The sequence below is a fragment of the Pseudomonas sp. LBUM1674 genome, from assembly GCF_059695635.1.
Map to the genome: position 1 here is coordinate 6,765,214 of NZ_CP166779.1, position 113,506 is coordinate 6,878,719.

Genomic DNA, 113,506 nt, shown 5'->3' on the forward strand with positions numbered 1-113,506 from the left:
CCTCACTTTCAGACCTTGTGGGGACCGCTTTGGCGCAAAACCACCCATATCGAGCGCGAGCGCGAACGCCTGTGGCTCGAGGATGGTGACTTCCTCGACCTGGACTGGCACGGCCCGCACAGTGCCGATGCGCCGCTGGTGCTGGTGTTGCACGGACTGACCGGTTCGTCGAACTCGCCTTACGTGGCCGGATTGCAAAAGGCGCTGGATATCCAGGGCTGGGCCAGCGTCGCGCTGAACTGGCGCGGCTGCTCGGGCGAACCCAATCTGTTGCCGCGCAGCTACCATTCCGGCGCCAGCGAAGACCTGGCCGAAACCATCAAGCACTTGCGGGCCAAACGGCCGCTCGCACCACTGTATGCGGTCGGTTATTCCTTGGGCGGCAACGTCTTGCTCAAGCATCTGGGCGAGACTGGCAGTGACAGCGGGGTGCTTGGTGCCGTGGCGGTGTCGGTGCCGTTTCGCCTGGATCATTGCGCCGACCGTATCGGCCAGGGATTCTCGAAGCTCTATCAGGCGCATTTCATGCGCGAGATGGTGGCCTACATCAAGAATAAACAGCGGCAGTTCCGGCATGACGGGCGCGAGGATGGGCTGGCGGCATTGGCGGCCCTTGGCTCGCTGGACAACATGCGTACCTTCTGGGATTTCGATGGCCGGGTGACCGCGCCGTTGAACGGATTCGCCGATGCCGAAGATTACTATCGTCGCGCTTCGAGCCGTTATTTCCTTGGAGAGATTCGCACACCAACCCTGATCATTCAGGCGGCTGACGACCCTTTTGTCTTCCCTCATAGCCTGCCGCAAGCAGAAGAGCTATCCGAGTGCATTCAATTCGAGCTACAAGCCAAGGGTGGGCATGTCGGCTTCGTCGAGGGGACGTTCCGGCAACCGGCTTACTATCTCGAACGCCGCATTCCTCAGTGGCTGACCGCTATGGGTCGTGAATAAGCCGATGCATACCAATCAAGGCGAGTCGATTCATTTCTGGCAAACGGCACCGCTGGCCGGGGTCGAATTATTGTCTGCGCGCTACATCGAGCACCGTTTCGCGCCCCACGTGCATGACGGCTATGTGATCGGCATGATCATGGCTGGCGCCCAGCGCTACCGCTATCGCGGCGCCGAGCATCTGGCGGGTAGCGGCACGCTGGTCTTGATCAATCCGGATGAACTGCACACCGGCCATAAAGGCACGGAAGACGGCTGGTTGTATCGGGCGTTTTATCCCGACAGCGGTCAGATTCTCTCGCTGCTGGCCGAACTCGAACTGCCGACCGCCACCTTGCCGGCGTTCGGCGCCACGCTGTATCGCGACCCGGATCTGGTGAAAGGCTTTTGCCAGCTGCACCGTTTGCTGGAAAGTCCGTCCACGGCCTTGCAACAACAGACTGCCTGGCGGGAAATGATGCTGTCGTTGCTGCAACGTCATGCGGCCGTTCCGGTTGCGGGCAAACCCGGCAAGGAACACCGGGCGGTGACCCTGGCCAAGGAGCTGCTGCAAGCGCAATTGGCGGCTCCACCGTCCCTGGAAGAACTCGCTGCAGCGGTAAACCTCTCGCCGTTCCACTTCGCCAGGGTGTTCCGCCGCGCCACCGGCATGCCGCCGCACACCTGGCTGATGCAGCAGCGAATCGCTCGAGCGCGGGCGTTGCTACAGGACGGTTGCTTGCCTTTGGAAGTGGCCACGCAGTTGGGCTTTGCCGACCAGAGCCACCTGAGTCGGCAGTTCAAGCAGGTGTACGGGGTCGGGCCGGGGGCGTATCGCAGTGCCCGGCAATTGCCGGGACTTTGATAGCGATGAAGATCCAACTGTGGGAGCGGGCTTGCCCGCTCCCACAGTTAATTTGCGGTTATTCGCCGGTAGCGATTCCCCGCGCCGGATCGTTGATCCACTCGCTCCACGACCCCGCATACAACGCCCCCAACGGATAACCCGCCAGGCACAAGGCGAACAGGTTGTGACAAGCCGTCACCCCGGAGCCGCAATACGCCACCAGATCAGTCGGCGAACGACTACCGAGTTTCGCGGCAAACCGCTGCTTGAGCTGATCGGCCGGCAGGAAACGCCCGTCGCTGCCCAGGTTGTCGGTGAACGCTGCACATTGCGCGCCCGGGATGTGCCCGGCGATCGGGTCGATCGGTTCCACTTCGCCCTTGAAGCGCGGCAAGGCTCTAGCGTCGAGCAAGGTCAGCGCAGGCTGGCCAAGACGTTGCGCAAGTGCTTCGGCATCCAGGATAAGCGCGTTGTCCGGCCCCCCCGTGAAGGTCCCGCGTTCGATATCGGGCGCATCCAGACTCAGCGGCAAACCTGCCGCGTGCCAGGCCTTGAGCCCGCCATCCAGAATAAACACGCCGTCGCGCTTGCCCAGCCAGGCCAGCAACCACCAGGCCCGCGCCGCGTAGGCCCCCGGGCCGTCGTCGTACAAAACCACTTCGCTGTCGGCGTTGATACCCCAAGCCTGCAGGCGTTCGACCAGGTCCTCAGGCTCTGGCAACGGATGGCGACCCGTCACACCCTTGACCACCGTCCCGCTCAAATCACGCTCAAGATCGGCAAAGCTCGACCCGGCAATATGCCCTTCGGCATAGCTGCGCTGGCCGTAGTCCGGGTCTTCGAGGGAATAACGACAATCCAGAATCACCAGCCCTGGCTGATCCTTTTTCAGGTCCAACGCTTGCGGGCTGATCAGTTGCGCAATGGGCATAACGGGCTCCTGTGATGGCGGTAGTCGATCCTGTTGCTCTTTCTATCCCACTTCTTCCAGTGCCTGGGCCAATGGCACATAAAACTCCTCGAACAGTGCGTTGACCGCGTCGCGGGACTGATCCGTGACGAAGCCGGCTTCCAGCACCAGCACCTGATAAACGCCACGTTTAATAGCTTGTTCGCTCAAGTGATTGGAATTTTCCCGCGTGGTACACAGAAAACGCACCCAGGACGTGAGAATGATCCAGGCATTGAGGGTCAGGGATTCGATCTGCACCCGGTCCATCTTCAAGATACCGGCCTCGACGAACCCTTTGTAGATGGCCGTTCCCTGAATCACGCAGCGCTGGGAAAAGCGTCGGTAACGGGCGGCCAGTTCCGGATCGCTGTCGAGCAAGTGCTCGAGGTCTCGATGCAGAAACCGATAGCGCCACATGGCTGCCAGCAATTCCTTGAGGTAGTAACGCTTATCCTCGACCGTCGCGGCGCGGCCCTGGGGCGGGCGCAGGAAACTGTCCACCAGGCTTTCGTACTCACTGAACAGCACGGCGATGATCGCCTGCTTGTTAGGGAAGTGGTAGTACAGGTTGCCGGGAGAGATGTCCATGTGGGCAGCAATGTGGTTGGTGCTGATACTGCGCTCGCCCAGTTGATTGAACAGTTCCAGGCTGTTCTGCACGATGCGCTCGCTGGTTTTGATCCTTGGGGCCATGGCTTGAGCTTTAATTCAGAGTGCGGTGACGGGCATCTTACGACCTATCCGGGCGTGTATAAAACAAAGCTGCGCCAGGATGTCATTTGACTTTTTAGAGCATAGACTCTAAAAAGCTCCCTATAACAAATAATCCGGAGCCTACAATGACTGCTGACATTGCCTACCTGCCGAACCTACAGCAGCCTCTGGAAGAGCTCCATGCCTTGTTCGACACGCAACGCGCGGCGTATGCCGGCAACCCCATGCCGCCAGCGGCGCAACGCCAGCAATGGCTCAAGGCGTTGCGGGATCTGCTGAACAAGGAACGCCAGGCCTTGATCGAGGCGATCAGCCAGGACTTCAGCCATCGCAGCGCCGATGAAACCCTGCTTGCCGAACTGATGCCCAGCCTGCACGGCATCCATTACGCCAGCCAGCACCTCAAAAGCTGGATGAAAGTGTCACGGCGCAAGGTCGGCGTTGCCTTTCAACCTGCCTCGGCCAAAGTCGTTTATCAACCGCTGGGCGTGGTTGGCGTGATCGTGCCGTGGAATTACCCGTTGTACCTGGCTATCGGCCCGCTGGTGGGCGCGTTGTCGGCGGGCAATCGGGTGATGCTCAAACTCAGCGAATCGACGCCTGCCACCGGTCTGCTGCTCAAGGAACTGCTGGGGCGAATCTTTCCCCAGGACCTGGTTTGCGTGGTGCTGGGTGAAGCCGATATCGGCGTGGCCTTCTCCCGGCTGCGCTTCGATCACCTGCTGTTCACCGGCGCTACCAGTATCGGCAAACAGGTGATGCGCGCGGCTGCGGAAAACCTGACACCGGTGACCCTTGAGCTGGGCGGCAAGTCTCCGGCCATCGTCTCCCGCGATGTGCCCCTCAAGGATGCCGCCGAACGCATCGCTTTCGGCAAGACGCTCAACGCCGGACAAACATGCGTGGCCCCGGACTACGTGCTGGTGCCGGAAGATCGCGTCGGTTCCTTCGTCGAAGCCTATCGCCAGGCAGTTCGCGGATTTTATCCGACCCTGGCGGACAACCCGGACTACACCGCGATCATCAATGACCGACAACTGCAGCGGCTCAATGGCTACCTGAGTGACGCCACCAGCAAAGGTGCGCTGCTGATTCCGTTGTTCGACCAGGGCCAGGGCCGGCGCATGAGCCACAGCCTGCTGCTCAACGTCACTGACGAGATGATGGTGATGCAAGACGAGATCTTCGGCCCGCTGCTGCCGATCGTGCCCTACAAGGATCTGGACGAAGCGTTTGCCTACATCAATCAACGACCTCGTCCGCTGGCCCTGTATTACTTCGGCTACGACAAGCGCGAGCAAAACCGCGTGCTCAGCGAGACCCATTCCGGCGGGGTCTGCCTGAATGACACCCTGCTGCATGTCGCTCAGGACGATATGCCGTTCGGTGGTATTGGCGCCTCCGGCATGGGGCATTACCACGGCCACGAAGGCTTCCTGACCTTCAGCAAGGCCAAGGGTGTGCTGATCAAACAACGCTTCAACGCGGCGAAACTGATCTACCCGCCCTACGGCAAACCCCTTCAAAAACTGATTCAGAAGTTGTTTATCCGCTAACGATCACCTCCACCGGGTACTGACCACGATGAGCCCCAGCCTGTCCGATACCCCCGCGCTGTCCCGGCGCGGCCTGCTTCAATTCAGCCTGGGTGCCAGTGCCTTTCTGGCCACGGTCGGCTTGGGAGCGAGCCTCAGCGGCTGCTCGTCGAGTACTCCCGCCGGCGGTTTCGCGATTCTGCGCAGCGGCGATTTGCTGCTTTTGCGGGCGTTGATTCCGGTGATGCTCGACGGTGCCATAGCGGTCGAGAAAATGCCGGCGGCCGTCGACCAGACCCTGCACTGCCTCGATAACGGCCTCAACCATCTGTCGCCGGAAATGCTCAAGCTGACCCGACAATTGTTCGATGTGCTGGGGATCACCGTGACTCGCGGGCCGCTCACCGGGATCTGGGGGAGTTGGGAAAATGCCGGCAGCGAAGACATCCGCGAATTTCTTGATCGCTGGGAAAACAGCTCCCTGAGTTTGCTGCGCATGGGGCACAGCTCGTTGCTGCAACTGGTGATGATGGCGTGGTACAGCCGCGCGGAATCGTGGGCGCATTGCGGGTATCCCGGGCCGCCCAAGATTTGAAATCGTGTCGACCCCTTCGCCCGCAAGCCGGTCTCGCTCCCACAGGGTTCAAGTCGCTCACAGAAAGAGGGCCCAACTCAAATCCTGTGGGAGCGAGCCTGCTCGCGAAGGCGTCAGCCGCTTCACCACCGCATTCAAAATAATAAGAGAACCTGAAGATGCCCGTACCCGATCCGTTCCGCGAAGGCCTGGCCCGCGGCTGGAAAACCTACAACGGTTCACAACTGACCCAGGACCTGACCCTCGAAGCGGACGTGGCCATCATCGGCAGCGGCGCCGGTGGTGGGACCACAGCGGAAATCCTCAGCGCCGCCGGCTACAAGGTGCTGCTGATCGAAGAAGGCCCGCTCAAGACCAGCAGCGACTTCAAGATGCTCGAAGACCAGGCGTATACCAGCCTCTACCAGGAAGGCATCGGCCGCATGAGCAAGGACGGCGCGATCACCATTCTTCAGGGGCGCGCGGTGGGTGGCACGACGCTGATCAACTGGACTTCCAGCTTTCGCACCCCCGATCCGACCTTGGAACACTGGGCCAGGGAGCATAACGTCAAAGGCCACACATCGGCGGAGATGGCGCCGTGGTTCGAGAAAATGGAACAACGTCTGGGCGTAGCTCCCTGGATGGTTCCGCCGAACGCCAATAACGACGTGATCCGCAAAGGCTGCGAAAAGCTCGGCTACGCCTGGCATGTCATCCCGCGTAACGTGCGGGGCTGCTGGAACCTCGGCTACTGCGGCATGGGCTGCCCGACCAATGCCAAGCAATCGATGCTGGTGACGACCATTCCCGCCACTCTGGAAAAGGGTGGCGAACTGCTCTACCTCGCCCGTGCCGAAAAACTCTCGATCATGGACGGCAAGGTCACTGGCCTGCAATGCGTGGCGATGGATGAGCGTTGCGTCGCCCCCACGGGCAGGACTATCACGGTCAAGGCCCGGCATTACGTGCTCGCCGGCGGTGGCATCAACAGCCCGGCGCTGCTGTTGCGCTCCGACGCGCCCGATCCGCACAAGCGCCTGGGCAAACGAACGTTCCTGCACCTGGTCAACATGTCCGCCGGCCTGTTCGATGAGGTGATCAATCCGTTCTACGGGGCGCCGCAGTCGATCTACTCCGACCATTTCCAGTGGCAGGACGGCACCACCGGCAGGATGTCCTACAAACTGGAAGTGCCACCGCTTCACCCTGCGCTGGCCACGACCCTGCTCGGCGGCTTCGGCAAGGAAAACGCCCGGCACATGGAGCACCTGCCCCACACTCATGCGATGCTGGCGTTACTGCGCGACGGCTTTCACCCGGACAGCCCCGGCGGCAGCGTCGAGTTGCGCGGTGACGGTACGCCAGTGCTCGACTATCAGGTTTCACCCTACGCCTGGGACGGTTTGCGCCGCGCTTTCCACAGCATGGCCGAGATCCAGTTCGCTGGCGGCGCCAATGCGGTGATGCCAATGCACACCGACGCTCGCTACGTGAAGACCTTGGCCGAAGCTCGCACGCTGATCGACGGTTTGAGCCTCGAGCTGTATCGCACACGGCTGGGCAGTGCCCATGTGATGGGCGGTTGTGCCATGGGTGAAGATCCTGAAAACGCCGTGACCGATAGCCTTGGCCGACATCATCAGCTAGGCAATCTGTCGATCCATGACGGCTCGCTATTCCCCACCAGCATTGGGGCAAACCCGCAATTGTCGGTCTATGGTCTGACGGCGCAACTGGCCAATTCCTTGGCCGAACGTTTGAAAAACCCATGAAAACGGAGAATATTGCGATCGTCTATAGTGCTTTCTTACTCAACAGGCGACTTGGCCCACCGGGAAGGCTGCGATACCATCCGACTCCCCAACGGACTCTCGCCAGGACGACGCGATGAACCGAGTGTTGTACCCAGGTACCTTCGACCCTATTACCAAGGGCCATGGCGATCTGGTCGAACGCGCCGCGCGCCTGTTCGATCATGTGATCATCGCCGTCGCCGCCAGCCCGAAGAAAAACCCGTTGTTTCCCCTGGAACAGCGTGTGGCACTGGCACGCGAGGTCACTAAACATTTGCCCAACGTAGAAGTCGTCGGCTTCTCATCGCTGCTGGCACACTTCGCCAAAGAGAAGAACGCCAACGTGTTCCTGCGTGGTTTGCGAGCGGTGTCGGACTTCGAATACGAATTCCAGCTGGCCAACATGAACCGCCAGCTGGCACCGGATGTGGAAAGTCTGTTTCTTACCCCGTCCGAGCGTTATTCGTACATTTCCTCGACGCTGGTGCGTGAAATCGCAGCCTTGGGCGGTGATATCGCCAAGTTCGTCCACCCGGCGGTGGCGGACGCGCTGACCGAACGCTTCAAGAAGTAATACCGAACTGTAGGAGCCGGCTTGCTGCGGGCGGCGTTCCGACGAAGGCGGTGTATCCGGTACACCGCGTTGCATTGATCGCCAGGCCGGCTCCTACAGTACGTCGCGCCTGCGTGCACTGCGGGCGCCAATGCGGCACAATTGTACGCATTGATTTATTGCGCCCGGGTCTTCCGCCCTGGCTGGAGTTAGCATGTCCCTGATCATCACCGACGATTGCATCAACTGCGACGTCTGCGAACCCGAGTGCCCGAACGCCGCCATCTCCCAGGGCGAAGAGATCTACGTGATCGACCCGAACCTGTGCACACAGTGCGTCGGCCACTATGACGAACCTCAGTGCCAGCAGGTTTGCCCGGTGGATTGCATTCCGCTGGACGAAGCGCATCCGGAGACTGAAGAGCAGTTGATGGAGAAGTACCGGAAGATTACCGGCAAGGCTTGAATATTGTGGTGTCTGTCCTGACGCCATCGCGGGCAAGCCCGCTCCCACATGGACCGCGCAACCCCTGTGGGAGCGAGCTTGCTCGCGATTAGGCCATCAGCCACACCGAATATTCAACTGCCTCACTCCCGCTGCTCAAACCCCTCCCCGATACACCCCAGGCACCGCACAAACGCCGCTTTCGCCGGGTCGACCACCAACGCCTGACCGGCATCGCCAACGCCGCCACCCAGCGCGGTGAACGGCAACGACACCACAAACACCCCGGCGCCGATCACCGTCGCCGCGACCAGCAAGGGTCGGGCGATCAGCAAATCGCCGATCATGGCGTACGCGGGGGGATTCTGGATGGTGTAACGCGGGTCGCCGCTACCCGTGTTCGCCGCCAGCACGGGCGTACCGACACTCAGCAGCAGAACGACGGCAAGGGTTCGAAACAGGTTCATGGCACGGTCCTTCGGCTAGGCAGTGAGTACTGACTATAGCCCCAGGGACCTGTCAGCTTTGACAACGCGGGCAAAACACGCTGGCGCGCTGCCCGAGCTTTACTTCCCGCAATTGCGTTGCGCAGATCTTACAATGCTCATTACCGCGACCGTAAACAAACAATTCCTGCTGGAAGTAACCGGGTTGACCGTCACCGCCGATAAAGTCGCGCAATGTGGTGCCGCCGCGCTCGATGGCGTGTGCAAGGATGCGTTTGATCTCTATCGCCAGCTTCAGATAACGCGCCCGGGAAATGCTCCTCGCCTCCCGGCGCGGATCGATGCCGGCGGCGAACAGTGCTTCGGTTGCGTAGATATTGCCGACACCGACCACGACCGCGTTGTCCATGATGAACGGTTTGACCGCCATGGAGCGTGCACGCGACAGCTGGAACAAGCGGTCGCCGTCGAACAGGTCGGTCAACGGTTCCGGCCCCAGGCGAATCAGCAATTCGTGGTTGAGCGGATCGAGACTCCAGAGCATCGCGCCAAACCGGCGCGGGTCGGTATAGCGCAGGGCCAGCCCCGATTCCAGCTCGATGTCCACGTGCTCATGCTTGGCCGCCGGCATGCCGGCTTCTACCAGACGCAAATTGCCCGACATCCCCAAATGACTGATGAGCGTGCCGACTTCGGCATTGATCAGCAGGTACTTGGCGCGCCGTTCCACCAACACGATGCGCTGGCCGGACAGCCGCACATCGAGGTCTTCAGGGATCGGCCAGCGCAGACGGCGCTCCCGCACGATGACCCGGCTGACGCGCTGGCCTTCAAGGTGCGGCGCAATCCCGCGGCGGGTGGTTTCGACTTCCGGCAGTTCAGGCATGGGGCTCTCGAATCAGGCTGTCGCTCAGCGGTGAGCGCCGAGGTCGCGAATCGTTTGTTTGAGGGTCTCGAAGTCGTAGTCCGAGAGGCCGACGTAATCGAGAACCAAGGGCCCGATGCTGTTCCACTCGTGGTCCTCGGTCTGGTTGCCCAACACCCGATAGGACGCACAGATGTGCTCGGCCATTTTCAGGATCCCCAGCAGGCTTTTCAGCTGGCTGTTGCGCGATGACTCATCGGTGAAGATCGCCAAGGCATTGTGGTGATTGGCGATGGCAGCGGTCACGTGCTCCGGCAGGCGCCAGGACTTGGCCGTGTAATAACCGACCACTGCGTGGTTAGTGTTGAACATCCGGTTCTCGGTGTCCACCACCCGGCATTCGGCACCGGCGCTGGCGTAGGCCTCCTCCAGAACCCTCATGTAGTTCGGGAAACGCTGGAGCATCAAGGGTACGCCACAATCGTGGAACAGGCCCAGGGCGTACGCTTCATCGCCGGCCTGGGCTCCGATGCGCTTGGCCAGGGTCAGGCAGGTCATCGCCACGTCCTGGGCGGTGTCCCAGAAACGGTTCAAGGTGACGATGGTGTCGTCGTTCATTTCGCCTTTGATCGACTGCGCGTTGATCAGGTTGATGATCGAACGGCTGCCCAGCAGATTCACCGCCCGCTTGATCGAGGCGATCTTGTTGCTCAAGCCGTAATACGGTGAATTGACGATTTTCAGCAATGATCCAGAGAGGCCCGGGTCTTGGGAGATCAACCTGGCGATCACGTCCAGATCCGGGTCGGGCATGTATTGCTCCATCTGCAAATCCACCATGATTTGCGGTTGGGCCGGCACGCTGATGCCTTGCAGGGACTGTCTGATCTGTTCGGTGGTCAGCTCTTGGAACATAAATACGCGCTCTGGGTCAGGCGGCGATTCTAACCTTTATGAAGTTGGATCCGACATACTGGCGGGCAAATCGCAGTTGATATTGTTGCGTTTAATCGAGGGTTGATCAGCGCTTTGTCTGCGTAAAATTCGAAACCGCTTTCGCGAGCAGGCTCGCTCCCACAGTGATCTGCGTCGCACACAAATGATGTGTTCACTGCCGATCCATTGTGGGAGCGAGCCGGCTCCGGGCGGCGTTCCGACGAAGACGTCATCCGCGTTTCATCGCCCACCCAGCCCGTCACCCGCCGCAACACGCTATACTCCCGCTCTTTTTTCCGGAGCGACGTCATGTCCCTGCCTAGCCTGCGCCTCAAAGCCAACGCCGACCGTCGCCTGCGAAACGGCCACTTGTGGGTCTACAGCAACGAAATCGATGTCGCCGCCACGCCCTTGCACGGTTTCAAGCCCGGTGATCAGGCGATCCTCGAAGCTGCCGGTGGCAAGCCGCTGGGCATCGTCGCCATGAGCCCGAACAACCTGATCTGCGCCCGCCTGCTGTCGCGCGACATCAAGTTGCCGCTGGACAAATCGCTGCTGGTGCATCGCCTGAACGTGGCCCTGTCCCTGCGCGAGCGCCTGTTCGACAAGCCGTTCTATCGCCTGGTCTACGGCGATTCCGACCTGCTGCCAGGCCTGGTGGTCGACCGTTTCGGCGACATCCTGGTGGTGCAGATCGCTTCGGCGACCATGGAAGCCCATAAAGAAGACGTGATCGCGGCGCTGACTCAAGTCATCAAGCCAAGCGGCATTCTGTTCAAGAACGATTCCGCCGCACGCGATGCCGAAGGCCTCAACCGCTACGTCGAAACTGTGTTCGGCCTGGTGCCGGAGTGGGTCGCGCTGGAAGAGAACGGGGTGAAATTCGAAGCGCCCGTCATCCAGGGCCAGAAAACAGGCTGGTTCTATGATCACCGCATGAACCGCGCACGCCTGGCACCCTATGCCAAAGGCAAACGCGTACTGGACCTGTACAGCTACATCGGCGGCTGGGGCGTGCAAGCCGCCGCGTTCGGCGCCAGTGAAGTGTTCTGCGTCGATGCTTCTGCCTTCGCCCTCGACGGCGTCGAGCGCAACGCGGCACTGAACGGCTTCGCCGAGAAAATGACCTGCATCGAAGGCGACGTGTTCGAAGCCCTGAAAGAACTGAAAGCCAGCGAAGAACGCTTCGACGTCATCGTCGCCGACCCTCCTGCATTCATCAAACGCAAGAAAGACATGAAGAACGGTGAAGGCGCCTACCGTCGCCTGAACGAGCAAGCCATGCGCCTGCTCAGCAAGGACGGGATCCTGGTCAGCGCTTCCTGCTCGATGCACCTGCCGGAAGACGATCTGCAGAACATCCTGCTGACCAGCGCCCGTCACCTGGATCGCAACATCCAGATGCTCGAACGCGGCGGCCAGGGGCCGGATCACCCGGTTCACCCGGCGATTGCTGAAACCCGTTACATCAAGAGCATCACCTGCCGGTTGTTGCCAAACAGCTAACAACACGGACCTCCTGTAGGAGCCGGCTTGCCGGCGAAGGCTTCCTCATGGCCGCTGCCAAGCCTCAAGGCCGCACCGCAGCTCCTACAGCAGTTTCAGAAGGGTCCTACACCCACTCGCATTGACTTCCCCTTTCATCAAATCAATCCTCGGTCCCCCCTCACGGATCGAGAGTGCTGTTGATGACTCACGCCCTGCATGCCGCCGAAAAGTCGTCCATCATCCTGTTGCTGATGACGATGACGTTGCTCGCCGTATTCCCCCTCGATGTCGTCCTCCCTTCCTTCCCGGCCCTCTCCGACCATTTCCAGACCCCGACCTCGGATATCGCTTTATCAGTCAGCATCTTTGCCATCGGCCTGGCGTTTTCGCTGCTGTTGATCGGGCCGTTGTCCGACATGTACGGTCGCAAGAAGCTGCTGCTGGGGGGCATAGCATTGGCCGCAGTAGGTGCAACGGGTTGTTTATTGGCCAGTGACTACGCCTGGTTTCTGGGTTTTCGGGTGGTTCAGGCAGTGGGCTGTGGAGCGTTCGCCTTGTCTCAGGCGCTGCTCCAGGATCTGTTCGCCGGCCGGGAGCTGGAACGCTTGCGGATCTGGATGGCAACCGCCGGTGGCATCTTCATTTCCTGTTCACCCTTGATGGGCACCTGGCTGCAGTTGCATCTGGGCTGGCGGGGCAGCTTTTATGTATTCATCGCCCTGGCGATTTTTGTCTGGCTGAGATCCTGGTTCCTGTTCAAGGAAACTCGCAGCAGCAGCCCGTTGCCCAAGCGATTTTTTGGTACCTATTGGTTGCTCTGTTCCGACATTCGTTTTACCGGTTACTGGCTGATTTCCGCGCTGGCCTTCGCCTGCCATTTCTCGTTTATCGTCATTTCGCCGATCGTCTTCATGGAACGCCTGAACCTGTCGACTTACCAGTTCGCCTGGGCGCTGGCGCTGTATGGCGCGGCCTATGTGGTCGGCGGGATTGTTGCCAGCCTCTTGCACCGCCGGCTGGAAGGCGACACCCAGATCATCATTGGCCTGGGCGTGATCGCGCTGTCGGGGCTGGTGATGCTGTTGTTGGTCTGGCTGTTCGGCCTGTCCGTCGCCACGGTTCTGATCCCCATGTTGATCTGCACCGCCGGCACCACCATCTGCCGGCCCATCGCCAACTCAAGGGCGATGAGCCTCTACCCACAACACGCCGGCACCGCTACCTCCGCCGGCAGCCTGTTTGTTTTCATGTGTGGCGGCCTGATCAGCATCGTGATCAATCTCGCGTCCGAGGGACTGACCACAGCCCTGGCCTTGTGCTTCTTGACCTTGAGTACCGCGGGTCTTGGCTTGAATGCGTTGATTACACGTCGGCATCAGGCGCTGGCCAGCGGGTGATGCATGCCAGTCGTCATCCTTCACGCTGCGTGAACGACGGATCAACGGCTTCCGGCATTCCCTCCTGACGCCAGCCGTGTAGAATCGCCACATTCATCGCCAGTCATCCCCCGGCGGGTTTATGAGCTCAAGCTGAAGCGCGCGGCGATCCCGCAAAGTTATCGGCAACTTCCGGACACACGGCCATTTCTGAGTGTTCCAGACGTCAATAGAAGCTCACTTCCCTTTTGATACCTGATTAACCGCCCGGAGTGCTTCATGCCTGATTACCGCTCGAAAACATCCACCCACGGCCGCAACATGGCCGGTGCCCGCGCATTGTGGCGCGCCACGGGGATGAAAGATGACGACTTCAAAAAGCCGATCATCGCCATTGCCAACTCCTTCACCCAGTTCGTACCGGGCCACGTCCACCTCAAGGACCTCGGCCAACTGGTCGCCCGCGAAATCGAACGCGCTGGCGGTGTAGCCAAGGAATTCAACACCATCGCCGTGGATGACGGCATCGCCATGGGCCACGACGGCATGCTGTATTCGCTGCCGAGCCGCGAGATCATCGCCGACTCCGTCGAGTACATGGTCAACGCCCATTGCGCCGATGCGATCGTCTGCATCTCCAACTGCGACAAGATCACCCCAGGCATGCTGATGGCCGCCCTGCGCCTGAACATCCCGGTGATCTTCGTCTCCGGCGGCCCGATGGAAGCCGGCAAGACCAAACTGGCCAGCCACGGTCTCGACCTGGTCGACGCCATGGTGATCGCCGCCGACTCCAGCGCTTCTGACGAGAAGGTTGCAGAGTACGAGCGCAGCGCCTGCCCGACGTGCGGCTCGTGCTCCGGCATGTTCACCGCCAACTCGATGAACTGCCTGGTTGAAGCACTGGGCCTTGCATTGCCGGGCAACGGTTCGACCCTGGCCACCCACAGCGACCGCGAGCAGCTGTTCCTGCAGGCCGGCCGCACCATCGTCGAGCTGTGCAAGCGTTACTACGGCGACAACGATGAGTCGGTGTTGCCACGCAACATCGCCAACTTCAAGGCGTTCGAAAACGCCATGACCCTGGACATCGCCATGGGCGGTTCCACCAACACCATCCTGCACTTGCTGGCCGCGGCCCAGGAAGCCGAGATCGAGTTCGACCTGCGTGACATCGACCGTCTCTCCCGTCACGTGCCGCAACTGTGCAAGGTCGCGCCGAACATCCAGAAGTACCACATGGAAGACGTGCACCGTGCCGGCGGGATCTTCAGCATCCTCGGTTCCCTGGCCCGCGGCGGCCTGCTGCACACCGACCTGCCGACCGTACACAGCAAGAGCCTGGCCGAAGGCATCGCCAAGTGGGACATCACCCAGACCGACGATGAAGCGGTGCATCACTTCTTCAAGGCCGGCCCGGCGGGCATCCCGACGCAAACCGCGTTCAGCCAGTCGACCCGTTGGGACACCCTGGACGACGACCGTGAAAACGGCTGCATCCGCAGTGTCGAACACGCTTATTCCAAGGAAGGCGGCCTGGCCGTTCTCTACGGCAACATCGCGCTCGACGGCTGCGTGGTGAAAACCGCCGGCGTCGACGAGTCGATCCACGTCTTCGAAGGCAACGCGAAGATCTTCGAAAGCCAGGACAGCGCCGTACGCGGCATCCTCGCTGACGAAGTGAAGGCCGGCGACATCGTGATCATCCGTTACGAAGGCCCGAAAGGCGGCCCGGGCATGCAGGAAATGCTGTACCCGACGTCCTACCTGAAATCCAAAGGTCTGGGCAAGGCTTGCGCATTGCTCACCGATGGTCGTTTCTCCGGCGGTACTTCGGGCCTGTCCATCGGCCATGCTTCGCCGGAAGCGGCTGCGGGCGGTGCAATCGGTCTGGTGCAGGACGGCGACAAGGTGCTGATCGACATTCCGAACCGTTCGATCAACCTGTTGATCAGCGATGAAGAAATGGCTGGGCGTCGTGCCGAGCAGGATCAGAAGGGCTGGAAACCGGTGGAGAAGCGTCCACGTAAGGTGACTACAGCGTTGAAGGCCTATGCCTTGCTGGCGACCAGCGCCGACAAGGGTGCTGTGCGTAACAAGGCGATGCTTGATGGGTTGTAATTCTTAACCGTCGAACATAAAGATGCCCCGCCAAGTGCGGGGCATTTTTTTGCCCGCGTTACTCCTGCGGGTCTAGGTTATCCAGCGCCTGATTCACCGCCAGTTCGCCCAACATGATGACCTGGGCGATTCCCAGCATCGTGCTGCGTTGAGAGCCTTCCAGCAGGCCGGCGAAATCGCTGGCCATGACATTGGCCGAGGCGAGGGATTCGCAGGCGTGGGCCAACAGGGTTTCGGTGTCGAGGCCCGGTGCGATGACGAATGTTCGGCTGGGTTTGCGGGGGGTGGCGTTGATGTGGGCGGACAAATTGTCGATGTCCGGTGGATCGGGGGTAATTTTCAGCATTGATGAATCTCCTGGAAGTAAGGAGGCATCACCTTCGCTACCAAACGAAAGGTGGCGGCCATACGCAGGTTGGTAGACCGGTCCAGGGAGCCGGCGCGCTCGAAAGCACCCTACGCATGACCACCATAAAAGCAGAGACGAAAAACCTGCCAAAGGTGTAGTCATGCGCCTGGAAAATCCGGGCTACCAAACCCGATCGCTGAAGGGCAGCGACGCGGAGAAGATAGAACCCGCCAAACAGGCGCACAAGTCGGCGGATTCTGAAGTAGTCGTAGTCCCTTACGCAAGAATGCGTAGGTTGCGACTGTAAGGAAATGTCGTTCAAGCGGAGTCCTTCATTGCACCGACGGGCGTCATCGCGAGCAAGCTCGCTCCCACAGGGGATCTTCGGTGTTCACACAGTCTGTGTTTCACCCGAGACCCTTGTGGGAGCGAGCCTGCTCGCGATGGAGGCGCCGCGGTCTTACTGGATCTCTTGCGGTGTGACGATCACCCAGTTCTTGTCCGCCGTCACCGCCAACCCTTCCTTGGCCTGGGCCGCAGCGTGCTTGGCCATCATGCCGTTAATCTGAGTCATGTACTTGTCTTTGCGGTTGACCCACAAATGGATGCCGCCCTTGGCCACGTCAACGCTGTGGAACAGCATGTAACCGTCGCTGGTCGGGGTGTCGCCGGCAACGAGAACCGGTTTTTTCCACTCATCGATGTACGTCAGGATCGCCGCTTGCTTACCCGCCATCCAGGTCGCCGGGGTCCACAGGTACGGGGTCAGTTCGAGGCCAAGGTTGGCTTTTTCGTCATACTTGCCGGCGGTGATCTGCTTGCGGGCCGTGGTCAGCTCGCCGGACTTGGGGTCCTTGAGCAGCATGGTCACGCCGATCACGTTCTGCGGTTTTACGTTATAGCCATACTGCGGATCCGACGCGACCATGCGCACCAATTCTTCGGAGGCGGCGGTCATCACGTAGACCTCGATGCCGTTCTCCATCAGCTTGTTGTAGAGCTCTTTCTGACCGGTGAAAATCTTCGGTGGGTTGACGTCGATGGTCTTGACTACGTCGCCCTCGTAATAGGTGCTCGGCACCGGCTTGCCGGACGCCATCAGCTCGTCGACATAGCCCTTGAGCTCTTTGAGCGTGAAGCCGGAGAAGACCTGGGCGACCCATGGGTAGCAGACCATGTCGTCGAGTTCGCAGAGGCGATAGTAGTAGCTGAACAGACTTTCCTTGTGCTCGGCGGTGTCCTTGAACGGAATCAGTTTCAGGGAGGGATCGAGTTTGTCGCGGGTGATCAGGCCCTTGTTTTCCATGAACGGCAGCAACGACTCTTCGAGGTCGTAGCGGTAACTGGTGTTGTCCATGTCGAACACCGCATAGTTACCCTTGTTGGCGTTGGCGGCGATCATCGCGTCCAGCGCCTTGGCCTGATCAGCCGGCCAATGCTTCAAATCCGTGGCGAATACCTGGCCGACAAGGCCCAAACCCAATCCCAGTGCGACAGCCAGAAATTTCGGTGCGAGCTTCATCGGCATGCTTCCCTTATTGAAAGACCCTGATTCCAAGATATCCACGCTAACAAATTAGTGTGACAGCCCCCGCCTGCCTGCGACCGCTCACGTCCCTATTGCGTCAACTGCATCCCTGAGAGCGACATCCGCTTATTCCAAAAACGACAGTAATCAGACTTTTTTGATATTAATTCATTAGATATCAAGCTGTTAGGCTTGCCGGTTCGCAGCTGCCCCGGAAGGTGGCTGGCACAAGTCTTTATCGGAGTTCTCATGAATCTGCCGCTGATCCTCAATCTGCTGGTGTTCCTCGCGTTACTGTTTGGCCTGGCACAAACCCGCCACACCACCTGGAGCCTGGCGAAAAAAGTCCTGCTCGCGCTGACGCTGGGTGTGGGTTTCGGTGTCGCTTTGCACACGATTTACGGTGCCGGCAACCCGGTGCTGAAGGCCTCGATCAGCTGGTTCGACCTGGTGGGCAACGGTTATGTACAGTTGCTGCAAATGATCGTCATCCCGCTGGTGTTCGCCTCGATCCTCAGTGCCGTGGCCCGTCTGCACAACGCTTCGTCGTTGGGCAAGATCAGTTTCCTGACCATCGGCACGCTGTTGTTCACTACCGCCATCGCGGCGCTGATCGGTATTGGTTTGACCAACCTCTTCGGCCTGACCGCCGAAGGTCTGGTCGCCGGCACTCAGGAAATGGCCCGCCTGCAAACCATTCAGACTGACTATGCCGGCAAGGTCGCGGACTTGAATGTGCCGCAGCTATTGCTGTCGTTCATCCCGCAAAATCCGTTCGCCGATCTGGCTCGAGCCAAGCCGACGTCGATCATCAGCGTGGTGATCTTCGCTGCATTTCTCGGGGTCGCCGCGTTGCAACTGCTCAAGGATGACGTCGAGAAAGGTCAGAAAGTGATCAATGCCATCGACACCCTGCAAGCCTGGGTGATGCGTCTGGTGCGCCTGGTGATGAAATTGACTCCGTACGGTGTATTGGCGCTGATGACCAAGGTAGTCGCCGGTTCCAACCTGCAGGACATCATCAAACTCGGCAGTTTCGTGGTGGTTTCCTACATCGGCCTGGGTCTGATGTTTGTAGTCCATGGCCTGCTGGTATCGGCCGCCGGAATCAACCCGCTGCGTTTCTTCCGCAAGATCTGGCCGGTGCTGACGTTTGCCTTCACCAGCCGTTCGAGTGCCGCGACCATTCCGCTGAGCATCGAAGCGCAGACCAGCCGCCTGGGAATTCCACAGTCCATCGCCAGTTTCGCTGCCTCGTTCGGCGCGACCATTGGCCAGAATGGCTGTGCCGGCCTGTACCCGGCGATGTTGGCGGTGATGGTGGCGCCGACCGTGGGCATCAACCCGCTGGATCCGCTGTGGATCGCGACGCTGGTGGCGATTGTGACGCTGAGCTCGGCCGGGGTGGCCGGGGTCGGTGGTGGTGCGACGTTTGCCGCGCTGATCGTGTTGCCGGCGATGGGCTTGCCGGTGTCACTGGTGGCGTTGCTGATTTCGGTCGAGCCGCTGATTGATATGGGGCGCACGGCGTTGAACGTGAGTGGGTCGATTGCGGCGGGGGCGATTACCAGCCAGGTGATGCAGCAGACGGATAAAGAGTTGCTGGATGCGGATGAGCATTCGGAGTTGGCTCACGCCTGAATTTTTTATTGCCTGAGCGGGCCTCTTCGCGAGCAGGCTCGCTCCCACAAGGGTTCGGAGGTGTTCACACAACGTGTGTTTCACCGCAAAACCACTGTGGGAGCGAGCCTGCTCGCGAAGCTTTTAGGCTTTTTCCCAAACCTCAAAGTTGAACGCGGGCTTGTCGCCTTCGGCCGGATTCGGGGTGTTGGACACCAGCGTCCATTTCTTCAAATCAAACTCCGGAAACCACGCATCCCCGTCCGGACTCAACGCCACACGCGTCAGATACAGCCGATCCGCCTGCGCCATTCCTTGCGCATACAACTGTGCCCCACCAATCAACATCAATTCATCGACGCCCTGCTCGTTCGCCCATGCTTGCGCGCGAGCAATGGCGGCCTCCAGCGACGGATAAACCTCGGCGCCTTCCAGCACCAGGTCCGCCTGACGGCTGACCACGATGTTCAACCGGCCCGGCAGCGGACGACCGAGGGAATCCCAGGTCTTGCGCCCCATGATGATCGGCTTGCCGAGGGTGGTGGCCTTGAAGTATTTGAAGTCCCCCGGCAAGTGCCAGGGCATGCTGTTGTCGACGCCGATCACGCGGTTTTCACCGAGGGCTGCAATCAGGCTGAGGGGGAGTGATTTAGTCATGCCGGCGAGGATACCAGAGCCTCCCGTACCCCGATAAGCGTCACAGCGGTTATGCTCACGACTCAATTGAGCGACGGGATGCCGCGTGACTGAACTGAATAACCTCTGGCTGACGGAAACCATTCGCCTGCGCGAAGAACACGCCGGCCCCCTGGATGATCTGGAAGCCAATCGACTGGCCCGTACCGCGGGCGGTGACCTGTCGACCCGGATTCAACGCCGGGCCCTGTGGCTGGCCGAGCGTGACGGACTGACCAATGCCCTCCAACACTGGCTGCAAGGTGCACGACTGGCGCTGATCGTCATGGCGGTGCTGGCCGTGGTCAGCGGCGCCGGCCTGGCATTTGCCGCGCTGGGGGACGGGCAGACTCCGGTGAATGTGTTCTGGGCCCTGGGCAGTCTGCTCGGGCTGAACCTGATGCTGTTGCTGAGCTGGGCGCTGGGCCTGGTGTTTGCCGGTGAACACGGCGCAACGCTGGGACGCGTGTGGCTATGGCTCAGCGAAAAACTCGCTCGCGATGCCAAGGCTGCGCAACTGGCGCCGGCCCTGCTGCTGTTATTACAACGACAGAAACTCAACCGCTGGGCGCTTGGTGTGCTGGTCAACGGTTTGTGGTTACTGGCGATGCTCAGTGCCTTGGTGATTTTGCTGATGCTGATGGCGACCCGGCGTTACGGCTTCGTCTGGGAAACCACTATCCTCGGCGGCGAGACCTTCGTCGCCATGACCCAGGCCCTCGGTGCACTGCCGGCCCTGCTCGGTTTCAGCGTGCCCACCGTGGAGATGATCCGCGCCAGTGGCGATGCCGCGCTGAATATCGAAAGCGCCCGCCAGGCCTGGGCGGCTTGGCTGGTGGGGGTGCTGCTGGTCTACGGGGTATTGCCGCGCTTGCTGCTGGCGCTGCTCTGCCGCTGGCGCTGGAAAACCGGCCAGGCAACCTTGCATCTGGATTTGAACCTGCCCGGCTACGCCCAACTGCGCGAACGGCTGATGCCCACCAGCGAACGCCTGGGTATCAGCGATGCCGCCCCGGAACACCTGCATCAGATTGAAAACGGTGTCAGTGACTTGCCAAGCGATGGCGCGCTGCTGGTGGCCATCGAGCTGGACGATCAACGCCAGTGGCCGCCACAACTGCCGAAAACCGTGAGCAATGCCGGCATCCTCGACAGCCGCGAATCCCGACACAAACTCCTCGAACAGCTGAGTCGATTTCCTCCTGCCCGATTGGCTATCGCTTGCGATCCACGCCGCTCGCCGGATCGCGGCAGCCTGGCCCTGATCGCCGAACTGGCTCGCGGCGCCAGCGCCACCCGCGTCTGGCTGCTGCCGGCGCCGCCCGGCGAAGCGCTGGATGCCGAGCGCCTCGGTGACTGGCACATGGCGTTGCAACAGCTGGAACTGCCGTTTGCCGACAGCGCGCCGCTGAACTGGCTGGAGACCGGTCATGACTAAGCCTTGGAAACCACCATTGAAGCTCGCCGTGGTCGGCCACACCAACGTCGGCAAAACGTCGCTGCTACGTACCCTGACCCGGGATGTCGGTTTCGGCGAGGTCTCCCATCGACCCAGTACCACCCGCCACGTTGAAGGTGCGCGGTTGTCGGTAGACGGCGAGCCCTTGCTCGACCTGTTCGATACACCTGGCCTGGAAGACGCCATCGCCCTGCTCGACTACCTCGAACGCCTGGAGCGCCCCGGCGAACGCCTCGACGGCCCGGCACGTCTGGCACGATTCCTTGAAGGCAGCGAAGCCCGGCAGCGTTTCGAACAGGAAGCCAAGGTGCTGCGGCAACTGCTGACCTGCGACGCCGGCCTCTATGTGATCGACGCCCGCGAGCCGGTGCTGTCCAAGTACCGCGATGAACTGGCCGTGCTGGCCAGTTGCGGCAAACCGTTGCTGCCGGTGCTCAATTTCGTCAGCAGCGCCAACCATCGCGAGCCGGACTGGCGCGAGGCGTTGGCGCGCCTGGGCTTGCACGCACTGGTGCGATTCGACAGCGTCGCGCCGCCGGAGGATGGCGAACGTCGACTCTATGAAAGCCTCGCACTGCTGCTGGAAAATTCCCGCGAGCAACTGGAGCGCTTGATCGCCGATCAGCAAGCGCAACGCCGGGCTCGTGAGCAGAGCGCTGCGCAGTTGATCGCCGATCTATTGATCGATTGCGCCGCCTGCCGACGTAGCGTGGTCAGCAGCGCCGAGCAGGAACAGCGAGCCATCAACGAGCTGCGCAAAGCCGTTCGCCAACGGGAACAGCGTTGCGTCGAAGCCCTGCTCAAGCTCTACGCCTTTCGCCCACAGGACGCGTCGGCCACTGATTTGCCGCTGCTCGATGGCCGTTGGGGTGATGATCTGTTCAACCCGGAAACCCTCAAGCAACTGGGCGTGCGGGTCGGTGGCGGTATCGCGGCCGGCGCGGCGGCCGGGGCCGGGGTCGACTTGTTGGTAGGCGGGTTGACCCTCGGTGCGGCAGCGCTGGCCGGTGCGATTGCCGGCGGCGCCTTGCAAACCGCCCGCAGTTACGGCAGCCGGTTGATGGGCAAGATCAAAGGCCAGCGGGAGCTGACCGTCGATGACAGCGTGCTGCGGCTGTTAGCGTTGCGACAGCGACAACTGCTACAGGCACTGAATGCGCGCGGGCATGCCGCGATGGACAGCATTCAGGTCGCCACGCCACAGGACAAGACCTGGCGCGAAGGCAAATTGCCAGAAGCCTTGAACAAGGCCCGGGCGCATCCGCAGTGGTCGTCGCTTAATCCGCAGCCGAAGTTGAATCAGGCGGAAAGGCAGGAGCAGGTTGAGGTGTTGGCGCGGCAGTTGTAAAAGCCGGAACAAATGTGGCGCTTGGACGGGCCCCATCGCGGGCAAGCCCGCTCCCACAAAGATCACCTCAATCCTGTGGGAGCGGGCTTGCCCGCGATGGCCGCGCCTCGGCCCCGCATTTCTACGCAGCCAACAGCCGCAATGCCTTCTCCTTCAATACATCCAGATCCAGAACCGGCACCCACATCTCCTTGGCCTGTTCATCCCACTGCCGCATCCGCAGACTGACCTCGCACAACGGATCTCGCTCGAAGGCCGCAGCCTCTTCAGCCGTCATCACCCCACCTTGATATTCCAGGGTCCGGCGACTGGCTTCACTCAAGCGCTCGTAATACCCCGGTTCTTTGAGCGTCAGATAGCGCTTGGCCTGAACGTGGTATTCCACCAACCGCGCCATGCGTTCGCTGAAGCCTGCGCGTCGCAGGTAATCCGCACCGAGGCGCTCATGGCTGACTACACCGAAACCGCCCATGTTCTCGGCACTCTCGGCGGCGCAGATATGGCCAATGTCATGAAAGAACGCCGCCAGCACCACTTCGTCATCGAAGCCTTCGGCCATGGCCCGTTCGGCCGCCTGGGACATGTGCTCGATCTGCGACACCGGTTCGCCGATGTAATCGCTGTCACCAAAGCGCTCGTACAAACCGAACACTTCGGCGATCACTTGTTCATTGCGGTCCATCAGCGTTCTCCCAACACAGTCGCGACGTTACGCTCGGCCATCGCCGGCCCGACACTCATGCCAACACCGGCGTGCATCAACGCCACACTCACTCCTGGACTCGGTCGCAGGAACGAGAAGGGTCCCGGCCCCCTTGAACCATAGACACCCTGCCAGCGTTCGACCACTTGCACTTTGCAGCCCAGCGTCTGCTCGGCCAGTTCAATCATCCAGTTGTCCACCTGTTCAGCATTGAACGGCGACGGGTCACTACCGTAATGATGGGAATCGCCGATGATCAATTCGCCATGAGGTGTTGGGCTGATCAGCAAGTGAATGCCGTTTTCATGCAGATGCGGCGTGTCCTGCAGAATCTGCGCCTGCACCGCAGCGGCCTCCGGCAGGTCGGCAAATGCGCCGTAATGCACGCAGCTCAGCCCGGTGAGCAACGCGTGTCGCAGATTCAGGTTGATCTGCGGGCGGGCGCGGAGCATTTGCAGGCGGCAGATTTGCGGGTTGAGTTCGGCGATCTGCTCGGCCAGCAACGTCTGATAGTCGTGACCGGAGCAGACGATGGTGTGCCCGGCGCAGAAGGTGCCGGCGGTGCTGTGCAAGCGGCCCGGTTCGATATCACGCACCAGGGTGGAGAAGTGAAACTCGACGCCGAGTTCGCGACGCAGGTAGTCGATCAGCGCCGGAATCGCTTCGCGGGAATACAGTTGCTGATCATCCATTCCGTGCAACGCGGCGCGGTGATGGCGGAATTGACCGCTGTACAGGTCGCGTAATGCAGCGCCGCGCAACAGGTTGACGCGGTAACCGTGCTCCACGGCGCGGCCAGCGCAAAAGGCCTCCAGCAGGTGCTCTTCGGCTTCGGTACGGGCGAACAGGTAGGAGCCGTTGCGTTTGAGTTGCAGGCCGGCCAGTTGTGCCCATTGGCCCCAGATATCGCGGCTGGCCCGGGCCAGTTCGAGCATCGGGCCGGGTGGTTGGCCGGTCACCAATGCCTGACCGAAGTTGCGTATCGAAGCGCCCAGCGGCGTCTCGCTGCGTTCGAAAACCGTGACTTTGAGGCCGCGTCTGGCGGCGGCGTAGGCGTGGGACAAGCCGAGGATGCCGGCGCCTACGATCAGCATGTCGTTGTGTTGTGTCATGGGGTTTTGTCCTGAACTCAGGACCGCTATCGCGAGCAAGCTCGCTCCCACAGGGTCCGTGGCGTTCACAAAACCTGTGTTCATCACAAAACCTGTGGGAGCGAGCTTGCTCGCGATGGGGCCCTATCAGCCGATGAAGATCTTACTTGGCAGCCACTTTTTCTGACTTGCCGTCATACCGCTTGCGCCACTCAGTCAGGATTTCATCGCGATTCTTCGACGCCCAGGCAAAGTCGTTCTTGATCAAACGCTGCTCATAATCCGCCGGCAATTCAGTCTGCGGCTTGGCGATACCCGGCTGAGCGAGGACCGCGAAGTTTTCTTTATAGAGCTCCATCGCCGCGGGGCTCGCAGAGAAGTCCGCCAGTTTTTTCGCCGCCTCTTCATGCGGAGTACCCTTGATCACGGCGGTGGCTTCGATCTCCCAGCCCAGGCCCTCTTTCGGCAGGATAATGTCCAGCGGCGCGCCCTGGCGCTTGAGCTGAACGGCCGGATATTCGAACGAAATACCGATCGGGAACTCACCCGAAGCCGCCAGCTTGCAAGGTTTGGAGCCGGAGTGAACGTACTGGCCGATGTTCTGGTGCAGGTCGTCCATGTACTGCCAGCCCTGCTGCTCGCCGAAGGTTTGCAGCCAGGCACTGACGTCGAGAAAACCGGTGCCGGACGAGGCCGGGTTGGGCATGACGATCTTGCCTTTGTACTCTGGCTTGGTCAGGTCCTGCCAGCTGACCGGTTTAGTCAGCCCCTGCTTCTCGGCTTCGACCGTGTTGAAGCAAATGGTCGCCGCCCACACGTCCATGCCGACCCAGGCCGGAGGGTTGGCGGCGTCGCGGTAGTTAACGCCGATCTTGCCCAGGTCCTGCGGCGCATAGCTTTGCAGCATGCCTTGCTGATCGAGAATCGCCAGGCTCGACGCCGCCAGGCCCCACACGGCGTCAGCCTGCGGGCGGGCTTTTTCGGCCAGCAGCTTGGCGGTGATGATACCGGTGGAGTCACGCACCCACTTGATCTCGACGTCCGGGTTAGCCTTTTCGAAGGCTTGCTTGTAGGTCTTCAGCTGTTCGGCTTCGAGGGCGGTGTACACCGTCAACTCGGTTGTCGCCGCGAAGGCGTTCAGGCTGAAAGCGGTGAGGACAGCAGCGGCCAGGGCCAAAGGCTTGAACATGATCGATTTCCTTTTGAGTTGAAGGTGTGGGCAAACATCAATGACCGGGCGCGGTCTGCCGCCAGGCCTGGGAGCGGCGCAGCAAACCGCGCGACGCCCAGGCCAGCAGCAGGGACACGCCCGCCGAAGTGAACAGAATCAGGGTCGACATGGCTGCCGCGCCGCCGACGTTGCCGGCGTCGTCCATGTTCAGCACAGCCACCGCCGCGAGGATGGTGTCCGGGCTGTAGAGGAAGATCGCCGCCGACACGGTGGTCATGGCCGAGACAAACAGGTAGCGCACGATGTCCAGCAGCGCCGGCAGGCAGATCGGCACTGTGACGCGCAGGTAATGCCGATACAGGGGTGCCTTGAGCGACAGCGCGGCGGCTTCGAACTCGGCGTCGAGCTGACGCAGCGCGGTGGTGGCGGTCATTTGCGCGGTGGTCAGATAGTGAGCAATGGTGCAGACCACCAGCAGGGACATGGTGCCGTAGAGCACATGCAGCGGGTTGCCGGTGAGATTGAAGAAGAAGACGTAACCCAGGCCCAGCACCAGGCCCGGCACCGCCATCGGAACAAAACTGAGCATGCGCAGGCTCAGATTCAGCCCGCGCTGGCCCTTGGTTTTTTCCATCAGGTAAGCGCCGGTGAAGATCAGCACGCTGCCGATCAACGCCGTGCACAACGCCATTTTCACGCTGTTGCCATAGGCCAGCCAGCCACCGCCAGCCGTGTCGTTGAACTGGTAGTGGTTGAGCGACAGCGACAGGTTGTACGGCCAGAATTTGACCAGCGACGAGAACACCGCCATGCCGAACACCAGCAGCAATACTGCGCAGATCAGGACCACGATGACCAGGTAGCAGCCATCACGCAGCTTTGATGGCGCTGGTTGAAAAACTTGCGCCCTGCCACTCATGGAGTCGCCATGACGCCGACGCAGCCAGGCGTCGACACCGAAACTGAACAGCGCCGGCAGCAGCAGGACCATGCCGATCAACGCGCCGCGACCGAATTGTTGCTGGCCGACCACGGCTTTGTAGGCTTCCAGTGCCAGCACCTGATAGTCGCCACCCACCACCACGGGCACGCCGAAGTCGGTGATGGTCAACGTGAAGACAAGGCAGAACGCCGCGAACACGGCCTGACGGGTTGCCGGCCAGGTGATGCTACGAAAGGCTTTCGCCGGACTGGCGCCCATGCTCGAAGCCGCATCGAACAGTCGCGCATCTGCCAGCGAAAGCGCCGACAGCAGAATCATCAAGGCGTGTGGGAAGGTGTAGATAACCTCACCGAGAACAATGCCCCAGAAGCCGTAGATATTGTCCGAGAGCAAACCGCGCAGCATGCCCTGGTTGCCGAACAGATAAACCAGCGCAATGCCCGGCAACATCGACGGCGCCATCAGTGGCAACAGTGACATGCCGCGCCAGATGCCTTTGCCAGGTATCAATGTGCGTTGCAGGGCGTAGGCAAACAGGTAAGCCAGCGGTACGACAATCGCCGCAACGCTGAGCGAAACCTTCAGGCTATTGCCAAGCAACCAGTGGAAATTCGCACTGGTCACCAATTCACGGGCAGCCACCAGACCGCCGCCCTGCCCGGCTTCCGAGCTGAAGCCGCGCCAGAAGATCGCCAGCAACGGCATCAGTACCGCAACGCCGAGCAACACCAGCAAAAGGACTTTGCCGCCGACCACGAACACCCGGTCGCCAATCTCGGCACGGGAGGTTTGCCGAACCTGCTTGTGCGGTATCGGCAGCGCGATGTTCGCGCTCATCAGGCAAACACCTGCAGGCTGCGTGGCGGCAAGGCGACCATGATCTGCTGGGCGCCGAGGCGCGGCATGGCTTCCGGCGCGAGTTCCGCCAGCAATGCGTGACCTGGCAGTTGATCGAGTTCGAAGCTCATGCGGCAGCGGTTGCCGAGGAAGGTGATTTCGCGAACCTTGGCCGGGAACAGGTTTTCTTCATGCACGGGCGGGTTGACGTTGATCGCTTCCGGACGGCAAAACAGACGACCCGAGGCGGCTTTTGCGCTGCCTTCGGCCAAACGCATGTTCATCCCGCCGACCTGCGCATGGCTGTCGCTGCTGCGGCTGAACGGCAGCCAGTTGCCCTGGCCGACAAACTCCGCCACAAACGGCGTCGCCGGGCGATCGTAGATTTCCTGAGGCGTGGCGTACTGCTCGACCTTGCCGTTGTTCATTACGGCGATGCGGTCGGCCATCAGCATGGCCTCATCCTGATTGTGGGTGACCATCAGGGTGGTGATGCCGAGGTTGCGCTGCAGTTGGCGCAGTTCGGTGCACAGATGCTCGCGGACTCGGGCGTCGAGGGCCGACATCGGTTCGTCCAGCAGCAGCAACGAAGGCGCGGGCGCCAGGGCCCGGGCCAGTGCAACACGTTGCTGCTGGCCGCCGGACAACTGGCCAGGGTACTTTTTCTCACTGCCGATCAGGCCGACCAGTTCCAGCATCTGGCCGACACGCTTGCGCACTTCATCGCGACCGCTGCCAGCCAGGCCGTAGGCGATATTCGCTTCGACGGTGAGATTAGGGAACAATGCGTAGGACTGAAACAGAATGCCGTAGTCCCGAGCCTGAGGCGCCAGGCGGGAAACGTCGCGATCGCCGAGGTACAGCTCGCCGCTGTCCTGCTGCTCAAGGCCGGCGATGCAGCGCAGCAAAGTGGTTTTGCCGCAGCCCGACGGACCGAGCAGGCACACCAGCTCACCCGCTGCCACGTCCAGGGACACGTTATCCAGCGCGGTGAAGGCGCCGAAGCGTTTCTGCACGCCGCGCACTTTCATCGGGGCGCCGGGGTTGGTCAGGGCAGTTGCGATCGAGTGGTTCATGGACAGGCCTCATCAAGCAGATGAAGGCCATCCTAGGGATGTAATGCGTACGTCATGTGGCAGTGAGGCAAAAATGGCTGATAGTGGTATTCGGGGATTTTGGTTCACCGCCGATCGTTCCCACGCTCTGCGTGGGAATGCCTCAACGGACGCTCCGCGTTCGGCTCTTGGGACGCAGAGCGTCCCGGGCTGCATTCCCACGCGGAGCGTGGGAACGATCAAGCCTAAGCGGGCGCCATTTCCTGCGCCAACCCGAGAAACGCCGCAGGCAGCCGCGCGCCTTTCCTCTCCTTGAGGCAATACAGATACTCCGGAATCTGCGGCGCATTCTCGATGGTGAGCACCCGCAATTGCGGATCATGCGGCACCTCCTGGCGGGCAATGATGCTGATGCCGATGTTGCGCAACACCGCCTCTCGAATCGACTCACGGCTGCCGATCTCCAGCAACGGCCCGAAACTCACTCCGGCGCTGGCCAGCAACTCTTCTGTCAGTCGTCGAGTCGTGGAGCCCGACTCCCTCATCAATAACGTATGCCCGGCCAGCGCGCAGAGCGGAACATGGTCATGCACCGCCAGCGGATGATGGCGATGCACCGCCAGTACCAGCGGGTCGCTACCGAGCACCCGGCGAATCAGCCGCGCATCATTGAGCAACTGCGATGACGCCGCGACATCCACCCGATAATCTTCAAGCGCCTCGAGCACCTGTTGGGAATTGCCGATTTCCACCGACACTTCCACCTGCGGCAAACGCTCGCGGAAAGTTTTCACCAGATCGAGGATGTAATACGGTGCCGTGGCGGCGATGCGCAGTGTGCCTTGGACCTGGCCGCTGTTGCGCAGGAAGAACTCGATATCGGCCTCCTGCTGCAACAGCGCCTTGACCATCGGCAGCAGCCGCGCACCTTCATCGCTGACGCTGAGGCGGCGGCCGCCGCGGTAGAACAGTTCTACCGAGTACTGACTTTCCAGATGGCGGATCTGGGTGGTCACCGTAGGTTGGCTAAGGCCAAGCTTTTTCGCCGCCAGGGTTATACTGCCCAGACGGGCAACCATGTAAAACGCCTTCAGCTCGGCACTCAGCACTGCCTTCCCTCAATGTTTATTTGCGCAACAGGCGCAAACCGTTGAACACCACCAACAGGCTCACGCCCATGTCGGCGAACACCGCCATCCACATGGTAGCGACCCCGGCGAAGGTTATCCCAAGAAAGATCGCCTTGGTGACCAATGCCAGGGCAATGTTCTGCTTCAGGATGCGCGAAGTCTGACGGGACAAACGGATGAAGGCCGGGATCTTGCGCAGATCGTCGTCCATCAAGGCGACATCGGCAGTCTCGATGGCGGTATCGGTGCCCGCTGCGGCCATGGCGAAACCAATCTCGGCCCGAGCGAGCGCCGGAGCGTCATTGATGCCGTCGCCGACCATGCCGACTCTATGGCCCTGTGCATAAAGCGCTTCGATGGCTTGCAGCTTGTCGGTCGGCAGCAGATCGCCTTGCGCCTGATCGATACCGACTTGCGCCGCAATGGCCTGGGCGGTGTGAACGTTGTCGCCGGTGAGCATCAGGGTTTTGACGCCCAGGTCATGCAGCTGCTGGATGGCTTCGCGGCTGGACGCTTTCACCGTGTCCGCCACGGCGAACAGTGCCAGCGGGCCAGATTTGTCGAGCAACAGCACCACGGACTTGCCCTGTTTTTCCAGCGCGAACAGCTGATCTTCCAGCGCAGGCGAGCACAGGCCCAGATCTTCCACCAGGCGGTGGTTGCCCAAGTGGTAGGTCTGGCCGTTGATTTCGCCGCGCACACCCCGACCGCCGAGTGCCTCGAAGTTATCCACAATCAATGGCGCAGATTGTTTACCCACAGCCGCATTGGCAATGGCCAACGACACCGGGTGATCCGAGCGACCGGCCAATGCCGCCGCAATGGCCGGAGCCGATTCGTCCGCGGTCGGATCGAGGGACAGATAATCGGTCTGCACCGGTTTGCCGTGAGTAAGGGTACCGGTCTTGTCCAATGCCAGGTAATCAAGCTTGTAACCGCCCTCCAGATACACGCCGCCCTTGACCAGAATCCCTTTGCGCGCCGCCGCCGCGAGGCCGCTGACGATGGTCACCGGGGTGGAAATCACCAGTGCACAGGGGCAGGCGACCACCAGCAACACCAGCGCGCGGTAGATCCAGTCGAACCACTGCGCATCCATGAACAGCGGAGGGATTACTGCCACCGCGAGGGCCAGGACGAACACTGCCGGTGTGTAGACTTTCGAGAATCTGTCGACGAAACGTTGGGTTGGCGCCCGCGCGCCCTGGGCCTGCTCGACGGCGTGGATGATTCGTGCCAGGGTCGAGTTGTTGGCCGCAGCGGTCACGGTGTATTCCAGGGACCCCGCCTGGTTGATGGTACCGGCGAAGACTTTATCGCCCACGGCCTTCTCGATCGGTAGGCTTTCGCCGGTGATCGGCGCCTGATCGATGGTGGAAGTGCCTGCAACGACTTCACCGTCCAATCCAATCCGCTCACCCGGACGCACGCGTACCCGTGCCCCCAGCTCAACGGTTTTGACGTCCTGCGTAAGCCAGCTGCCGTCGGCCAACTGCACCGTGACCTGTTCCGGGGTCATCTGCATCAGACCGCTGATGGCGTTGCGCGCCCGGTCCAGCGACCTGGCTTCGATCAACTCGGCCACGGTAAACAGGAACATCACCATCGCCGCTTCCGGCCACTGGCCGATCAGGACCGCGCCCGTCACCGCAATGCTCATGAGCGCATTGATGTTCAGGTTGCGGTTCTTCAGGGCGATCCAGCCCTTTTTATAGGTTCCGAGGCCGCCACTGAGGATCGAGACCAGTGCGATGATCGCCACGACCCAACCGGGTGCGGCGCTGGTGAAGTGGATCACCTCGGCAGCCACCGCGCCGACACCGGACAGCGCCAGCGGCCACCAGGGTTTTTTCCCGGCAGCCGGCGCCGGCGCTTCAACGCCCTCCTCCAGCGGCTCGGCCTGCATGCCAAGGGACTTGATCGCGTCGATGATCGGCGCTGTGCTCGGCAGGTTGTGGGTCACCCCCAACACGCGGTTGATCAGATTGAATTCAAGCTGTTGCACACCCGCCAGCTTGCCCAGTCTGTTCTGGATGAGTGTCTGTTCGGTCGGGCAATCCATTGCATCGATACGAAAACTGCTGACTCGCGCATCCGCACTCGGCGCTTCACTCAACTTGATCAGCGAAGGTGCCGCAGCGCTGGAGGAACAGCAGGAATCTGCGTGCCCACCATGGTCATGTTTCTGCACAGGCTGCAGTGTGTGGCTGTGATCGTGCTCAGCCTCGGGTTTGTGGGTATGAAGGGAATCGCTCATAGGGTTACGTCCTTGAAGGTGCCTGTTGCCAAGTAAAGACCCTGTAGCCACTATAGGGTCAAGCACCCTTTTTGGAGATTGTCGCGATGAAGATAGGAGAACTGGCGAAACTCACCGACTGCGCCGTGGAAACCATCCGCTACTATGAGCGCGAAAACCTGCTGCCGGAACCGGCCCGCAGCGACGGCAACTACCGCGTCTACACCCAGGCCCATGCCGAGCGCCTGACCTTCATCCGCAACTGCCGCACCCTCGACATGACGCTCGAGGAGATCCGTAGCCTGCTCGCGCTGCGCGACACCCCGCAGGATCAGTGCGAAAGCGTGAATGCGCTGATCGATGAACACATCCATCACGTCAAGGCGCGGATCGATGGGTTGCTGGCGTTGCAGACACAATTGATCGACCTGCGCCAACGCTGCGGCGAGGGGCCGGATATTGATCAGTGCGGGATCTTGCAGCGGTTGGAGGTGAGTGGCGGGGTTGTGGCGACGGAGACGGAGCATTCCCATGTGGGCCGTAGTCACGGCCACTAAGAACACCACAAAACCACTGTGGGAGCGAGCTTGCTCGCGATGAGGCCATCACATTCAACATCTATGTTGACTGTAAGGCCGCCATCGCGAGCAAGCTCGCTCCCACAAGTTTTGCGGTGGTTCTTTAGACCGCCATCGGCGCGGTCATCGGCGCATGGTGCTCGTAGCCTTCCAGCGAGAAATCGCCCGGCTCGATCAGCTCCAGCCATTCCGGTTGATAGACACCCGTCTTGGCAAACTCCGGCACACGATCGCTGATCACCAGTTTCGGCATCGGGAATGGCTCGCGCTTGAGCTGTTCACTCAGCATGTCCAGGTGGTTTTCGTAGACGTGGGCGTCGCCGATGAAATAGGTGAACCAGCGCGGCGTGTAACCGGTCAGGCGACCGATCAGGCTCAGCAGCGCGGCGCCTTCGGTAAGGTTGAACGGTGTGCCCAGGCCCAGGTCGTTCGAGCGAATGTAGAGGGTCAAGGAGATCTCTCTGGTCTCGACATTCGGATGGAACTGATACAGCAAATGGCATGGCGGCAGGGCCATCTCATCGAGCTGGGCGACGTTCCAGCCGTGGAACAGGATGCGGCGGCTGCCGGGGTCGTTGATGATGGTATCGACGCATTGGCGGATCTGGTCGATCGCCTTGTACAGCACCACGTACGCCTGGCCATCTTCTTCGCCTTCGGCGATCTGGCGATAGCCTTGGCTCAGGGTCTGCTCGATAGCAGCCTGGTTGCTGACCGGGATCTGCTTGTACGCCGGCCATTTGCGCCATTGCACGCCGTAGATCTCGCCGAGGTCGTCTTCGCCCTGACGGAACGGGTTGGCCAGCCACTGGGCGTTTTCGTTGGCGTTCTGGTCCCAGACCTTGCAGCCCAGGGCACGAAATTCGGCGGCGTTGTTCACCCCACGCAGAAAACCGCACATCTCGCCAATGGCGGATTTGAAGGCCATCTTGCGGGTAGTGATCGCAGGGAAACCTTCCTGCAGGTCATAACGCAGCATCGCACCCGGAAAGCTGATGGTATTCACGCCGGTACGGTTGGCTTGTTTGGTGCCGTTCTTGATGACGTGGGCGACCAGATCGAGATATTGCTTCATGAGTTACCTGTGTCCTTGAACCCGAGGTCGTCACCCCGGGGTTCGAATTTATACAGCTGCCGCGGGAGCCGCCGGCGCGCGATGATAGGCCAGCCAGATCAGGAACAGGCCGCCGACGATCATCGGTATGCAAAGTACCTGGCCCATGGTCAGCCAGTTCCAGGCCAGATAGCCCAGCTGAGCGTCCGGAACCCGAACGAATTCGACGATGAAACGGAAGATGCCATAGAACAGCGCGAACATTCCGGACACCGCCATGGTCGGCCGCGGCTTGCGCGAGAACAACCAGAGGATGGCAAACAGCGCCACGCCTTCGAGCGCGAACTGATACAGCTGCGACGGGTGACGCGCCAGTTGCGCCGGGTCGGTCGGGAAGACCATCGCCCACGGCACGTCGGTCGCCTTGCCCCACAACTCGGCGTTGATGAAGTTGCCGATACGCCCGGCACCCAGTCCGATCGGCACCATCGGCGCGACAAAGTCCATCAGCTGGAAGAACGACTTGCCGTTCTTTTTACCGAACCACAACGCCGCCAGCATCACGCCGATGAAGCCGCCGTGGAACGACATGCCGCCCTTCCACACCTCGAAGATCAGCGTCGGGTTGGCCAGGTACGCGTTCAGATCGTAGAACAGCACATAGCCCAGGCGGCCGCCGACAATGACGCCCATCGACATCCAGAACACCATGTCGGAGAGTTTCTCTTTGCTCCAGGTCGGGTCGAAGCGGTTCAGCCGGCGGGACGCCAGCCACCACGCGCCGCCGATGCCGATCAGGTACATCAGGCCGTACCAGTGGATTTTCAGCGGACCGATGGCCAGGGCCACCGGGTCGATCTGCGGGTAAGGCAGCATTGCGACTCCTCGTTAGAGTATGAAACCTTCAAAATTCCCGGGGACGCTGTCACGCCAGGATTAAGCCAGCATTGCGACGCGCGTCAGAGCAGGAAGCTCAGACCTACGCAGAACAGCAAAGCGGCGAACAGTCTTTTCAGCAAGCGCGGCGACAGGCTATGGGCCAGTCGTGCACCGAGGCGGGCGAACACCATGCTGGTCAGGGCGATCCCCAGCAGCGCCGGCAAATAAATAAAACCGAGACTATGGGCCGGCAGCAAGGGATCGTGCCACCCCAGAATCATGAAACTTAATGCACTGGCCAACGCGATCGGCAGCCCGCAGGCGGAAGATGTCGCCACCGCTTGCTGCATCGGCACGCTGCGCCAGGTCAGGAACGGCACGGTCAACGAACCGCCGCCAATCCCGAAAATCGCTGAAGCCCAGCCAATCACGCTGCCGGCCACGGTCAGACCGACTTTGCCCGGCACTGTGCGGCTGGCTTTCGGCTTGACATCCAGCGCGAGCTGAACCGCGATGATCAGCGCAAATACGCCGATGATTTTCTGCAGGTTCGGTCCGGAGATCGCTTCGGCGGTCAGCGCGCCGAAACCGGCGCCGATGAGTATGCCGACGGTCATCCAGGCAAAAATCGGCCAGCGCACGGCGCCGCGGCGATGATGCTCGCGGATGGCATTGATCGAGGTAAAGATAATCGTCGCCAGTGAAGTGCCGACCGCCAGGTGGGTCAAAATTGACGCATCGAAGCCCTGCAAGGTGAAACTGAACACCAGAACCGGGACGATGATGATTCCGCCACCCACCCCGAACAGCCCGGCCAGCACGCCTGCACAGGCGCCCAGCGCCAGATACAGTAGAAATTCCATGGCCGTCCCCGCCCGCGTCCCGAAAATAGGAGCGGCATGGTAACGGATGCATGGCCTCAAGCTCCACTGGATGGCGATGGATACCCGCACGATGACTGCGTAGAGTGGGCAAGAAACACTCAAGGACCCCCTTATGTGCCTGATTGTCTTCGCCTGGCATCCCGGCCACGCCCGGCCGCTGATCGTCGCCGCCAACCGTGACGAATTCTACGCCCGCCCCAGCCTGCCGCTGGCGCAATGGCCGGAAACGCCGCAGGTTTATGCCGGTCGCGATCTGGAGGCCGGCGGCACCTGGCTGGGCGTCGGTGCCGATGGACGCTTCGCTGCGCTGACCAATATTCGCAATCCTCATCAACCGCCCGCGCGAAAATCGCGAGGTGAACTGGTGGCGCGGTTTCTGGCCGGGAACATGCCGATTAATCAGTACTTAAGCGACGTTGTTGCACGTTCGATCGAATATGCCGGATTTAACCTGCTGATCGGCAATGCCAACGAGCTGTGGCACTTCAATGCCCGGGAAGCTGAGGCGGTGATGCTGCCACCGGGTGTTTATGGATTATCGAACGCCGGCCTGGATACACCGTGGCCGAAATTGCTCAAGGCCCGGACGGCGCTGGAAGCGGTGCTGGACGATCCGCAGCCTGAGGCGCTACTGGCGTTGTTGAATGACCCACAGACCGCGCCCTTCGCCGAGTTGCCGGATACCGGGGTTGGGCTGGCGACGGAAACGTTGCTGTCGAGTGTGTTTATTGCCAGCCCGACTTATGGGACTCGGGCGAGTACGGCGTTGATCGTGCATGCGGATGGGACGCGGCATATGGTCGAGCGGAGTTTCGGGCCGTATGGCGGGCATTTGGGGGAAGTGGAGATCAAGGTTTAGTTGTGTGTTGTGAGGACTGGCCCCATCGCGAGCAAGCTCGCTCCCACAAGGTTCTGCTGTATGGCATAGATGGCATATACACCAGAGATCCCTGTGGGAGCGAGCTTGCTCGCGATGGGGCCATCAGCCTTTTAAAGGGTCTTGGCCGACGCCGGATTGATCATCCGCGCCAACCCAAGGTTCTTCAGCGCCAGCTGCAGGGAGCTGTGAATCACTTGCGGGTTGTCGATGGTCATCAACTCCGCCAGCAATTCCTTGGCCTTGCTCAGGTTGATCTGGCGCAGCATCCACTTCACTTTCGGCAGGTTGGTGGCGTTCATCGACAGGCTGTCGAAACCCATCGCCATCAACAGTACCGCCGCTGCCGGGTCACCGGCCATTTCCCCGCAGATACTCACCGGTTTGCCTTCGGCATGGGCGTCGCGCACCACATTCTGCAGCGCTTGCAGCACCGCCGGGTGCAGGTAGTCGTAGAGGTCGGCCACCCGCGGGTTGTTGCGGTCCACGGCCAGCAGGTACTGGGTCAGGTCATTGGAGCCGACCGACAGGAAGTCCACTTGCCGCGCCAGTTCCTTGGTCTGATAAACCGCCGCCGGGATTTCGATCATCACGCCGATCGGCGGCATCGGCACATCGCAGCCTTCGTCGCGAACTTCGCCCCAGGCCCGGTGGATCAGGTGCAGGGCTTCTTCCAGTTCGTGGATGCCGGAGATCATCGGCAGCAGAATCCGCAGGTTGTTGAGGCCTTCGCTGGCCTTGAGCATCGCGCGGGTCTGGACCAGGAAGATTTCCGGGTGATCGAGGGTGACGCGAATGCCGCGCCAGCCGAGGAACGGGTTGTCTTCCTTGATCGGGAAGTACGACAGCGATTTGTCGCCACCGATGTCCAGGCTGCGCATGGTCACCGGCTGTGGGTGAAACGCGGCGAGCTGCTCGCGATAGATCGCCAGTTGCTCTTTTTCGCTCGGGAAACGCTGGTTGATCATGAACGGCACTTCGGTGCGGTACAGACCGACACCTTCAGCGCCACGCTTCTGCGCCCGAGCCACGTCCGCCAGCAGGCCGGTGTTGACCCACAGCGGCATGCGGTGGCCGTCGAGGGTGATGCACGGCAAATCCCGCAGCGCATCCAGCCCGAGGGCCAGCTGCTTCTCTTCCTCGACCACTTCGGCGAACTGCTTGCGCAGCACTTCGCTGGGGTTGGTGTAGACCTCGCCGTGATAGCCGTCGACAATCATCTGGATGCCGTCGACCTTGGAATACGGCAGGTCGACCAGGCCCATCACCGTCGGAATGCCCATGGCGCGCGCCAGGATCGCCACGTGGGAGTTGCCGGAACCGAGTACCGAGACCAGGCCGACCAGCTTGCCTTCCGGCACCTCGCCAAGCATCGCCGGCGTCAGTTCTTCGCTGATCAGAATGCTGTTGTCGGGGTAGACCAGGGTCTGCTGACGCTCTTCCTGCAAATATGCCAGCAAGCGCCGACCGAGGTCCTTGACGTCCGACGCGCGTTCACGCAGGTAGGCGTCGTCCATCAATTCGAAGCGGTTGACGTGCTCGGTGACCACCTGGCGCAACGCGCCCTGGGCCCATTGGCCGGTCTTGATCACGGTGGTAATTTCGCTGCCGAGCGAGGCATCGTCGAGCATCATCAGATAGACATCGAACAACGCGCGCTCTTCCGGGCGCAACTGGTTCGCGAGCTTGGCCGACAAGGCGCGCATGTCGGCGCGCACGCCTTCGATGGCGGTCTTGAACAGCCCGAGTTCGGCGGCGATGTCAGTGATGGTCTTGTCGGGCACCACGTCCAGATCGGCCGGCGGCAACATGACCACCGCGGTACCGACCGCCGCACCCGGCGAACCCGGCACGCCAACGAACTTTGCTTCCTGGATGCCCTTGCCCTGACGCCCCAGGCCACGGATCGAACCGGTTGCCTCGGCGTGGGCGATAACGCCGGCGAGCTGCGCGCTCATGGTGACGAGGAAGGCTTCTTCACCCTCATCGAACTGGCGACGTTCCTTTTGCTGGATGACCAACACGCCGACGACGCGGCGGTGGTGAATGATCGGCGCCCCGAGGAACGAGGCAAAGCGCTCTTCGCCAGTCTCGGCAAAGTAGCGATAGCGCGGGTGATCCGCGGCGTTTTCCAGGTTCAGGGGTTCTTCACGCGTGCCGACCAGACCGACCAGACCCTCGTTGGGTGCCATGCTGACTTTGCCGATCGAGCGCTTGTTCAAGCCCTCGGTGGCCATCAGCACGAAACGATTGGTCTCGGGGTCGAGCAGATAGACCGAGCAGACCTGGCTGCCCATGGCCTCTTTGACGCGCAACACAATAATCCCCAACGCCGCCTTGAGATCCTTGGCGGAGTTAACTTCCTGGACGATCTTGCGCAGCGTATTGAGCATGGCTCGGGGTCGAACTCCGTCGTCAGTCGCGCGATAAAAGGCGCGGGGCAAGCTCTTTGAGAGCGCGTCGATACACCTCGCGCTTGAATGTCACCACCTGGCCCAACGGATACCAATAACTGACCCAGCGCCAGCCATCGAATTCCGGTTTACCGGTCAAATCCATCCGCACCCGCTGCTCGTTGGAGATCAGGCGCAGGAGAAACCATTTCTGTTTCTGGCCGATGCACAGCGGTTGGCTGTGGGTCCTGACCAGACGTTGCGGCAAACGATAGCGCAACCAGCCCCGCGTGCAGGCGAGAATTTCAACATCTTCGCGTTCCAGTCCCACTTCTTCGTTCAACTCGCGGTATAAGGCGTCTTCCGGCGTCTCCTGGGGGTTGATCCCACCCTGCGGAAACTGCCAGGCATCTTGATTGATACGGCGAGCCCATAGCACCTGCCCGGCATCATTCGTGAGAATGATCCCGACATTGGGGCGGAAACCATCGGGGTCGATCACGGCAACAACCTCGCAAACGCATGTCGCCGCATTGTTCCACAAAGGTTGTGAAGGCAGCAACGAGCCGGCCTACCTTATGTGCACTCTTGTGAAAAGTCCGTATTCTTGACGCCTTTCTACAGACTTTTCAGCGAGTAACTGCAATGCGCCTGGCTTTATTCGACTTGGACAACACGCTTCTGGGGGGTGACAGTGACCACGCCTGGGGCGATTACCTGTGCGAGCGCGGCTTCCTCGATGCCGTCGCCTACAAGGCACGCAACGACGAGTTCTATCAGGATTACCTGGCCGGCAAGCTGGATAACGATGCGTACCTGAACTTCTGCCTCGAAGTCCTCGGTCGCACGGAGATGGCCACGCTTGACGAATGGCACCTGGATTACATGCGCGATTGCATCGAACCGATCGTGCTGCCCAAGGCCATCGAACTGTTGGCAAAGCACCGCGAGGCCGGCGACAAACTAGTGATCATCACCGCCACCAACCGCTTCGTCACCGGGCCGATTGCCCTGCGACTCGGTGTCGAAACCTTGATCGCCACGGAATGTGAAATGGTTGATGGCCGCTACACCGGGCGCAGCACCGACATTCCGTGCTTTCGCGAAGGGAAGGTCACAAGACTGGCTCGCTGGCTGGAAGAGAGCGGGTATTCGCTGGACGACAGTTATTTCTATAGCGACTCGATGAACGATTTGCCGTTGCTGGAGCAGGTGGCGAATCCGATTGCTGTCGATCCTGATCCGAATTTGCGGGCCGAAGCCGAGAAGCGTGGTTGGCCGGTGATTACGTTGCGCGATTGAAATCGCCATCGCGGGCAAGCCCGCTCCCACAAGGTTTTACTGCGTGGCATAGATAGCATTCACACCAGCGATCCCTGTGGGAGCGGGCTTGCCCGCGATTGGGGCAACTCGGTCCCGAACCCTATACAGGCTTGGCGCCCATCAACCCGGCAATGGCGATAAAACAGACAAAGCTCAACAGTGCGAGGGCAAAGGTGAACTTGCCGTTGCCCCCTGGCGCAGTGCGCAGCTTGTTAAGCCGCACCAACAGCCAGAACCATGCCAGCGCCGCAACGGTGTAGAGCACGCTGGAGGCCAGCAACCAGGTCTGCCCCAGCGGCCAACCCACCAGATGTACCATCCACCACCCGGTGAACGGCATACTCAGCAATGCCAGCCCCATCAACGCCCAGATAAACACCCCCGGCCGCTGCAACGTGCGAGTGTGGGCCGTCGTATCACCGTTGCGCCGCGCACGCCAGATCCAGGCCGCCAGCCCCAGCGCGCTGATCAACAGCAGCACCGTTGCCACGACGTGCGCCACTTTCAGGGCGGTTAACGTTTCCATGAATCGATTCCTTATAGGCTGCCCATCAGCGTAGCCCCTCAGCCGAGGAACAGCTGATAAGCCGGATTGTCGCTTTCATCCCAGTACGGGTAGCCGATTTCTTCCAGTGCCGCCGGCACCAGATGACGTTCGTCATGCGGTACTTGCAGCCCGGCGACCACACGGCCATCGGCCGCTCCGTGATTGCGGTAGTGGAACATCGAGATGTTCCAGCGCCCGCCGAGCTTGTTGAGGAAGTTGAACAGCGCACCGGGCCGCTCCGGGAATTCAAACCGCAGCACCACCTCATCGACGACATGGGCCGCACGCCCGCCGACCATGTGGCGGATATGCAACTTGGCCAGTTCGTTGTCGGTCAGGTCGATTACCGGGAAACCCTGTTCGGTCAGGCTGGCAAGCAGTGCACTGCGCGGATCGTTTTCCGGGTGCGTCTGCACGCCAACGAAGATATGGGCTTCGCTGCCGGTGTTGTAGCGGTAATTGAATTCGGTGATCTGGCGTTTGCCGATGGCTTCGCAGAACGCCTTGAAGCTGCCCGGCTTCTCGGGGATGGTCACGGCGATGATAGCCTCGCGGCCCTCGCCCAGTTCGGCACGTTCGGCAACGTGACGCAGGCGGTCGAAGTTGACGTTGGCGCCGGAGTCGATGGCGACGAAGGTATGCCCGGTGATGCCATGTTGCTCGACGTACTTCTTGATCCCGGCGACGCCCAAGGCGCCGGCAGGTTCAGTGATCGAGCGGGTATCGTCGTAGATATCCTTGATCGCCGCACAGATCTCGTCGGTACTGACGGTGATCACTGCATCGACATGGTCCTTGCAGATATCGAAGGTGTGCTGGCCGATCTGCGCCACCGCGACGCCGTCAGCGAAGAGGCCCACGGTCGGCAGCACCACGCGCTCGCCGGCCGCCATGGCGGCTTGCAGGCAGTTGGAATCGTCGGGTTCGACGCCGATGACCTTGATTTCAGGACGCAGGTATTTCACATACGCGGCGATCCCGGCAATCAGTCCGCCACCGCCCACCGGAACGAAAATCGCATCCAGGCGCCCCGGGTGCTGACGCAAAATCTCCATCGCCACCGTGCCCTGCCCGGCAATGGTATGGGGATCGTCGTATGGGTGAATGTAGACGTAGCCTTTTTCATCGACCAGTTTCAGCGAGTAAGCCAGGGCTTCCGGGAACGAATCGCCGTGCAGCACGACCTTGCCGCCACGCGAGCGCACACCTTCCACTTTGATTTCCGGCGTGGTCTTGGGCATGACGATGGTGGCTTTCACACCTAGCACCTTGGCCGCCAGGGCCAGGCCTTGCGCGTGATTGCCCGCCGAAGCGGTCACGACGCCGCGCGCGCGTTCTTCATCGGAAAGCTGGGTAAGCTTGTTATAAGCGCCGCGAATCTTGAACGAGAACACCGGCTGCAAGTCTTCGCGCTTGAGCCAGATATCGTTGCCCAGCCGCTCGGAGAGCTGGCGGGCAGTCTGCAGGGGGGTTTCTACGGCAACGTCATAAACGCGCGAGGTGAGGATCTTTTTGACGTACTGTTCGAGCATCGGAAAGCATCACTGAGCGGGTTGGGCAGGGTCAAGGAGTCTAACCCGGCTTTCGGGCGGGCGACCACACGAATCGCGAGGTTTTAAGCTCACCGAAACAGAGCACGCCCTGTTGCAGGAGCGAGCTTGCTCGCGAAAAACCTGAGAGCTCGCCGCGGGGTGTCAGGTTTACGGAGTTATCGTTCACGTCCATCGTCGGAACGCCGCCCGGAGCAAGCTTGCTCCTACAGGTATCGGACATGACGTTAAGCCGCCAATCGGGCAATGACCTTCCCCTCCCCGAAGCCTATAATGCCGGCCTTTCGTCCCCCTTCGGCACCTCGGAGCCCGCATGACCCAGGATCAACTCAAACAGGCAGTGGCTCAGGCCGCCGTCGACTTCATCCTTCCGAAACTCGATGACAAAAGCATCGTCGGGGTCGGCACCGGCTCCACCGCCAACTGTTTCATTGACGCCCTGGCCCGGCACAAGGGCGCATTTGACGGTGCGGTCGCCAGCTCCGAAGCCACCGCCGCGCGCCTCAAGGGCCATGGCATTCCAGTGTATGAATTGAACACGGTCAGCGACCTGGAGTTCTACGTCGACGGCGCCGATGAAAGCGATGAGCACCTGAACCTGATCAAGGGCGGCGGTGCAGCCCTGACCCGCGAGAAGATCGTCGCGGCCGTGGCCAAGACCTTCATCTGCATCGCCGACGCCAGCAAGCTGGTGCCGGTCCTCGGCGCGTTCCCGCTGCCGGTGGAAGTGATCCCGATGGCCCGCAGCCACGTGGCCCGCGCGCTGGTGAAGCTCGGCGGCGACCCGGTTTATCGTGAAGGCGTGTTGACCGATAACGGCAACCTCATCCTCGACGTGTTCAACATGCAGATCACCAACCCGGTGGAGCTGGAGACGCAGATCAACGCCATTGTGGGTGTGGTCACCAATGGGTTGTTCGCGGCGCGTCCGGCCGACTTGCTGTTGCTGGGCACCAGCGAAGGTGTAAAAACCCTGCGCGCCAGGTAATTCGAACACAATACAAAACATGTGGGAGCGGGCTTGCCCGCGATGAGGCCATCACATTCGACATTGATGTTGACTGATACGCCGCCATCGCGGGCAAGCCCGCTCCCACAGGGTTTGATGGCGTTTGTCAGTTTTGCGCAGGTTTCTTGAAGACGTAGAACAGGTTCGGCTCGCTCACCAGGTACATCGTGCCATCGTCATCCATGGCAATTCCTTCCGCTTGCGGCACAGTTTTTCGCAACCCCTGGCGCCCCTTGCTCAATGACATGGTGCTCAGCGGTCGCCCATCCACATCCAGCTCCAGAATCAGCCGCGACTCGTCGGACAATGCCAGCAAGTGCCCGCTACGCTCGTCGTATTGCAGACTCGACAGATCCCGCACGAACATACCGGCATCGCGCTTGGGATTATTGACCACGTGTACCGCATAGGACTTCTCCGGGTTGTAATGCGGGAAGCCCTGCACTTCGTAGATCAGCATCGGGTCGCGCTCCTTGGCCACGAACAGACGCTTGCCAACCGAGTCATAAGCCAACCCCTCAAAGCCCTTGTTGCCGCTCATGTGCACGCCGAGGGTGATCTGTTCGGCATCTTGCGCGTCGAGGAACGTCGTGTCCTGTTCCAGGTGAATCTTGATCAGTCGCTGCGAACGCTCGTCAGTGATCACGTAAGTGTCGGCACTAATGAACTCCACCGCCTCCGGATCGCCGAAGCCGACCAGCGCTATGCGTCGAATAATCCGGCCGTCCAGAGACAATTCAATCAGTTCGGAGTTTTTGTTGGTGACCGTGAACAAGCTCTTGCGCACCGGATCGAAAGTCAGCGCGGAAACATCGTCGTCCAGGCCTTCGATGACGCGTGCCTCGAGCGTGACCTGATAACGATCCAGGCCAATGGATTGCGCGCTCTCTGGTTGCCAAAACGTGTGCATGTTGAACCAGGCTCGCTCGAACAGACGCAGGTACTGGCCGAACGCAACCAGCACGATCAGTGCAATCGCCAGGAACATAAGAATCAGGGGTTGGGGACGGGCAAGTCGGCGCATTCAAGTGGGCTCGGGTTCAAGACAGGCTGATGAAATACCACGGCAGTCTGAATTGAAGCTTAATGGCCAGTGGCCTTCGACCACAACTTCTGGATTCGATTGGCGTAGGAGCTGCCGCAGGCTGCGATCTTTTGATCTTGATTTTACAAAGGCAACGTCAAAAGGTCGCAGCCTGCGGCAGCTCCTACCGGGGTGATCGTTATTTCTGCTTTTCGAAGCGGTAGAACAGGTTCGGTTCGCTCACCATATACAGGGTGCCAGCCTCGTCCATGGTGACGCCTTCAGCGCGCGGAATGGTCTTCTTCAAGCCATTGAAACCGCCCAGCAGGGTCATGAAACTGACCTGCTCGCCCTTCTCGTCCAGCTCCAGCAACAGGTGAGAATCGGCGGACAACACCAGGGTGTGGCCGGTGCGCGGGTCGATGGCCAGGGCGGACAGGTTGCGGATATCCAATTCATCACTGGCGATTTTCTGCTTGTCGCCCGTGAGGACCTGGCTGCCATCGCTTTTCCAGCTGAACAGCGCCGGCGGACGCTCTTCCCCCAGCAGCAATTGCTGGTTGCGCGAATCCCAGGCGATTGCCTCGAAGGCCTTGTTCTGGTTTTTCGAAGGGCCGAGGTCGTATTTCGGGAAGTTGGCGATGTTCAGCTCGCGGGTGTCGGCATCGACCTTGACGATGGAGAGCAGGTGCTCGCGTTCATCGACAATGGCCAGCAGACCGTTGCCCATCGCGGTCACCCCTTCCGGATTGCTCCAGCCCACCAAGGGCATCTTGCGCAGGACATCGCCCTGTAATGTCAGCTCGACCAGGAACGGTTTATTGCCCATCACCGAGAACAGGGTTTTGGTCTGGGGATCGTAGGTCAGGTCGGATGCCTCGTCCTTCTCCATGCCCGGCAGCAACTTGGCGTCGATCACCGCGCGGTAATCCGGCAACCAGATGCTCTCCTGGCGTTTAGCCGGGCTTTCGAAACGTTCCAGCACCCAGAGCACGCCCCGGTCATCCCAATGCATCGCGAATGCGAGGCCATATGCCGCGGCGGCCGCGAGCAATAGCCAGGAATACCAACGCATGAAAAAGCGCGGACGGCGGGCAGGTTTGAGCGTGGGCAGCGATTGGGTCGGCATCGAGGCAGTGTTCCAGAAATTCAGGCCAGGGTAATAGCACGGTTGGGCTCGGCTCAGACGCCGCATGCCCCGGGATTATCCAGACAAGATGTGAAAATAACGGAAAATGGCGGGATTGCCCTGCGTGGGCACGACCCTGTAGGAGCTGGCTTGCCAGCTCCTACAGGGGGGGTTGTGTCAGATCAGCGGACGCTGCTGGTGAAGCTGCTGGCGCCCGACAATTCCAGGACCAGTTCGTCACCGACATTCAGCGGACCAACGCCCACCGGCGTGCCTGTGAGGATCACGTCACCGGCCTGCAACGAGAAGCAGCCAGCCATGTACTGGATCATTGGCACGATCGGATTGAGCATGTCTTTGCTGTTGCCATCCTGGCGCACTTCGCCATTGATGGTCAGGCGAATGCCAATGTCGGTGAGGTCGGCAAAGGTGCTGCCGGACACGAACGGTGCAATCACCGCCGCCCCGTCGAACGACTTGGCGATTTCCCAGGGCAGGCCCTTGGCTTTCAGTTCGGCCTGCTTGTCGCGCAGGGTCAAGTCCAGGGCCGGGGCGAAACCGGAGATGGCGTCGAGCACTTCTTCACGGCTCGGTCTGGTCGACAAAGGCTTGCCGATCAATACTGCAATTTCCGCTTCGTAATGCACCGAGCCACGCTCGGTCGGAATGCTGAAACCGCCTTCCAGCGACACGACGCAACTGCCCGGCTTGATGAACAGCAGCGGTTCCGTAGGCACCGGATTATCCAGTTCCTTGGCGTGTTCGGCGTAGTTACGGCCGATGCACACCACCTTCCCCAATGGGAAGTGAATGCGCGTACCGTCGACATACTGGTGCTGATAGCTCATTACCGACTCCTGATTCGTGCTCTTAAAGTTCGAAGAATCAAACAGCGAAAATCTTGCCCGGGTTCATGATCCCGTTCGGGTCGAACACCGCTTTGACGGCTTTCATGTACTCGATCTCGACCGGGGAACGGCTGTAGGTCAAGTAATCACGCTTGGTCATGCCCACGCCGTGTTCGGCGGAAATCGAGCCGTTGTACTTCTCGACGGTTTCGAACACCCACTTGTTGACGGTCGCGCACTTGGCGAAAAACTCGTCCTTGCTCAGGTTTTCCGGCTTGAGGATGTTCAGGTGCAAGTTGCCGTCGCCGATATGGCCGAACCAGACGATTTCGAAGTCTGGATAGTGTTCGCCGACGATCGCGTCGATTTCCTTCAGGAACGCCGGGACTTTCGACACGGTTACCGAAATGTCGTTTTTGTACGGCGTCCAGTGGGAGATGGTTTCGGAGATGTATTCGCGCAACTTCCACAGGTTCTGCAACTGGGTCTCGCTCTGGCTCATCACGCCGTCCAGCACCCAGCCCTGCTCGACGCAGTGCTCGAAGGTTTCCAGGGCCAGGTCGGCTACCTCTTCGGTGGTCGCTTCGAATTCCAGCAGTGCGTAGAACGGGCAATCGGACTCGAACGGCGCCGGCACGTCACCACGGCCCATGACTTTTGCCAGGGCTTTGTCGGAGAAGAATTCGAACGCGGTCAGGTCGAGCTTGCTCTGGAAGGCGTGCAGCACCGGCATGATCGAGTCGAAATCGGCGGTGCCGAGGACCATGGCGGTGAGGTTTTTCGGTGCGCGGTCCAGGCGCATGGTCGCTTCGACCACAAAACCGAGGGTGCCTTCAGCGCCGATGAACAGCTGACGCAGGTCATAACCCGTAGCGTTCTTGATCAGGTCTTTGTTCAGTTCCAGCACATCGCCTTTACCGGTGACAACTTTCATGCCCGCGACCCAATTTCGGGTCATGCCGTAGCGAATTACTTTGATCCCGCCGGCATTGGTGCCGATGTTGCCGCCAATCTGACTGGACCCTGCCGAGGCGAAGTCCACCGGGTAGTACAGGCCTTTTTCTTCAGCCACGTTCTGCAAATGCTCGGTGACCACGCCGGGCTGGCAGACCGCAGTGCGGTCGGTCAGGTTCACATCGAGAATCTGGTTCATATAGTCGAAAGACACGACCACTTCGCCATTGGCTGCCACGGCAGCGGCAGACAACCCGGTGCGCCCGCCGGATGGCACCAGCGCCACCTTGTGCTCATTGGCCCAGCGCACAACGGCCTGAACCTGCTCGGTTGTCTTGGGAAACACGATGGCTGTCGGGGCCGGGGCGAAATGCTTGGTCCAGTCCTTGCCGTAAGCATTCAGGGAGTCGGCATCGGTCAGCACCTTGCCAGGCTCAACCAGGGTCTTCAGCTCTTCAATCAGGACAGGATTGGTCATCGACAGAACTCTCGAACAATTCATGGTCATCCTGAGAACGCTTCACGTCGCAGGAATGGGTGTTTAGCGGGGCGCTTATGCTAGCATACCGACCCCGCAGGAGAGTGCCCAATGGCTGTTCTGCGGCGACGGCTTTCTTGCCGCTCGGGTCAGCGTCTGCTGGCTACTTCCCTGCCAATTTTCTCCGGGATACAGGTTTACGCAGATGAGCAAGACTTCTCTCGATAAGAGCAAGATCAAGTTCCTTCTTCTCGAAGGCGTCCACCAATCGGCTGTCGACGTCCTCAAGGCGGCGGGCTACACCAGCATCGAGTACCTGACAGGTTCTCTGCCGGAAGCCCAGCTCAAGGAAAAGATCGCTGATGCTCACTTCATCGGCATTCGCTCGCGCACTCAACTGACCGAAGAGATCTTCGATCAGGCGAAGAAACTGGTGGCTGTCGGTTGTTTCTGCATCGGCACCAACCAGGTTGACCTGAACGCGGCTCGCGAACGCGGGATCGCGGTGTTCAACGCGCCGTACTCCAACACTCGCTCCGTTGCCGAGCTGGTGCTGGCCGAAGCGATCCTGTTGCTGCGCGGTATCCCTGAGAAGAACGCTTCCTGCCACCGTGGCGGCTGGATCAAGAGCGCAGCCAACTCCTTCGAAATCCGCGGCAAGAAGCTGGGCATCGTCGGATACGGCTCGATCGGTACTCAATTGTCGGTCCTGGCTGAAGGCCTGGGGATGCAGGTGTATTTCTACGACACCGTGACCAAGCTGCCGCTGGGCAACGCCACTCAGGTGGCGAGCCTGACCGAACTGCTGGGCATGTCCGACATCGTCACCCTGCACGTTCCGGAAACCGCTGCGACCCAGTGGATGATCGGCGAGAAGGAAATCCGCGCCATCAAGAAGGGCGGGATCCTGATCAACGCTGCTCGCGGTACTGTGGTCGAGCTGGACGCCCTGGCGGACGCGATCAAGGACAAGCACCTGATCGGCGCGGCCATCGACGTCTTCCCGGTGGAGCCACGTTCCAACGAAGAAGAGTTCGAAAGCCCGCTGCGTGGCCTGGACAACGTAATCCTGACCCCGCACATCGGTGGTTCCACTGCTGAAGCGCAAGCCAACATCGGTCTGGAAGTGGCAGAAAAACTGGTCAAGTACAGCGACAACGGTACCTCGGTATCGTCGGTGAACTTCCCGGAAGTGGCCCTGCCGGCTCACCCTGGCAAGCACCGCCTGCTACACATCCACGAAAACATTCCGGGTGTGATGAGCGAGATCAACAAGGTCTTCGCCGAAAACGGCATCAACATTTCCGGTCAGTTCCTGCAGACCAACGAGAAAGTCGGCTACGTCGTGATCGACGTCGATGCCGACTACTCGGAAATGGCGCAAGAGAAGCTGCAGCACATCAACGGCACCATTCGTTGCCGTGTATTGTTCTAAAGGAGCAGCTACAAGCGGCAAGTGCGTTTGCCTTAACTTGGCGCTTATAGCTTGAAGCTTGCAGCTGTAAAAAAGGGAGCCCCTCGGGGCTCCCTTTTTTTATTTGACGTTGACGGTGATCTTCTTCGAAACGATCGGCGGGTCGAATGGCATGTGTCCCGCATCCCCCAGTTCGAGCTGCAAGGTATGCTTGCCCGGTGCCAGTTTTACTTCAGCCTGGGTCTGCGCCTTGCCGAAGTGCATATGGTTGGCATCCGTTGGAATCGGAGCACCCGCGGCTGGCAATTTGTCGACATCGATCAGCAAGTGGTGATGGCCGGTGTTTTTGGTGACATCACCCGCTGGCGCCAGCGCGATGTCCTTGACGGCGAACTTGACGATGAAAGTCTGCCCAACCGTGGCACCATCTTCGGGAGAAACGATGGACACTTCTGCCCCTTTGGGCGCCGGTGTGGCAGCGGTTGCCAGCATCGAAGCCCCCATCAGCAGGCTCGCCAATACTGCTCGTGACATAAAGGTTTTCATTCTCTTCTCCAGTTTTTCCATAAAATCGGCGCGGCCATGACAACTTCACGGCCATTCGTTGTCGAAGGCTCTCGACAACCATAGCAAAGCGAGCCTGAACCAGAGCATCGCGATAATGAATTCAAAGGAGTGACCATGCGTTTTTTGCCTGGCCTGATCTGCCTGCTACCCCTTCTGAGCCCCTTGGCTCATGCCGAACTGATTGACGATGTGAACGATCGTGGTGAATTGCGCATTGCCCTTGAGGCTAATACACCGCCCTTCAATTTCAAGGACGACGGCAAACTGACGGGCTTCGAAGTCGAATTGGGTCAGTTGTTGGCCCATGAACTGGATGTGCGGTCCGACTTCGTCATTACCGATTCCGGCGACATGCTGGCCGGTGTCGAAAGCGGCAAGTACGACATCGCCATCAACCACATAGCAATGACCCCGGATCTCAAGGATCGTTTCGACTTCAGTGCACCTTACATCCACACAGATGCGCAATTGATCGCGCAGAAAGACGAGCAACCGCGTTCAATTCTGTTGGTGCAGTCGCTGACGGAAGAAAAGCCGAAAACCGCCCCGGCTGTGGACCTGGCGATTCCATTTCAGAAGGGCAACCCGGCGTTTCACGCCAGCCTGGAGAATGCACTACAGCGGATAAAGGCGGATGGGCGATTGGAGGCGTTGTCGCAGAAGTGGTTCGGGGCGGATACGAGCGTGGCGCCCAAGCCCTGAAGCCACTGACGGCCCCCCTGTAGGAGCTGGCTTGCCAGCGAAGAGGCCGTCACATCCAGCGATGATGTTGGCAGACAGGCCGCCTTCGCTGGCAAGCCAGCTCCTACAGGGGGGATTGTGTAGGGCATCAGATCTTCAGCGCGGCGGCTGCTTCTGCCAACTCCAACTCACTGAAGACCTGAACACCATGGCGCTTGAGCAACGCCGCGGTCACTCCTTCACCACTGACCTTCACCCCACTGAACGTCCCGTCATAAGTCAGCAAATTCCCGCAAGACGGGCTGTTGGCCTTGAGCACGGCAATGCGGATGCCGTGCTTTTGCACCAGTTCCAACGCTTGATAAGCCCCCGAGAGAAACTCCGCACTGACATCCGCACCTTCGGTGGTGATCACCGATGAATTTCCATCGAGCACCTCGCCGCCCTGCCCGCCCGGAATCTCCGCGGCGGCCCGTGGCGTTGGCAACCCACCGGCCACCTCCGGACACAACGGCACTACCCGACCCTCTTCGATCCACTGCTGGAGCTGATCGAACGGCCCGCTGGCCCCGCCGTCGTAACGTACGCGGTGACCCAGCAGACAGCGGCTTACCAGAATTTTCTGCATGATCAGAACGGCTCGTTGCCGCGACGCCGGAACCAACCGGTCAACGACAGGCGCTCTCGCATCGCGGGCAGGACTTCGTGTGGCACCTCACCCGACAGGAACACCACCAGGCATCCGCCGACAGGCACCACATCGTATTCGACCCCCTCATCCAGGTACATGCGCAACTGACCACCGTGCTCGGGCAGCCAGGCATCATTGAGATAAACCACCGCCGAGACCATGCGCCGGTCATCGTCGCGGAAGCGGTCGAGATGCTTGAGGTAGAAAGCACCGGGCGGATACAGGGCGAAATGACTTTCGAAATCTTCCAGGCCCAGGTACAAACCGCGATTCATCGCCTCGCGCAGGCTGTCCATCAGCACCAGATAACTGTCGCACGCCAGCGCCTGCCCTGGCTCGATCCACTGGATATGGTCGCCGCGAATCCCCTCGCGAACCTCCGATGTCGGCCCGCGGCCCACGGCGGCCGGGGCCAGTTCACCCTCGGCAGCACGTTTACGGCACTCGGCCGCCAGTTCCCGGGTCAGACCCAGAGGCAGGAAAATATTCTGCTGCGACCAGCCGTGCTCAGCCAGGTCGTCGACGATACGTAACAGCAGCGGGTGATCAGAGGGTATTTGCATGGCGCGCATAGTATTCCTGTGCCTGAAAATCCGACAGAGCCGCGCAGCGGGTTGATACGAATTCTCGACAAGTCCCCATGCCCCACGGAGAATAGTCGCCTGCCGACAGGAGCCCCTATGCGTCGTTTGCTTTTCTCACTGCTGATGTTCTGCGTTATGCCCGCCTGGGCAGACGGCCACGACCAGTTGTACAAGGTCGCCGGCTGGCCAGAACAACGCGCGCATTTCAACGACGCTCTTTCGGCTGCTCAACAGCGCTACCAGAACAGCCTGCCGCCGGCGGTGTTCCAGGCGCTGGTCAACAACAGCAATCAACGCTTTGCCCCCAAGGCCGTGGACCAGCGCGCCGAAGCACAACTGCGCAAGACCCTCGCCGATCCGAAACCGGCGTTGACGTTTTTCCAGTCACCCCTGGGCAAAAAAATCGTTGCCGCCGAACTGCTGGCGACCCGTCGGGACCAACTGGCAAAAAACGCCAAGGGTTTACCGAAGATTCAGGCCAGTGACAGCCGCCTGCTGATCATCGGTCACCTGGCCCAGGCCCTACCCGCTCGCGAGGCCGGCGCCGAAGTCAGCCTGGCGATCGCCGGTGTCGCGGCCGACAGCCTGAGCTCAATGATCCCCGGCCTGCTCGGCGGTGGTCAGGCGCAAGGCATGTTGAACGGTCAGCGCCAGCGCCTGATGGACCAGATCGGCAGCGATTTGAACAACACGCTGTTGTATGTCTATCGTGATCTGTCGGATAACGAGTTGGAGGAGTTCGCCACCTTTGCCGAGTCGGCTGAAGGCCAGGCTTATTATCAGGCGGCGTTGGCGGCGATTCGGGCGGGGTTGGCGGTGGGGCAGGATACTTCCACGCTTCGCCAATAATCTCTGGCGCCTGCAAGGGCCCCATCGCGAGCAAGCTCGCTCCCACATTAGACCGTGCTTGTCTGAACAACGCGTTCAACTGTGGGAGCGAGCTTGCTCGCGAAGGGGCCCGAACTGCCGCTACAGATTCCGACCCTTGACCCGCTTGCTCAAAAACCCGAAATACTCCCCCCGCAACGCCAGCGTCTCATTCGCCAGATGATGCCGCGCCTCCGGCAGCATCAACACCTGCGGCCGATCGAACTTGGCCTTCAACACGGCAAGGTTATGCTGCCAATCCACCGTCATATCCGCCTGCCCCTGCACAATCAGCGGCCGCCGCGTGCTGCCCGGCGCGGCTTCGATGCGCTTGATCCATCGCGCCAGCGCACCGACCCAGGCGGTTGGCAAACGCAGTGGCTGCAACGGATCAGCCTGCAAAAACGGCAAGAAATCCGGGTCGTTGGAGTTCTCGCTGAAGCGCCGGGCGATGGCTTTTACGAAAGGCTTGAGCAGGTAATAGCTCAGTCGCGACCAGCCCCAGGCCCGGGGCCGCACTAATGGCGACAGCAGGATCACCTGCCCTTGTGCCGGACTGCTCGCCCCCGCGTTGAGCACATGATCGATCACGATCGCACCGCCAGTGCTTTGCCCGCACAGGTGCCACGGCTGCGGCAGATCGAGGGAGCGCGCCTCGGCGAACAACCCTTGCAGCGTGTCCTGATACTCGGCGAAATCCTTGATGCTGGCGCGTTCACCGCTGGACAGGCCATGCCCTGGCAAGTCGCACGCAATCACGGCAAACCCCTGGTCCAGCGCCCACGCGATCACATGCCGGTAGAGCCCGGTGTGATCATAAAAGCCGTGGAACAAAAACAGCGTCGCCCTGGCCTGCTGCGGCCACCAGAACTGGCTGACCACGTCATAACCATCCACCGCGAAACGACCCAGGCCGCTGCGCAGGTGTCGCCCCGGAAAGTCGAGCCCGTAGAAACGCTGGTAGGCCAACGCTTCCACCGACAGCGGCCGCGCCTTAGCCAATGGCTGCAGACTGGCACGCAGATGATCGGGGTCGAAAGTGAGAGACATGGACGATTCCAGAGCATGAAACGGACTTTATAGGCCTGCGATATTCATCTGTCGCGGCAAGCATGGCAAGCTGGCCGACCTTCGAGGATTGAAACCCATGCGTTCACCCTACCGCACCCCACTGCTTGCCAGCCTGCTCGCCCTCGTCTGTGCCGGTGTGCTTTGGGCCGCTTATGACTGGTTTCAAGGACGCTACCTGCGCGCGTTCAGTTCGCACACCGCCGTGTTTTCCGGCGACCCGTTGCGCCTGCCCGACAACCTCGCCGGCCGAGGCGCCATCCGCCTGGTGCACTTCTGGGACCCGGCCTGCCCGTGCAACGTCGGCAATCAACAACACCTGAGCGAACTGGTTGAGCAGTATGGACCGCAGGGCGTGGAGTTTTACGCGGTACAAAAGCCCGGCAGCCACGGCCAGTTGCCGAGCACCTTGAGCAGCCTGAAAACCATCACCGTCCTGCCCGGCTCCGAACAGATCCCCGCCAGCCCGGCCGTGGCGATCTGGGATCGCAGCGGCAAGCTGGCGTATTTCGGCCCGTACAGCGAAGGCCTGACCTGCAATTCCAGTAACAGTTTTATCGAGCCGATTTTGCAAGCGTTGAACGAAGGCCGAACGGTGAACGCCACGCACACACTGGCGGTGGGGTGTTACTGCCCGTGGCCTGTCGATACAACGAAATAGGGAAAAACTCCGCAATACGAATCCCTCCTAAGGGCGATGGGCCAATTCGCCGAGCCGTGTTAAACAGTGGCGCCAGGGAACAGCTGCCACTAATAACAAGGAGTCACCATGAAACGTAGCCTGACCGTTCTCGCCCTGCTGATTGTCGCGCTCGCCGCGGGCGCCGGCTGGTACGTTTACAGCAAGCAGCCGACACGCCAGGGCACGGTCGAGCTGCAACACTTGCAAGGTTCGGTCACCGTGCGCTACGACGAGCGCGGCATCCCGCACATCCGCGCGGAAAACGAACCGGACTTGTACCGCGCCCTCGGGTACGTGCACGCGCAGGATCGGCTGTTTCAAATGGAGGTCCTGCGCCGCCTCGCTCGCGGGGAACTGGCCGAGGTGCTCGGCCCGAAGCTGCTCGATACCGACAAGCTGATGCGCAGCCTGCGCATACGCGAACGTGCCGAAACCTACCTGGCCGACATGGACAAACAATCGCCGGCCTTCATTGCCATGCAAGCCTATCTGGACGGGATCAACCAGTATCAGGACAGCCATCCGAAGCCAGTGGAATTCGATGCACTGGGCATCGCCAAGCGCCCGTTCACCGCCCAGGACACCATCAGCATCGCCGGGTACATGGCCTACAGTTTTGCCGCGGCGTTTCGCACCGAGCCCCTGCTGACTTACGTGCGCGATCAGTTGGGGGCCAACTACCTCAACGTGTTCGATCTCGACTGGCAGCCCAAAGGCGTGCTGGCGAAGACGCCCGGCGGCGCCGTTCCGTCCCTCGCCAGCGCCGACTGGAAAGATCTCAACGCCCTCGCCCGCCTTAGCGAACAGGCACTGGCCGACAACGGCCTGCCGCAATTCGAGGGCAGCAACGCCTGGGTGGTCTCCGGCAGTCGTACCCAGAGTGGTAAGCCGCTGTTGGCCGGTGACCCGCATATCCGCTTTTCCGCGCCGTCGGTGTGGTACGAAGCGCAGCTATCGGCGCCGGGTTTCGAGCTCTATGGTCACTATCAGGCGCTGATGCCGTTCGCCTCCCTCGGGATGAACCGCGACTTCGGCTGGAGCATCACCATGTTCCAGAATGATGACCTGGATCTGATCGCCGAGAAGGTCAATCCGCAGAATCCGAATCAGGTGTGGTATCGCGGCAAGTGGATCGACATGGTGAGCAGCGAACAGCAGATCGCGGTAAAAGGCCAGGCGCCCGTGACGCTGGTGCTGCGTCAGTCGCCCCACGGTCCGATCGTCAACGATGCACTGGGCAACAGCGTCGGCAAAACGCCGATCGCCATGTGGTGGGGCTTTCTCGAAAGCCAGAATCCGATCCTCGAGGGCTTCTACCAGCTCAACCGCGCCGACACGCTGGCCAAGGCACGCAGTGCCGCCGCCAAGGTACAGGCGCCGGGCCTGAACATCGTCTGGGCCAATGCCAAGGGCGATATCGGCTGGTGGGCGGCCGCGCAATTGCCCAAACGACCGGCGGGTGCACGGCCGTGGTTCATCCTCGACGGCAGTACCGCCGAAGCGGATAAGGAAGGCTTCCACCCATTCAGCGCCAACCCGCAGGAAGAGAACCCGGCGCGAGGCTATATCGTCTCGGCCAACTTCCAGCCGCCATCGCCCACCGGGATGGAGATTCCCGGTTACTACAACCTGGCCGATCGCGGTCAGCAGCTCAATCGCCAGCTCAGCGACAAAACCATCAAGTGGGACCTGGCCGCCAGCCAGAAGCTGCAATTGGGCACCACCACCGCCTACGGCCCGCGTTTGCTGGCGCCCTTGTTGCCGGTACTGCGCGAAGTGGTGAGCGATCCGGCCGAACTCAAACGGGTGGAGCAACTGGCCCAGTGGCAAGGCGATTACCCGCTCGATTCCACCAGCGCCACGCTGTTCAACCAGTTTCTGTTCAACCTGGCTGATGCGGCGATGCACGATGAACTGGGCAATGATTTCTTCGAAACGCTGCTCTCGACCCGGGTGATCGACGCTGCCCTGCCGCGCCTGGCTGCGACCGCCGACTCGCCGTGGTGGGACAACCGCAATACCCTCGGCAAGGAAACCCGCGCCGATACAGTCAGGGTTGCCTGGCAAGCGAGCCTCGCGCACCTCAAGACCACCTTGGGTGCGGATTTCGCGCAATGGCAGTGGGGCAAGGCGCACACCCTGACCCATGGCCATCCACTGGGGCAGCAGAAGCCGCTGGATCGGGTCTTCAACGTCGGCCCGTTCGCCGCTCCTGGCGCCCACGAAGTGCCGAACAACCTCTCCTCCAAAATCGGCCCGGCACCGTGGCCGGTGACCTACGGGCCGTCGACCCGTCGCCTGATCGACTTCGCCGACCCCGCCCACAGCCTGACCGTCAACCCGGTTGGTCAGAGTGGTGTGCCGTTTGACAGGCACTTTGATGACCAGGCCGAGGCGTATATCGAAGGGGTGTATTTCCAGGCGTATCTCAACGATGAAGAAGTCAGCGCCAATACGCGCAGTACGTTGAAGCTGTTGCCGGCGCGTTTGGGGCAATAGATTTTTATTGCCTGGGCTGCCGTCTTCGCTGGCAAGCCAGCTCCTACAAGGGATCGGCGGCGCGTTCGGGGCAATAGATTTTTGTTGCCTGGGCTGACGTCTTCGCTGGCAAGCCAGCTCCTACAGGGGATCGACGGCGCATACGATTTTTGTGTCCACCGGAGATCAAAATGTGGGAGCGAGCCTGCTCGCGAAGAGGCCCTGACAGGCAACAACAATGTCAGCTCACACCATCGCCGCAAAATTCAGCCTGAATTGCTGCGGCGTCACTCCAAGCCGGCGGTTGAACACACTGCGCATATGCTGGGCATCGCGAAACCCGCACTGATAGGCCACGGTCTTGAGCGGCGAACGGGTGCTCTCAAGCAGCACCCGCGCCGCATCCACCCGCGCCCGTTCGACGAATTCCGCCGGGGTGATCTTCGCCTCCCTGGTAAACACCCGGGAAAAGTTGCGGGCGCTCATATTGGCGGCGTTGGCCAGGTCGGCTATTGCCAGGTCGCCGGTGAGGTTGGCCAACACGTAATGCTGGACCATTGCCACGGCCGAAGTCGGTTCCGCGTGGGGCGTGAGGAATGGGCTGAACTGCGATTGCCCACCCGAGCGCTGGGTGAATACCACCAGCCGCTTGGCCACGCTCAGGGCCACTTCCGGCCCATGGTCCCGACCCAGAAGGTACAACGACAAATCGATCCCCGCCGTGACTCCGGCCGAGGTGTACAGCTCGCCATCCTGCACGTACAGGCGATCGGCCTCGACCCGGGTCGAAGGGCATAACGCCGCGAGTGCCGCCGCATCGCCCCAATGGGTGGTCACCGTTCTTCCATCAAGCAAGCCGGCCCGGGCGAGGATGAAGGCGCCGTTGCAGATCGAGCCAAAACGTTGCGCCGACGCACTGGCATCGCGCAGCCAGGCATCGAATGCCGCGCCGAAATTCATGAACGGCAACTGTGGCCCACCGGCCACCAACAACAAGTCATAGGCTTGCAGCGCCTCGCTGAAATGCCGATGGGCGTTGAGCGACAAACCGTTGGAGCACGCCATCACCCCGCGCTCGACGCCGATCACTTCCAGGCGATAGTGATCTTCCGGTGCCAGGAAACGATTGGCTTCGCAGAACACATCCATGGGGCCGGTGACGTCCAGGGACTGGACGCCGGAAAACACCACGATGGCGACGGTTTTTTGCATGGTTCAAAACGCCCTCAATGGGTTGACGCCGCAATGACGGCAAACACAAAACCTGTGGGACCGCACTTAGCTTCCAACCCTAGCCAATCCGCGCGCAACAAGCGAGATTGGCGCGATATGCCTGTTCATTGGCAAGGATCGCAGCCATGGATCGATTGTCCGGCTCGGGGTGCCGGAACAGACTGGATTCCTCAGCGCCGCCACGGCGTTCTCCACGAGGAAAGCAGCATGAGCAGCACCATCGCCGGCATCAAAATCCCCGACAGCGCTTTGGCCAGGGCCACCACTGAATACATTCGCGACGTCGAGTCAGACCTGCTGTATCACCACTCACGCCGGGTGTTCCTGTTCGGTGCCCTGAGCGGTGAGCGCAAGCAACTGGCCTACAACCCCGAGTTGTTGTACGTCGGCGCGATGTTCCATGACCTGGGGCTGGTGGAAGGTCATCGCACGGAGGACGAGCGCTTTGAAGTCGACAGTGCCAATGCCGCCAAGGCGTTTCTGCAGCCTTACGGTTTGTCGGATGACGATATCGAGCAGGTGTGGTTGTCGATTGCCCTGCACACCACACCGGGCGTGCCGCAACACCTGCGTCCCAACGTGGCGCTGGTCACGGCCGGGGTTGAAATGGATGTGCTGGGTATCGACTATGCCGCGTTCCCGACTGTGCAGCGTGAAGCGGTGGTGCATGCGCATCCACGGGGTGAAGGGTTCAAGGCGTGCATTCTGTGTGCATTCGCCAATGGCTTCAAACACAAGCCGGACACCACGTTCGGCACGGTGAATGCGGATGTGCTGGTGGACAGTGAGCCGGGGTTCAAGCCGATGAACTTCGTCGAGGTCATCCGCAAATCGCCGTGGGTGTCCTGACCTGATCGCCTGATCCTGATCGTTCCCACGCTCCGCGTGGGAATGCAGCCCGGGACGCTCCGCGTCCCATCAAGAGTCGAACGCAAAGCGTCCGTTGAGGCATTCCCACGCAGAGCGTGGGAACGATCACGTGTCGCTCAAACCGCTTCCGGCGCCTGCTGTGCGCGACGCGCGTCCGGTTGTCTCCAGGAATCGGCGGCGCCTTCCTCGATCGCCTGCTGGATCGCACGCTTGCGACTTTCTTCGGCACGGCGGCTGAAGAACCAGACCAGGAACGTCATCAGCGATACCGCCAGCAGAATCAGGCTGGCCACGGCGTTGATCTCGGGTTTGACCCCCAGGCGCACCGCCGAGAACACTTCCATTGGCAGGGTGGTCGAACCGGGGCCCGAGACGAAACTGGCCAACACCAGGTCATCCAGCGACAGGGCGAAGGACATCATGCCGCCCGCCCCCAGGGATGGCGCGATCATCGGGATGGTGATCAGGAAGAACACCTTCCACGGCCGCGCGCCGAGATCCATCGCCGCCTCTTCGATGGACAGGTCCAGCTCACGCAAGCGCGCCGACACCACCACCGCCACATACGCCGCACAGAACGTGGTGTGGGCGATCCAGATGGTGACGATGCCACGCTCCTGTGGCCAACCGATCATCTGCGCCATCGCCACGAACAGCAGCAACAGCGACAGACCGGTGATCACTTCGGGCATCACCAGCGGTGCGGTGACCAGGCCACCGAACAGCGTGCGACCCTTGAAGTGGGTGATACGTGTCAGGACGAACGCGGCCAATGTACCCAGCGCCACCGCCGCCACCGCCGTGTAGCAGGCGATTTCCAGCGAGCGCACCACCGAGCCCATCAGTTGGGTGTTGTCCATCAAGCCGACATACCACTTGATCGACCAGCCGCCCCAGACCGTCACCAGTTTCGAGGCGTTGAACGAGTAGATCACCAGGATCAGCATCGGCGCGTAGATGAACAGCAAACCCGCTATCAGCATGAAACTTGAGAAACGGAAGCGCTTCATTCCTTGCCCTCCATTTCTTTGGCCTGGCTACGGTTGAACAGAATGATGGGCACAATCAGGATCGCCAGCATGACCACCGCCAGGGCAGACGCTACCGGCCAGTCACGGTTGTTGAAGAACTCTTGCCAGAGCACTTTACCGATCATCAGGGTTTCCGGACCACCGAGCAGTTCCGGGATCACGAACTCGCCCACGACCGGAATGAACACCAGCATGCAGCCCGCGACGATACCGTTCTTGGACAGCGGAATGGTGATCTTCCAGAAGCTGTTGAAGGTACTCGAACCCAGATCGGACGCGGCCTCCAGTAGGCTGTTGTCGTGTTTCACCAGGTTGGCGTAGAGCGGCAGGATCATGAAGGGCAGGTACGAATAAACAACGCCGATGTACACCGCGAGGTTGGTATTGAGGATCTGCAGCGGTTCATCGATCCAGCCCATGGTCATCAGGAAGCCATTAAGCAGACCGTTGTTGCTGAGGATGCCCATCCACGCATAAACGCGGATCAGAATCGCGGTCCAGGTCGGCATCATGATCAGCAGCACCAGTACCGTTTGCATCTCTTTGCGGGCACTGGCAATGGCGTAGGCCATCGGGTAACCGATCAGCAAACAGAGGATGGTACTGATCAGCGCCATCTTCAACGAACCGAGGTAAGCGGCGATGTACAACTCGTCGCCGGCCAGCATCGCGTAGTTGCTCAGGTTAAGCAGCAACTGCACCTTTTGGTCGAGGTAGCTGTAGATCTCGGTGTACGGCGGAATGGCCACGTCGGCTTCGGCAAAGCTGATCTTCAACACGATGAAGAACGGCAACATGAAGAACAGGAACAGCCAGATGAATGGAACCCCGATGACCAACTGGCGGCCACCGGGAATTATTCGATTGAGGCGGCGTTTGAATTTGCGCATGTTCATGAGCGAAGTACCACGCCGCTGTCGTCTTCCCAATACACGTAAACCTGGTCACCCCAGGTTGGGCGCTGGCCACGGCGCTCGGCGTTGGCGACGAAAGACTGGACGATCTTGCCGCTCGGCAACTCGACGTGGAACACCGAGTGACCGCCAAGGTAGGCGATGTCGTGTACCTTGCCGCTGGACCAGTTGTATTCGCAGGCCGGCATGGTCGGTGTCACCAGCAGTTTTTCCGGACGGATCGCGTAAGTGACCGACTTGTCCTGCACCGAGGTGCTGATGCCGTGACCGACGTAGATGTTGCGGTCCAGATCCTTGCAGGTGATCAGCGCATGGCCTTCGGCGTCGTCCACCACTTCACCGTCAAAGATGTTGACGTTGCCGATGAATTCGCAGACCAGACGGCTGGTCGGGGTTTCGTAAATGTCGATCGGACTGCCGATCTGGGCGATCCAGCCCAGGTGCATGATCGCGATGCGCTCGGCCATGGTCATGGCCTCTTCCTGGTCGTGGGTCACCATGACGCAGGTCACACCGACCCGCTCGATGATCTCGACCAGCTCAAGCTGCATTTGCGAACGTAGCTTCTTGTCCAGGGCACCCATCGGTTCGTCGAGCAGCAGCAGCTTCGGTCGCTTGGCCAGGGAACGCGCCAGGGCCACACGTTGACGCTGGCCACCGGACAACTGATGGGGCTTGCGCTTGGCGTACTGGCTCATCTGCACCAGCTTGAGCATATCGGCCACGCGCGCGTCGACTTCCGCGGCGGGAAGCTTGTCCTGCTTGAGACCGAAGGCGATGTTCTGCGCCACGGTCATGTGCGGGAACAAGGCGTAGGACTGGAACATCATGTTGATCGGCCGCTCGTAAGGCGGCATGTCGGTGATGTCTACGCCATCGAGGAAAATGCGCCCCTCCGTGGGCCGTTCGAAACCTGCGAGCATGCGCAGCAAGGTCGATTTGCCCGATCCCGAACCGCCGAGCAGGGCGAAAATTTCGCCTTTTTTGATTTCCAGGGACACATCGTCCACGGCAATCGTCTCGTCGAACTTCTTCGTGACCCGGTCGATTTTGACCAGCACCTGTTTAGGTGACTGGTCGCCCTCGAGGGCTTTCTTATAGGCGCCGGAGGCAACTGCCATTTACGAAACTCCCAACAAAATTTGCAGTTCGCCCCAGATGAGCGAACCTTGGATAGCCTGAGCCTTGCAGCTATTTACCCGACTTGACCTTGGTCCAGCTGCGGGTCATCAAACGTTGAATCTTCGGCGGTAACTCGATAGACACGTAAGTCTTGTCGAGGACTGCTTGCGGTGGATAAACCGACTCGTCGGTGCGAATGGACTGCTCCATCAATGTGTCCGACCCGGGGTTCGGGTTGGCGTAGCCGACATAATCACTGACCTGGGCGATCACCTCCGGTTTCAGCAAATAGTTGATGAACGCGTGGGCTTCCTTGGCATTGGCCGCATCCTTGGGGATTGCCAGCATGTCGAACCAGAGCGCACCGCCCTCTTTCGGAATCGAGTAGGCGATGTTCATGCCCTTGCCCGCTTCCGCCGCCCGGGCCTTGGCCTGGAACATGTCGCCGGAGAAACCGATGGCAACGCAGATGTCGCCGTTGGCCAGGTCGGCGATGTATTTGGAGGAATGGAAGTAAGTCACGTAAGGGCGCACCGCCAGCAACTTGGCTTCGGCCTTTTTGTAGTCTTCGGGGTTGGTGCTGTTGGGGTTGAGCCCCATGTAGTTGAGGACGGTGGGCATCATTTCATCGGCGGAGTCGAGGAACGCCACGCCGCAGCTGTGCAGCTTCTTGATGTTCTCCGGCTCGAACACAACATCCCAGGAGTCAATCTTGTCCAAGCCCAGCACCGCCTTGACCTTGTCAACGTTGTAGCCGATGCCGTTGGTGCCCCACAGATACGGCACGGCGTACTGGTTGCCCGGATCGTTCTCCTCCAGGCGCTTGAGCAGCACCGGGTCGAGGTTGGAATAATTAGTCAGCTGCTTCTTGTCGAGCTTCTGGAACGCGCCGGCCTTGATCTGCTTGCCAAGGAAGTGGTTGGACGGTACGACGACGTCATACCCGGTACGCCCGGCCAGCAACTTGCCTTCCAGGGTTTCGTTGGAGTCGAACACGTCATACACCGGCTTGATCCCGGTGTCTTTCTGGAAGTCGGCCAGGGTGGTCTCGCCGATGTAGTCCGACCAGTTATAAATATGCACGGTGCCGGCCGCCTGGACACCGACGGCAATCGTCAGTCCGGCACCGACCAGCAGGGCATTGCGCAGCAAAGAAAAAATAGGCAAGTGCAGGTCCTCTAAAATTAGTTGGGCCCAAGTTGCCCCGCGTTACATGACAGCCATGGCTGCCCGGCAACAAAACCGGCGCGCAACTTACCCTCGAAAAACCGTTCCAGCAAAACTTTCTGTCATTTAATTATTCCTGTTGCCGTCACCGCGCAGGCGACGACAACGGGGGGTTGCCTCAAATCGGCTTATTTACCCGATTTGATCTTGGTCCAGCTGCGAGTCAGGATCCGCTGGGTCGCGGCCGGCAAGTCGGCAATCGCGTACAGCTTGGCCAGCACGTCGGCCGGCGGATAGATACCTGGATCGGCAGTAATGTCTTTATCGACCAATGCGGTGGCCGCCGCGTTACCGTTCGGGAAGCGTACGGCGTTGGTGATTTCAGCCATGATTTCCGGCTTCTGCAGGAAGGTCATGAACTTGTAGGCGCCTTCGACGTTTTCGGCATCTTTAGGGATGGCGACCATGTCGTAGAAGCTGCCCGCACCTTCTTTCGGAATGTTGTAGCTGACCTTCACCTTGTCGCCGGCTTCAGCCGCGCGGGACTTGGCCTGGTAGATGTCACCCGAGTAGCCGATCGCTACGCAGATGTTGCCGTTGGCCAGGTCGGAGATGTACTTGGACGAGTGGAAGTAGCCGATCGAAGGGCGGACTTTCAGGAACAGCGCTTCGGCTTCAGCCAGTTGTTTTTTGTCCTGGCTGTCGGTTGGATAGCCCAGGTAGTGCAACGCCACCGGAATCATCTCGGTTGGCGAGTCAAGGACGCTGATCCCGCACGACTTCAATTTCGCGGCGTTTTCAGGTTTGAAGATCAGGTCCCAGGAATTGGTGGGTGCATCGGCGCCCAGTGCAGCCTTGACCTTCTCGGCGTTGAAACCGATACCGATCGAACCCCACATGTAAGGGAAGGCGTGTTCGTTGCCCGGGTCGCTCACCGAGACTGCTTTAAGCAGGTCCGTGTTCAGGTTCTTCCAGTTGGGCAGCTTGGACTTGTCCAGCTTCTGGTAAACGCCGGCCTTGATCTGCTTGGCCAGGAAGTTGTTCGACGGTACGACGATGTCGTAGCCGGACTTGCCTGCCAGCAACTTGGCTTCGAGGGTTTCGTTACTGTCGAATACATCGTAGACAACCTTGATCCCCGACTCGGCTTCGAACTTCTTGACGGTATCCGGTGCGATGTAATCGGACCAGTTGTATACGTGAAGAACCTTGTCGTCCGCCTGAACTGCGCCCGCCATCACGCCCATCAGGGACATGGCGAGGAGGGTCTTGCCAGCGATCTTCATACCTAATGCCTTCATGGGTAATGCTCCAATTTTTCTTTTTAGCCACGTGTCCGGCGGCCTTTCCCGGGCATCCGGACAAGCGGTAGTCTGGCAAGATCCAAGGCAGGCTTTCAAGGAAAGACCCATCCTTTGTTTGCACTGAGCGAAGTGCACACTTCACACCCCGCCCAGAGCCTAGCACTTAGCCCTGCAACGCACTCAGGGTCAGGTCCAGACACTTGCGTGCCTTTGTGACCAACTCATCGATTTCAGCCGGTGTAATCACCAGGGGCGGAGCGATGATCATGGTGTCGCCCACGGCGCGCATGATCAGGCCGTTTTCGAAGCAGAACGTGCGGCAGATCATGCCGACGCCCTTGCCTTCGTAACGTTTGCGCGTGGCCTTGTTCTGAACCAGTTCGATGGCCCCCAACAGACCGATACCGCGCACTTCCCCCACCAACGGGTGATCGTTCAGTTCCCGCAAACGTTTCTGCAAATAGGGTGCCGTTTCTGCACGAACGCGCTCGACAATTTTTTCTTCGCGCAGGATGCGGATGTTTTCCAGCGCCACTGCAGCGGCCACCGGGTGCCCGGAATAGGTGAAGCCGTGGTTGAAATCGCCCCCTTCGTTGAGCACCGCCACCACTTCGTCACGCACGATCAGGCCACCCATGGGGATGTAGCCGGACGTCAGGCCTTTGGCGATAGTCATCATGTCGGGCTTGAGGCCGTAAAAATCGGTACCGAACCACTCACCGGTGCGTCCGAAACCGCAGATCACTTCGTCAGCCACGAACAGGATGTCGTACTTGGCGAGGATTTCCTTGATGCGCGGCCAGTAGGTGTCTGGCGGAATGATCACGCCACCGGCACCCTGGATCGGCTCGGCAATAAAGGCCCCGACGTTGTCGACGCCCACTTCCAGAATCTTCTCTTCCAGCTGATTGGCTGCCCAGATACCGAACTCATCCGGCGTCATGTCACCGCCTTCACCAAACCAGTACGGCTGGGCGATGTGGACGATGCCCGGAATCGGCAAATCGCCCTGTTCGTGCATGTACGTCATGCCCCCCAGGCTCGCGCCGGCCACGGTGGAGCCGTGATAGCCGTTCTTGCGGCTGATGATGACTTTCTTCTTCGGCTGGCCCTTGATCGCCCAGTAGTGACGAACCATACGCAACATGGTGTCGTTGCCTTCGGAACCGGAACCGGTGAAGAACACATGATTCATGCCTTCAGGCGCGATGTCGGCGATGGCCTTGGCCAGCTCAAGCACCGGTGGGTGAGCGGTCTGGAAGAACAGGTTGTAATAAGGCAGTTCGCGCATTTGTTTGCTGGCAGCATCGGCCAGTTCATCGCGACCGTAGCCGATCGCTACGCACCACAGGCCGGCCATGCCGTCGAGGATCTTGTTGCCTTCGCTGTCCCAGAGGTAAACGCCCTTGGCGCTGGTGATGATCCGCGGGCCTTTCTCTTTCAGCTGCTTGAAATCGCTGAACGGGGCCAGGTGGTGATCGTTGCTCAGGGTTTGCCATTCACGGGTTTGCGGGTTGTTGCTGGTCATGCGAATTCTCCTAAGAGTTGCAGTGAAGGGCGCAGCAATTTCCCGCCGCGCCCCGGCGCATCAGACGGCAAAGAGCAGGAATTCCCGCTCCCACGAACTGATCACGCGCTTGAAGTTTTCATGCTCGGCCCGCTTGACCGCGACGTAGCCAGTGATGAATTTCTTGCCCAGGTATTTCTCGACGGTCGCGCTGTTTTCCATGCGCTCCAGCGCGTCCTCGATAGTCAGCGGCAGGCGCAGGTTGCGGCGTTCATAGCCTCGCCCCACGACCGGCGCGCTCGGGTTCAGGCCTTCGACCATGCCGATGTAACCGCACAGCAGGCTTGCGGCGATGGCCAGGTACGGGTTGGCGTCGGCACCCGGCAGGCGGTTTTCCACCCGGCGGTTTTGCGGCCCGGCATCCGGAACCCGCAGGCCCACGGTGCGGTTCTCTTCGCCCCATTCCACGTTCACCGGCGCCGAGGTGTCCGGCAGGAAGCGGCGGAACGAGTTGACGTTCGGGGCGAACAGCGGCAACAGCTCGGGGATCAGTTTCTGCAAGCCGCCGATGTGGTTCAGGAACAGCTGGCTCATGGTCCCGTCTTCATTGGAGAAGACGTTCTTGCCGGTCTCGATGTCGATGATGCTCTGGTGCAAGTGCATTGCGCTGCCCGGCTCGCCGGTCATCGGCTTGGCCATGAAGGTGGCCGCCACGTCGTGCTTGAGTGCGGCCTCGCGCATGGTGCGCTTGAACACCAGGATCTGGTCGGCCAGGGACAGGGCATCGCCGTGACGGAAGTTGATTTCCATCTGTGCGGTGCCGTCCTCGTGGATCAACGTGTCGAGGTCCAGCTCCTGCAATTCACACCAGTCGTAGACGTCTTCGAACAGCGGATCGAACTCGTTCGCAGCCTCGATGGAGAAAGACTGGCGACCGGTTTCCGGGCGGCCGGAACGGCCAATCGGCGGTTGCAACGGATAGTCCGGGTCCTCACTGCGCTTGGTCAGGTAGAACTCCATTTCCGGCGCCACGATCGGCTGCCAACCGTGGTCGGCATAGAGTTTCAGGACCTTCTTGAGCACGTTGCGCGGCGACAGCTCGATCGGGTTGCCTTGCTTGTCGTAGGTGTCGTGGATCACCTGGGCGGTCGGCTCGATGGCCCAGGGCACCAGGAACACCGCATTCGCGTCCGGCCGACAGATCATGTCGATGTCGGCCGGGTCGAGCAGTTCGTAATAGATGTCGTCTTCGACATAGTCGCCGGTCACGGTCTGCAACAGAACGCTCTCGGGCAGGCGCATGCCTTTTTCGGCAATGAACTTGTTGGTCGGCGAAATCTTGCCCCGGGTGATCCCGGTCAAGTCGGCGATCATGCATTCGACTTCTGTGATCTTGTGGTCTTTCAACCAATCGGTGAGCTGGTCGAGGTTGTGACTCATAAATGCCTCTTAGGCTGAGTTTCCTGACTCTTATAAGTCAGGCGTTGTTTGACGCATCGGCGTCGCTTGGTACAGATTGCCACTGCAATGGCCGCGCACAAAGGCCCGCCTCGACAACGTCGCGGGTCAACGAGAGCGTAGTTGCGCGTGCAGAATCATGAGCAGTAACCGACACATTGGTCGGGCCGCTATCGTGAAAGGGTTCTATATTAGAAAGAGAGCCGGTAAAGAGAATGTCGTCCAGGCCGTCCAGAATATCGGACGGGGACGGCAAATCCAGCAGGGATGGAACAATCACCGGCACGCCCTTGGCCGCTGAGGACGCGGCGTGGACGTACGTGTCGCCACTGATGTGATAAGCATGCAGACCGATCTGCCCGGAGCAGAGGGTGACGCCGATTAACGGCAGGCGAGACATGAAGCACCCCGGTATTATTGCTGTTATGGGTTTGAATCGAGCTTAGCCTTGTTCATTTTTTTACACAACACCCCCGTAAAAAATACAACACGGCCCGCTCAAGCCCGCGGACGGCAAAGCGCTCAAAGGCATAAAAACGCTCCAAATTGCCTCAAAAAAGCGCTACGAGCGCTTTTTCAGGGCAAAAAAGGCCTTACTTGACTTCGGCATGCCGTTCGGGTTGACTGGAAACCGAAGAGATCAATGATTGATATTTTTAACAACAAAGGTGTTGCATCATGTCGGTACCCCCGCGTGCCGTTCAGCTTAACGAAGCGAACGCGTTCCTTAAGGAACATCCTGAGGTTCTGTACGTTGACCTTCTGATTGCGGATATGAATGGTGTGGTGCGCGGCAAGCGCATTGAACGCACCAGTCTCCACAAGGTTTACGAGAAAGGCATCAACCTGCCGGCCTCTCTATTTGCTCTGGATATCAATGGCTCGACGGTGGAAAGCACCGGCCTGGGCCTGGACATCGGCGATGCTGACCGAATCTGCTATCCAATCCCGGACACCCTGTGCAACGAGCCCTGGCAGAAGCGCCCTACCGCGCAACTGTTAATGACCATGCACGAACTCGAAGGTGAACCTTTCTTCGCGGATCCCCGTGAAGTTCTGCGTCAAGTTGTTGCCAAGTTCGACGAGATGGGTCTGACCATCTGCGCCGCGTTTGAACTGGAGTTCTACCTGATCGACCAGGAAAACGTGAACGGCCGTCCACAGCCGCCGCGCTCGCCGATCTCCGGCAAACGTCCGCATTCGACTCAGGTGTACCTGATCGACGACCTCGACGAATACGTCGACTGCCTCCAGGACATTCTGGAAGGTGCGAAAGAGCAAGGCATCCCTGCCGACGCGATCGTCAAGGAAAGTGCCCCGGCGCAGTTTGAAGTGAACCTGCACCACGTGGCCGACCCGATCAAGGCCTGCGACTACGCGGTCCTGCTCAAGCGTCTGATCAAAAACATCGCCTACGACCATGAAATGGACACCACCTTCATGGCCAAGCCTTATCCGGGCCAGGCGGGCAACGGTCTGCACGTCCATATCTCGATTCTTGATAAAGACGGCAAAAACATTTTTGCCAGCGAGGATCCCGAGCAGAACGCCGCACTGCGTCACGCGATCGGCGGTGTGCTCGAGACCCTACCGGCGCAGATGGCTTTCCTCTGCCCGAACGTCAACTCCTACCGTCGTTTCGGCGCACAGTTCTACGTGCCGAACTCGCCGTGCTGGGGCCTGGACAACCGTACCGTGGCGATCCGCGTTCCGACCGGATCCTCCGATGCCGTGCGCATCGAACACCGTGTGGCCGGCGCCGATGCCAACCCGTACCTGCTGATGGCTTCGGTCCTGGCAGGCGTGCACCACGGCCTGGTCAACAAGATCGAGCCGGGGGCACCGGTCGAAGGCAACAGCTACGAGCAGAACGAGCAAAGCCTGCCGAACAACCTGCGCGATGCATTGCGCGAGCTGGACGACAGCGAAGTCATGGCCAAGTACATCGATCCGAAATACATCGATATCTTTGTCGCGTGTAAGGAGAGCGAGCTGGAAGAGTTTGAACATTCCATCTCCGATCTTGAGTACAACTGGTACCTGCATACCGTTTAAGCGGTTGCGGTAAAAACAACGCTGCCGGCTGCTAAAGCCTGCGGCGTTTTTTTATGGCCGCCTGCGGCGGATCGCGAGCAAGCTCGCTCCCACAATGGGTCTGTGTTGAACATAATTTTTGCTTACACAGGAGATCCCCTGTGGGAGCGAGCTTGCTCGCGATGGCGTCCTGGCAGACAACATCAAACCCTGCTCGTACAATGCCCGCTGCCCCCGCAGGAGACTTCAATGACCCGACTCGCCACCCCACGCAAACCCCGCGCCCGCAGCCAGGCCCGGATCGATTCGATACTCGATGCCGCCCGCACGCTGCTGGCTGCCGAGGGCGTGGCCAGTCTGTCGATTTATAGCGTCGCCGAACGCGCGGAAATTCCGCCCTCCTCCGTCTACCACTTCTTCGCCAGCGTCCCGGCCCTGCTCGAAGCCCTGACCGCTGACGTCCACGCCGCCTTCCGCGCTTGCCTGCAAGCGCCCATCGACCATGACGCCCTCAGCGGCTGGCGCGACCTGTCGCGGCTGGTGGAACAACGCATGCTCGAGATCTACAGCGAAGACGCCGCGGCCCGCCAACTGATCCTTGCCCAGCACGGCCTGACCGAAGTCACCCAGGCCGACCGCCAGCACGACATTGAACTGGGCGACCTGATGCACAAGCTGTTTGATCACCATTTTGAACTGCCGAAGTTGCCGAGTGATGTCGATGTGTTTGCGCTGGCCATGGAGTTGGGGGATCGGGTTTATGCGCGTTCGGTGCAGCAGCATGGGCAGATCACCCCGCGTATGGCGGAGGAAGGGATGCGGGTGTTTGATGCGTATCTGGGGCTGTATTTGCCGCCGTATTTGCCCAAACGCGCAGCGCTCTGATCGTTCCCACGCTCCGCGTGGGAATGCAGCCCGTGACGCTCCGCGTCACTGGACGCAGAGCGTCCCTAGAGGCATTCCCACGCAGAGCGTGGGAACGATCAGGGTTCACACCCTCCGGGGTAGTGTGCACTGCACGCACTTACAACTTGGCGATCGACACCTCGGTGGATTTCACAAACGCGATCACTTCGCTGCCAACCACCAGCTCCAGCTCTTTCACCGAGCGTGTGGTGATTACCGACGTCACAATACCGGAGGCGGTTTGCACGTCGATTTCCGAAAGGACATCACCGAGTACGATTTCCTTGATCGAGCCCTTGAACTGGTTGCGAACGTTGATGGCTTTGATAGTCATATGATTTCTCCTGAGGTCGAAATGAGCTGCAAGTGGCTAGCTACAAGCTGCAAGTAAAAGCGCTCTGCCTCTTCTTGCAGCTTGAAGCTTGCAACTTGCCGCTGCTCTTATTGCGCCCAGCGCAATTGCGTGGGCAATGGTGAAACAGGTTCCGGCTCCGGCGGCTGTCCGGGCAGCGCCAGTACGCGGTTGAGGACTTCGGTTTCCAGTGCCGCCAGCCGATGGGAGCCGCGGACCCGAGGTCGAGGCAGTTCCACGTGCAAGTCGAGGCCGACTTCACCGTCTTCGATCAGGATCACCCGATCGGCAATCGCCACCGCTTCACTGACGTCGTGGGTCACTAGCAACACGGTAAAGCCGTGCTTCTGCCAGAGGCGTTCGATCAGCTGCTGCATTTCAATGCGAGTCAGGGCATCCAGGGCGCCCAAGGGCTCATCCAGCAACAGCAAGCGCGGTTGGTGGATCAGCGCGCGGGCCAGGGCCACACGTTGCTTTTGTCCCCCGGACAAGGCCGCCGGCCACTCGTTGGCGCGATCCGCCAGGCCCACCGCTTCCAATGCTTCCAGTGCTTGCGGCCGCCAGTTGCCCTTGAGTCCGAGACCGACGTTGTCGATCACCTTTTTCCATGGCAGCAAACGCGCTTCCTGGAACATCAATCGGGTGTCTTCCCGTGCCTCGCTCAGCGCTGCGGAACCGGCCAGCAGTTCGCCGCCCGTGGGCTTGTCGAGACCGGCAAGCAGGCGCAGCAGGGTACTTTTGCCACAGCCGCTGCGGCCGACGACCGCGACGAATTGACCGGCCGGAATGTGCAGGTCGATCTCGCGCAACACTTGCCGCGAACCAAAGGTTTTTTGCAGCTTGCGCACCGCCAGCGGAATACCGCGCAGCAGGCGTGGAGGTTGTTGAGCAGTCATGCGGCACCTCCCTTTGAGACCTGGTAGGCCGGGTGCCAGCGCAACCACACACGTTCAAGTCCACGGGCCGCGAGGTCGGCGAGTTTGCCGAGCACCGCATACAGCAGAATCGCCAGCACCACCACGTCAGTCTGCAGGAACTCCCGGGCATTCATCGCCAGGTAGCCGATGCCGGAGCTGGCGGAAATGGTTTCCGCGACAATCAGGGTCAGCCACATGAAGCCCAGGGCGAAGCGCACACCGACCAGAATCGAAGGCAATGCACCTGGCAGGATTACCTGACGGAACAGGCTGAAACCGGACAAGCCATAACTGCGGGACATTTCCACCAGCGCCGGATCGACGTTGCGGATGCCGTGGTAAGTGTTGAGGTAGATCGGGAACAGCGTGCCCAGTGCAACCAGGAAAATCTTCGCCGACTCGTCGATGCCGAACCACAGGATCACCAGCGGAATCAATGCCAGGTGCGGTACGTTACGGATCATTTGCACCGAGCTGTCGAGCAGGCGCTCACCCCATTTCGACAGGCCGGTGATGAAACCCAGGGTCAGGCCGATGCCGCCGCCAATGGCGAAACCCAGCGCCGCACGCCAGCCGCTGATGGCCAGGTGAGTCCAGATTTCACCGCTGCGGACCAGGCTCACGCCAGCTTCGATGACGGCAATGGGCGCGGGCAGGATCCGCGTCGACAACCAGCCCGCCGACACCGACAACTGCCATACCGCCAGCAGCAACACCGGCAACGCCCAGGGCGCGAGGCTATGGATAAGTTTCTTCATGGCGCGCCTCAACTCTGGGACGCGGCTTTGGGGAGAATGTCGTTGGCAACCATCTCACCGAAGGGGCTGACGTAACTGGCGCTTTTCGGCAGCTCCGGACGTTCGATGTCCAGATGCGGGAACAACAATTCGGCAACCCGGTACGACTCCTCCAAATGTGGATAACCGGAGAAGATGAACGTGTCGATGCCCAGGTCCGCGTACTCCTTCACACGGGCAGCCACGGTCGGGCCGTCACCCACCAGCGCCGTACCGGCACCACCGCGCACCAGGCCAACGCCAGCCCACAGGTTGGGGCTGACTTCCAGGTTGTCGCGACTGCCGCCATGCAGTGCCGCCATGCGTTGCTGGCCGACCGAATCGAAGCGTGCCAGAGAAGCCTGGGCACGGGTGATGGTTTCGTCGTCCAGGTGCGAGATCAATCGATCGGCCGCTTGCCACGCCTCGGCATTGGTTTCACGCACGATCACATGAAGGCGAATGCCGAAGCGCACGGTGCGCCCGAGTTTCGCGGCCTTGGCGCGGACTTGTGCGATCTTCTCGGCAACGGCTGCAGGCGGTTCGCCCCAGGTCAGGACCATTTCGACCTGCTCTGCTGCGAGATCTTGCGCCGCTTCCGAAGAACCGCCGAAGTACAGCGGCGGACGCGGTTGCTGGATCGGCGGATAGAGCAGCTTGGCGCCCTTGACGCTGATGTGCTGACCGTCGTAATCGACGGTTTCGCCTTCCAGCACCCGGCGCCAGATGCGGGTGAATTCCACCGAAGCCTGATAGCGCTCTTCATGGCTGAGAAACAGACCGTCGCCGGCCAATTCTTCCGGATCACCGCCGGTGACCAGGTTGAACAGTGCACGACCGCCGGACAGGCGATCCAGGGTCGCGGCCTGACGCGCCGCCACCGTCGGGGAAATGATCCCGGGGCGCAGGGCAACAAGGAATTTCAGACGCTGGGTCACCGGAATCAACGACGCCGCCACCAGCCACGAGTCTTCGCAGGAGCGCCCGGTGGGGATCAGCACCCCGCCGAAGCCCAGACGATCCGCCGCTTGCGCGACTTGCTGCAGGTAACCGTGGTCGACGGCGCGAGCGCCTTCGGCGGTGCCAAGGTAATGGCCGTCGCCGTGGGTAGGCAGGAACCAGAAAATATTGAGGCTCATGGAGTGGTCTCCTTAGGAAATCGAATTATTGCGTTTTGGCAACGGCCGCCGGCGGCGTCCAGATCACGTCTTTAATGCTCAGCGGCTTGGGAATCAGCTTGAGCTGATGGAAGCTGTCGGCGATTTTCTGTTGGGCGGCGACCACTTCAGGGGTCAGGAACAGCGCGCCGTAACCCTGGCGTTTCACCGAGGTCAGGGTGATGTCCGCCGGCAGGCCGAGCAGTGGCGAGACCTGTTGGGTCACCTCGATGGGGTTGGCCTTGGACCATTCGCCGACCGCGCGCACTTCTTCCACCAGGGTCTTGATCACTTCTGGGTTTTTCTGCGCGTAGGGTTTGGTCGCCAGGTAGAACTGATGGTTGTCGACGATGCCCTGGCCATCACGCAAGGTGCGGGCTTGCAGCTGCTGTTCGGCGGCCGCCTGGTACGGATCCCAGATCACCCAGGCATCGACACTGCCACGCTCGAACGCGGCGCGGGCATCGGCCGGTGGCAGGAACACGGTCTGGATGTCGGTGTATTTGAGGCCGGCGTCTTCCAGTGCACGGACCAGCAGGTAGTGCACGTTGGAGCCTTTGTTCAGGACGACTTTCTTGCCCTTGAGCTCCTGCACCGATTTGATCGGGGAGTCCTTCGGCACCAGGATCGCTTCGCTGTGCGGCGCCGGTGGTTCATAGGCGACGTAGAGCAGATCGGCACCGGCCGCCTGGGCAAATACCGGTGGCGTTTCGCCGGTGACGCCGAAGTCGATGGAGCCGACGTTCAGGCCTTCGAGCAACTGCGGGCCACCGGGGAATTCCGTCCATTGCACGTCCACGCCTTGGGCGGCGAGGCGTTTTTCCAAAGTGCCTTTGGCTTTGAGCAGCACCAAAGTGCCGTACTTCTGATAACCGATCCGAAGAACGCCTTCCTGGGTAGAAAGCGCCTGGGCTTGAGTAATGACGCCGAAGGCGGCCGCAGCAAACAGAGCGACCAGACCACGACGCAAAATGACAGTGCGCATAGCGCTCTCCTTTTTGCAGTAGGGTTTTGGCTGCACCTGCTTGCCCGTTAGCGGGCCAGTAAGGTGAGTACTTCAAATTCAGGTGTGGCTTAAATGCTCCAGCGAGCACTCAACAAACGTTCATTCAACAGGTTCGGGTCGATCGGCTTTGGCCGTCGGGCCATGGCGCTGAAAAACAGCTCCAGCGACTCGCTCAATCGTTGTTCCAGCTCGGGCGCCAATTGCGCCAGGGCGCTGCCTTCGCCATAAGCGATCTGGCTGTCGACGGCGAAAATGCCATGGAGCATTTCCTGGGCCTTCAATGCCGACAGCACCGGCTTGAGCGCGTAATCCACCGCCAGCATGTGGGCAATGCTGCCACCGGTGGCCATGGGCAAAACCACTTTATGGGCCAGCGCGCGCTCGGGCAGCAGGTCCAGCACAGTTTTCAATGCACCGGAGAACGACGCCTTGTAGACCGGGGTAGCGATCAACAGCCCATCCGCATTTTCAATCTGTTGCAGCAGGTCGATCACCTTCGGGCTGTCGAACCGTGCGTGCAGCAAGTCTTCGGCCGGGAAGTCCCGTACCTGATAACTCACCACCTCTACACCTTGCTCCTGCAACCAACGTTGAGAGCGTTCCAGCAGCACCCCGGAACGGGAGCGTTGGCTGGGACTGCCACCGAGTGAGACAACCAGCATTCAGACGATTCCTTGGACGGTGTTGGCGATTCGCGGTTTGCGGTCTCGCTTTGATGGAGAGACCTTAACAGGTGATTTATATATCCATAAATCATATTTATTCATTTGGTTATTCGTTAAAGATCTATATGAAATATTTTTCCCGAGGCAAAAAAAAAGGCCGTCGAAACGGCCTGAAATCCCCTGCATTGTGATTGCGGTTAACACTCTATCCTTTGGCGCCTGACCCGCCGCTTTCGCCGGCAAGCCGGTCTCGCTCCCACATTAGACCGAGTCGCTTGGTCACTACGCGGTCAACTGTGGGAGCGAGACCGGCTTGCCGGCGAAGGCGGTGTCAGCCACGCCGCGAATTCCGATGATTCACTTGTTCGGCTGTGGAGTCAGGCGCAGGTACGGCTTCACCGCGCGATAACCCTGGGGAAAGCGTTTCCTGATTTCATCTTCATCCTTGAGCGACGGCACGATCACTACTTCGTCACCGTCCTGCCAGTTGGCCGGGGTCGCTACCTTGTAGTTATCCGTGAGTTGCAGTGAATCGATCACCCGCAGGATTTCATTGAAGTTACGACCGGTGCTCGCCGGATAGGTGATGGTCAACCGGACCTTTTTGTTCGGGTCGATCACGAACAACGAACGTACGGTCAAGGTGTCATTGGCGTTGGGGTGGATCAGGTCATAGAGGTCCGACACCTTGCGATCGGCATCGGCCAGGATCGGGAAATTGACGATCGTGTTCTGGGTTTCGTTGATGTCTTCGATCCATCGGTGGTGCGAATCCACCGGGTCGACGGACAACGCGATGGCTTTGACCCCACGCTGGGCGAACTCGTCTTTCAACCTGGCCGTGAAGCCGAGCTCGGTCGTGCACACTGGCGTGAAGTCCGCCGGGTGGGAAAACAGCACGCCCCAGCTATCGCCCAGCCACTCGTGGAAACGTAGAGGGCCAACGCTGGAATCCTGTTCGAAATCGGGGGCGGTATCGCCCAGTCTGAGGCTCATGGTGCTGCTCCTGGTGAGTGCTGGATGAGCCCAACTGTGCCTGTATTTTTTATCTATTAAAAAGAATAAATATCGATTTGTTTAGACCATAAGTGAATATTAAAAATCTGTTCACTGGACTTGATCCAGCCTCAGGACGACCATCCGCGCCAAGGTTCGAGAAGGCCTTGAGTCGCTGCAAAAAAGAAGGATTTCGAGGAAGGTTCACGGGGGTGAACCTGACTTGAAAACGCAAAAGCCCCGCCCGGCATAATGCCGGGCGGGGCTTTTTTCTTACATCGGTTACGCGAGCGCTATTACAACAGCGGGATCGAGTAGCTGACGATCAGGCGGTTTTCGTCCTGGTCGCGTTGACCCGGGATGTTGGTGCGCCATGTAGCGTTTTTCCACATCAGACCAACGTTTTTCAACGGGCCTTCCGGTACAACGTAACCAACAGTCAGATCGCGTTCCCATTCGGAGCTGTCAGTGCTCGCTGGGGACCGGGTATCGATGTCGTCGCCATGCAAGTAAACCACACCGGCGGTCAAGCCAGGCACGCCAACCTTGGCGAAGTCATACGAGTAGCGTGCCTGCCAGGTACGTTCGCCGGCACGGGCGAACTTGGCGATCTGGCTGTCGGTAGTCAGGTAAGCCGACGAGCCGTCACCCTGGTTCAACCAAGGGAAGTCGCTGCTGCCGTTGCTGACCTGATAGCCGCCGCCGAAGGTGTGGCCGGCAACGGTATACAGGAACAGGCCGCTATACAGGTTGTTGTCGACCTTACCTTTACCGTTGGCGGTGCTGTTGTAGTTACCGTTGCTGTAATAGGCAGGTGTGTTGCCATTCAGACCGTCATCGGAGCTGTTGAAATAACGCAGGTCAGACTTCAACACGCCCGGACCGATCGACCAGTTGTGCACCAGACCCAGGAAGTGTTGCTTGTAGAAGTCTTCCAGATTGCCGTAGTAGTACTGGGCAGTCAGGTCTTTGGTGATCTTGTAGTCGCCACCGGCATAGATGAACTTGTTGCTGTTGGCGGTACGCGCGGAAGCGCCCCCGATAGACAGTTGTTCATTGCTGCTGGAGTTACGGCCTTTGACGTGCTCGATTTGACCGCCGACCAGTGTCAGGTCTTTGATTTCGTTCGAGGTGATCTGACCACCCTGGAAGGTTTGCGGCAACAGACGACCGTCGTTGGTCACGATCACCGGCAGTTTTGGCTGCAGGGTCCCCAGCTTCAGCTCGGTCTGGGAGATCTTGGCCTTGGCAGTCAGACCCAGGCTGGAAAAGTTATCCACCGCTTCGCCGTTGGATTCGCTTGGGAAAACGGTGCCACCGTAGGCGGCACCGTTGGCTGCACCGTTAGTGCCGCCGCCCGAATCCAGACGCACGCCCAACAGGCCGATGGCGTCGACGCCGAGGCCTACGGTGCCTTGGGTATAACCGGAGATGAACCGCAGATCGAAGCCCTGGCCCCATTCTTCGTTTCTGCTTGGATTGGCAGCACCGCTACGGTTATCCGTGTTGATGTAGAAGTTGCGCAGCCCCAATGTTGCCTTGCTGTCTTCGATGAAACCGGCGGCGCCTGCCTGCTGCGCCAAAACCCCTACGGCCACAGCCAGGGCCAAGGTGGACTTGTTCATGTTTCGCTCCTCTCGTTTCTAATTTTTTATGTTCCTGGTCCTGGGTCGAATGCCCGGATCCTGGAGGCGCCATCAGCGCCACACTGCGGTTTGCCCACCGCGATTTGCGGCCGGCATGATAAAGCCAAAAAAAATTATTTCATTCTTTTTCATTCCATTAAGGAATATAGGTTCGCAGTCTTCGTCCGGGCCGAGATACGGGGTATCGGCCAGCAAGCCAAATCAAATCGGGTCACTGCGGCGGTCTGAGGCGGGTGTCTGCTGCACCGATGAGTGTCTGATGGATGTACTTTAAGGGGCGGAAACAAAAACTAAAAAGAATAAAAAATTAGTATGAATGATGATTTTGGAATAACAAAAAAATCCGAAAAAAAAAGCCTCACCCCAGCAGGGCAAGGCTTTTCGGAAAATCAGTTACATGAAGCTATAGGTGTAGTTGAAGATCAGACGGGTCTGGTCCTGGTCGGCGATACCGGTATCGCTGCCACGGTAGGTGCCATGACGCAGCGTCGTGCCGAAACCTTTAAGAGGACCCTGCTGGATGACATAGTCCACTCGCAAGTCACGTTCCCACTCGGACTGATCGCCACTAGTGCCGTTGGCGGCTTTGATGTTATCGCCGTGCAGGTAGGCAACCGAGGTTTTCAGGCCAGGAACACCCAGAGAAGCGAAGTCGAGGGTGTATTGACCGAAGGTGGTGTTTTCACCGGCACGGACGAAGCCGTTGATCATCGCATCGGTAAACAGATAGAAGCTCGAGCCGCCGGCCCCTTCGTTGCGACCGTTGCCATCGACCACGTTGCCCTGGTTCAGATAAACAAAGCCGCCGTCATCGCTGACACGCTGATGGCCGACCAGGAAAGCGTTGGGGCCCAGGGTATAGGTGAACATGGCGCTCCAAGTCTTGTTATCGACCTCGCCCGGGGTCTTGGCGAAACCGCCGTTGTTATTGAACCGGTAGCCCACATCGCCGTTCTTGCCGTCGGAGCTGCTGTCGAAATAGCGCAGGTCTGACTTGAAGGACTGGTTGGCGCTGATCGGGAGGACGTGGACCAGGCCGAGGAAGTTCTGCTTGTAGTAGTCTTCCAGGTTCGCATGGTAGTACTGCAGGGTAAGGTCCTTGGTGACCTTCCAGTCCGCACCGGCATAACGGAATTTGTTGCTTTCCTCGGTACCGCCCGCCACTGCCAGACCGGTAGTGTTGGACGAAGCACGGCCCGCCGCGTGCTCGAGCTGGCCGACGTTGAAGGTCACGTTGTCGATTTCCTTCGAGGTGATGGTGCCACCTTCAAAGGTCTGGGGCAGCAGACGGCTGTCGTTCGCTACCAGAATCGGCATGTTGGGTTGCAGGGCGCCACCATAGTGGGCCTCGGTCTTCGAGAAGCGCGCCTTGACGTTACCTGCCACGCGACTGTACGTGTCCGATGCCGAACCGTCGGTGTCGCTCGGGAAGAATGAGTTGTTGTCCGGGTGATGACCACGGCCACCGTCGAGGTGGATACCGAGGAGCGCCTGGGCGTCAAAACCAAAACCGACAGTACCCTGGGTGAAGCCGGACAGATAATCGAACTTCAGGCCTTCAGCGGTTTCGCGCTGATCGGCGCCGCCATCGCGGTTATCGTTGTTGTAGTACATGGTGCGGGAACTGACGGAAGCCTTGCTGTCTTCGATGAAACCTGCGGCGCCTGCCTGCTGCGCCAAAACCCCTACGGCCACGGCCAGAGCCAAGGTGGACTTGTTCATTGTGTCGCTCCTCTCGTTTCTAATTCTTGTAATCCTGGTCCTGGGTCATGCCCGGGATCCTAAGATGCGCGATTAGCGCCAGACCGTGACTCACAAGTCAATCGTAACTATGTGTGTCTACGACCATAGTCTAATCCCCGGTTATTGGTCGTTGCGGGTTCATGAATTCGTCATCGATCCGAAAAGAATCGGTTGATTCTTTTTTCATACCTTTCAGGAATAAAGCGCAGCCTTGAAATAGAGCGGCTGCCCTATTAGCTAATGCAAAAAGGGTATTTATCATAAATTTTTTAGATCGATTAGCTTTGACGCAATTCGGAAACATTTCCCTTCCGACAGGCGGAGCGATACAACCAAACGCGCACTATCCGGCCCATTTGTTACAGTTTGTGTATCGCTCGTAATGACGAAATTCGTGGGGAGTAACGCTAGACCCGCGTAGGAGCTGCCGCAGGCTGCGATCTTTTGATCTTCTGGCGATAGAAAGATCGCTGAAAGTCAAAAGATCGCAGCCTGCGGCAGCTCCTACGGGGGCTGTGTCAGAGGGTTTTTTCGAAGATCTTCGAATTACGCTGATAGTTGTACAGCGAGGCCCGAGCCGACGGCAGGCGTTCGACACTGCTTGGCACAAACCCACGCTCGCGAAACCAGTGAGCGGTCCGGGTAGTCAGGACGAACAAGGTATTGAGCCCCTGCGCCCGCGCGCGGGTTTCGATCCGTTCCAGCAACTCATCCCCGCGTCCGCCGTGGCGGTACTCCGGATTCACCGCCAGACAGGCCAACTCCCCGGCATCCGAATCGGCAATCTGATACAGCGCCGCACAGGCGATGATCATGCCTTCGCGTTCGACCACGCTGAACTGCTCGATCTCACGCTCCAGCACCTCGCGGGAGCGGCGCACCAGAATCCCCTGCTCTTCCAGCGGGCTGATCAAATCCAGTAAACCACCGACGTCCTCGATGGCCGCTTCGCGCACAACTTCGAATTGCTCCTGGGCCACCAGCGTACCGCCACCGTCACGGGTGAACAGTTCGGTCAGCAGTGCGCCGTCTTCGACATAACTGACGATATGACTGCGGGCTACACCACCACGACAGGCTTCAGCGGCCGCATCCAGCAGTTCGCCCTGATAGTTGCTGCCCAAACGCTGCAAATGCGCCGGCACCTGTTGTGGACGCAACTCGCGAACCAGGCGCCCGTTTTCGTCGATAAGGCCGAGGTCGGCGCCGAACAACAGCAGTTTGTCCGCCCCGAGGTCGATGGCCGCGCGGGTGGCGACGTCTTCGCAGGCGAGGTTGAAAATCTCACCGGTCGGCGAGTAGCCCAACGGCGACAGCAGCACGATGGAGCGCTCGTCCAACAGGCGATTGATGCCCTTGCGATCGACCCGACGCACCTCACCGGTGTGGTGATAGTCGACGCCTTCCAGCACGCCGATCGGCCGCGCCGTCACCAGGTTGCCGCTGGCCACCCGCAGACGCGAACCCTGCATCGGCGACGAGGCCATGTCCATCGACAACCGCGCTTCGATGGCGATGCGCAACTGGCCGACCGCATCGATCACGCATTCAAGGGTCGCGGCATCGGTGATGCGCATGCCGTGGTGGTAATGCGGGGTCAGCCCGCGGGTGGCAAGGCGAGTTTCGATTTGCGGACGGGAACCATGCACCAGCACCAGTCGCACGCCCAGGCTGTGCAACAGCACCAGGTCGTGGACGATATTGCCGAAGTTCGGGTGCTCCACGCCGTCGCCGGGGAGCATGACGACAAAGGTGCAATCGCGGTGGGCGTTGATGTAAGGCGAAGCGTGACGAAGCCAATTGACGTATTCGGGCATGAACCTGGGCCTGTAATAAATAGCAGCCAAAAAATGGACGAAACAGAAAACGCACAGCGGGCTGATGGTTATCGTCGGAACAGGCTTGGCGACACGCGCGCTCTCCTCATGAATACGGGTTTAAACATCGGCAATTTAACCGCCCCCCCCCTACAGGGTTTTGCGTTCAGCCGACCGGCTGTGGTTTTTGAGCCGGTGTCAGGCAGTAATGTTCAATCAGTTGACGTAATAGATGCACCGTAGGCTGCAAACGTGACATTTCGAGGTATTCCCCCGGTTGGTGGGCGCAGGCGATATCGCCAGGGCCGAGCACCAGTGTTTCGCAGCCAAGACGTTGAAGATAAGGTGCTTCCGTGCCGAACGCCACTGCTTCGGCGCGATGACCGGTGAGCTTTTCCGCGACCCGGACCAATTCCGCATCCTCGGCCTGCTCGAAGGGCGGCACTTCGGGAAACAGCGGCGCGTAATCGATCTTCACCTGATGCCGCTCGGCAATGGGCCTGAGCTTCTGCAGAATCTCCGCACGCAGGACCTTGGGGTCCATGCCCGGCAACGGCCGCAGATCGAACTCCAGCGAACACTGGCCGCAAATGCGGTTGGGATTGTCGCCGCCATGAATGCAGCCGAAGTTCATGGTCGGCTGCGGCACACTGAACTGCGGGTTACGGTATTCACGCTGCCACAACAGACGCAGCCCGCGCAGTTCGCCGATGGCATCGTGCATGGCTTCGAGGGCGCTGTGGCCCAGGCGTGGATCCGAGGAGTGACCGCTCTGGCCGAGGATATCGATGCGCTCCATCATGATGCCTTTGTGCATCCGGATCGGCTTCAGCCCGGTCGGCTCGCCGATCACTGCGGCACGACCCAGCGGTCGCCCGGCTTCGGCCAGGGCTCGCGCGCCGGACATCGAGCTTTCTTCATCACAGGTGGCGAGAATCAGCAGCGGCTGTTTGAACGGTTGCCCGAGCAGCGGAATGACCGCTTCGATGACCAGGGCGAAAAAGCCCTTCATGTCGCAACTGCCCAGCCCGACCCAGCGGCCGTCGACTTCGGTCAGCTTCAGCGGATCGGTCTGCCACAGCGCAGCGTCGTAGGGCACGGTGTCACTGTGGCCGGCGAGGACGAGGCCACCGGGGCCGGAACCGACACTGGCCAGCAGATTGAATTTGCCAGGGCTGACCTGCTGGATATCACAGGCAAAACCCAGATCGCCCAGCCACGTCGCCAGCAAGTCGATGACCGGACGGTTGCTTTGATCGAGGCTGGCCTGGGTACAGCTGACGGACGGTGCAGCGATCAGCGCAGCGAACTGATCTTTCATGGACGGCAAAGGCATCGCTGACTCCAACTCCCGGATTGAAGTCCATCATAGAACCATCCGGCGACAGGAATAAACCGTCGCGGCGCGGAGGATGAACGAGTCCTGTACACTGCACGACCTTGGCAGCCACACATTCCCCCGGCTGCGCTCCCGATCCTGGATTTTCCGGCCATGCAGAAAGAAACCGAAATCAAACTCCGCGTCAGCCGCGAAACCCTCGCCGCCCTGCGCGAGCACCCGCTCCTGAAAAAACGCAACAAAAGTGGCTGGGAACGCCGTGAACTGATGAACCAGTACTTCGACACGCCTGAGCGCGACCTGGCCCGCGCCAAGGTTGCCCTGCGCCTGCGCCGCGATGGCGAAGAAGTGATTCAGACCCTCAAGACCCGTGGCCAGAGTATTGCTGGTCTGTCCGAGCGTAATGAATACGACTGGAACCTGCCCAAAGCCAAGCTCGACGTGAAGAAACTCGACGGCGAATGCTGGCCTGAAGCGCTGGCCACGCTTGACAAGAAAACCCTGAAGCCGATCTTCACCACCGATTTCGTTCGCGAACGCGCTGAAATCGCCTGGGGCCGCGGCAAGACCAAAGTGGTCATCGAAGCCGCGCTGGACCTGGGCCACGTCATCGTCGGCAAGCAGAAAGAAGAAATCTGCGAACTGGAGCTGGAGCTGCGCGAAGGCGAGCCGTCCGCGTTGCTGGAACTGGCCGCCGAACTGGCCGCGACCCTGCCCCTGATGCCATGTGACATCAGCAAGGCCGAGCGCGGTTATCGCCTGTATGACGCCCACAGCTATTCGCTGAGCCTGCCGGCACCGCAGATCACCGCCGAAACCCCACTGGACGACGCGTTTGCCGCGCTGAGCTGGCACCTGCTCGGCAGCAGCCAGCGCCTGGCCGAGCAGTATCGCTTCAATGGTCACTGGCGCCTGTTGCAGGACTGGGTCGAGAACCTGGCGGAACTGCGCGCACTGCTCAGCAGCCTGGGTCAAGCCGCTCCGCGTCAGTCGACGCACGATCTGCGGGTCGCGCTGGACGCCTTGCTGGAAGACTGGCGTCCGCTGGTACACGCCGGTCTGGACGACGAAGACGTGCGCAAAGCAGCCCCGGAGCAATTTCTCGAAGAACTGGAAGATCCGCGTTGGGGCCTGTTCTCCCTGAACACCTCGCGCTGGTTGCTGGCCCGCACCTGGGCGACCGATCGCAACGTGCGCGGCAATCGCCAGGGCGCTGCGCAGCTGGGTAGCTGGTTGCCGCGTCTGTTGGGCGAAGAAGCCACATCGTTGCAATTGCAGCGTTATCAGCAGCAGCCAGAAGATCTGGCCGAACAACTGCCACGCATCGAGCGCATCCAGGCCTGGCTGCACCATGCCCGTCAAGTGCTGGACATTCCGGAAATGGATCGGCTGTACGGTGAGCTGAAGCTACTGGCGCAACTGGCCAACGAACCGATCACGGATGAATCGCTGGATGCGCGTAAGCAGCAGGCGATCGCGGTGTATCAGAATCGTGCCTGGAAGATGCTTCTGCGCATGTAATCCCCTGTTGATCATTCCCACGCTCCCGCGTGGGAATGCAGCCGGTGACGCTCTGCGTCACCTGGACGCGGAGCGTCCCTTGAGGCATTACCACGCAGAGCGTGGGAACGATCAAACCCTAGACCGGCAAACTCGTCGTGGACTTGATCTCCGACAACGCCACAATCGAATTGACCTCCTGAATCCCCGGCACCATCGACAACTTCTCGAAGAAGAAGCGCTCATACGCCTCGATATCCGCCGTGACGATCCGCAGCATGAAATCCACCGACCCCATCAGCACATAACACTCCAGCACTTCGGGAAAACCACGAATCGCCTCGGTGAATCCGGTGAAGTTCGAACGCCCGTGGGCGTTGAGTTTGATTTCGGCAAAGATCTGCGTATTGAGACCGATCTTCTTGCGATCGAGCAAGGTGACCTGAGCGCGAATGATCCCCTCCTCCTTCATCCGCTGAATCCGCCGCCAGCACGGCGACTGCGAAAGGCCCACCTGTTCGGCGATCTGCGCACTGGAAAGTGAAGCGTCCTCTTGCAGCAACGCGAGAATCTTGCGGTCGTAGCTGTCCAGCTCGCTGTGCATAGATAAACCCAGAATTTAAGTTTTTATGAATTAAATTATTCGATAAATTGGCAATAAGTCCAATCATAGATAAGAAATGCCCGGCTACGAATGTAAAAATTCCTCCATTGATTTTGGAGTTCGCCATGCCGCATCTCGAAGCTGTCAACACCCCACCCACCCGTGCCGATGTCTGGAACGTCAGCACCGCTCACTGCCGCGTGCACTATCAATTGCTGGCCGAAGCCGAGCCGGATCTGCTGTGCAGGGCGCTCAACCTGTTCGCATTGCAGTGCCTGACGCCGCAGCAGATCAACATGCAGCGCAGGGACGATCTACTGTCGATCGACATCGTCATCGACGGCCTGAGTTGGCACCGTGCCCAAGTGATCGCGGAAAAACTGCGTAACCTGATCAGCGTCTGCTCGGTGGATCTGCAAGCGGCTGATTCTGCGTGGGTCGAAGCAACTCAGGCGGCGGGCTGAAAAAACCTGACACTGCTTCGTCGGGTAGTGGCCCAACGGTTGGCGGGTCCGCGACTATCCTTTGCGAACTGTTGTTCACGAGGAGCCCGCATGTCCGTTCAACTTGCCATTCAGGACCGCTGGCTGGATCTCAATGAGTTACTGCGTGAGTTGGTTGCCCAGGGCTTTATCAGCCAGGACTCGGCCGAGCACGCGCTCAATGCCCGACGCCGTCATGCCGCCAATGGCCAGATGCACCCATTGGAGTTCATCGCCAGCCAGCATCTGGAAGACCTCAGCCGTCCCGGCAAACACCTGGATCTGGAAAGCCTGACCCTGTGGCTGTCGCAGCAGGCCGGCCAGCCGTATTTGCGTATCGATCCGCTGAAAATCAACGTCGCGGCCATTACTCCGCTGATGTCCTATGCCTTCGCCCAGCGCCACAAGATTCTCGCCGTCTCCATCGACCTTGACGCGGTGACCGTGGCCAGCGCCCAGCCTTACGTCAACGGCTGGGAAGCGGACCTGACCCACGTGTTGAAACTGCCCATCAAGCGTGTGGTGGCCAACCCGGTGGATATCCAGCGCTTCAGCGTGGAGTTCTTCCGCCTGGCCAAATCGGTCAGCGGCGCGACCAATGCCGACCAGCAAACGAACACCCTGGGCAATTTCGAACAGTTGCTCAACCTTGGCGCCAGCGACCAGGAGCCGGACGCCAACGATGCGCACATCGTCAACATCGTCGACTGGCTGTTCCAGTACGCGTTCCAGCAGCGGGCCAGCGATATCCACATCGAACCCCGGCGCGAGCAAGGCACCGTGCGTTTTCGCATCGACGGCGTGCTGCACAACGTCTATCAGTTCCCGCCGCAGGTGACCATGGCCATCGTCAGCCGCCTGAAGAGCCTGGGGCGAATGAACGTCGCGGAAAAACGCAAACCCCAGGACGGTCGGGTCAAAACCAAGACCCCGGGAGGCGGCGAAGTCGAGCTGCGGCTGTCGACATTGCCGACCGCGTTTGGCGAAAAAATGGTCATGCGGATCTTCGACCCGGAAGTGTTGCTCAAGGATTTCGATCAGCTTGGGTTTTCAGTCGAAGACCTGCGCCGCTGGCGGGACATGACGAGCCAGCCCAACGGCATCATTCTGGTGACCGGGCCGACCGGTTCGGGCAAAACCACCACGCTCTACACCACGCTCAAGAAACTGGCGACGCCGGAGGTCAACCTCTGCACCATCGAAGATCCGATCGAGATGGTCGAACCGGCGTTCAACCAGATGCAGGTCCAGCACAACATTGACCTGACGTTCGCCGCCGGTGTGCGCGCGCTGATGCGCCAGGATCCGGACATCATCATGATCGGCGAGATCCGCGATCTGGAAACCGCGGAAATGGCGATCCAGGCGGCCCTTACCGGTCACCTGGTGCTCTCGACGTTGCACACCAACGATGCGCCCAGCGCCATCAGCCGCCTGCTGGAACTCGGCGTGCCCCATTACCTGATCAAGGCCACCGTGCTCGGCGTCATGGCCCAGCGGCTGGTCCGGACCTTGTGCCCGCACTGCAAGGCGCCGCTGACATTAAGTGAAGAAGACTGGCAAACCCTGACCAGACCCTGGCAAGCGCCATTACCCGGCAACGCCCAACGCGCCATCGGCTGTCTGGAATGCCGCGACACCGGTTATCGCGGACGTGCCGGGGTTTACGAAATCATGCAGCTGACTGACGGGGTCAAAGCGCTGATCAACCCCGACACCGATCTGATGGCGGTGCGGCGCCAGGCATTCAAGGAAGGTATGCGCAGTTTGCGGCTGTCGGGGGCGCAGAAAGTCGCGGCGGGATTGACCACGATCGAGGAAGTGTTGCGAGTGACACCGCAGAGCGAGCAGAAATGACGCCTTTTATGTCTCCTGATGATGCAAGGACGGACTAACGGTTTTTATCCCCGACCGGCGCCGCTACACTCCTGCGATCGGAAATTCATTGATCGACAGGGAATTGTTATGCAGATCGGAAGCGTGCTTTTACTTTTTGTCGGCCTGGTGGTCGCCATTCTGTTCATGGGGTTCAAGGTGGTGCCCCAGGGTTACCAGTGGACGGTCGAGCGTTTCGGCCGCTACACCAACACCCTCAAGCCCGGCCTGAACATCATCATTCCAGTGATGGACCGCATCGGTCGCAAGATCAACGTGATGGAAAGCGTGCTGGATATTCCACCCCAGGAAGTCATCACCGCCGATAACGCTACGGTGCAGATCGACGCGGTGTGCTTCTTCCAGGTGGTCAACACCGCCCAGGCCGCCTACGAGGTCAATAACCTCGAACACGCGATCCGCAACCTGCTGCAAACCAACATCCGTACCGTGCTCGGCTCCATGGAACTCGACGCGATGCTCAGCCAGCGTGACGGGATCAACGAAAAACTGCTGCGCACCGTCGACGAAGCCACAGCGCCGTGGGGCATCAAGATCACCCGGATCGAGATCAAGGACATCAGCCCTCCTGCGGACCTGATGGCAGCGATGTCGGGACAAATGAAAGCCGAGCGGATCAAGCGTGCGCAGATTCTTGAAGCCGAAGGCCTGCGTGCCGCAGCCATCCTGACCGCCGAAGGCAAGAAACAGGCGCAGATCCTGGAGGCCGAGGGTGGTCGTCAGGCCGCGTTCCTCGAAGCCGAAGCCCGTGAACGTCAGGCCGAAGCCGAAGCCCAGGCGACCAAAGTGGTGTCCGAAGCCATCGCTGGCGGCAACGTGCAGGCGGTCAACTACTTCGTCGCGCAGAAATACATCGATGCGCTGGGCAAACTGGCGTCGACCAACAACAGCAAAGTGATCCTGATGCCGCTCGAGGCCAGTTCGATGATCGGCGCGGTCGGCGGCATCGGTGAAATCGTCAAGGCCACGTTCGATAACAAGAAAGCCTGAGGCGCGCCATGTGGGCATTTCTGCAGCATTTATCGTTCTGGGACTGGCTGGCGTTGGGCACCGTGCTGCTGATCCTCGAAGTGTTCGGTGCCGGCGGCTATCTGCTGTGGATCGGCATGGCTGCCGCCGCTGTAGGCGTGCTGACCTTCGTGGCTCCGCACATGTCCTGGGAATTGCAGTTTCTGCTGTTCGGCCTGCTCTCGATCGCCACCGCATTGTACTGGTGGAGACGTCAGCGCAGCGCCGTGCGCGAGAGTGATGAGCCGAACCTGAATCTGCGTGGCCAGGAACTGATCGGCAAAGCCTTTGTGGTGCATGAGGCGATTGTCGATGGACGTGGCAAGATCAAGGTCGCCGACGGCGTATGGATGGCTCGAGGCCCTGACGCCGCGCAAGGTAGCCGCGTTCGGGTGATCGGGCAGCAGGGGGCCGTCTTGCTGGTGGAACCGGCTGAATGAGCCCAGACGGGAACTCGATCGGGTGATTGGCAATCAAAGGCCTTAGTTAAACCAGTGGAGTCACCCTATATGCGTCTCAAACTTGCTGTCGCTACCCTCGCATTGCTGTCCCTTCCTGTAGGTTCGGCGATGGCCGACAGCTTTTGGCGTAACGTCATCTCTTCCGGTGCGACCACCGGCTCGACTTACCTGACCTTCAAGGATCACAAGTTGATCGTTGCCGCCCAGGACGATGCCGGCAGCTTCGTTGCCAGCGACGGCGGCATCCGCGGCCCGTATCTGGAAGCGGCGATGCAGAAGGTCCGCGCCGACAACCCGGGCCTGCAGGCCACTGACATGGAATTGGCGAATGCGATTCTGGCGAAGAATGCTGTCGCTTCGGAATAAGCTTTACTGCTGAACAAAAAATGCCGCTCCCATGAGCGGCATTTTTTTGCCCACACAAAACCCCCTGTAGGAGCTGGCTTGCCAGCGAAGGAGTGTCAGTCGACATCAATGTGGCTGACCCACCTTCGCTGGCAAGCCAGCTCCTACAGGGGGGCGTGTGTGTTTCAGCGGTATTCATCCACCGGCACACACGCACAGAACAGATTCCGGTCGCCATAGACGTTATCGACGCGATTCACCACTGGCCAATACTTGTGCGCCTTGGTGTGCGCATCCGGCGTCACCGCCTGCTCGATGCTGTAAGGCCGCTCCCAGACTCCGGTGATGTCGGCCAATGTGTGCGGCGAACGTTTGAGCGGGTTGTCTTCGGCCGACCAGTTGCCGTTCTGCACCTCGGTGATTTCCGCGCGAATGCTCAGCATCGCTGCGATAAAACGGTCCAACTCTGCCTTCGATTCACTCTCGGTCGGCTCGACCATCAAAGTGCCCGGCACCGGAAACGACATGGTCGGCGCATGGAAGCCGTAATCCATCAGGCGTTTGGCCACGTCCTCTTCGCTGATCCCGGTCAGCGCCTTGAGTGGCCGAAGGTCGAGGATGCATTCGTGGGCCACCCGGTCGTTGCGCCCGGAATAGAGCACCGCAAATGCACCGGACAGATGCTGCGCGAGGTAATTCGCGGCGAGGATCGCCACTTCGCTGGCGTCCGCCAGTTGCGGCCCCATCATCGCGATGTACATCCAGCTGATCGGCAGAATGCTCGCACTGCCCCAGGGCGCCGCGCTGACTGCGCCGTTCTCCGGCAGGGGCCCGTCGATCGGAATCACCGGGTGATTGGCCACGAACGGCGCCAGATGTGCGCGCACGCCAATCGGTCCCATCCCCGGCCCGCCTCCACCGTGGGGGATGCAGAACGTTTTGTGCAGGTTCATGTGGGAAACGTCGGCACCAATGTCCGCCGGCCGCGCCAAGCCGACCTGTGCATTGAGATTGGCGCCGTCCATGTACACCTGGCCGCCATGACTATGGATGACTTCGCAGATCTCGCTGATGCCTTCCTCGTACACCCCGTGGGTCGAAGGATAAGTCGCCATCAGGCAGGCGAGCTGGTCCCCGGCATCCGCGGCTTTTTCCTTGAGGTCATCGAGGTCGACGTTACCCGCCTCGTCGCATTCGACGATCACCACCCGCATGCCGGCCATTTGTGCCGACGCCGGGTTGGTGCCGTGGGCGGAGGACGGTATCAGGCAGATGTCCCGGGCGCCCTGCTGACGGCTTTCATGGTATTTGCGGATCGCCAGCAACCCGGCGTATTCACCCTGGGCCCCAGAGTTGGGCTGCATACAGATCGCATCGAAACCGGTGATCGCGCAAAGCCAGCGCTCAAGTTCCTCGATCATCAGCGAATAACCAACCGCCTGCTCTTTTGGAACGAACGGGTGCAGATTGGCGAATTGCGGCCAAGTGATGGGGATCATCTCGCTGGTGGCATTGAGTTTCATGGTGCAGGAGCCGAGCGGGATCATCGATTGATTGAGCGCCAGGTCTTTGTTTTCCAATTGTTTGAGGTAACGCAGCATCTCTGTTTCGCTGTGGTGTGCGTTAAACACCGGGTGACGTAAATAAGGTGAGGTACGCAACAGCCCGCCAGGAATGCCGCAAGCCAGGGTTTCAGCGTCCAGTTCGTCGACATTGAGCCCATGATCGGCACCGAGGAATACATCAAACAACTTCGCCACGGTGCTTTCGTCAGAGGTTTCGTCGAGGCTCAGACCCAACTGTCCACGCCCGAGAATACGCAAATTGATCTGCACTGCCTGGGCGCTTTCGATGATTGCAGTCTGAGTGCCACCAACCTCCAGGGTCAGTGTGTCGAAAAAATGCTGGTTGAGGCGGGTGATGCCATGTCGCGCAAGGCCCTCGGCGAGGATGCAGGTCAGCCGATGAACCCGCTGTGCAATCCGCTTCAGCCCTTCCGGGCCGTGGTAGACCGCGTAGAAACTGGCGATGTTGGCCAGCAGCACCTGGGCGGTGCAGATGTTCGAATTGGCCTTCTCCCGGCGGATGTGTTGCTCGCGGGTTTGCAGGGCCATGCGCAAAGCGACGTTGCCGCGAGCATCTTTCGACACGCCGATGATCCGCCCGGGAATCGCTCGCTTGTACTCATCGCGACTGGCAAAAAACGCCGCGTGAGGCCCGCCGTAGCCCATGGGCACGCCGAAACGCTGGGATGAGCCAAACACCACGTCGGCGCCCAACTCCCCTGGCGGGGTCAGCAACAGAAGGCTCAGCAGATCGGTGGCGACACAGGCCAGGGCCTGCTGGGCATGCAGGTGATCGATCAAGGGTCGCAGATCGCGGATCTCGCCATGGGTATCGGGGTATTGCAGCAGCGCGCCGAACACCTGGTGCTGCTTCAAGTTATCCACAGCGTCGATGATCAGTTCGAAACCGAAGCCTTCGGCCCGGGTCTGCACCACGGAAATCGTCTGCGGATGACAGTTTTCGTCAACAAAGAACAGATTGCTCCTGGACTTGGCGACACGCTTGGCCAGTGCCATGGCTTCGGCCGCTGCGGTGGCTTCATCCAGCAGCGAGGCGTTGGCCAGTTCCAGACCCGTGAGGTCGATGGTCAATTGCTGGAAATTCAGCAGCGCTTCGAGCCGCCCTTGGGCGATCTCGGGTTGATAGGGCGTGTAGGCGGTGTACCAGCCGGGATTTTCCAGCACGTTGCGCACAATGACAGGCGGTGTGAGGGTGCCGTGGTAGCCCATGCCGATCAGGCTGGTCCAGACCTGGTTCTGCTCGGCGTAACCCCGAAGCTTGGCCAGCGCGGCTTCTTCGTCGAGGGCAGGGGGCAGGTCCAGCGCCCGGTTCAGGCGGATTCCCGGTGGCACCGTCTGCTCGATCAACTCGACCCGGCTGCCGAGGCCGAGGCTGTCGAGCATTGCCTGCTGCTCGGCGGCATCGGGCCCGAGGTGGCGGCGAAGAAAGGCATTGGGGTCGCGTAACTGGCTCAAGGACGGCAACTGGGACATGACGGGCTCTCTCTTGACTGGCGCTCAACGTCGATGCAACACGGTCAAACCAGCATAGCAGTCGCTGTCGGGGAGCTCTGGAAGATCAAAAGATCGCAGCCTGCGGCAGCTCCTACATTGAAATGCGATCCACTGTAGGAGCTGCCGCAGGCTGCGATCTTTTGACTTTTGTTTCACCCATGAAAAAGCCCCGACAAGTCGGGGCTTTGGATAACGCTTAAGGCTTATTCGCCGATGGCAGCCTTGTAGCCAGCCGCGTCGAGCAGCTTGTCCAGGTCAGCCGTGTTGCTTGGCGTGAGCTTGAAGATCCACGCGCCGTACGGATCAGAGTTGAGTAGTTCCGGGTTAGCGCTCAGCTCTTCGTTGATCGCGATCACTTCACCGGCAACCGGAGAATAGATATCGGAGGCGGCTTTAACCGACTCCACCACACCGGATTGATCACCGGCAGCGAAGACTGTGCCGACTTCGGTCAGCTCAACGAACACCACATCGCCCAAGGCTTCCTGAGCGTGATCGCTGATGCCCACGGTGACGGTGCCATCGGCTTCCAGGCGAGCCCATTCGTGACTTTCGGCAAAACGCAGGTCGGCAGGGATATCGCTCATATTCTGTGTCCTCAAGAAAAATGTCAGCGGTCGTTGCCCGCCAAAAAAGGTTAGATCAAGGTTTTGCCATGGCGTACGAAGGTCGGTTTGACCACTCGGACCGGGTACCACTTGCCACGGATTTCCACTTCAGCGCGGTCGGCAGTTGCCATCGGCACGCGCGCCAGTGCTATCGACTTGCTTAGCGTAGGAGAGAAACTACCACTGGTGATCTCCCCTTCGCCAACATTGGCGATGCGAACCACCTGATGAGCGCGCAAAACCCCACGCTCCTCAAGGACCAGACCAACCAGTTTATGCTGTACGCCACCAGCCCGCTCGGCTTCCAGGGCAGTGCGACCGATGAACTGACGTGTGGCCGGCTCCCAGGCAATGCTCCAGGTCATGTTGGAGGCCAGCGGTGAAACGTCTTGATGGATGTCTTGACCGTAAAGGTTCATGCCTGCTTCGACACGCAAGGTATCCCGTGCGCCGAGGCCGATAGGGGAAATGCCCGCCCCCACCAGATCGTTGAAGAATCCTGGCGCCTGGTCGACCGGCAAAATGATTTCCAGACCATCTTCACCGGTGTAACCGGTGCGCGCGATGAACCAGTCACCGTCGGGTTGGCCTTCAAAAGGCTTGAGCAGCTGGATCAGGTTGCCACGGGACTGGGTGACAAGCTCGGCAATCTTTTGCCGGGCCTGAGGACCTTGAATGGCCAGCATCGCCAGCTCGGAGCGTTCGTTGAGTTGTACATCGAAATCGCCGAGGTGGGCCTGCATCCAGGCCAGGTCCTGATTACGGGTGGAGGCGTTGACCACCAGCCGATAACTGTCCTCGAGGCGATAGACGATCATATCGTCGACGATGCCCCCGTGCTCATTGAGCATGGTGCTGTACAAGGCACGGCCGGGGCTGTGCAGACGCTCGACGTCATTGGCCAGCAACTGCTGCAGCCAGGCCTTCGCCTGGGGGCCGCTGACATCGATCACGGTCATGTGGGATACATCGAAAACCCCGCAATCGCGGCGCACCTGATGGTGTTCCTCGACCTGCGAGCCGTAATGCAGAGGCATATCCCAACCGCCAAAATCGACCATCTTCGCGCCGAGGGCGAGATGAAGGTCATACAGAGGCGTACGCTGTCCCATGGGTTTCTCCTTCCGGGCGTGGCGAAGGTGCGGACCGGTGCTGCACGGCCTTGAAATAAAAGGCTTTCAGCCGATTTCAGCTACCGGGTCCGTAGGACGGACCGCACCGAATGCCGCGCATTGTAGCCTCAAGGTGTAGGACTGACACCTAGCTGTTTTTATGCGCCGAACGTCTTATCAATCCGATGACCGGTAACAAGCCGACCAGGACCAACGTCAGTGCCGGCAACGACGCCCTCGCCCACTCGCCTTCGCTGGTCATTTCGAAGATGCGCACCGCCAGCGTGTCCCAGCCAAACGGGCGCATCAGCAGGGTTGCAGGCATTTCCTTGAGCACGTCGACGAACACCAGCAACGCGGCGCTCAAGGTGCCGGGCAGCAATAACGGCAGATACACTTTGAAAAACAGTCGTGGCCCGCTCACGCCAAGGCTACGTGCCGCTTCGGGCAAAGATGGCCGTATTCGCGCCAAGCTGCTTTCCAGTGGCCCGTAAGCCACGGCGATGAAACGCACCAGATAGGCTAGCAACAATGCCGACAGACTGCCGAGCAGCAAGGGTTTACCGGCGCCACCTAGCCAATTCGAGAACGGGATCACCAGCTCGCGATCCAGGTAACTGAACGCCAACATGATCGACACTGCCAGCACCGAACCGGGCAAGGCGTAGCCAAGGTTGGCCAGACTGATGCCGGAACGGATCGCGCGGGTCGGTGCCAGCCGACGGGCAAACGCCAGCACCAGGGCGACACCGACGGTGATCAGCGCCGCCATGCCACCCAGGTACAAGGTATGGACGATCAGCCCGGCATAACGCTCATCCAGATCGAAGCGCCCGCGCTGCCAGAACCAAACCACCAATTGCAGCATCGGAATCACGAAAGCACAGGCGAATACCAGACCACACCACGTCATGGCGGCCAGCGCTTTGAAGCCATGCAGGTGGTACAACGCCTTGACCCGAGGTCGCTCGTTGCTCGCCCGATTCGCCCCGCGAGCACGACGCTCACCGTACAAAACCACCATCACCACCAGCAACAACAGGCTGGCCAGTTGCGCGGCGGTCGAAAGGCTGAAAAAGCCGTACCAGGTTTTGTAGATGGCGGTCGTGAACGTGTCGAAATTGAACACCGACACGGCGCCGAAATCCGCCAGGGTTTCCATCAGCGCCAACGCCACTCCCGCGCCGATCGCAGGGCGAGCCATCGGCAAGGCGACTCGCCAGAAGGCCTGCCACGGGGATTGCCCGAGAACCCGAGCGGCTTCCATCAGACCTTTGCCCTGAGCAAGGAACGCCGTGCGCGCCAACAGGTAAACATAGGGATAGAAGACCAGCACCAGCACCAGAATTACTCCGCCAGTGGAACGCACTCGCGGCAGCCTCAGGCCCGTGCCGAGCCACTCCCGCAACAGGGTTTGCACCGGACCGGCAAAATCCAGCAGGCCCACAAAGACAAACGCCAACACGTAGGCGGGAATCGCAAAGGGCAGCATCAGCGCCCAATCCAGCCACCGCCGCCCGGGGAATTCGCAGAGGCTGGTGAGCCAGGCGAGACTCACGCCCAACAGCGTTACGCCGATACCGACGCCCAGTATCAGAGTCAGCGTGTTGCCCAGCAGGCGTGGCATCTGGGTATCCCAGAGGTGGGACCAGATTTGCTGATCGATGGTTTGCCAGGAGAGAAACAGGACGCTCAGGGGCAGCAGGACCAGCGCAGCGATGGCGAAGACCAGGGGATACCAGCGGCGTTGGGCGGGGTGGGCCAAGGAAGGTCTCTCGCAAGGAAATCGTGAAGTGTAGGGAAAACGCAAAAAGATCGCAGCCTGCGGCAGCTCCTACATTGGGAAGGTGTTCACCCTGTAGGAGCTGCCGAAGGCTGCGATCTTTTGATCTTTAACGGTGAAAACTCAGTTCCAGCCAGCCCGATCCATCATGCGAATCGCTTCAGCCTGACGCTTGCCGGCAATTTCCACAGGCAAGGTATCGGCGACGAACTTGCCCCAGCTCGCCACTTCAGCGGATGGCTGTACGGCAGGGTTGGCCGGGAATTCCTGGTTCACGTCGGCGAAGATCTTCTGCGCTTCTGGCGTGGTCATCCACTCGACCAGCGCCTTGGCCGCTTCCGGGTGCGGAGCATGTTTGGTCAGGCCGATGCCCGACAGGTTGACGTGCACGCCACGGTCGCCCTGGTTTGGCCAGAACAGCTTCACCGCCAGGTCAGGCTTCTGCTTGTGCAGACGGCCGTAGTAGTAGGTGTTGACGATACCGACGTCGCACTGGCCCGCATTGATCGCTTCCAGCACCGCAATGTCATCGGAGAACACGTCGGTGGACAGGTTGTTGACCCAGCCCTTGAGGATCTTCTCGGTTTTGTCGGCGCCGTGGACTTCGATCATGGTGGCGGTCAAAGACTGGTTGTAGACCTTCTTCGCCGTGCGCAGGCACAGGCGACCTTCCCAATTCTTGTCGGCCAGACCTTCGTAGGTGGTCAGCTCGCCGGGTTTCACCCGATCGGTGGAGTAGGCGATGGTCCGCGCCCGTAGGCTCAAGCCGGTCCAGGCATGGGCGGAAGAGCGATATTGCAGCGGGATGTTGGCGTCGATGGTTTTCGAGGTGAAGGGTTGCAGGATGCCCATCTGCTCGGCCTGCCAGAGGTTGCCGGCATCGACGGTCAGCAGCAGGTCGGCGGTAGCATTCTCGCCCTCGGCCTTGATCCGCTGCATCAGCGGCGCTTCCTTGTCGGTGATGAACTTCACCTGCACGCCGGTTTTCGCGGTATAGGCATCGAACACCGGCTTGATCAGCTCGTCGATACGCGAGGAGTAAACCACCACCTCGTCGGCGGCCTGGGCAAGGGTGCTGCCGATCAGGGTCAGGGCCAGTGCGGTCAGTAGACGCTTGGGTGCCAACATGGGCGCGGTCTCTCGATTGAAAAAATGAGAGTAAATGATAAGGACTCACATTTACCTTCTCAATCGAACAGTTGGTAGAGGAGTTACCAGATGTTGCATGGTTTGAGATTTGTGGTGGATGTTCCGACGCCTTCGCGAGCAGGCTCGCTCCCACATTTGAAATGCATTCCAATGTGGGAGCGAGCCTGCTCGCGAAGAGGCAATCAGCCGCTGCGAAGATGTCAGGCCTTGGCCAACGCCGGCAGATCCCCAATCAAACCCAACGCCTCACGCACAAACAACGCCTTCGCCTCCGGCATCTGATCGACCATATTCAACCCCGCATTACGCAACCAGCGCACCGGCAACGGATCGGCCTGGAACAAACGCTCGAACCCTTCCATCGCCGCCATCAGCGCCAGGTTATGCGGCATGCGCCGACGCTCGTAACGACTGAGCACTTTCACATCCGCCAGGCGCTCGCCACGCGTCGCCGCTTGCAGCAGCACCTCGGCCAGCACGGCGGCATCGAGGAAACCGAGGTTCACACCCTGCCCGGCCAGCGGGTGAATGGTATGGGCCGCATCGCCGATCAGCGCCAGGCCTTCAGCCACATAACGTTTGGCATGGCGCTGACGCAGCGGCACGCACAGTCGCGGATCGGCGCTGAGCACCGTGCCGAGCCGACCTTCGAAGGCGCGCTCCAGTTCCTTGCAGAAACCGGCGTCGTCCAGCGCCATCAGACGTTCAGCTTCGCTCGGAGTGGTCGACCAGACGATCGAACACCAGTCCTGCTGACCGTCGCGCTCCAATGGCAGAAATGCCAATGGACCTTCATCGGTGAAACGCTGCCAGGCGGTCATTTGATGAGGTTCGGCGCTACGCACACTGGTAACGATCGCGTGGTGCAGGTAATCCCACTCGCGGGTCGCTACGCCGGTCAGGCGCCGCACTGCCGAGTTGGCACCATCGGCGGCGATCACCAACGGCGCCCGCAAGGTGCGGCCATCGGCCAGGGTCAGCAGCCAGTCGTCGCCGGAGCGGCGCATCTGCTCCAGACGCGCATTGGCCAGCATCCCCAGGTCGCAGTCGTGCAGGCGGTCGAGCAAGGCATCCTGCACCACGCGGTTCTCCACGATATGCCCGAGCACTTGCGCATGCACGCTGGTCGCCGAGAAATGGATCTGCCCGGTACCGCTGCCGTCCCAGACATGCATGTCGGTGTAAGGGCTGCTGCGCCGATCGACGATGCCCTCCCAGACGCCCAGGCGATCGAGGATTCGCTGGCTGGCGATCGACAGCGCACTCACCCGCGGCTCGAACGGAGCCTGCCCGTCAAAGGGTTTGACGCTCATCGGGCTGCCGTCCAGCAGCAAGACTTCCAGCCCGCTGTCCTGCAACGCCAGCGCCAGGGCGCTGCCGACCATTCCGGCCCCGACAATCAGCAGATCTGCGCGCATTTCCATGCTTTAAGCCTGTCTCGCTTGCGGCTTGAGCCGCACGTAAAGGGTTTTATCGGCCCGCACCACCAGAGTGCCGGAGCCGTCGTGAATGTCGACCTGCAAATGCTTAAACATCAGGACGCGTACCCAGGCCCATGGCCTGTCGCGCGAACCAGCGCTTGGCCGGTGGCAGCAGATCGAGACCGAGCAGGCCGATATTGCGGCCCAGGGAAACCAGCGGCTGGGTGCTGCTAAACAAGCGGGTGACCTGATCGGAGAAACCCACGGTCAGGCTCTGATCCAGACGCTGGCGTTCGCGGTAGGCCTGCAAGGTGGCGAAGTTGCCGGGCGGGTTCTCGCTGCTCAGCAGCACTTCGGCCAAGGCCTGGGCATCGCGCAGGGACAAATTGAAACCTTGCCCTGCAATCGGGTGCAGGCTGTGAGCGGCGTTGCCCAGGATCGCCAGATGCGGACGCACCTGCTCTTCGGCCTCGATCAATGACAGCGGATACAGATGCCGTGCGCCTACCTGCTTCAAGGTCCCGAGACGATAACCGAACACGCCCTGCAACTCGCTGAGGAAACTTCGCTCATCAAGCGCCGCCAGCCGTTGCGCGTCCATGCCCAGACGGGTCCAGACCAACGCGCAGCGGTTGTCCGGCAACGGCAACAACGCCATCGGACCATCATCGGTGAAGCGCTCGAAGGCCATGCCGTTGTGGGCTTCACTCGGCGTGACGTTGGCGATCAGCGCGCTCTGGTTATAGGGATGGGTCTTGATGCCGATCCCCAATTGCTCGCGCAGACCGGAACGGCCGCCATCAGCGAGCACCGCAAGGTCGCATTCCAGGGTGGTTTCATCGTTGAGGACAAGGCGATAGCCATCGGTCAACGGCTCCATGCGCGTGACCTCCGCCGGACAACGCCAGCTGATCACGTCCTTGTCCAGGCCTTGCCAGAGGCATTGGCCGAGCCAGGCGTTTTCCACCACATAGCCCAGCGCCGGTACGCCCTCTTCCATCGCCGACAGGCGCGCGGTCGAGAAACGTCCGCGGTCGGAGACATGAATCTGCTTGATCGGCTCTGCGCGGCGGGAAATTTCCTGCCACACGCCCAGTCTTTGATAAATCTGCCGAGCGCCGTACGACAGCGCCGAAGAACGGGCATCATAGCTCGGCTGGTAGGTGTCGCCCGGAGCAAAGGGTTCGATCAGTACGATCTTCCAGCCTCGGGCCTTGGCCCCGGCCTGCAAGGCCAACGCCAGGCTGGCGCCGACCAGACCGCCACCGATGATTGCCAGGTTGACTCGACTCATGCCGCTTGTGTCCGTGCGGCGGCCATCAAGGCCTCGATCTCGGCGACCATTTTCGGTACGCCATGGGTCAGGATTTCACAGCCGGTTTTGGTGACCACTACGTCGTCCTCGATGCGCACGCCAATGCCGCGCCATTTCTTCGCTACGTTCTGGTTATCCGGGGCAATGTAGATGCCCGGTTCCACGGTCAGCGCCATGCCGACTTCCAGCACACGCCATTCGCCACCGACCTTGTACTCGCCGACGTCGTGCACATCCATGCCCAACCAGTGGCCGGCGCGGTGCATGTAAAACGCTTTATGGGCCTCTCGGGCGATCAATTCGTCGACGTTACCTTGCAACAGGCCCAGCTTCACCAGCCCGGCGGTAATCACCCGAACCGTGGCTTCGTGGGCCTGGTTCCAGTGTTTGTCCGGGGCGATCTCGGCAAAGGCGGCTTCTTGAGCCGCCAGCACCAACTCGTAGATCGCCTTCTGTTCTGGTGAATACTTACCGTTGACCGGCCAGGTACGGGTGATGTCGCTGGCGTAGCAATCGATCTCGCAGCCGGCATCGATCAGCACCAGATCACCGTCCTTGAGCACCGCGTCATTCTGCTGGTAATGCAGGATGCAGCTGTTGCGCCCCGAGGCGACGATCGAACCGTAGGCTGGCATTTTCGCCCCGCCTTTGCGGAACTCGTAATCGAGCTCGGCTTCAAGGCTGAACTCATGCAGCCCGGCCCGGCTGGCCTGCATCGCGCGGATGTGTGCCTGGGCGGAAATTCGAGCGGCCTCGCGCATTACCTTCACTTCGGCCGCCGATTTATACAGGCGCATGTCGTGAAGCAGATGATCCAGGGCAACGAATTCGTTCGGCGGCTGGGCGCCGAGGTGCGCTTTAGAGCGGATCACGTTGATCCAGTCCATCAGGTGCCGATCGAATTCCGGGTTGCTGCCCATGGCCGAATACACCCGGTCGCGACCTTCGATCAGGCCCGGCAGAATGTCGTCGATGTCGGTGATGGGGAAGGCGTCGTCGGCGCCGAAGTCGCGGATCGCGCCTTCCTGGCCGGCACGCAGGCCGTCCCACAACTCCCGTTCGGCGCTGCGCTCACGGCAGAACAGCACGTATTCGCCATGTTCGCGACCGGGCATCAGCACGATGACGGCCTGCGGCTCGGGGAAACCGCTGAGGTACTGGAAATCACTGTCCTGACGGTAGACGTGCTCGACGTCGCGGTTGCGGATGGCTACCGCGGCGGCGGGCAGGATGGCGATGCTGTTGGGTACCATCTGCGCCATCAGGGCCTTGCGGCGACGGCTGTATTCCGATTTCGGGATATGAATCATGGGCAGATGGCTATTCCTGGCTCGCAATCAATGCAACGACGGTTTGGCGGCAGCCGGCGCGTCCGGCTTTTTGGTCTCGGTGAACAGCAGCAGCGGCGCGACGCGCAGGTATTCCATGACTTCCATGTAGTCGCTCTCGCCATCGTCGGACTCTTCCAGGGCGTCTTGCACCTGGGCGATGGCCGCCAGATCCTGCAGCACTTCGCTGGCTTCAGGGCTCAGGGCGTTGTCGCGATAGGTCAGGCCGAAGCCGGCAAGGAAGCCCTGGCACCATTGGCCCAGTGCGGCCGCACGCTCGGTGAGCGGGGCATCGTCGGTCGGCAGCAGCAGGACGACGGTCATGTCGTCGCTGGTCAGCTCGCCCTTGACCATCTCTTGCAGGCCGATCAAGGCATTGCGAACGTTTTCTTGCGGTTCGCCTTCGAGCAGCTCGGCGGCATCGGCCAACCAGCTGTCGGCTTCGAACCCGGCGCCACCGCAACTGCGGCCTAGCAGCAGGCCATGCAATTCGGCAGGCGAGGCAGGATGGCCGCTGGTTGACAGCAGAGTGGCGAAGGCTTGGTACGGAGAATTCTGAATGGGCATGGGCAGCTAGGCGCCAGACGGCGCTATGTCTAGAATGAAGGCCTTGTATCCTACATCGACAGACTCGCCAAGACTATTAAAGGCTGTCCGCCAGCTCCCACCCATCTGACACAATTTCAGTGGACCCAATGGAAGACACCGACCTGCAAGCGCTAATGGCCAGACTCGAACTGCTAATTAACCGTGTCGAGCAACTTAAGAGTCAAAACGGACTCCTATTAGCTCAGGAAAAGACCTGGCGCGAGGAACGCGCTCACCTCATTGAAAAAAATGAAATCGCCCGGCGTAAGGTCGAATCGATGATTTCGCGCCTCAAGGCCCTGGAGCAAGACTCATGAGTTCAAGCAATAGCGTTACCGTGCAGATCCTCGATAAAGAATATTCGATCATTTGCCCCCAGGAAGAGCGCAGCAACCTGGTGAGCGCCGCCCGTTACCTGGACGGCAAGATGCGCGAAATCCGCAGTAGCGGCAAAGTCATCGGCGCCGATCGCATCGCCGTGATGGCCGCGCTGAACATCACCCACGAACTCCTGCACAAGGAAGAACGACCGGATGTGCAGGCCAGCGGCTCGACCCGAGAGCAGGTTCGCGACCTGCTGGATCGCGTCGATCTGGTGCTCGCCACCGATCCGGACGTCACCAAGGGCTGATTCGTCTCACCGCTTGAGGTATACTCGCATCACTCCCTGGGGTGCTTGCCAGTTGACCACGTCCCTGAGCCGATTCGCACTACCCTGGAGGCTGCACGTTGGGCTGGTGTGCATGTCCGCTAGACGGAAAGCCTTAAAGCCTACTGCATCTTCCACCTTGAACTTTCGGGTTCAAGGGCTAAGTCAGCAGCGGTACATCCGGGGAGCCTGATTGCAGTCCGATGCCGGTTTAAATACCGGCATCGGCTTTTTTACGGGTACGCTTTACGTACTCGCCTGCCGAAGCCGGAATTCATGACCGAACCTGCGCTGCTGCCCCGCCCGCAACTTCGACGCATGCTGCGCAAGGCCCGCCGCGCATTGACCCCCAGTCAACAGCGCCAGGCTGCTCGCGGGCTGTACAAGCAATTGGCCCAGCAGCCTTTGTTCCGGCGTGCCAAACACATCTCGCTGTACCTGCCTACCGACGGTGAAATCGATCCGCGCGTGCTGCTGCGTGCCGCGCAACGACGAGGCAAGGCCACCTATTTGCCGGTGCTCAGTGCCTGGCCGCGAACTAAAATGGTGTTCCAGCGAGTTCGCCCTGGCGAAAAGCTCAAATCCAATCGTTTCCGCATTCTCGAACCCCGGCATAACCTCGCCCGGCAACGCAAAGTGTGGGCGCTGGACCTGGTGTTGCTGCCATTGGTCGGGTTTGACGATGTCGGCGGACGCCTGGGCATGGGCGGCGGCTTCTACGATCGCAGCCTGGCGTACCTGGCACGGCGCAAAAACTGGCGCAAGCCGACGTTATTGGGGCTGGCCCATGAATGTCAGAAGGTCGGAAGACTGGCTCAGGCGAGCTGGGATGTGCCGTTGCAGGGAACGGTTACGGACAAGGCCTGGTATTACGCAGGCTAGACGCCACTGCGATCAGCAGCGTCAGAAAAGACAGCTTCAGCGCTTGAAGGCCGACGGCTGTTGTTGCTGCGCGATCTCGATCGGAGCATCAGGCGTGTTGTTCCACAGGCTTTGGGCATAGCCGGTGGTGACGACGCCGAGGCCGAACAAAATCACCAAAATCCATAATAAATCCGGTTTGCGTTTCATCGATTGCCCCCCAAAGGCACATCAACACGATGACAGCAGCGGTTTCCGTTTCAGGCCGTGCAGCAGCGTCTAGCTGAGAAGGGCGGCATTCTGCGACAACGTGAACCGACACGCAAACGATGGCGTCAACCGACCGTCGGTTTGTCATAAAATTGCCGGACAACTTGCCCACTCACTCGCAAGGAGCAAAAACCATGGCCTACTGGCTGATGAAATCCGAGCCCGATGAACTCTCGATCAAGGATCTGGAGAAGCTCGGCAAAGCGCGCTGGGACGGGGTTCGCAACTACCAGGCACGTAATTTCCTGCGGGCCATGGCGGTGGGCGACGAGTTTTTCTTCTATCACTCCAGCTGTCCCGAACCGGGAATTGCCGGGATCGGCAAGATTGTCGAAGCCGCGTATCCGGACCCGACGGCGCTCGAGCCGCAGAGTCATTACTTCGACCCGAAGGCAACGGCAGAGAAAAACGCCTGGAGCGCGATTGATGTCGCGCATGTGAAGACGTTTCCCAAGGTGCTGAAGCTGGATTATCTGAAACAGCAGACGGCGTTGGCTGAGATGCCGTTGGTGCAGAAAGGCTCGCGACTGTCGGTGATGCCGGTTACCTCTGAGCAATGGGCGGCGGTGATTGCGTTAAAGCCGTAAGGTCTCCAGCGCTACCACAAATGCCATCGCGGGCAAGCCCGCTCTCACAAGGATCTCCAGTGAATGCAGCTTTTGCATCCAACCGAAATCCCTGTGGGAGCGGGCTTGCCCCGGGCGGGGCGTTCCGACGATGAGGCCGGTTCAAACAACAGAAGTCTTATTGAATGATCAAGTTGTTGAACAACAAATCCTCAACCACCGGCTTGCCGGTTTCGTCGCTCATCACTTGCTGCGCCTGCTTCAACGCCTCCTGACGCAGCTTCTCCTTGGCCTCGACATTGTTCATCGCCTCGGTGGTCTGCTGCGCAAACAACGCCACCAACTGATTACGAATCAAGGGCTCATTGGCTTTTACCAGTTTGGTCGCCTCATCCCCGGTCACCCGCAACGCCACATCAGCCTTGTAGACCTTGAGCTTCGGCGTACCGTCCAGCCCGTAGTTACCCACGAACGGCGGGCTCAAGGTGATGTAATTGACCTTCGGCGCTGCACCTTCCCTGGCTTCTTCGGCCACCGCTGCCACGGGCAGAGACAGGGCCAGCAACAACATGATCCACGCTTTCACACTTCGCTCCTTATCCGGTTTGCGGCCTAGCATATCGACCCGCCGCGCCAGCACAAGCTTATGGCGGCCTATCAGGGCGGGGCATGCTCGTTGACCCTTCAATTCACACACCTACACTTATCGGCCATCACTCCCAAAGGAATAGCCCTGATGAAAGCCGTGCTGTGCAAAGCCTTCGGCCCTGCCGAATCGCTGGTGCTGGAAGACGTCGCCAGTCCTGTCGCGAAGAAGAATGAAATCCTGCTGGAGGTGCACGCCGCCGGGGTGAACTTCCCCGACACGCTGATCATCGAGGGCAAATACCAGTTCAAACCGCCCTTCCCGTTTTCCCCCGGTGGCGAAGCGGCGGGCGTGGTCAGTGCAGTGGGCGAAAAGGTCAGCCACCTGAAAGTCGGTGACCGGGTCATGGCCCTGACCGGCTGGGGCAGCTTTGCCGAAGAAGTCGCGGTGCCGGGCTATAACGTAATGCCGATCCCGTCGTCCATGGACTTCAACACCGCCGCCGCCTTCAGCATGACTTATGGCACCTCGATGCACGCGCTCAAGCAACGGGGCCATCTGCAACCGGGTGAGACCCTGCTGGTGCTCGGCGCTTCCGGCGGTGTCGGCCTGGCGGCGGTGGAAATCGGCAAAGCCATGGGCGCCCGGGTGATCGCTGCCGCCAGCAGCGCGGAAAAACTCGCCGTGGCCAAGGCGGCCGGCGCCGACGAGCTGATCAACTACAGCGAAACCAGCCTCAAGGACGAAATCAAGCGCCTGACAGACGGCCAGGGCGCCGACGTGATCTACGATCCGGTGGGCGGCGACCTGTTCGACCAGGCCATCCGTGCCATCGCCTGGAACGGGCGCCTGTTGGTGGTCGGTTTCGCCAGCGGACGCATTCCGGAGCTGCCGGTTAACCTGGCGCTGCTCAAAGGTGCCGCCGTGGTCGGCGTGTTCTGGGGCGCGTTTGCCCAGCGCCAGCCACAGGACAACGCGGCAAACTTCCAGCAACTGTTTGGCTGGTTTGCCGAGGGCAAGCTGAAGCCGCTGGTGTCGCAGCTGTATCCGATGAGTAATGCAGCGCAGGCGATCAATGATCTGGGTCAGCGCAAGGCGGTCGGCAAGGTGGTGGTGCAGGTTCGCTGAATCCAGTGGCGCGGTCTGGACCTCAAAAGAGTCGCTCAGACCGCCTCATGACGAGCTGCTTGTTACAGCAACTTGCGAATCTCCTCCGGCAGCAGACTCATGTATTTGAGCACCGGGCCGCTCCGGCAACTCCTGACAATGGTCGGCACGCGCTTATTCAGCTTGGCGATCCATTCCAGTCTCTGCTCCTTCGGCAACTGGGTGATGTGAAACACGTTCGACAGATACGCCCGGGTGTAATGAAACGGCGCCGCATCCACCCATGCATGCTCCGGGACATTCAGCAGTTGCGCATTGACGTCGCGACATTTCAGTTTCTTGAGCCACTGGTTGGTGTGGATCGGCGAATCGAGATCCAGGCGGAATACCAGTGGAGCAGTAATTTCCTGCTTCGCAGGCTTGTCGTCCTCCACCGCCCACGGCTTGAACCGCCACTGCTCAATCGCGACTCTGGACGCTTCGGCCAGATCGGGATGATCGCTTTCCAGGACCCTCACCTTGCTCACCGAACCATCGGCATTGGCGGTGAACTCGACTCGGACATTGCCGGTTATGCCAGCCCTCAGAAGCGCTGCGGGATAAATCGGCTTAGGGTTGTTTTCCGGTATCAGAAAGAACTCCCCCGCCCTGATATCAACCGATAAACCCAGCAAAAACACAAACGCAAACCACCGCATATCCCCTCCCTTCCATGATCGAACCACCAGAACTCCCTGACAAAGCTTACGCAGCAGCGACCTGAAACAGAACGTCGCAACGTCTCCTTTAAACGAAGGACGCTTCCCAAAAACCAGCCCTCATCTGGCCAGTCGCGGCGCAAAGAGACAGGTCGGTAACCTTTCCTACAACGTCCTTCACTTACATCTGAACGACATGTTCGCAAGAGAACATTCGCCCCCTTAAATTTCCGCTGCCAGATGACTGCCAAGCGGTGATATTTTCGGTAACGAAACTGTAACATTCGCATCCGCAGCCAAAACAAGAAATCTGGAGCTCTTGAATGTTTGCTTTCTTTCGTCCTGCCGTACATCAGGCTCCATTGCCTGAAGAAAAAATAGACACCACCTACCGCCGCCTGCGCTGGCAGATCTTCGCCGGGATTTTTATCGGCTACGCCGGCTATTACCTTCTGCGCAAAAACTTCTCCCTGGCCATGCCCTATCTGATTGAAGAGGGCTATACCCGCGGTGAGCTGGGCCTGGCGTTGTCGGCAATCGCCATTGCCTACGGCCTGTCCAAGTTCCTGATGGGCATTGTGTCCGACCGTTCCAATCCGCGCTTCTTCCTGCCCTTCGGCCTGCTGGTATCGGCCGGTGTGATGTTCATTTTCGGCTTCGCACCCTGGGCGACGTCCAGCGTGACCATCATGTTCATCCTGTTGTTCATCAACGGCTGGGCTCAGGGCATGGGCTGGCCGCCGAGTGGGCGGACGATGGTGCACTGGTGGTCACAGAAGGAACGCGGTGGCGTGGTGTCGTTATGGAACGTGGCGCATAACGTCGGCGGCGGCCTGATCGGTCCGTTGTTCCTGCTCGGCATGGGCCTGTTCAATGACTGGCACGCGGCGTTTTACGTGCCGGCGGCGGTCGCCATGGCAGTGGCGGTGTTTGCCTTCGTGACCATGCGTGACACCCCGCAATCGGTGGGCCTGCCGCCGATCGAGAAATACAAGAACGACTACCCGGAAGGCTACGACGCCAGCCACGAAGAAGAATTCAGCGCCAAGGAAATCTTCGTCAAATACGTGCTGCGCAACAAAATGCTCTGGTATATCGCCCTGGCCAACGTCTTCGTCTACCTGTTGCGCTACGGCGTGCTGGACTGGGCACCGACCTATCTCAAGGAAGCCAAGGGCTTCACCGTGGATAAAACCTCGTGGGCGTACTTTTTCTACGAGTGGGCGGGTATTCCGGGCACGCTGCTGTGCGGCTGGATGTCGGACAAGATCTTCCGTGGCAACCGTGGCCTGACCGGCATGGTGTTCATGGCATTGGTCACCGTGGCGACCCTGGTTTACTGGCTGAACCCGGCTGGTAACCCGACCGTCGATATGATCGCCTTGATTTCGATCGGCTTCCTGATTTACGGCCCGGTCATGCTGATCGGCCTGCAAGCACTGGAATTGGCGCCGAAGAAAGCGGCCGGTACGGCGGCGGGCTTCACCGGGCTGTTCGGTTATCTGGGGGGGTCGGTCGCGGCCAGTGCAGCCATGGGCTACACCGTGGACCACTTCGGTTGGGACGGCGGTTTCGTCTTGCTGATCGGCGCATGCCTTCTGGCGATGGCCTTCCTCGCCCCGACCCTGTGGCACAAACAAGTCGCCAGTCAGAGCCGCGAAGCACTCGCCTGATCGGCCGATGATTTGCAGCGCTTGAGCCGCGCCTCCAGATTCCGGTCTGGCATGGCGTGGCTACGCAGGGCGCTGGCGGTCTGCTCGACATAATCGCGCGTAGTGCCATAACGCCCGCAAGCGTTTTCAAACACATGGCTCAGCACATGATCCGGCAAGTTGCCGGCATAGCTGGGCAGGTGCCGCTCCAGTACGAATCCCAACGCCTGAACCTGGCTGCCGTCTTCAAGACGGCAGTTGAGCCAGTGTGGGCGATAGGACGGGAATGGCATCTCGCGTTGCCAAAGTGCGTAAAGAGACGCGTCGAGTTGTTCTTCGGGCAAGCGATAGGCAAACCCGCTGCAAGAACCGCCGCGATCCAGGCCGAACACCAGGCCAGGCACTTCCGGCGTGCCGCGATGTTCGTGGGACCACAGGTACAAACCGCGATGGTAGCCATGCACCCGACCCCGCACACGTTCCACCGCCGGGCATTCAGGCCGCCAGATCAGCGAGCCGTAAGCGAACAGCCACACCGGTCCGCCCTTGTGGCGCGCCATGGTCGACTGCATCGAGCTGAGCAATTGTTCGTGCGTAAGCTGCGGCCCCAGATCGAGCTGCGGAGGGTATGCCAGATTCAAAAAAGCAGATTCAATGGCGCTCATGGCGATTAGCGTTCAGCTCCCCGCGGGTCAAGATTACTTAATAGAACGCACCGCTGTAACAATAAGGCACATATGTTTCGAGGCAATTTAAATGCCATGGCACAGTTTTTTAATAAGTGCCTGACTGACATATAACCTACCGGTATTTATATTTTTTTATAAATACCGATCGGCTATATAGGGAGGTATAACGATTAAACGCGATCAAGATCGCGGATCAAGACGGATCAAGATCGAGGATCAAGATCGCGGCGCGTACGCAAAAACATCCGCGCGCATCTGATGTGCATCCATTCCCGCTTCGACCAAGGCATCCAGCGTGCCGTAGACCATCGCCGGAGAGCCGCTGGCGTAGACATGCAGGGCTTTCAGATCAGGGAAATCCTCACACACCGCTTCATGCAGCATGCCGCAGCGCCCCTGCCAGCCACATTGATCGCTGACGACTTTATGCAGGAACAGGTTGGGCAGTTGCAGCCATTCATCCCAATGTTCGATTGCATAAAAATCTTCAGGACGACGCACGCCCCAATACAGGTGCACCGGGTGCTTGAAGCCCGTGGCGCGGCAATGTTCGATAAGGCTATGAATCTGGCCCATGCCGGTACCCGCGGCGATCAGCACCAGCGGACCCTCCGGCAACTCCGCCAGATGGGTATCGCCGAAGGGCATCTCGATCCGCACCATCGAATTGCGTTGCAGCTGGTCGATCAGGCTCAGCGCACTGCTTTCGCGCGCCAACACGTGAATTTCCAGATCGCGCCCGCCATGGGGGGCCGAGGCCAGGGAGAACGCCGATTTCTCGCCATTCTCGCGCTCGATCATCAGGTACTGGCCGGCGTGATAGCGCGGCGGTTTGCCGGCCGGTGCACGCAGACGCACGCGAAAGGTATCGCCGCCGACGTCCCTGCATTCAATGACCTGACACGACAAGCTGCGCACCGGCAGTTCTCCCAGCGCGAGCACGCCATCCCACAGCACGATGCAGTCTTCCAGCGGCTCGGCTATGCAAGTGTAGAACTCGCCATGGTCGCGCACATTGCCGGCCTGTTCGACCCGCCCTTCCACCAGCAGTGCGGCGCACACATGACAATTGCCATTGCGACAGCTTTGCGGGCATTCATAGCCCAGGCGCCGCGCGCCATCGAGAATCCGCTCGCCGGGCAGAATCTCAAGCACTGCTCCGGAGGGCTGCAAGGTTACACGCATCAATCTATTCCTAACTGATTCCAGATGGCATCGATCCGCTGGGTCACGGCTTCGTCCTTGACGATCACCCGGCCCCACTCGCGAGTGGTTTCGCCCGGCCATTTATGCGTGGCATCGAGCCCCATCTTCGAACCCAGACCAGAAACCGGCGAGGCGAAGTCGAGGTAGTCGATCGGCGTGTTGTCGATCATCACCGTGTCGCGCTTGGGGTCCATGCGCGTGGTGATGGCCCAGATCACGTCGTTCCAGTCCCGTGCGTTGATATCGTCGTCAGTGACGATAACGAACTTGGTGTACATGAACTGTCGCAAAAACGACCAGACACCGAGCATTACCCGCTTGGCATGGCCGGGATACGATTTCTTCATGGTCACGATGGCCATGCGGTACGAGCAGCCTTCGGGCGGCAAGTAGAAGTCGGTGATCTCCGGGAACTGCTTCTGCAGGATCGGCACGAACACTTCATTCAGCGCCACGCCGAGGATCGCCGGCTCATCCGGCGGACGGCCGGTGTAGGTGCTGTGGTAGATCGGTTTGATCCGGTGGGTGATGCGCTCGACGGTGAACACCGGGAAGCTGTCGACTTCGTTGTAGTAACCGGTGTGGTCGCCGTAGGGGCCTTCATCGGCCATTTCGCCCGGATGGATCACGCCTTCAAGGATGATCTCGGCGGTCGCCGGGACCTGCAAGTCGTTGCCACGGCATTTCACCAGCTCGGTGCGGTTGCCGCGCAACAGACCGGCGAAAGCATATTCGGAAAGGCTGTCCGGCACAGGAGTCACAGCGCCGAGAATGGTCGCCGGGTCAGCACCCAGCGCCACGGACACCGGGAACGGCTGACCAGGATGCTTCTCGCACCACTCGCGGTAATCCAGCGCGCCGCCACGGTGGCTCAGCCAGCGCATGATGACCTTGTTGCGGCCGATCACTTGCTGACGGTAGATGCCAAGGTTCTGGCGATCCTTGTTCGGGCCTTTGGTGACGGTCAGGCCCCAGGTGATCAGCGGGCCGACATCGCCAGGCCAGCAGGTCTGCACCGGCAGCATCGCGAGGTCGACGTCGTCGCCTTCGATGACCACTTCCTGACAGACTGCGTCTTTGACCACTTTCGGCGCCATGGCGATGATCTTGCGGAAGATCGGCAGCTTGGACCAGGCGTCTTTCAAGCCTTTCGGTGGCTCGGGCTCCTTGAGGAACGCCAGCAGCTTGCCGATCTCGCGCAATTCACTAACCGCCTCTGCGCCCATGCCCAGCGCCACGCGCTCAGGGGTGCCGAACAGGTTGCCGAGCACCGGGATGTCATAACCCGTGGGCTTTTCAAAAAGCAGGGCCGGACCTTTGGCACGCAAGGTGCGGTCGCAGACCTCGGTCATTTCGAGCACTGGGGACACCGGAACCTGGATGCGCTTGAGTTCGCCGCGCTTTTCCAGGCCGCTGATAAAGTCGCGCAAGTCGCGATACTGCATGCGTGAGCCTCGTGTTGGCCGTGCCGTTCGGGGGTGGCAGTTTAGCGCCGAACCCCTCTATTCAGAACCACGAACTGCCGGTTCATCAAAAATCAGATAGCAAAAAGCCGGGTTTCCCCGGCTTCTTGGCCTGTTCGACTTACTTGCGTTTCATCGACAGGAAGAACTCATCGTTGGTCTTGGTCGTTTTCAACTTGTCGACCAGGAACTCGATGGCTGCGATTTCATCCATCGGGTGCAACAGCTTGCGCAGAATCCACATGCGTTGCAACTCGTCGTCGGCCGTCAGCAACTCTTCGCGGCGGGTGCCGGAACGGTTGATGTTGATCGCTGGGAACACACGTTTTTCAGCGATCCGACGGTCCAGCGGCAGTTCCATGTTGCCCGTGCCTTTGAATTCTTCGTAGATCACTTCGTCCATCTTCGAGCCGGTTTCAACCAGCGCGGTGGCGATGATGGTCAGCGAACCGCCTTCTTCGATGTTCCGCGCGGCACCGAAGAAACGTTTCGGTTTCTCCAGGGCGTGGGCATCGACACCACCGGTGAGCACTTTGCCGGAGCTCGGGATCACGGTGTTGTAGGCGCGCGCCAGACGGGTGATGGAGTCGAGCAGGATCACCACGTCTTTCTTGTGTTCGACCAGGCGCTTGGCCTTCTCGATCACCATTTCGGCAACCTGCACGTGGCGGGTTGGCGGCTCGTCGAACGTCGAGGCAACCACTTCGCCGCGCACGGTGCGCTGCATCTCGGTTACTTCTTCCGGACGTTCGTCGATCAGCAATACGATTAGATGAACTTCAGGATTATTACGTGCGATGTTCGCCGCGATGTTCTGCAGCATGATCGTCTTGCCGGCTTTCGGCGGTGCAACGATCAGACCGCGCTGGCCTTTGCCGATCGGGGCGCACAGGTCGATGACACGACCGGTCAAGTCTTCGGTGGAACCGTTGCCGGCCTCCATCTTCATGCGCACGGTCGGGAACAGCGGGGTCAGGTTCTCGAAGAGAATCTTGTTTTTCGCGTTCTCGGGACGATCGTAGTTGATCGTGTCGACCTTGAGCAGTGCGAAATAACGCTCGCCTTCCTTTGGAGGGCGGATCTTGCCAACGATGGTGTCACCGGTGCGCAAGTTGAAGCGACGGATCTGGCTCGGCGAGACGTAGATGTCGTCTGGACCTGCGAGATAGGAAGCGTCAGCGGAGCGCAGGAAGCCGAAGCCGTCCTGGAGAATCTCCAGCACGCCATCACCGGAGATTTCCTCGCCGCTTTTCGCGTGCTTTTTGAGCAGGGAGAAAATCACGTCCTGCTTGCGCGAACGGGCCATATTTTCTATGCCCATCTGTTCGGCCAATTCGAGCAGTTCGGTAATCGGCTTTTGCTTGAGTTCAGTCAGATTCATATAGGAATGACGTAATCATTTATGGAGGGGGGAAATTAAGCTTTTGGCTTAATGAGGCCGCGCCGCAGAGAAGGCGACAGGATCGCGTACTAATTCGAAAAGGAGTGCGTCGGCGACGGCTAGCAGGGGGCATTGGAGAAACCAGTGCGGGGCCGAATGTACCACCTGAGTTTCGGAGCGTCTAGCCCTCGATAACGAAAAAGCCCCGCAAACTGCGGGGCCTTTTTCGGACACTTTACTACAACGCTTAGATGTTGGCGTCGAGGAAAGCCGCCAGTTGCGACTTCGACAGGGCGCCGACCTTGGTCGCTTCAACGTTGCCGTTCTTGAACAGCATCAGCGTCGGGATCCCACGCACGCCATGCTTGGCCGGGGTTTCCTGGTTTTCGTCGATGTTCAGTTTGGCAACGGTCAGCTTGCCAGCATAGGTGCCAGCGATCTCGTCCAGTACCGGGGCGATCATTTTGCAAGGGCCGCACCACTCAGCCCAGTAGTCAACAAGCACAGGGCCAGCAGCCTTCAGTACTTCTTCTTCGAAGTTAGCGTCGGTGACGTGCTTGATAAGATCGCTGCTCATGGATGTCTCCGGGTTGTAAGCAATAAAAAACGTGGCCCATCATAGCCGCCCTTCCCGTGTTCAGGAAGGTGCAGATGATTGAGTCTCGCTATGGTGGTCCATGAGTTTGGGTATAGCTCAAGTCATGAGGTGGCGGGAGCGACGAAGGCAATTCCAGTGCGCAGGGCTGCGTTTCGCACATGTTCCTGCATGGCCTTCTGCGCGGCACCGGACGCCCGCCGCGCCAGTGCGCGGAGGATTTTACGGTGCTCCTGCCAGGTTTCCATAGCCCGCTCGGCCCGGATGAACGGTAGCTTTTGGCTCTCCAGGAAGATGTCGGCGCTGGCGGTCAGGATGCTCAGCATCGCCTGATTGCCGCTGGCCAGCAGGATGCGCCGGTGAAATTCGAAGTCCAGTCGCGCCGCTGCCTCGAAGTCGCCGGCCTTCAAGTCGATGCGCATGGCGGCGACATTATCGTCCAGAGCATCGAGCTCGTGAGTGCTCAGGGTCACCGCCGCCAAGCCGGCCGCAAAGCCTTCCAGGGCATAGCGCAACTGAAATATATCCAGCGGCGAGGCTTGCGCCGCAAATGGCCAACTCAACGCCGCTTCGCCTCGCGGCAAATCCACCGGCGACTGCACGAACACACCTTTGCCCGGCTGGATGCTGATCACTCCCAGGGCACTCAAGGACGACAACGCCTCGCGCAACGATGCCCGACTGACCCCCAATTGCAGCGCCAGGTCCCGTTGCGAGGGCAACACGTCCCCCGGTCCGAAACCTTGTTCGGTGATCAGTTTGCGGATGGCTTGCAGCGCCACTTCAGGTACGGCTTGTGAGATCGAGTTCATGGTTATCAGACGAACCAGGCGAATGAGCGGTTAGTTGTAAAGCTATTCG

Annotated in this window: 105 protein-coding genes, 1 other RNA gene and 2 pseudogenes (1 of these 108 cut by a window edge); 38 read left to right on the forward strand and 70 right to left on the reverse strand. The window is 60.1% G+C overall.

Going from position 1 to position 113,506, the window contains the following annotated elements; genetic code table 11:
- Positions 1-951, forward strand: the 3' portion of a protein-coding gene (locus tag ACA067_RS31065) for a hydrolase (protein ID WP_497459867.1). Its footprint begins 48 nt before the window's first position; only the last 951 of its 999 coding nucleotides appear in the window; its start codon lies off the left edge, out of view; its stop codon occupies positions 949-951.
- A gap of 4 nt (positions 952-955) precedes the next feature.
- A complete protein-coding gene (locus ACA067_RS31070; RefSeq protein ID WP_497459868.1) occupies positions 956-1,795 on the forward strand; it encodes an AraC family transcriptional regulator in 840 nt (279 codons plus the stop codon).
- Between the two features lie 58 nt (positions 1,796-1,853).
- Here the strand turns inward: ACA067_RS31070 and ACA067_RS31075 are convergent, their stop codons facing one another.
- A complete protein-coding gene (locus ACA067_RS31075) occupies positions 1,854-2,708 on the reverse strand; it encodes a sulfurtransferase (RefSeq protein WP_497459869.1) in 855 nt (284 codons plus the stop codon).
- Between the two features lie 42 nt (positions 2,709-2,750).
- Entirely contained in the window at positions 2,751-3,422 is a 672-nt protein-coding gene (locus tag ACA067_RS31080) for a TetR/AcrR family transcriptional regulator (protein WP_497459870.1), read from the reverse strand.
- A 146-nt stretch (positions 3,423-3,568) separates the two neighbouring features.
- Here ACA067_RS31080 and ACA067_RS31085 point away from each other — a divergent pair, with 146 nt between their 5' ends.
- From ACA067_RS31085 to ACA067_RS31105, 5 genes are all read left to right on the forward strand, one after another.
- Positions 3,569-4,999: a coniferyl aldehyde dehydrogenase gene (locus ACA067_RS31085; protein ID WP_497459871.1), complete on the forward strand. Its 1,431-nt coding sequence runs from the start codon at positions 3,569-3,571 to the stop codon at positions 4,997-4,999.
- Between the two features lie 28 nt (positions 5,000-5,027).
- Positions 5,028-5,573, forward strand: a complete 546-nt coding sequence (locus tag ACA067_RS31090) for a twin-arginine translocation pathway signal protein (protein WP_497459872.1) — start codon at positions 5,028-5,030, stop codon at positions 5,571-5,573.
- A gap of 158 nt (positions 5,574-5,731) precedes the next feature.
- On the forward strand, positions 5,732-7,327 hold the full coding sequence (locus tag ACA067_RS31095; RefSeq protein ID WP_497459873.1) for a GMC family oxidoreductase: 1,596 nt from the start codon (positions 5,732-5,734) through the stop codon (positions 7,325-7,327).
- Between the two features lie 115 nt (positions 7,328-7,442).
- A complete protein-coding gene (gene coaD, locus ACA067_RS31100; RefSeq protein ID WP_497459874.1) occupies positions 7,443-7,922 on the forward strand; it encodes a pantetheine-phosphate adenylyltransferase in 480 nt (159 codons plus the stop codon).
- 193 nt (positions 7,923-8,115) lie between these two features.
- Positions 8,116-8,367, forward strand: coding sequence for a YfhL family 4Fe-4S dicluster ferredoxin (locus ACA067_RS31105; RefSeq protein WP_003195146.1), 252 nt, complete (start codon positions 8,116-8,118; stop codon positions 8,365-8,367).
- 122 nt (positions 8,368-8,489) lie between these two features.
- On the opposite strand, the gene ACA067_RS31110 is transcribed toward ACA067_RS31105, so the two are convergent.
- The 3 genes from ACA067_RS31110 to ACA067_RS31120 are packed head-to-tail and all read right to left on the reverse strand — an operon-like array spanning position 8,490 to position 10,518.
- Positions 8,490-8,813, reverse strand: coding sequence for a multidrug transporter (locus tag ACA067_RS31110; RefSeq protein WP_497459875.1), 324 nt, complete (start codon positions 8,811-8,813; stop codon positions 8,490-8,492).
- 52 nt (positions 8,814-8,865) lie between these two features.
- The gene (gene mutM, locus ACA067_RS31115) at positions 8,866-9,678 is read right to left on the reverse strand and encodes a bifunctional DNA-formamidopyrimidine glycosylase/DNA-(apurinic or apyrimidinic site) lyase (protein WP_497459876.1); all 813 of its coding nucleotides are present in this window, start codon (positions 9,676-9,678) and stop codon (positions 8,866-8,868) included.
- 24 nt (positions 9,679-9,702) lie between these two features.
- The gene (locus ACA067_RS31120; protein WP_497462873.1) at positions 9,703-10,518 is read right to left on the reverse strand and encodes an HDOD domain-containing protein; all 816 of its coding nucleotides are present in this window, start codon (positions 10,516-10,518) and stop codon (positions 9,703-9,705) included.
- 384 nt (positions 10,519-10,902) lie between these two features.
- Between ACA067_RS31120 and ACA067_RS31125 the strand changes: the two genes are divergently transcribed.
- The 3 genes from ACA067_RS31125 to ilvD all read left to right on the forward strand — a co-directional run bounded on the left by ACA067_RS31125 (position 10,903) and on the right by ilvD (position 15,578).
- Positions 10,903-12,099, forward strand: a complete 1,197-nt coding sequence (locus ACA067_RS31125; RefSeq protein ID WP_497459877.1) for a class I SAM-dependent rRNA methyltransferase — start codon at positions 10,903-10,905, stop codon at positions 12,097-12,099.
- A gap of 182 nt (positions 12,100-12,281) precedes the next feature.
- Entirely contained in the window at positions 12,282-13,478 is a 1,197-nt protein-coding gene (locus tag ACA067_RS31130; protein ID WP_497459878.1) for an MFS transporter, read from the forward strand.
- A gap of 258 nt (positions 13,479-13,736) precedes the next feature.
- Positions 13,737-15,578: a dihydroxy-acid dehydratase gene (gene ilvD, locus ACA067_RS31135; protein ID WP_497459879.1), complete on the forward strand. Its 1,842-nt coding sequence runs from the start codon at positions 13,737-13,739 to the stop codon at positions 15,576-15,578.
- A 58-nt stretch (positions 15,579-15,636) separates the two neighbouring features.
- Here the strand turns inward: ilvD and ACA067_RS31140 are convergent, their stop codons facing one another.
- Positions 15,637-15,924: a DUF6124 family protein gene (locus ACA067_RS31140; protein ID WP_497459880.1), complete on the reverse strand. Its 288-nt coding sequence runs from the start codon at positions 15,922-15,924 to the stop codon at positions 15,637-15,639.
- 463 nt (positions 15,925-16,387) lie between these two features.
- Entirely contained in the window at positions 16,388-17,449 is a 1,062-nt protein-coding gene (locus ACA067_RS31145; RefSeq protein ID WP_497459881.1) for an HAD family hydrolase, read from the reverse strand.
- Between the two features lie 255 nt (positions 17,450-17,704).
- Here ACA067_RS31145 and ACA067_RS31150 point away from each other — a divergent pair, with 255 nt between their 5' ends.
- Positions 17,705-19,096, forward strand: a complete 1,392-nt coding sequence (locus ACA067_RS31150; protein WP_497459882.1) for an L-cystine transporter — start codon at positions 17,705-17,707, stop codon at positions 19,094-19,096.
- 123 nt (positions 19,097-19,219) lie between these two features.
- On the opposite strand, the gene ACA067_RS31155 is transcribed toward ACA067_RS31150, so the two are convergent.
- The gene (locus ACA067_RS31155; protein ID WP_497459883.1) at positions 19,220-19,732 is read right to left on the reverse strand and encodes a dihydrofolate reductase; all 513 of its coding nucleotides are present in this window, start codon (positions 19,730-19,732) and stop codon (positions 19,220-19,222) included.
- Positions 19,733-19,817: 85 nt separating this feature from the next.
- On the opposite strand from ACA067_RS31155, the gene ACA067_RS31160 reads away from it, so the two are divergent.
- Entirely contained in the window at positions 19,818-21,188 is a 1,371-nt protein-coding gene (locus tag ACA067_RS31160) for a DUF2868 domain-containing protein (RefSeq protein ID WP_497459884.1), read from the forward strand.
- Positions 21,181-22,557, forward strand: a complete 1,377-nt coding sequence (locus tag ACA067_RS31165; RefSeq protein ID WP_497459885.1) for a GTPase/DUF3482 domain-containing protein — start codon at positions 21,181-21,183, stop codon at positions 22,555-22,557. Before ACA067_RS31160 ends, ACA067_RS31165 begins: the two co-directional genes overlap by 8 nt.
- Positions 22,558-22,678: 121 nt before the next feature.
- On the opposite strand, the gene ACA067_RS31170 is transcribed toward ACA067_RS31165, so the two are convergent.
- From ACA067_RS31170 to ACA067_RS31200, 7 genes are all read right to left on the reverse strand, one after another.
- On the reverse strand, positions 22,679-23,239 hold the full coding sequence (locus tag ACA067_RS31170) for a phosphonate degradation HD-domain oxygenase (protein ID WP_497459886.1): 561 nt from the start codon (positions 23,237-23,239) through the stop codon (positions 22,679-22,681).
- On the reverse strand, positions 23,239-24,372 hold the full coding sequence (locus ACA067_RS31175; protein WP_497459887.1) for a TIGR03364 family FAD-dependent oxidoreductase: 1,134 nt from the start codon (positions 24,370-24,372) through the stop codon (positions 23,239-23,241). Before ACA067_RS31175 ends, ACA067_RS31170 begins: the two co-directional genes overlap by 1 nt.
- Before the next feature lie 142 nt (positions 24,373-24,514).
- Positions 24,515-25,540: a putative 2-aminoethylphosphonate ABC transporter substrate-binding protein gene (locus ACA067_RS31180; protein ID WP_497459888.1), complete on the reverse strand. Its 1,026-nt coding sequence runs from the start codon at positions 25,538-25,540 to the stop codon at positions 24,515-24,517.
- A gap of 37 nt (positions 25,541-25,577) precedes the next feature.
- Positions 25,578-27,302, reverse strand: coding sequence for a putative 2-aminoethylphosphonate ABC transporter permease subunit (locus ACA067_RS31185; RefSeq protein ID WP_497459889.1), 1,725 nt, complete (start codon positions 27,300-27,302; stop codon positions 25,578-25,580).
- Positions 27,302-28,378 (reverse strand): putative 2-aminoethylphosphonate ABC transporter ATP-binding protein, encoded by a 1,077-nt coding sequence (locus tag ACA067_RS31190; RefSeq protein ID WP_497459890.1) that lies wholly within the window; start codon positions 28,376-28,378, stop codon positions 27,302-27,304. The genes ACA067_RS31185 and ACA067_RS31190 overlap by 1 nt, the downstream gene beginning before the upstream one ends.
- Positions 28,379-28,602: 224 nt before the next feature.
- Positions 28,603-29,466 (reverse strand): LysR family transcriptional regulator, encoded by an 864-nt coding sequence (locus ACA067_RS31195; RefSeq protein WP_497459891.1) that lies wholly within the window; start codon positions 29,464-29,466, stop codon positions 28,603-28,605.
- Between the two features lie 16 nt (positions 29,467-29,482).
- Complete coding sequence (locus tag ACA067_RS31200; RefSeq protein WP_497459892.1) at positions 29,483-31,744, reverse strand: heavy metal translocating P-type ATPase; 2,262 nt, start codon at positions 31,742-31,744, stop codon at positions 29,483-29,485.
- Positions 31,745-31,830: 86 nt separating this feature from the next.
- Here ACA067_RS31200 and cadR point away from each other — a divergent pair, with 86 nt between their 5' ends.
- Positions 31,831-32,280: a Cd(II)/Pb(II)-responsive transcriptional regulator gene (gene cadR, locus ACA067_RS31205; RefSeq protein ID WP_497459893.1), complete on the forward strand. Its 450-nt coding sequence runs from the start codon at positions 31,831-31,833 to the stop codon at positions 32,278-32,280.
- Positions 32,281-32,404: 124 nt separating this feature from the next.
- On the opposite strand, the gene ACA067_RS31210 is transcribed toward cadR, so the two are convergent.
- The 3 genes from ACA067_RS31210 to ACA067_RS31220 all read right to left on the reverse strand — a co-directional run bounded on the left by ACA067_RS31210 (position 32,405) and on the right by ACA067_RS31220 (position 35,097).
- Positions 32,405-33,376 carry a thymidylate synthase gene (locus ACA067_RS31210; RefSeq protein WP_497459894.1) on the reverse strand — a complete coding sequence of 324 codons (972 nt, stop codon included), beginning with the start codon at positions 33,374-33,376 and terminating at the stop codon, positions 32,405-32,407.
- A gap of 48 nt (positions 33,377-33,424) precedes the next feature.
- Positions 33,425-34,231, reverse strand: a complete 807-nt coding sequence (lgt, locus tag ACA067_RS31215; RefSeq protein WP_128873645.1) for a prolipoprotein diacylglyceryl transferase — start codon at positions 34,229-34,231, stop codon at positions 33,425-33,427.
- A gap of 83 nt (positions 34,232-34,314) precedes the next feature.
- A complete protein-coding gene (locus tag ACA067_RS31220; RefSeq protein WP_128873646.1) occupies positions 34,315-35,097 on the reverse strand; it encodes a sulfite exporter TauE/SafE family protein in 783 nt (260 codons plus the stop codon).
- 133 nt (positions 35,098-35,230) lie between these two features.
- Here ACA067_RS31220 and ACA067_RS31225 point away from each other — a divergent pair, with 133 nt between their 5' ends.
- The gene (locus tag ACA067_RS31225; RefSeq protein ID WP_497459895.1) at positions 35,231-35,977 is read left to right on the forward strand and encodes an NRDE family protein; all 747 of its coding nucleotides are present in this window, start codon (positions 35,231-35,233) and stop codon (positions 35,975-35,977) included.
- A gap of 131 nt (positions 35,978-36,108) precedes the next feature.
- Here the strand turns inward: ACA067_RS31225 and ptsP are convergent, their stop codons facing one another.
- Together ptsP and ACA067_RS31235 are read right to left on the reverse strand one after the other, a co-directional pair.
- Positions 36,109-38,388 (reverse strand): phosphoenolpyruvate--protein phosphotransferase, encoded by a 2,280-nt coding sequence (gene ptsP, locus ACA067_RS31230; RefSeq protein ID WP_497459896.1) that lies wholly within the window; start codon positions 38,386-38,388, stop codon positions 36,109-36,111.
- Between the two features lie 22 nt (positions 38,389-38,410).
- Positions 38,411-38,890: an RNA pyrophosphohydrolase gene (locus tag ACA067_RS31235; RefSeq protein WP_028623697.1), complete on the reverse strand. Its 480-nt coding sequence runs from the start codon at positions 38,888-38,890 to the stop codon at positions 38,411-38,413.
- A 143-nt stretch (positions 38,891-39,033) separates the two neighbouring features.
- Here ACA067_RS31235 and ACA067_RS31240 point away from each other — a divergent pair, with 143 nt between their 5' ends.
- The gene (locus tag ACA067_RS31240) at positions 39,034-39,690 is read left to right on the forward strand and encodes a histidinol-phosphatase (protein ID WP_497459897.1); all 657 of its coding nucleotides are present in this window, start codon (positions 39,034-39,036) and stop codon (positions 39,688-39,690) included.
- Positions 39,691-39,811: 121 nt separating this feature from the next.
- Here the strand turns inward: ACA067_RS31240 and ACA067_RS31245 are convergent, their stop codons facing one another.
- Positions 39,812-40,237: a DUF2269 domain-containing protein gene (locus tag ACA067_RS31245; protein WP_497459898.1), complete on the reverse strand. Its 426-nt coding sequence runs from the start codon at positions 40,235-40,237 to the stop codon at positions 39,812-39,814.
- A 38-nt stretch (positions 40,238-40,275) separates the two neighbouring features.
- Positions 40,276-41,790, reverse strand: coding sequence for a threonine ammonia-lyase, biosynthetic (ilvA, locus tag ACA067_RS31250; protein ID WP_497454486.1), 1,515 nt, complete (start codon positions 41,788-41,790; stop codon positions 40,276-40,278).
- A 331-nt stretch (positions 41,791-42,121) separates the two neighbouring features.
- On the opposite strand from ilvA, the gene rpiA reads away from it, so the two are divergent.
- Entirely contained in the window at positions 42,122-42,796 is a 675-nt protein-coding gene (rpiA, locus tag ACA067_RS31255) for a ribose-5-phosphate isomerase RpiA (protein WP_497459899.1), read from the forward strand.
- Between the two features lie 127 nt (positions 42,797-42,923).
- On the opposite strand, the gene ACA067_RS31260 is transcribed toward rpiA, so the two are convergent.
- From ACA067_RS31260 to ACA067_RS31275, 4 genes are all read right to left on the reverse strand, one after another.
- Positions 42,924-43,841: an SdiA-regulated domain-containing protein gene (locus ACA067_RS31260; protein WP_497459900.1), complete on the reverse strand. Its 918-nt coding sequence runs from the start codon at positions 43,839-43,841 to the stop codon at positions 42,924-42,926.
- 199 nt (positions 43,842-44,040) lie between these two features.
- Positions 44,041-44,970 carry an SdiA-regulated domain-containing protein gene (locus tag ACA067_RS31265; RefSeq protein ID WP_497459901.1) on the reverse strand — a complete coding sequence of 310 codons (930 nt, stop codon included), beginning with the start codon at positions 44,968-44,970 and terminating at the stop codon, positions 44,041-44,043.
- A gap of 182 nt (positions 44,971-45,152) precedes the next feature.
- Positions 45,153-45,818 carry a fumarylacetoacetate hydrolase family protein gene (locus ACA067_RS31270; RefSeq protein WP_497459902.1) on the reverse strand — a complete coding sequence of 222 codons (666 nt, stop codon included), beginning with the start codon at positions 45,816-45,818 and terminating at the stop codon, positions 45,153-45,155.
- Between the two features lie 37 nt (positions 45,819-45,855).
- Entirely contained in the window at positions 45,856-47,250 is a 1,395-nt protein-coding gene (locus tag ACA067_RS31275) for a D-2-hydroxyglutarate dehydrogenase (RefSeq protein WP_497459903.1), read from the reverse strand.
- Between the two features lie 205 nt (positions 47,251-47,455).
- Between ACA067_RS31275 and serA the strand changes: the two genes are divergently transcribed.
- Positions 47,456-48,685: a phosphoglycerate dehydrogenase gene (gene serA, locus ACA067_RS31280; protein WP_497459904.1), complete on the forward strand. Its 1,230-nt coding sequence runs from the start codon at positions 47,456-47,458 to the stop codon at positions 48,683-48,685.
- A gap of 99 nt (positions 48,686-48,784) precedes the next feature.
- Here the strand turns inward: serA and ACA067_RS31285 are convergent, their stop codons facing one another.
- Complete coding sequence (locus ACA067_RS31285) at positions 48,785-49,210, reverse strand: DUF4399 domain-containing protein (protein ID WP_497459905.1); 426 nt, start codon at positions 49,208-49,210, stop codon at positions 48,785-48,787.
- A 135-nt stretch (positions 49,211-49,345) separates the two neighbouring features.
- Here ACA067_RS31285 and ACA067_RS31290 point away from each other — a divergent pair, with 135 nt between their 5' ends.
- The gene (locus tag ACA067_RS31290; RefSeq protein WP_497459906.1) at positions 49,346-49,933 is read left to right on the forward strand and encodes a transporter substrate-binding domain-containing protein; all 588 of its coding nucleotides are present in this window, start codon (positions 49,346-49,348) and stop codon (positions 49,931-49,933) included.
- Between the two features lie 127 nt (positions 49,934-50,060).
- Here ACA067_RS31290 and ACA067_RS31295 read toward each other — a convergent pair whose 3' ends face one another.
- Together ACA067_RS31295 and ACA067_RS31300 are read right to left on the reverse strand one after the other, a co-directional pair.
- Positions 50,061-50,540, reverse strand: coding sequence for a 2-thiouracil desulfurase family protein (locus ACA067_RS31295; RefSeq protein ID WP_497459907.1), 480 nt, complete (start codon positions 50,538-50,540; stop codon positions 50,061-50,063).
- 2 nt (positions 50,541-50,542) lie between these two features.
- The gene (locus tag ACA067_RS31300; protein ID WP_497459908.1) at positions 50,543-51,175 is read right to left on the reverse strand and encodes a 2OG-Fe(II) oxygenase; all 633 of its coding nucleotides are present in this window, start codon (positions 51,173-51,175) and stop codon (positions 50,543-50,545) included.
- A 108-nt stretch (positions 51,176-51,283) separates the two neighbouring features.
- Between ACA067_RS31300 and ACA067_RS31305 the strand changes: the two genes are divergently transcribed.
- Positions 51,284-52,036 carry a DUF2059 domain-containing protein gene (locus ACA067_RS31305; RefSeq protein ID WP_497459909.1) on the forward strand — a complete coding sequence of 251 codons (753 nt, stop codon included), beginning with the start codon at positions 51,284-51,286 and terminating at the stop codon, positions 52,034-52,036.
- 120 nt (positions 52,037-52,156) lie between these two features.
- Here ACA067_RS31305 and bipL read toward each other — a convergent pair whose 3' ends face one another.
- Positions 52,157-53,104, reverse strand: a complete 948-nt coding sequence (gene bipL, locus ACA067_RS31310; RefSeq protein WP_497459910.1) for a phospholipase BipL — start codon at positions 53,102-53,104, stop codon at positions 52,157-52,159.
- Between the two features lie 97 nt (positions 53,105-53,201).
- Here bipL and ACA067_RS31315 point away from each other — a divergent pair, with 97 nt between their 5' ends.
- Together ACA067_RS31315 and ACA067_RS31320 are read left to right on the forward strand one after the other, a co-directional pair.
- Positions 53,202-53,783 (forward strand): DUF6436 domain-containing protein, encoded by a 582-nt coding sequence (locus ACA067_RS31315; RefSeq protein WP_497459911.1) that lies wholly within the window; start codon positions 53,202-53,204, stop codon positions 53,781-53,783.
- A gap of 108 nt (positions 53,784-53,891) precedes the next feature.
- A complete protein-coding gene (locus ACA067_RS31320) occupies positions 53,892-56,303 on the forward strand; it encodes a penicillin acylase family protein (protein WP_497459912.1) in 2,412 nt (803 codons plus the stop codon).
- Between the two features lie 225 nt (positions 56,304-56,528).
- Here ACA067_RS31320 and ACA067_RS31325 read toward each other — a convergent pair whose 3' ends face one another.
- Complete coding sequence (locus ACA067_RS31325) at positions 56,529-57,494, reverse strand: GlxA family transcriptional regulator (protein WP_497459913.1); 966 nt, start codon at positions 57,492-57,494, stop codon at positions 56,529-56,531.
- Between the two features lie 228 nt (positions 57,495-57,722).
- On the opposite strand from ACA067_RS31325, the gene ACA067_RS31330 reads away from it, so the two are divergent.
- Positions 57,723-58,364, forward strand: coding sequence for an HD domain-containing protein (locus tag ACA067_RS31330; protein WP_497459914.1), 642 nt, complete (start codon positions 57,723-57,725; stop codon positions 58,362-58,364).
- A gap of 137 nt (positions 58,365-58,501) precedes the next feature.
- Here the strand turns inward: ACA067_RS31330 and ACA067_RS31335 are convergent, their stop codons facing one another.
- The 8 genes and pseudogenes from ACA067_RS31335 to ACA067_RS31370 all read right to left on the reverse strand — a co-directional run.
- Positions 58,502-59,395 (reverse strand): ABC transporter permease subunit, encoded by an 894-nt coding sequence (locus ACA067_RS31335; RefSeq protein ID WP_128870578.1) that lies wholly within the window; start codon positions 59,393-59,395, stop codon positions 58,502-58,504.
- Positions 59,392-60,312, reverse strand: coding sequence for an ABC transporter permease subunit (locus ACA067_RS31340; protein ID WP_497459915.1), 921 nt, complete (start codon positions 60,310-60,312; stop codon positions 59,392-59,394). The genes ACA067_RS31335 and ACA067_RS31340 overlap by 4 nt, the downstream gene beginning before the upstream one ends.
- On the reverse strand, positions 60,309-61,451 hold the full coding sequence (locus tag ACA067_RS31345) for an ABC transporter ATP-binding protein (RefSeq protein ID WP_497459916.1): 1,143 nt from the start codon (positions 61,449-61,451) through the stop codon (positions 60,309-60,311). Before ACA067_RS31345 ends, ACA067_RS31340 begins: the two co-directional genes overlap by 4 nt.
- A gap of 70 nt (positions 61,452-61,521) precedes the next feature.
- Positions 61,522-62,619, reverse strand: coding sequence for a polyamine ABC transporter substrate-binding protein (locus ACA067_RS31350; protein WP_497459917.1), 1,098 nt, complete (start codon positions 62,617-62,619; stop codon positions 61,522-61,524).
- A 188-nt stretch (positions 62,620-62,807) separates the two neighbouring features.
- Positions 62,808-63,905: a polyamine ABC transporter substrate-binding protein gene (locus ACA067_RS31355; RefSeq protein WP_497462874.1), complete on the reverse strand. Its 1,098-nt coding sequence runs from the start codon at positions 63,903-63,905 to the stop codon at positions 62,808-62,810.
- Between the two features lie 181 nt (positions 63,906-64,086).
- On the reverse strand, positions 64,087-65,451 hold the full coding sequence (locus ACA067_RS31360) for an aspartate aminotransferase family protein (RefSeq protein WP_497459918.1): 1,365 nt from the start codon (positions 65,449-65,451) through the stop codon (positions 64,087-64,089).
- Between the two features lie 60 nt (positions 65,452-65,511).
- Complete coding sequence (locus ACA067_RS31365) at positions 65,512-66,870, reverse strand: glutamine synthetase family protein (RefSeq protein ID WP_497459919.1); 1,359 nt, start codon at positions 66,868-66,870, stop codon at positions 65,512-65,514.
- 100 nt (positions 66,871-66,970) lie between these two features.
- Positions 66,971-67,288 (reverse strand): annotated as a pseudogene (locus ACA067_RS31370) (gamma-glutamyl-gamma-aminobutyrate hydrolase family protein); the annotation flags it as partial.
- Positions 67,289-67,566: 278 nt separating this feature from the next.
- Between ACA067_RS31370 and ACA067_RS31375 the strand changes: the two are divergent.
- Positions 67,567-68,943 carry a glutamine synthetase family protein gene (locus ACA067_RS31375; RefSeq protein WP_497459920.1) on the forward strand — a complete coding sequence of 459 codons (1,377 nt, stop codon included), beginning with the start codon at positions 67,567-67,569 and terminating at the stop codon, positions 68,941-68,943.
- Between the two features lie 228 nt (positions 68,944-69,171).
- Entirely contained in the window at positions 69,172-69,807 is a 636-nt protein-coding gene (locus ACA067_RS31380) for a TetR/AcrR family transcriptional regulator (protein ID WP_497459921.1), read from the forward strand.
- Positions 69,808-69,946: 139 nt separating this feature from the next.
- On the opposite strand, the gene ACA067_RS31385 is transcribed toward ACA067_RS31380, so the two are convergent.
- The 11 genes from ACA067_RS31385 to argE form a co-directional block, all read right to left on the reverse strand.
- Positions 69,947-70,162 carry a TOBE domain-containing protein gene (locus ACA067_RS31385; RefSeq protein WP_003229256.1) on the reverse strand — a complete coding sequence of 72 codons (216 nt, stop codon included), beginning with the start codon at positions 70,160-70,162 and terminating at the stop codon, positions 69,947-69,949.
- A gap of 107 nt (positions 70,163-70,269) precedes the next feature.
- Positions 70,270-71,076, reverse strand: a complete 807-nt coding sequence (ssuB, locus tag ACA067_RS31390; RefSeq protein WP_307334896.1) for an aliphatic sulfonates ABC transporter ATP-binding protein — start codon at positions 71,074-71,076, stop codon at positions 70,270-70,272.
- On the reverse strand, positions 71,073-71,855 hold the full coding sequence (gene ssuC / locus ACA067_RS31395) for an aliphatic sulfonate ABC transporter permease SsuC (RefSeq protein WP_497454507.1): 783 nt from the start codon (positions 71,853-71,855) through the stop codon (positions 71,073-71,075). Before ssuC ends, ssuB begins: the two co-directional genes overlap by 4 nt.
- An 8-nt stretch (positions 71,856-71,863) precedes the next feature.
- Positions 71,864-73,012, reverse strand: a complete 1,149-nt coding sequence (gene ssuD, locus ACA067_RS31400; protein ID WP_497459922.1) for an FMNH2-dependent alkanesulfonate monooxygenase — start codon at positions 73,010-73,012, stop codon at positions 71,864-71,866.
- Between the two features lie 25 nt (positions 73,013-73,037).
- Positions 73,038-74,015 (reverse strand): sulfonate ABC transporter substrate-binding protein, encoded by a 978-nt coding sequence (locus ACA067_RS31405; protein ID WP_497459923.1) that lies wholly within the window; start codon positions 74,013-74,015, stop codon positions 73,038-73,040.
- A gap of 89 nt (positions 74,016-74,104) precedes the next feature.
- Positions 74,105-74,698, reverse strand: a complete 594-nt coding sequence (gene ssuE, locus ACA067_RS31410; protein WP_128870565.1) for an NADPH-dependent FMN reductase — start codon at positions 74,696-74,698, stop codon at positions 74,105-74,107.
- 360 nt (positions 74,699-75,058) lie between these two features.
- Entirely contained in the window at positions 75,059-75,697 is a 639-nt protein-coding gene (locus ACA067_RS31415; RefSeq protein WP_497459924.1) for a peroxiredoxin, read from the reverse strand.
- A 296-nt stretch (positions 75,698-75,993) separates the two neighbouring features.
- Positions 75,994-77,322, reverse strand: coding sequence for an OprD family porin (locus tag ACA067_RS31420; protein ID WP_497459925.1), 1,329 nt, complete (start codon positions 77,320-77,322; stop codon positions 75,994-75,996).
- Between the two features lie 414 nt (positions 77,323-77,736).
- Positions 77,737-79,065, reverse strand: coding sequence for an OprD family porin (locus ACA067_RS31425; RefSeq protein ID WP_497459926.1), 1,329 nt, complete (start codon positions 79,063-79,065; stop codon positions 77,737-77,739).
- A 539-nt stretch (positions 79,066-79,604) separates the two neighbouring features.
- A complete protein-coding gene (gene argA, locus ACA067_RS31430; protein ID WP_497454513.1) occupies positions 79,605-80,903 on the reverse strand; it encodes an amino-acid N-acetyltransferase in 1,299 nt (432 codons plus the stop codon).
- Between the two features lie 166 nt (positions 80,904-81,069).
- Entirely contained in the window at positions 81,070-82,239 is a 1,170-nt protein-coding gene (gene argE / locus ACA067_RS31435; protein ID WP_497459927.1) for an acetylornithine deacetylase, read from the reverse strand.
- Between the two features lie 156 nt (positions 82,240-82,395).
- On the opposite strand from argE, the gene ACA067_RS31440 reads away from it, so the two are divergent.
- Entirely contained in the window at positions 82,396-83,763 is a 1,368-nt protein-coding gene (locus tag ACA067_RS31440) for a CYTH domain-containing protein (protein WP_497459928.1), read from the forward strand.
- Between the two features lie 118 nt (positions 83,764-83,881).
- Here ACA067_RS31440 and ACA067_RS31445 read toward each other — a convergent pair whose 3' ends face one another.
- Positions 83,882-84,346 carry an Lrp/AsnC family transcriptional regulator gene (locus ACA067_RS31445; protein ID WP_497459929.1) on the reverse strand — a complete coding sequence of 155 codons (465 nt, stop codon included), beginning with the start codon at positions 84,344-84,346 and terminating at the stop codon, positions 83,882-83,884.
- A 125-nt stretch (positions 84,347-84,471) separates the two neighbouring features.
- Between ACA067_RS31445 and ACA067_RS31450 the strand changes: the two genes are divergently transcribed.
- The 5 genes from ACA067_RS31450 to ACA067_RS31470 all read left to right on the forward strand — a co-directional run bounded on the left by ACA067_RS31450 (position 84,472) and on the right by ACA067_RS31470 (position 88,559).
- Positions 84,472-84,810 (forward strand): ACT-like domain-containing protein, encoded by a 339-nt coding sequence (locus ACA067_RS31450; RefSeq protein WP_497459930.1) that lies wholly within the window; start codon positions 84,472-84,474, stop codon positions 84,808-84,810.
- A 90-nt stretch (positions 84,811-84,900) separates the two neighbouring features.
- Complete coding sequence (gene tfpB, locus ACA067_RS31455) at positions 84,901-86,685, forward strand: type IV pilus assembly ATPase TfpB (protein ID WP_497459931.1); 1,785 nt, start codon at positions 84,901-84,903, stop codon at positions 86,683-86,685.
- Between the two features lie 108 nt (positions 86,686-86,793).
- Positions 86,794-87,714, forward strand: a complete 921-nt coding sequence (locus ACA067_RS31460) for an SPFH domain-containing protein (RefSeq protein ID WP_497459932.1) — start codon at positions 86,794-86,796, stop codon at positions 87,712-87,714.
- 8 nt (positions 87,715-87,722) lie between these two features.
- Positions 87,723-88,172, forward strand: a complete 450-nt coding sequence (locus ACA067_RS31465; RefSeq protein ID WP_497459933.1) for an NfeD family protein — start codon at positions 87,723-87,725, stop codon at positions 88,170-88,172.
- A gap of 69 nt (positions 88,173-88,241) precedes the next feature.
- Positions 88,242-88,559, forward strand: coding sequence for a DUF2388 domain-containing protein (locus tag ACA067_RS31470; RefSeq protein ID WP_007951791.1), 318 nt, complete (start codon positions 88,242-88,244; stop codon positions 88,557-88,559).
- 164 nt (positions 88,560-88,723) lie between these two features.
- Here ACA067_RS31470 and gcvP read toward each other — a convergent pair whose 3' ends face one another.
- The 10 genes and pseudogenes from gcvP to ACA067_RS31520 all read right to left on the reverse strand — a co-directional run bounded on the left by gcvP (position 88,724) and on the right by ACA067_RS31520 (position 100,901).
- Entirely contained in the window at positions 88,724-91,597 is a 2,874-nt protein-coding gene (gene gcvP, locus ACA067_RS31475; protein ID WP_497459934.1) for an aminomethyl-transferring glycine dehydrogenase, read from the reverse strand.
- A gap of 224 nt (positions 91,598-91,821) precedes the next feature.
- Positions 91,822-92,205, reverse strand: coding sequence for a glycine cleavage system protein GcvH (gene gcvH / locus ACA067_RS31480; protein ID WP_497459935.1), 384 nt, complete (start codon positions 92,203-92,205; stop codon positions 91,822-91,824).
- A 50-nt stretch (positions 92,206-92,255) separates the two neighbouring features.
- Entirely contained in the window at positions 92,256-93,338 is a 1,083-nt protein-coding gene (gene gcvT, locus ACA067_RS31485) for a glycine cleavage system aminomethyltransferase GcvT (protein WP_497459936.1), read from the reverse strand.
- A gap of 148 nt (positions 93,339-93,486) precedes the next feature.
- Positions 93,487-95,103, reverse strand: a complete 1,617-nt coding sequence (locus ACA067_RS31490) for an ABC transporter permease (protein ID WP_497459937.1) — start codon at positions 95,101-95,103, stop codon at positions 93,487-93,489.
- 141 nt (positions 95,104-95,244) lie between these two features.
- The gene (locus tag ACA067_RS31495) at positions 95,245-96,249 is read right to left on the reverse strand and encodes an extracellular solute-binding protein (RefSeq protein ID WP_497459938.1); all 1,005 of its coding nucleotides are present in this window, start codon (positions 96,247-96,249) and stop codon (positions 95,245-95,247) included.
- A 221-nt stretch (positions 96,250-96,470) separates the two neighbouring features.
- The gene (locus ACA067_RS31500; protein WP_497462875.1) at positions 96,471-97,688 is read right to left on the reverse strand and encodes a 2-octaprenyl-3-methyl-6-methoxy-1,4-benzoquinol hydroxylase; all 1,218 of its coding nucleotides are present in this window, start codon (positions 97,686-97,688) and stop codon (positions 96,471-96,473) included.
- A gap of 9 nt (positions 97,689-97,697) precedes the next feature.
- Positions 97,698-97,793 (reverse strand): annotated as a pseudogene (locus ACA067_RS31505) (tetrameric acyl-CoA thioesterase); the annotation flags it as partial.
- A 4-nt stretch (positions 97,794-97,797) separates the two neighbouring features.
- Positions 97,798-98,985, reverse strand: a complete 1,188-nt coding sequence (ubiH, locus tag ACA067_RS31510) for a 2-octaprenyl-6-methoxyphenyl hydroxylase (RefSeq protein WP_497459939.1) — start codon at positions 98,983-98,985, stop codon at positions 97,798-97,800.
- Positions 98,982-100,316: a Xaa-Pro aminopeptidase gene (pepP, locus tag ACA067_RS31515; protein ID WP_497459940.1), complete on the reverse strand. Its 1,335-nt coding sequence runs from the start codon at positions 100,314-100,316 to the stop codon at positions 98,982-98,984. Before pepP ends, ubiH begins: the two co-directional genes overlap by 4 nt.
- 27 nt (positions 100,317-100,343) lie before the next feature.
- On the reverse strand, positions 100,344-100,901 hold the full coding sequence (locus tag ACA067_RS31520) for a YecA/YgfB family protein (RefSeq protein WP_497459941.1): 558 nt from the start codon (positions 100,899-100,901) through the stop codon (positions 100,344-100,346).
- Between the two features lie 128 nt (positions 100,902-101,029).
- Between ACA067_RS31520 and ACA067_RS31525 the strand changes: the two genes are divergently transcribed.
- The 4 genes from ACA067_RS31525 to ACA067_RS31540 all read left to right on the forward strand — a co-directional run bounded on the left by ACA067_RS31525 (position 101,030) and on the right by ACA067_RS31540 (position 102,453).
- Positions 101,030-101,239 (forward strand): TIGR02449 family protein, encoded by a 210-nt coding sequence (locus ACA067_RS31525; protein WP_003213954.1) that lies wholly within the window; start codon positions 101,030-101,032, stop codon positions 101,237-101,239.
- Positions 101,236-101,553, forward strand: coding sequence for a cell division protein ZapA (locus ACA067_RS31530; protein ID WP_497459942.1), 318 nt, complete (start codon positions 101,236-101,238; stop codon positions 101,551-101,553). Before ACA067_RS31525 ends, ACA067_RS31530 begins: the two co-directional genes overlap by 4 nt.
- A 30-nt stretch (positions 101,554-101,583) precedes the next feature.
- Positions 101,584-101,762: non-coding RNA, 6S RNA (gene ssrS, locus ACA067_RS31535), on the forward strand.
- An 85-nt stretch (positions 101,763-101,847) separates the two neighbouring features.
- Positions 101,848-102,453, forward strand: a complete 606-nt coding sequence (locus ACA067_RS31540) for a 5-formyltetrahydrofolate cyclo-ligase (RefSeq protein WP_497459943.1) — start codon at positions 101,848-101,850, stop codon at positions 102,451-102,453.
- 36 nt (positions 102,454-102,489) lie between these two features.
- Here ACA067_RS31540 and ACA067_RS31545 read toward each other — a convergent pair whose 3' ends face one another.
- Entirely contained in the window at positions 102,490-102,642 is a 153-nt protein-coding gene (locus ACA067_RS31545) for a hypothetical protein (RefSeq protein WP_497459944.1), read from the reverse strand.
- Between the two features lie 194 nt (positions 102,643-102,836).
- Between ACA067_RS31545 and ACA067_RS31550 the strand changes: the two genes are divergently transcribed.
- On the forward strand, positions 102,837-103,289 hold the full coding sequence (locus ACA067_RS31550; protein ID WP_497459945.1) for an EVE domain-containing protein: 453 nt from the start codon (positions 102,837-102,839) through the stop codon (positions 103,287-103,289).
- 157 nt (positions 103,290-103,446) lie between these two features.
- On the opposite strand, the gene ACA067_RS31555 is transcribed toward ACA067_RS31550, so the two are convergent.
- Positions 103,447-103,854 carry a flagellar basal body-associated protein FliL gene (locus ACA067_RS31555; RefSeq protein ID WP_497459946.1) on the reverse strand — a complete coding sequence of 136 codons (408 nt, stop codon included), beginning with the start codon at positions 103,852-103,854 and terminating at the stop codon, positions 103,447-103,449.
- A 150-nt stretch (positions 103,855-104,004) separates the two neighbouring features.
- Here ACA067_RS31555 and ACA067_RS31560 point away from each other — a divergent pair, with 150 nt between their 5' ends.
- Entirely contained in the window at positions 104,005-104,982 is a 978-nt protein-coding gene (locus ACA067_RS31560) for an NADPH:quinone oxidoreductase family protein (RefSeq protein ID WP_497459947.1), read from the forward strand.
- A gap of 62 nt (positions 104,983-105,044) precedes the next feature.
- Here ACA067_RS31560 and ACA067_RS31565 read toward each other — a convergent pair whose 3' ends face one another.
- Positions 105,045-105,659 carry an energy transducer TonB gene (locus tag ACA067_RS31565; RefSeq protein WP_497462876.1) on the reverse strand — a complete coding sequence of 205 codons (615 nt, stop codon included), beginning with the start codon at positions 105,657-105,659 and terminating at the stop codon, positions 105,045-105,047.
- 323 nt (positions 105,660-105,982) lie between these two features.
- On the opposite strand from ACA067_RS31565, the gene glpT reads away from it, so the two are divergent.
- Positions 105,983-107,332: a glycerol-3-phosphate transporter gene (gene glpT / locus ACA067_RS31570; protein WP_497459948.1), complete on the forward strand. Its 1,350-nt coding sequence runs from the start codon at positions 105,983-105,985 to the stop codon at positions 107,330-107,332.
- Here the strand turns inward: glpT and ACA067_RS31575 are convergent.
- The 6 genes from ACA067_RS31575 to ACA067_RS31600 form a co-directional block, all read right to left on the reverse strand.
- Positions 107,308-107,976 carry a gamma-glutamylcyclotransferase gene (locus ACA067_RS31575; protein ID WP_497459949.1) on the reverse strand — a complete coding sequence of 223 codons (669 nt, stop codon included), beginning with the start codon at positions 107,974-107,976 and terminating at the stop codon, positions 107,308-107,310. The genes glpT and ACA067_RS31575 overlap by 25 nt on opposite strands.
- A gap of 240 nt (positions 107,977-108,216) precedes the next feature.
- A complete protein-coding gene (locus tag ACA067_RS31580; RefSeq protein WP_497459950.1) occupies positions 108,217-109,185 on the reverse strand; it encodes a CDP-6-deoxy-delta-3,4-glucoseen reductase in 969 nt (322 codons plus the stop codon).
- Positions 109,185-110,651, reverse strand: a complete 1,467-nt coding sequence (ubiD, locus tag ACA067_RS31585; protein WP_056738783.1) for a 4-hydroxy-3-polyprenylbenzoate decarboxylase — start codon at positions 110,649-110,651, stop codon at positions 109,185-109,187. Before ubiD ends, ACA067_RS31580 begins: the two co-directional genes overlap by 1 nt.
- A gap of 139 nt (positions 110,652-110,790) precedes the next feature.
- On the reverse strand, positions 110,791-112,050 hold the full coding sequence (gene rho, locus ACA067_RS31590; RefSeq protein WP_007942421.1) for a transcription termination factor Rho: 1,260 nt from the start codon (positions 112,048-112,050) through the stop codon (positions 110,791-110,793).
- 247 nt (positions 112,051-112,297) lie between these two features.
- On the reverse strand, positions 112,298-112,627 hold the full coding sequence (trxA, locus tag ACA067_RS31595) for a thioredoxin TrxA (protein ID WP_007899382.1): 330 nt from the start codon (positions 112,625-112,627) through the stop codon (positions 112,298-112,300).
- A gap of 122 nt (positions 112,628-112,749) precedes the next feature.
- Entirely contained in the window at positions 112,750-113,457 is a 708-nt protein-coding gene (locus ACA067_RS31600; RefSeq protein ID WP_497459951.1) for a FadR/GntR family transcriptional regulator, read from the reverse strand.
- Positions 113,458-113,506: the final 49 nt, after the last annotated feature.

Excerpts from the sequence above, each read along its gene's own strand:
- ACA067_RS31330 (WP_497459914.1), top strand. The coding sequence starts at position 57,723 with ATGAGCAGCACCATCGCCGGCATCAAAATCCCCGACAGCGCTTTGGCC.
- rpiA (WP_497459899.1), top strand. The coding sequence starts at position 42,122 with ATGACCCAGGATCAACTCAAACAGGCAGTGGCTCAGGCCGCCGTCGAC.
- ACA067_RS31190 (WP_497459890.1), bottom strand. The coding sequence starts at position 28,378 with ATGAACCACTCGATCGCAACTGCCCTGACCAACCCCGGCGCCCCGATG.
- ACA067_RS31560 (WP_497459947.1), top strand. The coding sequence starts at position 104,005 with ATGAAAGCCGTGCTGTGCAAAGCCTTCGGCCCTGCCGAATCGCTGGTG.
- ACA067_RS31445 (WP_497459929.1), bottom strand. The coding sequence starts at position 84,346 with ATGCACAGCGAGCTGGACAGCTACGACCGCAAGATTCTCGCGTTGCTG.
- rho (WP_007942421.1), bottom strand. The coding sequence starts at position 112,050 with ATGAATCTGACTGAACTCAAGCAAAAGCCGATTACCGAACTGCTCGAA.
- ACA067_RS31110 (WP_497459875.1), bottom strand. The coding sequence starts at position 8,813 with ATGAACCTGTTTCGAACCCTTGCCGTCGTTCTGCTGCTGAGTGTCGGT.
- ACA067_RS31185 (WP_497459889.1), bottom strand. The coding sequence starts at position 27,302 with ATGAGCGCGAACATCGCGCTGCCGATACCGCACAAGCAGGTTCGGCAA.
- ACA067_RS31600 (WP_497459951.1), bottom strand. The coding sequence starts at position 113,457 with ATGAACTCGATCTCACAAGCCGTACCTGAAGTGGCGCTGCAAGCCATC.
- cadR (WP_497459893.1), top strand. The coding sequence starts at position 31,831 with ATGAAGATAGGAGAACTGGCGAAACTCACCGACTGCGCCGTGGAAACC.
- ACA067_RS31200 (WP_497459892.1), bottom strand. The coding sequence starts at position 31,744 with ATGAGCGATTCCCTTCATACCCACAAACCCGAGGCTGAGCACGATCAC.
- ACA067_RS31140 (WP_497459880.1), bottom strand. The coding sequence starts at position 15,924 with ATGCTGAAAATTACCCCCGATCCACCGGACATCGACAATTTGTCCGCC.
- ACA067_RS31540 (WP_497459943.1), top strand. The coding sequence starts at position 101,848 with ATGACCGAACCTGCGCTGCTGCCCCGCCCGCAACTTCGACGCATGCTG.
- ACA067_RS31335 (WP_128870578.1), bottom strand. The coding sequence starts at position 59,395 with ATGAAGCGCTTCCGTTTCTCAAGTTTCATGCTGATAGCGGGTTTGCTG.
- bipL (WP_497459910.1), bottom strand. The coding sequence starts at position 53,104 with ATGTCTCTCACTTTCGACCCCGATCATCTGCGTGCCAGTCTGCAGCCA.
- gcvH (WP_497459935.1), bottom strand. The coding sequence starts at position 92,205 with ATGAGCGATATCCCTGCCGACCTGCGTTTTGCCGAAAGTCACGAATGG.
- mutM (WP_497459876.1), bottom strand. The coding sequence starts at position 9,678 with ATGCCTGAACTGCCGGAAGTCGAAACCACCCGCCGCGGGATTGCGCCG.
- ACA067_RS31575 (WP_497459949.1), bottom strand. The coding sequence starts at position 107,976 with ATGAGCGCCATTGAATCTGCTTTTTTGAATCTGGCATACCCTCCGCAG.
- ACA067_RS31240 (WP_497459897.1), top strand. The coding sequence starts at position 39,034 with ATGCGCCTGGCTTTATTCGACTTGGACAACACGCTTCTGGGGGGTGAC.
- ACA067_RS31275 (WP_497459903.1), bottom strand. The coding sequence starts at position 47,250 with ATGACCAATCCTGTCCTGATTGAAGAGCTGAAGACCCTGGTTGAGCCT.
- ACA067_RS31525 (WP_003213954.1), top strand. The coding sequence starts at position 101,030 with ATGGAAGACACCGACCTGCAAGCGCTAATGGCCAGACTCGAACTGCTA.
- ACA067_RS31080 (WP_497459870.1), bottom strand. The coding sequence starts at position 3,422 with ATGGCCCCAAGGATCAAAACCAGCGAGCGCATCGTGCAGAACAGCCTG.
- ACA067_RS31385 (WP_003229256.1), bottom strand. The coding sequence starts at position 70,162 with ATGACTATCAAAGCCATCAACGTTCGCAACCAGTTCAAGGGCTCGATC.
- ACA067_RS31220 (WP_128873646.1), bottom strand. The coding sequence starts at position 35,097 with ATGGAATTTCTACTGTATCTGGCGCTGGGCGCCTGTGCAGGCGTGCTG.
- ACA067_RS31070 (WP_497459868.1), top strand. The coding sequence starts at position 956 with ATGCATACCAATCAAGGCGAGTCGATTCATTTCTGGCAAACGGCACCG.
- coaD (WP_497459874.1), top strand. The coding sequence starts at position 7,443 with ATGAACCGAGTGTTGTACCCAGGTACCTTCGACCCTATTACCAAGGGC.
- ubiH (WP_497459939.1), bottom strand. The coding sequence starts at position 98,985 with ATGAGTCGAGTCAACCTGGCAATCATCGGTGGCGGTCTGGTCGGCGCC.
- ACA067_RS31465 (WP_497459933.1), top strand. The coding sequence starts at position 87,723 with ATGTGGGCATTTCTGCAGCATTTATCGTTCTGGGACTGGCTGGCGTTG.
- ACA067_RS31270 (WP_497459902.1), bottom strand. The coding sequence starts at position 45,818 with ATGAGCTATCAGCACCAGTATGTCGACGGTACGCGCATTCACTTCCCA.
- ACA067_RS31425 (WP_497459926.1), bottom strand. The coding sequence starts at position 79,065 with ATGAACAAGTCCACCTTGGCTCTGGCCGTGGCCGTAGGGGTTTTGGCG.
- ACA067_RS31550 (WP_497459945.1), top strand. The coding sequence starts at position 102,837 with ATGGCCTACTGGCTGATGAAATCCGAGCCCGATGAACTCTCGATCAAG.
- ACA067_RS31265 (WP_497459901.1), bottom strand. The coding sequence starts at position 44,970 with ATGCCGACCCAATCGCTGCCCACGCTCAAACCTGCCCGCCGTCCGCGC.
- ACA067_RS31085 (WP_497459871.1), top strand. The coding sequence starts at position 3,569 with ATGACTGCTGACATTGCCTACCTGCCGAACCTACAGCAGCCTCTGGAA.
- pepP (WP_497459940.1), bottom strand. The coding sequence starts at position 100,316 with ATGATTCATATCCCGAAATCGGAATACAGCCGTCGCCGCAAGGCCCTG.
- trxA (WP_007899382.1), bottom strand. The coding sequence starts at position 112,627 with ATGAGCAGCGATCTTATCAAGCACGTCACCGACGCTAACTTCGAAGAA.
- ACA067_RS31260 (WP_497459900.1), bottom strand. The coding sequence starts at position 43,841 with ATGCGCCGACTTGCCCGTCCCCAACCCCTGATTCTTATGTTCCTGGCG.
- ACA067_RS31150 (WP_497459882.1), top strand. The coding sequence starts at position 17,705 with ATGAATCTGCCGCTGATCCTCAATCTGCTGGTGTTCCTCGCGTTACTG.
- ACA067_RS31285 (WP_497459905.1), bottom strand. The coding sequence starts at position 49,210 with ATGAAAACCTTTATGTCACGAGCAGTATTGGCGAGCCTGCTGATGGGG.
- ACA067_RS31295 (WP_497459907.1), bottom strand. The coding sequence starts at position 50,540 with ATGCAGAAAATTCTGGTAAGCCGCTGTCTGCTGGGTCACCGCGTACGT.
- lgt (WP_128873645.1), bottom strand. The coding sequence starts at position 34,231 with ATGCTGCCTTACCCGCAGATCGACCCGGTGGCCCTGGCCATCGGTCCG.
- gcvP (WP_497459934.1), bottom strand. The coding sequence starts at position 91,597 with ATGTCCCAGTTGCCGTCCTTGAGCCAGTTACGCGACCCCAATGCCTTT.
- ACA067_RS31095 (WP_497459873.1), top strand. The coding sequence starts at position 5,732 with ATGCCCGTACCCGATCCGTTCCGCGAAGGCCTGGCCCGCGGCTGGAAA.
- ACA067_RS31320 (WP_497459912.1), top strand. The coding sequence starts at position 53,892 with ATGAAACGTAGCCTGACCGTTCTCGCCCTGCTGATTGTCGCGCTCGCC.
- ilvD (WP_497459879.1), top strand. The coding sequence starts at position 13,737 with ATGCCTGATTACCGCTCGAAAACATCCACCCACGGCCGCAACATGGCC.
- ACA067_RS31165 (WP_497459885.1), top strand. The coding sequence starts at position 21,181 with ATGACTAAGCCTTGGAAACCACCATTGAAGCTCGCCGTGGTCGGCCAC.
- ACA067_RS31360 (WP_497459918.1), bottom strand. The coding sequence starts at position 65,451 with ATGACCAGCAACAACCCGCAAACCCGTGAATGGCAAACCCTGAGCAAC.
- ACA067_RS31130 (WP_497459878.1), top strand. The coding sequence starts at position 12,282 with ATGACTCACGCCCTGCATGCCGCCGAAAAGTCGTCCATCATCCTGTTG.
- ACA067_RS31460 (WP_497459932.1), top strand. The coding sequence starts at position 86,794 with ATGCAGATCGGAAGCGTGCTTTTACTTTTTGTCGGCCTGGTGGTCGCC.
- ACA067_RS31170 (WP_497459886.1), bottom strand. The coding sequence starts at position 23,239 with ATGGACCGCAATGAACAAGTGATCGCCGAAGTGTTCGGTTTGTACGAG.
- ACA067_RS31520 (WP_497459941.1), bottom strand. The coding sequence starts at position 100,901 with ATGCCCATTCAGAATTCTCCGTACCAAGCCTTCGCCACTCTGCTGTCA.
- ACA067_RS31290 (WP_497459906.1), top strand. The coding sequence starts at position 49,346 with ATGCGTTTTTTGCCTGGCCTGATCTGCCTGCTACCCCTTCTGAGCCCC.
- ACA067_RS31440 (WP_497459928.1), top strand. The coding sequence starts at position 82,396 with ATGCAGAAAGAAACCGAAATCAAACTCCGCGTCAGCCGCGAAACCCTC.
- ACA067_RS31245 (WP_497459898.1), bottom strand. The coding sequence starts at position 40,237 with ATGGAAACGTTAACCGCCCTGAAAGTGGCGCACGTCGTGGCAACGGTG.
- glpT (WP_497459948.1), top strand. The coding sequence starts at position 105,983 with ATGTTTGCTTTCTTTCGTCCTGCCGTACATCAGGCTCCATTGCCTGAA.
- ACA067_RS31470 (WP_007951791.1), top strand. The coding sequence starts at position 88,242 with ATGCGTCTCAAACTTGCTGTCGCTACCCTCGCATTGCTGTCCCTTCCT.
- ACA067_RS31125 (WP_497459877.1), top strand. The coding sequence starts at position 10,903 with ATGTCCCTGCCTAGCCTGCGCCTCAAAGCCAACGCCGACCGTCGCCTG.
- ACA067_RS31210 (WP_497459894.1), bottom strand. The coding sequence starts at position 33,376 with ATGAAGCAATATCTCGATCTGGTCGCCCACGTCATCAAGAACGGCACC.
- ACA067_RS31225 (WP_497459895.1), top strand. The coding sequence starts at position 35,231 with ATGTGCCTGATTGTCTTCGCCTGGCATCCCGGCCACGCCCGGCCGCTG.
- ACA067_RS31305 (WP_497459909.1), top strand. The coding sequence starts at position 51,284 with ATGCGTCGTTTGCTTTTCTCACTGCTGATGTTCTGCGTTATGCCCGCC.
- ssuE (WP_128870565.1), bottom strand. The coding sequence starts at position 74,698 with ATGCTGGTTGTCTCACTCGGTGGCAGTCCCAGCCAACGCTCCCGTTCC.
- ACA067_RS31500 (WP_497462875.1), bottom strand. The coding sequence starts at position 97,688 with ATGCGCGCAGATCTGCTGATTGTCGGGGCCGGAATGGTCGGCAGCGCC.
- ACA067_RS31075 (WP_497459869.1), bottom strand. The coding sequence starts at position 2,708 with ATGCCCATTGCGCAACTGATCAGCCCGCAAGCGTTGGACCTGAAAAAG.
- tfpB (WP_497459931.1), top strand. The coding sequence starts at position 84,901 with ATGTCCGTTCAACTTGCCATTCAGGACCGCTGGCTGGATCTCAATGAG.
- ACA067_RS31145 (WP_497459881.1), bottom strand. The coding sequence starts at position 17,449 with ATGAAGCTCGCACCGAAATTTCTGGCTGTCGCACTGGGATTGGGTTTG.
- ACA067_RS31365 (WP_497459919.1), bottom strand. The coding sequence starts at position 66,870 with ATGAGTCACAACCTCGACCAGCTCACCGATTGGTTGAAAGACCACAAG.
- ACA067_RS31155 (WP_497459883.1), bottom strand. The coding sequence starts at position 19,732 with ATGACTAAATCACTCCCCCTCAGCCTGATTGCAGCCCTCGGTGAAAAC.
- ACA067_RS31300 (WP_497459908.1), bottom strand. The coding sequence starts at position 51,175 with ATGCGCGCCATGCAAATACCCTCTGATCACCCGCTGCTGTTACGTATC.
- ACA067_RS31415 (WP_497459924.1), bottom strand. The coding sequence starts at position 75,697 with ATGAGCCTCAGACTGGGCGATACCGCCCCCGATTTCGAACAGGATTCC.
- ssuD (WP_497459922.1), bottom strand. The coding sequence starts at position 73,012 with ATGAGCCTCAATATTTTCTGGTTCCTGCCTACCCACGGCGACGGCCAT.
- ACA067_RS31420 (WP_497459925.1), bottom strand. The coding sequence starts at position 77,322 with ATGAACAAGTCCACCTTGGCCCTGGCTGTGGCCGTAGGGGTTTTGGCG.
- ACA067_RS31340 (WP_497459915.1), bottom strand. The coding sequence starts at position 60,312 with ATGAACATGCGCAAATTCAAACGCCGCCTCAATCGAATAATTCCCGGT.
- ilvA (WP_497454486.1), bottom strand. The coding sequence starts at position 41,790 with ATGCTCGAACAGTACGTCAAAAAGATCCTCACCTCGCGCGTTTATGAC.
- ACA067_RS31375 (WP_497459920.1), top strand. The coding sequence starts at position 67,567 with ATGTCGGTACCCCCGCGTGCCGTTCAGCTTAACGAAGCGAACGCGTTC.
- ACA067_RS31405 (WP_497459923.1), bottom strand. The coding sequence starts at position 74,015 with ATGCGCACTGTCATTTTGCGTCGTGGTCTGGTCGCTCTGTTTGCTGCG.
- ACA067_RS31105 (WP_003195146.1), top strand. The coding sequence starts at position 8,116 with ATGTCCCTGATCATCACCGACGATTGCATCAACTGCGACGTCTGCGAA.
- ACA067_RS31380 (WP_497459921.1), top strand. The coding sequence starts at position 69,172 with ATGACCCGACTCGCCACCCCACGCAAACCCCGCGCCCGCAGCCAGGCC.
- ACA067_RS31315 (WP_497459911.1), top strand. The coding sequence starts at position 53,202 with ATGCGTTCACCCTACCGCACCCCACTGCTTGCCAGCCTGCTCGCCCTC.
- ACA067_RS31545 (WP_497459944.1), bottom strand. The coding sequence starts at position 102,642 with ATGAAACGCAAACCGGATTTATTATGGATTTTGGTGATTTTGTTCGGC.
- ACA067_RS31355 (WP_497462874.1), bottom strand. The coding sequence starts at position 63,905 with ATGAAGATCGCTGGCAAGACCCTCCTCGCCATGTCCCTGATGGGCGTG.
- ACA067_RS31530 (WP_497459942.1), top strand. The coding sequence starts at position 101,236 with ATGAGTTCAAGCAATAGCGTTACCGTGCAGATCCTCGATAAAGAATAT.
- argA (WP_497454513.1), bottom strand. The coding sequence starts at position 80,903 with ATGCCCGAATACGTCAATTGGCTTCGTCACGCTTCGCCTTACATCAAC.
- serA (WP_497459904.1), top strand. The coding sequence starts at position 47,456 with ATGAGCAAGACTTCTCTCGATAAGAGCAAGATCAAGTTCCTTCTTCTC.
- ACA067_RS31495 (WP_497459938.1), bottom strand. The coding sequence starts at position 96,249 with ATGTTGGCACCCAAGCGTCTACTGACCGCACTGGCCCTGACCCTGATC.
- ubiD (WP_056738783.1), bottom strand. The coding sequence starts at position 110,651 with ATGCAGTATCGCGACTTGCGCGACTTTATCAGCGGCCTGGAAAAGCGC.
- ssuB (WP_307334896.1), bottom strand. The coding sequence starts at position 71,076 with ATGACTGCTCAACAACCTCCACGCCTGCTGCGCGGTATTCCGCTGGCG.
- ptsP (WP_497459896.1), bottom strand. The coding sequence starts at position 38,388 with ATGCTCAATACGCTGCGCAAGATCGTCCAGGAAGTTAACTCCGCCAAG.
- ACA067_RS31345 (WP_497459916.1), bottom strand. The coding sequence starts at position 61,451 with ATGGCAGTTGCCTCCGGCGCCTATAAGAAAGCCCTCGAGGGCGACCAG.
- ACA067_RS31580 (WP_497459950.1), bottom strand. The coding sequence starts at position 109,185 with ATGCGTGTAACCTTGCAGCCCTCCGGAGCAGTGCTTGAGATTCTGCCC.
- gcvT (WP_497459936.1), bottom strand. The coding sequence starts at position 93,338 with ATGGGACAGCGTACGCCTCTGTATGACCTTCATCTCGCCCTCGGCGCG.
- ACA067_RS31175 (WP_497459887.1), bottom strand. The coding sequence starts at position 24,372 with ATGACACAACACAACGACATGCTGATCGTAGGCGCCGGCATCCTCGGC.
- ACA067_RS31090 (WP_497459872.1), top strand. The coding sequence starts at position 5,028 with ATGAGCCCCAGCCTGTCCGATACCCCCGCGCTGTCCCGGCGCGGCCTG.
- ACA067_RS31325 (WP_497459913.1), bottom strand. The coding sequence starts at position 57,494 with ATGCAAAAAACCGTCGCCATCGTGGTGTTTTCCGGCGTCCAGTCCCTG.
- ACA067_RS31180 (WP_497459888.1), bottom strand. The coding sequence starts at position 25,540 with ATGTTCAAGCCTTTGGCCCTGGCCGCTGCTGTCCTCACCGCTTTCAGC.
- ACA067_RS31450 (WP_497459930.1), top strand. The coding sequence starts at position 84,472 with ATGCCGCATCTCGAAGCTGTCAACACCCCACCCACCCGTGCCGATGTC.
- ACA067_RS31565 (WP_497462876.1), bottom strand. The coding sequence starts at position 105,659 with ATGCGGTGGTTTGCGTTTGTGTTTTTGCTGGGTTTATCGGTTGATATC.
- argE (WP_497459927.1), bottom strand. The coding sequence starts at position 82,239 with ATGCCTTTGCCGTCCATGAAAGATCAGTTCGCTGCGCTGATCGCTGCA.
- ssuC (WP_497454507.1), bottom strand. The coding sequence starts at position 71,855 with ATGAAGAAACTTATCCATAGCCTCGCGCCCTGGGCGTTGCCGGTGTTG.